Annotated in this window: 116 protein-coding genes and 5 tRNA genes (1 of these 121 cut by a window edge); 45 read left to right on the forward strand and 76 right to left on the reverse strand. The window is 53.5% G+C overall.

Annotated elements, in window-relative coordinates:
* Positions 1-255 precede the first annotated feature (255 nt).
* The 11 genes from flgL to flgB form a co-directional block, all read right to left on the reverse strand.
* The gene (gene flgL, locus ACPUC7_RS15595) at positions 256-1,224 is read right to left on the reverse strand and encodes a flagellar hook-associated protein FlgL (protein WP_494923608.1); all 969 of its coding nucleotides are present in this window, start codon (positions 1,222-1,224) and stop codon (positions 256-258) included.
* An 18-nt stretch (positions 1,225-1,242) separates the two neighbouring features.
* Entirely contained in the window at positions 1,243-2,886 is a 1,644-nt protein-coding gene (gene flgK, locus ACPUC7_RS15600) for a flagellar hook-associated protein FlgK (protein ID WP_494923609.1), read from the reverse strand.
* Positions 2,887-3,001: 115 nt separating this feature from the next.
* A complete protein-coding gene (flgJ, locus tag ACPUC7_RS15605; RefSeq protein ID WP_343551894.1) occupies positions 3,002-3,943 on the reverse strand; it encodes a flagellar assembly peptidoglycan hydrolase FlgJ in 942 nt (313 codons plus the stop codon).
* Entirely contained in the window at positions 3,943-5,049 is a 1,107-nt protein-coding gene (locus ACPUC7_RS15610) for a flagellar basal body P-ring protein FlgI (RefSeq protein WP_494923610.1), read from the reverse strand. The genes flgJ and ACPUC7_RS15610 overlap by 1 nt, the downstream gene beginning before the upstream one ends.
* A 12-nt stretch (positions 5,050-5,061) precedes the next feature.
* On the reverse strand, positions 5,062-5,772 hold the full coding sequence (locus ACPUC7_RS15615) for a flagellar basal body L-ring protein FlgH (protein WP_343551892.1): 711 nt from the start codon (positions 5,770-5,772) through the stop codon (positions 5,062-5,064).
* Positions 5,773-5,838: 66 nt separating this feature from the next.
* Entirely contained in the window at positions 5,839-6,621 is a 783-nt protein-coding gene (flgG, locus tag ACPUC7_RS15620; RefSeq protein ID WP_007885801.1) for a flagellar basal-body rod protein FlgG, read from the reverse strand.
* 17 nt (positions 6,622-6,638) lie between these two features.
* Entirely contained in the window at positions 6,639-7,397 is a 759-nt protein-coding gene (locus tag ACPUC7_RS15625) for a flagellar basal body rod protein FlgF (RefSeq protein WP_343551889.1), read from the reverse strand.
* A gap of 20 nt (positions 7,398-7,417) precedes the next feature.
* A complete protein-coding gene (flgE, locus tag ACPUC7_RS15630; protein WP_494923611.1) occupies positions 7,418-8,707 on the reverse strand; it encodes a flagellar hook protein FlgE in 1,290 nt (429 codons plus the stop codon).
* 25 nt (positions 8,708-8,732) lie between these two features.
* The gene (gene flgD / locus ACPUC7_RS15635) at positions 8,733-9,404 is read right to left on the reverse strand and encodes a flagellar hook assembly protein FlgD (RefSeq protein WP_343551887.1); all 672 of its coding nucleotides are present in this window, start codon (positions 9,402-9,404) and stop codon (positions 8,733-8,735) included.
* 12 nt (positions 9,405-9,416) lie between these two features.
* Entirely contained in the window at positions 9,417-9,821 is a 405-nt protein-coding gene (gene flgC, locus ACPUC7_RS15640) for a flagellar basal body rod protein FlgC (RefSeq protein WP_343551886.1), read from the reverse strand.
* 2 nt (positions 9,822-9,823) lie between these two features.
* A complete protein-coding gene (gene flgB, locus ACPUC7_RS15645; RefSeq protein WP_343551885.1) occupies positions 9,824-10,237 on the reverse strand; it encodes a flagellar basal body rod protein FlgB in 414 nt (137 codons plus the stop codon).
* 153 nt (positions 10,238-10,390) lie between these two features.
* On the opposite strand from flgB, the gene flgA reads away from it, so the two are divergent.
* From flgA to flgN, 3 genes are all read left to right on the forward strand, one after another.
* On the forward strand, positions 10,391-11,050 hold the full coding sequence (gene flgA, locus ACPUC7_RS15650) for a flagellar basal body P-ring formation chaperone FlgA (RefSeq protein WP_494923612.1): 660 nt from the start codon (positions 10,391-10,393) through the stop codon (positions 11,048-11,050).
* Between the two features lie 105 nt (positions 11,051-11,155).
* On the forward strand, positions 11,156-11,461 hold the full coding sequence (gene flgM / locus ACPUC7_RS15655) for a flagellar biosynthesis anti-sigma factor FlgM (RefSeq protein WP_343551883.1): 306 nt from the start codon (positions 11,156-11,158) through the stop codon (positions 11,459-11,461).
* A 5-nt stretch (positions 11,462-11,466) separates the two neighbouring features.
* Positions 11,467-11,898, forward strand: a complete 432-nt coding sequence (gene flgN / locus ACPUC7_RS15660; protein WP_494923613.1) for a flagellar export chaperone FlgN — start codon at positions 11,467-11,469, stop codon at positions 11,896-11,898.
* A gap of 43 nt (positions 11,899-11,941) precedes the next feature.
* Here the strand turns inward: flgN and murJ are convergent, their stop codons facing one another.
* From murJ to rimJ, 4 genes are all read right to left on the reverse strand, one after another.
* Positions 11,942-13,480, reverse strand: coding sequence for a murein biosynthesis integral membrane protein MurJ (gene murJ, locus ACPUC7_RS15665; protein WP_343551881.1), 1,539 nt, complete (start codon positions 13,478-13,480; stop codon positions 11,942-11,944).
* A 121-nt stretch (positions 13,481-13,601) separates the two neighbouring features.
* Positions 13,602-14,522 carry a Gfo/Idh/MocA family protein gene (locus tag ACPUC7_RS15670; protein WP_494923614.1) on the reverse strand — a complete coding sequence of 307 codons (921 nt, stop codon included), beginning with the start codon at positions 14,520-14,522 and terminating at the stop codon, positions 13,602-13,604.
* A 1-nt stretch (position 14,523) separates the two neighbouring features.
* Positions 14,524-15,165, reverse strand: coding sequence for a DUF480 domain-containing protein (locus ACPUC7_RS15675; protein WP_494923615.1), 642 nt, complete (start codon positions 15,163-15,165; stop codon positions 14,524-14,526).
* Between the two features lie 15 nt (positions 15,166-15,180).
* The gene (gene rimJ / locus ACPUC7_RS15680; protein ID WP_343551877.1) at positions 15,181-15,774 is read right to left on the reverse strand and encodes a ribosomal protein S5-alanine N-acetyltransferase; all 594 of its coding nucleotides are present in this window, start codon (positions 15,772-15,774) and stop codon (positions 15,181-15,183) included.
* Between the two features lie 246 nt (positions 15,775-16,020).
* On the opposite strand from rimJ, the gene mdtH reads away from it, so the two are divergent.
* From mdtH to ACPUC7_RS15730, 10 genes are all read left to right on the forward strand, one after another.
* Positions 16,021-17,223, forward strand: coding sequence for a multidrug efflux MFS transporter MdtH (gene mdtH / locus ACPUC7_RS15685; protein ID WP_494923616.1), 1,203 nt, complete (start codon positions 16,021-16,023; stop codon positions 17,221-17,223).
* An 89-nt stretch (positions 17,224-17,312) separates the two neighbouring features.
* Positions 17,313-17,960 (forward strand): glutaredoxin 2, encoded by a 648-nt coding sequence (grxB, locus tag ACPUC7_RS15690; RefSeq protein WP_343551875.1) that lies wholly within the window; start codon positions 17,313-17,315, stop codon positions 17,958-17,960.
* A 112-nt stretch (positions 17,961-18,072) separates the two neighbouring features.
* The gene (locus ACPUC7_RS15695) at positions 18,073-18,636 is read left to right on the forward strand and encodes a lipoprotein (RefSeq protein ID WP_343551874.1); all 564 of its coding nucleotides are present in this window, start codon (positions 18,073-18,075) and stop codon (positions 18,634-18,636) included.
* A 133-nt stretch (positions 18,637-18,769) separates the two neighbouring features.
* Positions 18,770-19,816: a dihydroorotase gene (gene pyrC / locus ACPUC7_RS15700; protein WP_494923617.1), complete on the forward strand. Its 1,047-nt coding sequence runs from the start codon at positions 18,770-18,772 to the stop codon at positions 19,814-19,816.
* Positions 19,817-19,884: 68 nt separating this feature from the next.
* The gene (gene dinI / locus ACPUC7_RS15705) at positions 19,885-20,130 is read left to right on the forward strand and encodes a DNA damage-inducible protein I (protein WP_494923618.1); all 246 of its coding nucleotides are present in this window, start codon (positions 19,885-19,887) and stop codon (positions 20,128-20,130) included.
* Between the two features lie 142 nt (positions 20,131-20,272).
* Entirely contained in the window at positions 20,273-20,542 is a 270-nt protein-coding gene (locus ACPUC7_RS15710; RefSeq protein ID WP_343551871.1) for a hypothetical protein, read from the forward strand.
* Between the two features lie 278 nt (positions 20,543-20,820).
* Positions 20,821-21,075 carry a biofilm formation regulator BssS gene (gene bssS / locus ACPUC7_RS15715; protein WP_097094279.1) on the forward strand — a complete coding sequence of 85 codons (255 nt, stop codon included), beginning with the start codon at positions 20,821-20,823 and terminating at the stop codon, positions 21,073-21,075.
* A 106-nt stretch (positions 21,076-21,181) separates the two neighbouring features.
* Positions 21,182-22,297: an N-methyl-L-tryptophan oxidase gene (gene solA / locus ACPUC7_RS15720; RefSeq protein ID WP_494923619.1), complete on the forward strand. Its 1,116-nt coding sequence runs from the start codon at positions 21,182-21,184 to the stop codon at positions 22,295-22,297.
* A gap of 282 nt (positions 22,298-22,579) precedes the next feature.
* Positions 22,580-23,155, forward strand: a complete 576-nt coding sequence (locus tag ACPUC7_RS15725) for a cytochrome b (RefSeq protein ID WP_494923751.1) — start codon at positions 22,580-22,582, stop codon at positions 23,153-23,155.
* A gap of 1 nt (position 23,156) precedes the next feature.
* Positions 23,157-23,732 (forward strand): YceI family protein, encoded by a 576-nt coding sequence (locus ACPUC7_RS15730; protein ID WP_494923620.1) that lies wholly within the window; start codon positions 23,157-23,159, stop codon positions 23,730-23,732.
* Between the two features lie 31 nt (positions 23,733-23,763).
* Here the strand turns inward: ACPUC7_RS15730 and trhO are convergent, their stop codons facing one another.
* Positions 23,764-24,819 (reverse strand): oxygen-dependent tRNA uridine(34) hydroxylase TrhO, encoded by a 1,056-nt coding sequence (gene trhO, locus ACPUC7_RS15735; protein WP_494923621.1) that lies wholly within the window; start codon positions 24,817-24,819, stop codon positions 23,764-23,766.
* A gap of 269 nt (positions 24,820-25,088) precedes the next feature.
* On the opposite strand from trhO, the gene ACPUC7_RS15740 reads away from it, so the two are divergent.
* From ACPUC7_RS15740 to ACPUC7_RS15750, 3 genes are all read left to right on the forward strand, one after another.
* Entirely contained in the window at positions 25,089-26,012 is a 924-nt protein-coding gene (locus ACPUC7_RS15740; protein ID WP_494923622.1) for a Kdo(2)-lipid IV(A) acyltransferase, read from the forward strand.
* A gap of 558 nt (positions 26,013-26,570) precedes the next feature.
* A complete protein-coding gene (locus ACPUC7_RS15745) occupies positions 26,571-26,837 on the forward strand; it encodes a hypothetical protein (RefSeq protein ID WP_343551866.1) in 267 nt (88 codons plus the stop codon).
* 117 nt (positions 26,838-26,954) lie between these two features.
* Positions 26,955-27,350, forward strand: a complete 396-nt coding sequence (locus ACPUC7_RS15750) for a MysB family protein (protein ID WP_343551865.1) — start codon at positions 26,955-26,957, stop codon at positions 27,348-27,350.
* 2 nt (positions 27,351-27,352) lie between these two features.
* Here the strand turns inward: ACPUC7_RS15750 and ACPUC7_RS15755 are convergent, their stop codons facing one another.
* From ACPUC7_RS15755 to ACPUC7_RS15765, 3 genes are all read right to left on the reverse strand, one after another.
* Positions 27,353-27,592, reverse strand: coding sequence for a YceK/YidQ family lipoprotein (locus ACPUC7_RS15755; RefSeq protein ID WP_494923623.1), 240 nt, complete (start codon positions 27,590-27,592; stop codon positions 27,353-27,355).
* Between the two features lie 134 nt (positions 27,593-27,726).
* The gene (gene mdoH, locus ACPUC7_RS15760) at positions 27,727-30,276 is read right to left on the reverse strand and encodes a glucans biosynthesis glucosyltransferase MdoH (protein ID WP_343551862.1); all 2,550 of its coding nucleotides are present in this window, start codon (positions 30,274-30,276) and stop codon (positions 27,727-27,729) included.
* Complete coding sequence (locus ACPUC7_RS15765) at positions 30,269-31,804, reverse strand: glucan biosynthesis protein G (RefSeq protein ID WP_494923752.1); 1,536 nt, start codon at positions 31,802-31,804, stop codon at positions 30,269-30,271. Before ACPUC7_RS15765 ends, mdoH begins: the two co-directional genes overlap by 8 nt.
* 278 nt (positions 31,805-32,082) lie before the next feature.
* Between ACPUC7_RS15765 and mdoC the strand changes: the two genes are divergently transcribed.
* Positions 32,083-33,207: a glucans biosynthesis protein MdoC gene (gene mdoC / locus ACPUC7_RS15770; protein WP_494923624.1), complete on the forward strand. Its 1,125-nt coding sequence runs from the start codon at positions 32,083-32,085 to the stop codon at positions 33,205-33,207.
* A 29-nt stretch (positions 33,208-33,236) separates the two neighbouring features.
* On the opposite strand, the gene ACPUC7_RS15775 is transcribed toward mdoC, so the two are convergent.
* A complete protein-coding gene (locus tag ACPUC7_RS15775) occupies positions 33,237-34,700 on the reverse strand; it encodes a phospholipase D family protein (RefSeq protein ID WP_494923625.1) in 1,464 nt (487 codons plus the stop codon).
* A 153-nt stretch (positions 34,701-34,853) separates the two neighbouring features.
* Between ACPUC7_RS15775 and ACPUC7_RS15780 the strand changes: the two genes are divergently transcribed.
* The gene (locus ACPUC7_RS15780; protein WP_494923626.1) at positions 34,854-36,002 is read left to right on the forward strand and encodes a beta-glucosidase; all 1,149 of its coding nucleotides are present in this window, start codon (positions 34,854-34,856) and stop codon (positions 36,000-36,002) included.
* On the opposite strand, the gene ACPUC7_RS15785 is transcribed toward ACPUC7_RS15780, so the two are convergent.
* The 24 genes from ACPUC7_RS15785 to ACPUC7_RS15900 all read right to left on the reverse strand — a co-directional run bounded on the left by ACPUC7_RS15785 (position 35,999) and on the right by ACPUC7_RS15900 (position 57,717).
* Positions 35,999-36,172, reverse strand: a complete 174-nt coding sequence (locus ACPUC7_RS15785; protein ID WP_494923627.1) for a hypothetical protein — start codon at positions 36,170-36,172, stop codon at positions 35,999-36,001. The genes ACPUC7_RS15780 and ACPUC7_RS15785 overlap by 4 nt on opposite strands.
* A gap of 39 nt (positions 36,173-36,211) precedes the next feature.
* Positions 36,212-36,355, reverse strand: coding sequence for a hypothetical protein (locus ACPUC7_RS15790; RefSeq protein WP_343551857.1), 144 nt, complete (start codon positions 36,353-36,355; stop codon positions 36,212-36,214).
* A gap of 103 nt (positions 36,356-36,458) precedes the next feature.
* A complete protein-coding gene (locus tag ACPUC7_RS15795; protein ID WP_494923628.1) occupies positions 36,459-38,660 on the reverse strand; it encodes a TonB-dependent receptor in 2,202 nt (733 codons plus the stop codon).
* Between the two features lie 261 nt (positions 38,661-38,921).
* Positions 38,922-40,157, reverse strand: coding sequence for a beta-ketoacyl-ACP synthase (locus ACPUC7_RS15800; protein WP_494923629.1), 1,236 nt, complete (start codon positions 40,155-40,157; stop codon positions 38,922-38,924).
* Positions 40,154-40,885 carry a 3-ketoacyl-ACP reductase FabG2 gene (locus ACPUC7_RS15805; protein WP_494923630.1) on the reverse strand — a complete coding sequence of 244 codons (732 nt, stop codon included), beginning with the start codon at positions 40,883-40,885 and terminating at the stop codon, positions 40,154-40,156. The genes ACPUC7_RS15800 and ACPUC7_RS15805 overlap by 4 nt, the downstream gene beginning before the upstream one ends.
* On the reverse strand, positions 40,882-41,355 hold the full coding sequence (locus ACPUC7_RS15810; protein WP_494923631.1) for a hotdog family protein: 474 nt from the start codon (positions 41,353-41,355) through the stop codon (positions 40,882-40,884). The genes ACPUC7_RS15805 and ACPUC7_RS15810 overlap by 4 nt, the downstream gene beginning before the upstream one ends.
* Positions 41,348-42,505, reverse strand: coding sequence for a beta-ketoacyl-[acyl-carrier-protein] synthase family protein (locus ACPUC7_RS15815; RefSeq protein WP_494923632.1), 1,158 nt, complete (start codon positions 42,503-42,505; stop codon positions 41,348-41,350). The genes ACPUC7_RS15810 and ACPUC7_RS15815 overlap by 8 nt, the downstream gene beginning before the upstream one ends.
* Entirely contained in the window at positions 42,502-43,068 is a 567-nt protein-coding gene (locus ACPUC7_RS15820) for a DUF3261 domain-containing protein (RefSeq protein WP_494923633.1), read from the reverse strand. Before ACPUC7_RS15820 ends, ACPUC7_RS15815 begins: the two co-directional genes overlap by 4 nt.
* Complete coding sequence (locus ACPUC7_RS15825) at positions 43,065-45,386, reverse strand: MMPL family transporter (protein WP_494923634.1); 2,322 nt, start codon at positions 45,384-45,386, stop codon at positions 43,065-43,067. Before ACPUC7_RS15825 ends, ACPUC7_RS15820 begins: the two co-directional genes overlap by 4 nt.
* A complete protein-coding gene (locus tag ACPUC7_RS15830; protein ID WP_494923753.1) occupies positions 45,352-45,945 on the reverse strand; it encodes an outer membrane lipoprotein carrier protein LolA in 594 nt (197 codons plus the stop codon). Before ACPUC7_RS15830 ends, ACPUC7_RS15825 begins: the two co-directional genes overlap by 35 nt.
* A 14-nt stretch (positions 45,946-45,959) precedes the next feature.
* Positions 45,960-46,376 carry an acyl-CoA thioesterase gene (locus ACPUC7_RS15835; protein WP_494923635.1) on the reverse strand — a complete coding sequence of 139 codons (417 nt, stop codon included), beginning with the start codon at positions 46,374-46,376 and terminating at the stop codon, positions 45,960-45,962.
* Positions 46,369-48,063 carry a glycosyltransferase family 2 protein gene (locus tag ACPUC7_RS15840; protein WP_494923636.1) on the reverse strand — a complete coding sequence of 565 codons (1,695 nt, stop codon included), beginning with the start codon at positions 48,061-48,063 and terminating at the stop codon, positions 46,369-46,371. Before ACPUC7_RS15840 ends, ACPUC7_RS15835 begins: the two co-directional genes overlap by 8 nt.
* Positions 48,057-48,404 (reverse strand): ApeI family dehydratase, encoded by a 348-nt coding sequence (locus tag ACPUC7_RS15845; RefSeq protein WP_494923637.1) that lies wholly within the window; start codon positions 48,402-48,404, stop codon positions 48,057-48,059. The genes ACPUC7_RS15840 and ACPUC7_RS15845 overlap by 7 nt, the downstream gene beginning before the upstream one ends.
* The gene (locus tag ACPUC7_RS15850) at positions 48,391-49,719 is read right to left on the reverse strand and encodes an AMP-binding protein (protein ID WP_494923638.1); all 1,329 of its coding nucleotides are present in this window, start codon (positions 49,717-49,719) and stop codon (positions 48,391-48,393) included. The genes ACPUC7_RS15845 and ACPUC7_RS15850 overlap by 14 nt, the downstream gene beginning before the upstream one ends.
* Positions 49,716-50,276 carry a COG4648 family protein gene (locus tag ACPUC7_RS15855; RefSeq protein ID WP_494923639.1) on the reverse strand — a complete coding sequence of 187 codons (561 nt, stop codon included), beginning with the start codon at positions 50,274-50,276 and terminating at the stop codon, positions 49,716-49,718. The genes ACPUC7_RS15850 and ACPUC7_RS15855 overlap by 4 nt, the downstream gene beginning before the upstream one ends.
* Before the next feature lie 8 nt (positions 50,277-50,284).
* Positions 50,285-50,539, reverse strand: a complete 255-nt coding sequence (locus ACPUC7_RS15860; RefSeq protein ID WP_343551841.1) for an acyl carrier protein — start codon at positions 50,537-50,539, stop codon at positions 50,285-50,287.
* A gap of 11 nt (positions 50,540-50,550) precedes the next feature.
* Positions 50,551-50,808: a phosphopantetheine-binding protein gene (locus ACPUC7_RS15865; RefSeq protein ID WP_343551840.1), complete on the reverse strand. Its 258-nt coding sequence runs from the start codon at positions 50,806-50,808 to the stop codon at positions 50,551-50,553.
* A gap of 3 nt (positions 50,809-50,811) precedes the next feature.
* The gene (locus tag ACPUC7_RS15870; RefSeq protein ID WP_494923640.1) at positions 50,812-51,609 is read right to left on the reverse strand and encodes a lysophospholipid acyltransferase family protein; all 798 of its coding nucleotides are present in this window, start codon (positions 51,607-51,609) and stop codon (positions 50,812-50,814) included.
* Positions 51,599-52,327, reverse strand: coding sequence for a beta-ketoacyl synthase chain length factor (locus ACPUC7_RS15875; RefSeq protein ID WP_494923641.1), 729 nt, complete (start codon positions 52,325-52,327; stop codon positions 51,599-51,601). Before ACPUC7_RS15875 ends, ACPUC7_RS15870 begins: the two co-directional genes overlap by 11 nt.
* A 196-nt stretch (positions 52,328-52,523) precedes the next feature.
* Positions 52,524-52,913 carry a hypothetical protein gene (locus tag ACPUC7_RS15880; RefSeq protein ID WP_494923754.1) on the reverse strand — a complete coding sequence of 130 codons (390 nt, stop codon included), beginning with the start codon at positions 52,911-52,913 and terminating at the stop codon, positions 52,524-52,526.
* Between the two features lie 235 nt (positions 52,914-53,148).
* Positions 53,149-54,519 carry an efflux transporter outer membrane subunit gene (locus ACPUC7_RS15885; protein ID WP_494923642.1) on the reverse strand — a complete coding sequence of 457 codons (1,371 nt, stop codon included), beginning with the start codon at positions 54,517-54,519 and terminating at the stop codon, positions 53,149-53,151.
* On the reverse strand, positions 54,516-55,607 hold the full coding sequence (locus tag ACPUC7_RS15890; protein ID WP_494923643.1) for an HlyD family secretion protein: 1,092 nt from the start codon (positions 55,605-55,607) through the stop codon (positions 54,516-54,518). The genes ACPUC7_RS15885 and ACPUC7_RS15890 overlap by 4 nt, the downstream gene beginning before the upstream one ends.
* On the reverse strand, positions 55,604-57,283 hold the full coding sequence (locus ACPUC7_RS15895) for an MFS transporter (protein WP_494923644.1): 1,680 nt from the start codon (positions 57,281-57,283) through the stop codon (positions 55,604-55,606). Before ACPUC7_RS15895 ends, ACPUC7_RS15890 begins: the two co-directional genes overlap by 4 nt.
* A 2-nt stretch (positions 57,284-57,285) precedes the next feature.
* Positions 57,286-57,717, reverse strand: coding sequence for a MarR family winged helix-turn-helix transcriptional regulator (locus ACPUC7_RS15900; protein WP_494923645.1), 432 nt, complete (start codon positions 57,715-57,717; stop codon positions 57,286-57,288).
* 482 nt (positions 57,718-58,199) lie between these two features.
* On the opposite strand from ACPUC7_RS15900, the gene ACPUC7_RS15905 reads away from it, so the two are divergent.
* The 3 genes from ACPUC7_RS15905 (at position 58,200) to ACPUC7_RS15915 (ending at position 60,582) form a co-directional block, all read left to right on the forward strand.
* A complete protein-coding gene (locus ACPUC7_RS15905) occupies positions 58,200-58,457 on the forward strand; it encodes a biofilm/acid-resistance regulator YmgB/AriR (RefSeq protein WP_494923646.1) in 258 nt (85 codons plus the stop codon).
* Between the two features lie 154 nt (positions 58,458-58,611).
* Positions 58,612-60,111, forward strand: a complete 1,500-nt coding sequence (locus tag ACPUC7_RS15910; RefSeq protein WP_494923647.1) for a SulP family inorganic anion transporter — start codon at positions 58,612-58,614, stop codon at positions 60,109-60,111.
* A gap of 270 nt (positions 60,112-60,381) precedes the next feature.
* Positions 60,382-60,582, forward strand: coding sequence for a hypothetical protein (locus ACPUC7_RS15915; protein WP_494923648.1), 201 nt, complete (start codon positions 60,382-60,384; stop codon positions 60,580-60,582).
* A gap of 3 nt (positions 60,583-60,585) precedes the next feature.
* Here the strand turns inward: ACPUC7_RS15915 and ACPUC7_RS15920 are convergent.
* From ACPUC7_RS15920 to uvrY, 6 genes are all read right to left on the reverse strand, one after another.
* A tRNA-Leu gene (locus ACPUC7_RS15920) sits at positions 60,586-60,671 on the reverse strand.
* A gap of 11 nt (positions 60,672-60,682) precedes the next feature.
* Positions 60,683-60,756, reverse strand: a tRNA-Cys gene (locus ACPUC7_RS15925).
* 42 nt (positions 60,757-60,798) lie between these two features.
* Positions 60,799-60,874 (reverse strand) — tRNA-Gly (locus ACPUC7_RS15930).
* A gap of 206 nt (positions 60,875-61,080) precedes the next feature.
* A complete protein-coding gene (gene pgsA, locus ACPUC7_RS15935; protein ID WP_343551828.1) occupies positions 61,081-61,629 on the reverse strand; it encodes a CDP-diacylglycerol--glycerol-3-phosphate 3-phosphatidyltransferase in 549 nt (182 codons plus the stop codon).
* A 68-nt stretch (positions 61,630-61,697) separates the two neighbouring features.
* Complete coding sequence (gene uvrC, locus ACPUC7_RS15940; RefSeq protein ID WP_343551827.1) at positions 61,698-63,530, reverse strand: excinuclease ABC subunit UvrC; 1,833 nt, start codon at positions 63,528-63,530, stop codon at positions 61,698-61,700.
* Positions 63,523-64,182, reverse strand: a complete 660-nt coding sequence (gene uvrY / locus ACPUC7_RS15945; protein ID WP_343551826.1) for a UvrY/SirA/GacA family response regulator transcription factor — start codon at positions 64,180-64,182, stop codon at positions 63,523-63,525. Before uvrY ends, uvrC begins: the two co-directional genes overlap by 8 nt.
* Before the next feature lie 431 nt (positions 64,183-64,613).
* Here uvrY and ACPUC7_RS15950 point away from each other — a divergent pair, with 431 nt between their 5' ends.
* On the forward strand, positions 64,614-64,841 hold the full coding sequence (locus tag ACPUC7_RS15950) for a DUF2594 family protein (protein WP_343551825.1): 228 nt from the start codon (positions 64,614-64,616) through the stop codon (positions 64,839-64,841).
* A gap of 32 nt (positions 64,842-64,873) precedes the next feature.
* Here ACPUC7_RS15950 and ACPUC7_RS15955 read toward each other — a convergent pair whose 3' ends face one another.
* Both ACPUC7_RS15955 and ACPUC7_RS15960 read right to left on the reverse strand, forming a co-directional pair.
* A complete protein-coding gene (locus tag ACPUC7_RS15955; RefSeq protein ID WP_343551824.1) occupies positions 64,874-65,485 on the reverse strand; it encodes an acyl-homoserine-lactone synthase in 612 nt (203 codons plus the stop codon).
* A gap of 120 nt (positions 65,486-65,605) precedes the next feature.
* Complete coding sequence (locus ACPUC7_RS15960) at positions 65,606-66,328, reverse strand: autoinducer binding domain-containing protein (protein ID WP_494923649.1); 723 nt, start codon at positions 66,326-66,328, stop codon at positions 65,606-65,608.
* 423 nt (positions 66,329-66,751) lie between these two features.
* Between ACPUC7_RS15960 and ACPUC7_RS15965 the strand changes: the two genes are divergently transcribed.
* Positions 66,752-67,552: a DUF4396 domain-containing protein gene (locus tag ACPUC7_RS15965; protein WP_494923650.1), complete on the forward strand. Its 801-nt coding sequence runs from the start codon at positions 66,752-66,754 to the stop codon at positions 67,550-67,552.
* Here ACPUC7_RS15965 and ACPUC7_RS15970 read toward each other — a convergent pair whose 3' ends face one another.
* Positions 67,553-68,251, reverse strand: a complete 699-nt coding sequence (locus ACPUC7_RS15970; RefSeq protein WP_494923651.1) for an extensin-like domain-containing protein — start codon at positions 68,249-68,251, stop codon at positions 67,553-67,555.
* A gap of 284 nt (positions 68,252-68,535) precedes the next feature.
* Between ACPUC7_RS15970 and cycA the strand changes: the two genes are divergently transcribed.
* Positions 68,536-69,933, forward strand: coding sequence for a D-serine/D-alanine/glycine transporter (gene cycA / locus ACPUC7_RS15975; protein WP_343551820.1), 1,398 nt, complete (start codon positions 68,536-68,538; stop codon positions 69,931-69,933).
* 30 nt (positions 69,934-69,963) lie between these two features.
* On the opposite strand, the gene ACPUC7_RS15980 is transcribed toward cycA, so the two are convergent.
* Both ACPUC7_RS15980 and rutR read right to left on the reverse strand, forming a co-directional pair.
* Positions 69,964-70,938, reverse strand: coding sequence for a metal-dependent hydrolase (locus ACPUC7_RS15980; RefSeq protein ID WP_494923652.1), 975 nt, complete (start codon positions 70,936-70,938; stop codon positions 69,964-69,966).
* Between the two features lie 23 nt (positions 70,939-70,961).
* Positions 70,962-71,597, reverse strand: a complete 636-nt coding sequence (gene rutR, locus ACPUC7_RS15985) for an HTH-type transcriptional regulator RutR (RefSeq protein WP_494923653.1) — start codon at positions 71,595-71,597, stop codon at positions 70,962-70,964.
* Positions 71,598-71,868: 271 nt separating this feature from the next.
* Between rutR and rutA the strand changes: the two genes are divergently transcribed.
* From rutA to rutG, 5 genes are read left to right on the forward strand one after another with little or no spacing between them, the layout of a single operon-like run.
* Positions 71,869-72,960, forward strand: coding sequence for a pyrimidine utilization protein A (rutA, locus tag ACPUC7_RS15990; RefSeq protein WP_494923654.1), 1,092 nt, complete (start codon positions 71,869-71,871; stop codon positions 72,958-72,960).
* A complete protein-coding gene (gene rutB / locus ACPUC7_RS15995) occupies positions 72,960-73,682 on the forward strand; it encodes a pyrimidine utilization protein B (RefSeq protein ID WP_494923655.1) in 723 nt (240 codons plus the stop codon). The genes rutA and rutB overlap by 1 nt, the downstream gene beginning before the upstream one ends.
* Before the next feature lie 10 nt (positions 73,683-73,692).
* Positions 73,693-74,088, forward strand: coding sequence for a pyrimidine utilization protein C (gene rutC / locus ACPUC7_RS16000; protein ID WP_343551814.1), 396 nt, complete (start codon positions 73,693-73,695; stop codon positions 74,086-74,088).
* Positions 74,088-74,891: a pyrimidine utilization protein D gene (gene rutD, locus ACPUC7_RS16005; RefSeq protein WP_494923656.1), complete on the forward strand. Its 804-nt coding sequence runs from the start codon at positions 74,088-74,090 to the stop codon at positions 74,889-74,891. The genes rutC and rutD overlap by 1 nt, the downstream gene beginning before the upstream one ends.
* A gap of 44 nt (positions 74,892-74,935) precedes the next feature.
* Entirely contained in the window at positions 74,936-76,261 is a 1,326-nt protein-coding gene (gene rutG / locus ACPUC7_RS16010) for a pyrimidine utilization transport protein G (protein ID WP_494923657.1), read from the forward strand.
* Here the strand turns inward: rutG and ACPUC7_RS16015 are convergent.
* Both ACPUC7_RS16015 and ACPUC7_RS16020 read right to left on the reverse strand, forming a co-directional pair.
* The gene (locus ACPUC7_RS16015; RefSeq protein WP_494923658.1) at positions 76,258-77,172 is read right to left on the reverse strand and encodes a DMT family transporter; all 915 of its coding nucleotides are present in this window, start codon (positions 77,170-77,172) and stop codon (positions 76,258-76,260) included. The two genes, rutG and ACPUC7_RS16015, sit on opposite strands and share 4 nt — an antisense overlap.
* A gap of 107 nt (positions 77,173-77,279) precedes the next feature.
* On the reverse strand, positions 77,280-77,444 hold the full coding sequence (locus tag ACPUC7_RS16020; RefSeq protein ID WP_071845623.1) for a con-10 family general stress protein: 165 nt from the start codon (positions 77,442-77,444) through the stop codon (positions 77,280-77,282).
* Between the two features lie 295 nt (positions 77,445-77,739).
* Between ACPUC7_RS16020 and wrbA the strand changes: the two genes are divergently transcribed.
* Genes wrbA through ACPUC7_RS16035 form a run of 3 tightly spaced genes read left to right on the forward strand, consistent with a single transcriptional unit; the run spans position 77,740 to position 80,019 of the window.
* Positions 77,740-78,339 carry an NAD(P)H:quinone oxidoreductase gene (gene wrbA, locus ACPUC7_RS16025; RefSeq protein ID WP_343551810.1) on the forward strand — a complete coding sequence of 200 codons (600 nt, stop codon included), beginning with the start codon at positions 77,740-77,742 and terminating at the stop codon, positions 78,337-78,339.
* A 21-nt stretch (positions 78,340-78,360) separates the two neighbouring features.
* Entirely contained in the window at positions 78,361-78,591 is a 231-nt protein-coding gene (locus ACPUC7_RS16030) for a YccJ family protein (RefSeq protein WP_343551809.1), read from the forward strand.
* A gap of 54 nt (positions 78,592-78,645) precedes the next feature.
* Positions 78,646-80,019, forward strand: coding sequence for an NAD-dependent succinate-semialdehyde dehydrogenase (locus ACPUC7_RS16035; protein ID WP_494923659.1), 1,374 nt, complete (start codon positions 78,646-78,648; stop codon positions 80,017-80,019).
* A gap of 51 nt (positions 80,020-80,070) precedes the next feature.
* On the opposite strand, the gene agp is transcribed toward ACPUC7_RS16035, so the two are convergent.
* The 3 genes from agp to ACPUC7_RS16050 form a co-directional block, all read right to left on the reverse strand.
* Positions 80,071-81,699 carry a bifunctional glucose-1-phosphatase/inositol phosphatase gene (gene agp / locus ACPUC7_RS16040; RefSeq protein WP_494923660.1) on the reverse strand — a complete coding sequence of 543 codons (1,629 nt, stop codon included), beginning with the start codon at positions 81,697-81,699 and terminating at the stop codon, positions 80,071-80,073.
* A gap of 256 nt (positions 81,700-81,955) precedes the next feature.
* Positions 81,956-82,043 (reverse strand) — tRNA-Ser (locus tag ACPUC7_RS16045).
* Positions 82,044-82,078: 35 nt separating this feature from the next.
* A tRNA-Ser gene (locus ACPUC7_RS16050) sits at positions 82,079-82,166 on the reverse strand.
* 222 nt (positions 82,167-82,388) lie between these two features.
* Here ACPUC7_RS16050 and yccA point away from each other — a divergent pair.
* Positions 82,389-83,042, forward strand: a complete 654-nt coding sequence (gene yccA / locus ACPUC7_RS16055) for an FtsH protease modulator YccA (protein WP_494923755.1) — start codon at positions 82,389-82,391, stop codon at positions 83,040-83,042.
* A 94-nt stretch (positions 83,043-83,136) separates the two neighbouring features.
* The gene (tusE, locus tag ACPUC7_RS16060; protein WP_343551805.1) at positions 83,137-83,469 is read left to right on the forward strand and encodes a sulfurtransferase TusE; all 333 of its coding nucleotides are present in this window, start codon (positions 83,137-83,139) and stop codon (positions 83,467-83,469) included.
* Here the strand turns inward: tusE and yccX are convergent, their stop codons facing one another.
* Positions 83,470-83,748, reverse strand: a complete 279-nt coding sequence (gene yccX / locus ACPUC7_RS16065) for an acylphosphatase (protein WP_343551804.1) — start codon at positions 83,746-83,748, stop codon at positions 83,470-83,472.
* 85 nt (positions 83,749-83,833) lie between these two features.
* Here yccX and rlmI point away from each other — a divergent pair, with 85 nt between their 5' ends.
* Positions 83,834-85,024: a 23S rRNA (cytosine(1962)-C(5))-methyltransferase RlmI gene (gene rlmI / locus ACPUC7_RS16070; protein ID WP_494923661.1), complete on the forward strand. Its 1,191-nt coding sequence runs from the start codon at positions 83,834-83,836 to the stop codon at positions 85,022-85,024.
* Between the two features lie 59 nt (positions 85,025-85,083).
* Positions 85,084-85,401 carry a heat shock protein HspQ gene (gene hspQ / locus ACPUC7_RS16075; RefSeq protein WP_343551802.1) on the forward strand — a complete coding sequence of 106 codons (318 nt, stop codon included), beginning with the start codon at positions 85,084-85,086 and terminating at the stop codon, positions 85,399-85,401.
* A 31-nt stretch (positions 85,402-85,432) separates the two neighbouring features.
* On the opposite strand, the gene ACPUC7_RS16080 is transcribed toward hspQ, so the two are convergent.
* Positions 85,433-85,846, reverse strand: a complete 414-nt coding sequence (locus ACPUC7_RS16080) for a CoA-binding protein (RefSeq protein ID WP_494923662.1) — start codon at positions 85,844-85,846, stop codon at positions 85,433-85,435.
* Positions 85,847-86,022: 176 nt separating this feature from the next.
* Between ACPUC7_RS16080 and ACPUC7_RS16085 the strand changes: the two genes are divergently transcribed.
* Together ACPUC7_RS16085 and ACPUC7_RS16090 are read left to right on the forward strand one after the other, a co-directional pair.
* A complete protein-coding gene (locus ACPUC7_RS16085; RefSeq protein ID WP_494923663.1) occupies positions 86,023-86,649 on the forward strand; it encodes a YccT family protein in 627 nt (208 codons plus the stop codon).
* Between the two features lie 68 nt (positions 86,650-86,717).
* Entirely contained in the window at positions 86,718-87,179 is a 462-nt protein-coding gene (locus tag ACPUC7_RS16090; protein ID WP_494923664.1) for a methylglyoxal synthase, read from the forward strand.
* A 3-nt stretch (positions 87,180-87,182) separates the two neighbouring features.
* On the opposite strand, the gene helD is transcribed toward ACPUC7_RS16090, so the two are convergent.
* The gene (gene helD, locus ACPUC7_RS16095; protein WP_494923665.1) at positions 87,183-89,237 is read right to left on the reverse strand and encodes a DNA helicase IV; all 2,055 of its coding nucleotides are present in this window, start codon (positions 89,235-89,237) and stop codon (positions 87,183-87,185) included.
* Between the two features lie 123 nt (positions 89,238-89,360).
* On the opposite strand from helD, the gene ACPUC7_RS16100 reads away from it, so the two are divergent.
* The gene (locus ACPUC7_RS16100; protein ID WP_494923666.1) at positions 89,361-89,804 is read left to right on the forward strand and encodes a YccF domain-containing protein; all 444 of its coding nucleotides are present in this window, start codon (positions 89,361-89,363) and stop codon (positions 89,802-89,804) included.
* A 9-nt stretch (positions 89,805-89,813) separates the two neighbouring features.
* Positions 89,814-91,952: a YccS family putative transporter gene (yccS, locus tag ACPUC7_RS16105; RefSeq protein ID WP_494923667.1), complete on the forward strand. Its 2,139-nt coding sequence runs from the start codon at positions 89,814-89,816 to the stop codon at positions 91,950-91,952.
* Here the strand turns inward: yccS and ACPUC7_RS16110 are convergent.
* A complete protein-coding gene (locus ACPUC7_RS16110; RefSeq protein WP_494923668.1) occupies positions 91,949-92,578 on the reverse strand; it encodes a TfoX/Sxy family DNA transformation protein in 630 nt (209 codons plus the stop codon). The two genes, yccS and ACPUC7_RS16110, sit on opposite strands and share 4 nt — an antisense overlap.
* Positions 92,579-92,800: 222 nt before the next feature.
* Here ACPUC7_RS16110 and sulA point away from each other — a divergent pair, with 222 nt between their 5' ends.
* Both sulA and ompA read left to right on the forward strand, forming a co-directional pair.
* On the forward strand, positions 92,801-93,292 hold the full coding sequence (gene sulA, locus ACPUC7_RS16115) for an SOS-induced cell division inhibitor SulA (RefSeq protein ID WP_494923669.1): 492 nt from the start codon (positions 92,801-92,803) through the stop codon (positions 93,290-93,292).
* 349 nt (positions 93,293-93,641) lie between these two features.
* Positions 93,642-94,712, forward strand: coding sequence for a porin OmpA (ompA, locus tag ACPUC7_RS16120; protein WP_494923670.1), 1,071 nt, complete (start codon positions 93,642-93,644; stop codon positions 94,710-94,712).
* A gap of 70 nt (positions 94,713-94,782) precedes the next feature.
* Here the strand turns inward: ompA and matP are convergent, their stop codons facing one another.
* Complete coding sequence (matP, locus tag ACPUC7_RS16125; protein WP_343551791.1) at positions 94,783-95,250, reverse strand: macrodomain Ter protein MatP; 468 nt, start codon at positions 95,248-95,250, stop codon at positions 94,783-94,785.
* Positions 95,251-95,357: 107 nt separating this feature from the next.
* On the opposite strand from matP, the gene ACPUC7_RS16130 reads away from it, so the two are divergent.
* Positions 95,358-97,166: an AAA family ATPase gene (locus ACPUC7_RS16130; protein ID WP_494923671.1), complete on the forward strand. Its 1,809-nt coding sequence runs from the start codon at positions 95,358-95,360 to the stop codon at positions 97,164-97,166.
* Positions 97,167-97,233: 67 nt separating this feature from the next.
* Positions 97,234-97,752 carry a bifunctional 3-hydroxydecanoyl-ACP dehydratase/trans-2-decenoyl-ACP isomerase gene (gene fabA, locus ACPUC7_RS16135; protein ID WP_007887361.1) on the forward strand — a complete coding sequence of 173 codons (519 nt, stop codon included), beginning with the start codon at positions 97,234-97,236 and terminating at the stop codon, positions 97,750-97,752.
* 67 nt (positions 97,753-97,819) lie between these two features.
* Here fabA and rmf read toward each other — a convergent pair whose 3' ends face one another.
* The 6 genes from rmf to rlmKL form a co-directional block, all read right to left on the reverse strand.
* Entirely contained in the window at positions 97,820-97,987 is a 168-nt protein-coding gene (rmf, locus tag ACPUC7_RS16140; RefSeq protein WP_007887362.1) for a ribosome modulation factor, read from the reverse strand.
* Between the two features lie 269 nt (positions 97,988-98,256).
* On the reverse strand, positions 98,257-98,823 hold the full coding sequence (gene pqiC, locus ACPUC7_RS16145; RefSeq protein ID WP_494923672.1) for a membrane integrity-associated transporter subunit PqiC: 567 nt from the start codon (positions 98,821-98,823) through the stop codon (positions 98,257-98,259).
* Positions 98,820-100,463 (reverse strand): intermembrane transport protein PqiB, encoded by a 1,644-nt coding sequence (gene pqiB / locus ACPUC7_RS16150; protein WP_494923673.1) that lies wholly within the window; start codon positions 100,461-100,463, stop codon positions 98,820-98,822. Before pqiB ends, pqiC begins: the two co-directional genes overlap by 4 nt.
* Positions 100,435-101,718, reverse strand: a complete 1,284-nt coding sequence (gene pqiA / locus ACPUC7_RS16155; protein WP_494923674.1) for a membrane integrity-associated transporter subunit PqiA — start codon at positions 101,716-101,718, stop codon at positions 100,435-100,437. Before pqiA ends, pqiB begins: the two co-directional genes overlap by 29 nt.
* A gap of 15 nt (positions 101,719-101,733) precedes the next feature.
* Positions 101,734-103,644 (reverse strand): ABC transporter ATP-binding protein, encoded by a 1,911-nt coding sequence (locus ACPUC7_RS16160; protein WP_494923675.1) that lies wholly within the window; start codon positions 103,642-103,644, stop codon positions 101,734-101,736.
* A 5-nt stretch (positions 103,645-103,649) separates the two neighbouring features.
* Entirely contained in the window at positions 103,650-105,767 is a 2,118-nt protein-coding gene (gene rlmKL / locus ACPUC7_RS16165) for a bifunctional 23S rRNA (guanine(2069)-N(7))-methyltransferase RlmK/23S rRNA (guanine(2445)-N(2))-methyltransferase RlmL (protein WP_494923676.1), read from the reverse strand.
* A 108-nt stretch (positions 105,768-105,875) separates the two neighbouring features.
* On the opposite strand from rlmKL, the gene ACPUC7_RS16170 reads away from it, so the two are divergent.
* Positions 105,876-106,985 carry a YcbX family protein gene (locus ACPUC7_RS16170; RefSeq protein WP_494923677.1) on the forward strand — a complete coding sequence of 370 codons (1,110 nt, stop codon included), beginning with the start codon at positions 105,876-105,878 and terminating at the stop codon, positions 106,983-106,985.
* 6 nt (positions 106,986-106,991) lie between these two features.
* On the opposite strand, the gene ACPUC7_RS16175 is transcribed toward ACPUC7_RS16170, so the two are convergent.
* The 5 genes from ACPUC7_RS16175 to ACPUC7_RS16195 all read right to left on the reverse strand — a co-directional run.
* The gene (locus ACPUC7_RS16175) at positions 106,992-107,534 is read right to left on the reverse strand and encodes a cell division protein ZapC (RefSeq protein ID WP_494923678.1); all 543 of its coding nucleotides are present in this window, start codon (positions 107,532-107,534) and stop codon (positions 106,992-106,994) included.
* 149 nt (positions 107,535-107,683) lie between these two features.
* Positions 107,684-108,694, reverse strand: a complete 1,011-nt coding sequence (gene pyrD, locus ACPUC7_RS16180; RefSeq protein ID WP_494923679.1) for a quinone-dependent dihydroorotate dehydrogenase — start codon at positions 108,692-108,694, stop codon at positions 107,684-107,686.
* A gap of 119 nt (positions 108,695-108,813) precedes the next feature.
* A complete protein-coding gene (locus ACPUC7_RS16185) occupies positions 108,814-109,815 on the reverse strand; it encodes a glycosyltransferase family 2 protein (protein ID WP_494923680.1) in 1,002 nt (333 codons plus the stop codon).
* A 2-nt stretch (positions 109,816-109,817) separates the two neighbouring features.
* Positions 109,818-111,335, reverse strand: a complete 1,518-nt coding sequence (locus tag ACPUC7_RS16190) for a lipopolysaccharide biosynthesis protein (RefSeq protein ID WP_494923681.1) — start codon at positions 111,333-111,335, stop codon at positions 109,818-109,820.
* Between the two features lie 98 nt (positions 111,336-111,433).
* Positions 111,434-112,246, reverse strand: partial view of a hypothetical protein gene (locus ACPUC7_RS16195; RefSeq protein ID WP_494923682.1) — the 3' portion only. The gene runs 15 nt beyond the window's last position; only the last 813 of its 828 coding nucleotides appear in the window; its start codon lies off the right edge, out of view; its stop codon occupies positions 111,434-111,436.

A 112,246-nucleotide genomic window follows, 5' to 3' on the forward strand; every position in this document is an offset into this window, starting at 1 on the left:
AGGTGGGTGACGGAATCGACGCCATCCTCTTCAACAGGCTGATACTGGCATATTATGACCGGGCAGAAAGACGTATTATCCGAATCGACTGAGCACAAATGTGTCACCTATGTGCCCGGTCGTACCTTTATGGTGACCGAAAGCGCTTAAAAGCCTAACGCTAAAAACCACGAGCAAAAAAAATCCCACAGCCCCGAAAGGCGGTGGGAGAAACTAAGCGCACCCGGTTAAAGTACGCTCAAAGGTTCAGGCTAATTAAGAATTCAGTTGGAACAGCGACATCTTCGACATATCAGTGAAAGTCTTGTACGACGCTTGCAGCGCGGTTTGCTGCATGGTGTAGCTGGAGATCGCTTGGGTGTAATCAACCTGCACCAGATCGGTCATCTGTTGAGACATAATGGTGTCGCGATCATCGCCCTGCGCATCCAGCGTATCCAATTCTGCCAGTTGTGAACCCACCGCCGAACGCACCGCCAACACATTGTTCAATGAGTTGCTCAGGCCACGGTTGGTTTTATCCATCGCGTCCTGGAAGGTTTGCTTAGTCGCATCATCCGCATCGTCCTGCGGCGTCTTCAACGCAGCAATCGCGCTATCGAGCATATTAAACAAGTTTTTTTCGCTCGGGCTGCCGTCTGGTTCAGCCTTGGAGTTGCTGGTGATCGACATAAACACCGATGATCCGGTGCTGCTGACGTCCATAGTGCGGCCATCATCCACTTTCTGGGTGATAGGATCGCTGCCGCCGACATAAGTCACGCCGGTGGGTGCGCCCGCATCGCTGAACGGTGCCACATCAGTTTGGTAGCCCGCGAAGATATAACGTCCGTTGCCGTCGCGGCTGTTCGCCTGATTCAGCAACTGCGAGCGAATACCTTCTAATTTGGTGGCAATCGATGCACGGTCATCATCACTCAAGGTGCCGGTAGAACCATATACGATCATGGTCTGCGCATCCTGAATGCTGCTGGTCACGCTGGAGAGCGCATTTTCCTGCATCGACAAACTTTGATCGGCGAAACTGCGCGCCGTCGCATACTGGCTGCTTTTCGCCTGCGACTGCGAAAGCACCACCGCGCGTGAAGCGGCGATCGGATCATCCGAAGGATTGTTAACGCGCAGGCCGGTTGACAACTGTTGGCCCACTTTTAACCAGGAAGATTGCGAGCCGGTAATGCCGCGCACCTGCTGGTCGAAAATCATGTTGGTACTCAGACGCATGGTTTTTATCCTCTATGCTTAGCCGCGGATGCCCATCAGCGCATTAAAAATGGTACTGGCGGTTTGCAGCACTTGCGCATTCGCCATGTAGAACTGCTGATATTTCGTCAGGTTGGCGTACTCTTCATCGAGGTTAACGCCTGAAACGGATTGCTGACGATCGGTCAACTGCGTCACCACGTTTTGCTGTGTGGTGCTGGCGGTTTCCAGCGTGCTGGTTTTGTTACCGACGGTGCTGACAATACTGGCGTAAGCTTGCGCGATGGTGGCATTGCCATTCACCAGCTTGCTGTCTTGCAGGTCTAACAATTTCTGCGCGTTACGGTTATCACTTTCGCCGCTGGTGGCGCTGGATGCCGCCGCAATCTGCGACTCATCGGTGATCGCCACCGACATGCCGCCAATAACGTTCTGCACCGGCTTAACCAGGAAACTGTCTTTGGCATTTGGCGCTGGCGAGGTACTAACCGTCAGCTTCAGGCCATCAAAATTCAGCGTGCCGTCGGTCGCATCTGGCGTGACATTAAACTTCACGTTGTCTGACATGCGCGTCACTGACCAGTTGCTGCCATCGTAACTCACGGTGTAGTTAGAGGCCTTAATCGCGCTGGTATCGCTCCACGCCGCCGTCACGGTGGCCGCAGAGGTGTTTTTACTGTTGCTCACCACATTCGGTGAACCGATGTTGAAGAAGTTACCGCCAGCATCGCCATTGCTGTCAAAGCCCTGGCTGTGCACGGTATTGAAGCTGGTGGTGAACGCGGCGGCTAACTGGCCGAGCTGGTTCTGCGCGGTGTCCAAATCCTGAGTACGGAACGCCAGCAAGCCGCCGAGTGAACCGGTGGTCAGCGTTTTCTCTGGGATTTCAACGTTACCCGCTTGCTTATCAACATAACCCACAGTGGTACGCGTCGAGTCGCTGCTGGACGGCATCGCGACCAGGCTGGTGGAGTTTTTACCGTTTACCAGCGTCACGCTGCCCATCGTCACGATATAGCTGCCATCCTGCTGCGAAACGTTCACGCCCACGACGTTATTCAGGCTATTAACCAACTGATCGCGCTGATCCAACAGATCGTTTGGTGCTGCGCCGCCACCCGTGGTCAGTTTGGCGATCTGGGTATTTAAATCGGCAATCTGGCCAGTGAAGGTGTTGATCTGATCGACGCTGGAGGCGATGTCAGTATTCACGCTGGTCTGCATATTATTGAGATATTGCGCGGTGGTCTGGAACTGGTTCACCAGCCCTTGCGCATAGCTCAGCATGGATTGACGTGCCGAAGGATCGTTGGCGTTGCTCACTACGTTTTGCACGTTGGTGAAGAAACTCTGGATCGAGGTCGACAAACTGGTGGTTGAGGTCGACAGCAGGTCATCAATGTTAGAAATCTGGTTGTACTGCGTGTTAACCGCGCTGTAATTGGCGCTTGAGCCACGCAGCTGCGCGGTGATGAACTCGTCATACTCACGCTGCACGCCAGAAAGCGTGACACCGTTACCGTAATAGCTGTTGCCCTGCAAGGTGCTGTTCGACTGCGACAAAATCGCCGTCTGACGTGAATAGCCCGCTACGGTGTAATTACTGATGTTGTTACTGGTGGTGCTTAATGCAGCCTGTGCGGCGCTCAGCCCACTCATCGCTGAGTTAATTATGCTGGACATCTCGGTTCCTTAATTTCCCGTTAACCGGGCTGGCAGTCATCAGTGCGATTGCGCGGACGTTCACCGCGGCATGTGATGGTTATCGGCGTGCTTAAGTGAAACTTGAGGCAAAAAATCAGAACAAATCGGTGATATCGTTGCTGTAGGCTTTCATCACTTTTTCGCCCATGTTTTTGAATTGCTGGATCATTCCCACCAGTTTCTGCGCATATTTTGGATCGGTGGCGTAACCGGCTGCTTGCAACTCACGTGCGCCCTGCTCGGCACTTGGCGCATTGGCCACCGCGGCATAACGCGGGTTGCTTGACAGCAGTTTGACGTAGTCGCTGAGCGCTTCCATATAAGAGCCATAGACACGGAAGCTGGCGCGCACTTTCTTCGCTTCACCACCTTCATATTCGGTGGTCATGATATCGGTGGTGGCGCCTTTCCAGTCGCTGCTGGCTTTGATACCAAACACGTTGTAACTCGGCTTGCCATCGCGCGTCAGAATCTGGCGTTGGCCCCAACCGGACTCCAGTGCGGCCTGCGCAAGGATCAGATGATGCGGAATACCACTTTGCTGGCTGGCGACTTTGGCCGGTTGTGACAATTGGGCGATAAATTCGCTGCTGTCGGTTGGCAAGCTGGATGGCGAAACCGGCAGACGTGGCACCGCTTTGCGCACCATCTGTTCCAGTTGCGTGGCGGGCAGGCTGCTATAAATGAAGCTGTTATCCAGCTTCATCGGCACGGTTCCGGCAGTTTCATCCGGCTCTTGCGCAGGCTGCATCTGCTTGACGATCAGATCCGCCATGCCCAAACCACGTTTACCAATCTCCTGAGCAATCTGCTGATCGTACATTGAGGTGAAAAGCCGCGTCTGGTCGTTGCTCAGCATGCCATCCTGCGGCAGCGCAGCGCGCATGCTTTTCATCATCATCTGCACGAACATCCCTTCCACCTGTTTCGCCACTTGCATCGCCTTCCCTTTCGGGTCGGCGCTGGCTTCACGTTTCAGGTCGTTCAGTGAGCGGCTGTCGTAAGCCGCATTCATCAGCGATTGCGTATCAGTCATCAGATAATTTCCAGTTTGGCGCGCAAGCAACCCGCGCTTTCCATCGATTGCAGAATCGACATCAGCTCAATCGGTGAGGCACCCAGCGCATTAAGCGCACGCACCACGTTGTTGAGGTTGGCGCTGGAGTTAACCCGTTGCAGCGCGCCGCCGCTCTGACGCAAATCGATCTGGGTATTGTTGGTTGTCACCGTCTGACCACCAGCAAATGGCGTGTTCGGCTGACTGACGTTCTGCTGCTGACTCACCGTTACTGACAAGTTGCCTTGCGCCACGGCACAGGTATTCAGCGTCACTTCGCGGTTCATCACCACCGAACCGGTACGTGAGTTGATAATCACTTTGGCATCTTCCAGCGGCACAGACACATCCAGATTCTGGATTTCTGCCAGCAAACGCACCTGTGAACTGTTATTCGGCGAGACGCGAATCTGCACGGTGCGGGCATCCAGCGGCTGCGCAGAACCAATGCCACGGCTGTTGATGGTGTCAGCAATGCGCTGTGCCATGGTGAAATCTTCATTATTCAATTGCAGGTTGATGGTGTTCTGGCTGCCAAAGTTACTTTGCAGTTCACGCTCCACCGTGGCGCCGCCGGTAATGCGGCCGCCGTTCAACTGGTTAACCTGCACGCTGCTGCCGCCGGCAGATGCACCGGCACCGCCGACCAAAATGTTACCTTGCGCCAGTGCGTAAACCTGGTTATCAACGCCTTTCATCGGCGTCATCAGCAGCGTACCGCCGCGCAGGCTTTTGGCGTTACCCAGCGAAGAAACCACCACGTCGATGTTTTGTCCCTGGCGGGCGAACGATGGCAATTTGGCGGTAACCATTACCGCCGCCACGTTTTTCAACTGCATATTGGTGCCGGTTGGCACCGTGATGCCGAGCTGCGACAGCATGTTGCTGACGGTTTGCGTGGTAAATGGCGTTTGCGTGGTTTGGTCACCGGTGCCATCAAGGCCAACCACCAAACCGTAACCAATCAGCTGGTTGTCGCGCACGCCCTGCACGGAAGTCAAATCGCGAATGCGGTCAGCATGGGCGATTACGCTAAAGCCGAGCAGCAAGCCCAGGCTCAGGCGAAGCAGAGTCGTCATATTCATTCTCAATACCTCTTACATCGGCGAGACGTTCAGGAAGAAGCGTTGGAACCAGCCCATCGTCTGCGCTTCATTGATATAACCGTTGCCGACGTACTCGATACGAGCATCGGCCACCTGCGTTGACAACACGGCGTTGCTGGCGCTGATGGTGCGCGGGTTAACCACGCCAGAGAAGCGAATGAATTCGGTTCCCTGATTAATTTCGATCTGTTTCTCACCGACGACACGCAGGTTGCCGTTCGACAATACCTGGTTGACGGTGACGGTGATGGTGCCTGTGAAGGTATTATTCGCTGTTGCGCCACCTTTACCGGCGAAGTCATTTTTACCATTGGCATCCAGCGTGGCTTTCTCGCCACCCGCACCGACCAAACCACTCAGGCCGGTTGGTACGCCGGTCACACCAAAGCTGTTGCTGCCATCGCGGCTGGCGTTGGCCGAAGAACTTTTGCTGGCGCTGACGTTTTCCTGCAAGGTGATCGTCAAGGTGTCGCCAATGTTGCGTGGACGGCGATCCTCAAACAGCGGCTGATAGCCGTAGTTCAACGGTGCAACGCCCTGGAAAATGGAACCGTTCACCACCGGCGGCGCGGAAGGCGTCGGCTCTGCCGTCGTCGATCCATTGACCAGTGGCGTGCGCGGTACCAGCGCACAACCGTTTAACGTCAGTAGCAAGGTGGCTACTAACCAATGACCAGGCTTGAGAATCACTTGCTTCGCCACGGAGTTCTAACCTTATGCATGTTTCTTAATCAGGCCAGCGGCTAGGCTGGCCCAACGACACCAGCCTTACAGCTGGGTTAACTTCGCTAACATCTGATCAGAGGTGCTGATCGCTTTACTGTTAATTTCGTACGCGCGCTGTGTCTGGATCATGGTGACCAACTCTTCCGCCACGTTGACGTTTGAGGTTTCGACATAACCTTGATACAGCAAGCCCGCGCCGTTCTGCCCCGGCGTGCTTTGCGTCGCCGCACCGGAAGCCTGGGTTTCCTGATACAGGTTTTCACCCTGGCTGTTCAAACCGGCGTCGTTCATAAAGGTGCTCAGCGTTAACTGACCGACCTGCGCTGGGTTGGTTTGCCCTTGTTGCGTCACGCTCACCACGCCATCACGCGAGATGGTGATGCTGGTAGCGTTAGCGGGAATAGTGATACCTGGCTGTACCGGATAACCGGCGTTGGTCACCAACTGGCCGTTTTGGTCAACCTGGAAAGAACCATCGCGGGTATACGCGGAAGTGCCGTCTGGCATCTGCACTTCAAAATAACCCTGGCCGTTGATTGCCACGTCTTTCGAGTTGCTGGTTTGCGACAGGTTGCCCTGCTGGTGCAAACGTTCGGTGGTCACTGGACGCACACCGGTACCGATTTGCAGGCCTGACGGCAGCGTGGTTTGCTCCGAAGACTGCGTGCCCGGCTGACGCAGGGTTTGGTACATCAAATCTTCAAATACCGCGCGCGAACGTTTAAAGCCGTTGGTGCTCACGTTCGCGAGGTTGTTGGAGATGACGTCCATGTTGGTTTGCTGAGCGTCAAGACCGGTTTTGGCGATCCATAAAGAACGAATCATGATGTTTTCCTTACGCCTTAGCTGCTCATGTTGAGCAGTTGGTTGGCTTTTTGTTCGTTTTCATCAACGTTTGAGATCACTTTCATCTGCATCTCAAAACGTCGGGCGTTGGCGATCATGTCGACCATGGTTTCCACCGGTTTGACGTTACTGCCCTCCAGCACGCCGGGCATCACGGTCATGGTGGCATCGTTCGCCAGCGCAGCACCGCGCGTTGCCTGAGTTTGCTGATTCGGGCGGAACATGCCGTCGTCACCGCGTTGCATCTCTTTACCGGTGGCGCGCACCAGCTTGAGACGACCGATCTGCACCGTGGCGTTTGGCGCATCACCCGCATTACGCGAAGTGATGGTGCCGTCCGCCGCGATAGTCAGCTCCGCACCTTGCGGCACGGCGATCGGACCGCCATCGCCCATCACGGGATTGCCCTGAATGGTCAAAATACCGGTTGGGCCGATCTGCATATTGCCGTTGCGGGTATAGGCTTCGGTGCCGTCAGCGGCACGCACCGCCAACCAGCCATCCTGCGCCACACCCACGTCCAGCGTGCGTCCGGTATTGTCCATCGCGCCCGGCGTCATATCGGCGCCAGGCGTTGAAGCAGCGACCAAAGTACGCGTTGGCAGCGACCAACCGTTGACCGGCACCGCGCGCAACGCGTTGAGCTGAGCACGAAAGCCCGGCGTTGAAGCGTTGGCGAGGTTGCTGGCGGTCACCGATTGCTGTTCCATCGTCTGACTGGCCGCGCCCATCGCGGTATATATTGCGTGATCCATAAAGCAATCCCGTTAGCGAATTAACGTAAGTTAACCAGGGTGTTAAGAATCTGGTCCTGAGTTTTGATGGTCTGGCTGTTGGCCTGATAGTTACGTTGCGCAACGATCATGTTTACCAGCTCTTTACTCATATCCACGTTCGAGGCTTCCAGCGCGCCTGACGTCAGGTTGCCGTAAGTACCGGTGCCTGCCAGGCCAACCGCAGCCTGACCTGATGAACTGGTGGCTGACCAAACGTTATCACCTTCAGACTTCAGACCTTCCGGGTTAGAGAAGCTCGCCAGGATGATCTGCCCCAGTAGCTGAGTTTTCTGGTTAGAGTAAGTGCCGGTGATGGTGCCGTCATCGTTGATGGTGTAGCTGGTCAAATCGCCCGGCTGGTAACCATCTTGCGTTGGGTTACCAAAGGTTGATGCGCCGGTGTTCTGCTGCAAGCTGCCCAGCATGCTCAAGCTGATGTTCATGCCATTCGCGCCGTTGGTCCCGCCAACCACCAAATTGGCCAGCGATGGGCTGGTTGCCGTCGGCGAAGGAATGGTGGTGCCCGGGTTAGCCGGATCATCAATCAGTTTGGTCACGCTGGTTAACGCGCCGCTGGCATTAAATTTCATCTGGAAGCCCAAACCATCGTCAGGATCGGCATTGCCCACTTCCTTGCCGGTGGTGGAGTCCTTGATGTGCACGGTCCAGGTGTTGTCAGCGGTTTTGATGTAGTACATATCCAGCTGGTGGTCGTTACCCTGGGTGTCGTATACCGTCATGGTGGTTTTGGCGTTGTAGCTATCCACATTAGACGCATCAAACGGGGTGACGGTTGGAACGGTGCTGGTGGAGTTAAGGTTGGCAACCTGGGTCGCAGTGGTCGTCGCGCGCGCGCCCATTTGGGTGGTAGGAATGCTCAACGCCACCGGGTTAGCACCGGTCTGAACGGTTGGCGGTGTACCCGCAACCGGATAGCCAGTGACGTTCAAACCTTGGGTATTCACCAGATTACGGTTGGCATCCAGCGTGAACTGGCCGTTGCGTGAGTAGAACACGCCGCCGCTGGCGTCAGTCATACGGAAGAAACCGTTGCCGCTCAGTGCCACATCCAGCCCACGGCTGGTTGAAGTGGTGCTGCCGTCACCAAAGTTCTGGATAACCGCGGCCACTTTGGTACCGAGGCCCACGTTAGAACCGGCGAACATATCGGCAAATGCGATGGTGCTGGATTTGAAACCGGCTGTGGCGGAGTTGGCAATGTTGTTACCAATCACATCCAGGTTGCTGGAAGCAGCATTCAGGCCGCTCACCGCTTGTGAAAAAGACATGTAATCTCTCCTGCTAAAAGGTTAATCAGAGAATCTGACGAATTTCATCGAGGGTCGCGGAGCCCATGGTGCCGAGATCCAGTTTGGTGGTGCCGTCAGTGCTGCTCACGCCATTGACATAGGCATAGTTCAGCGGCTGCGCCACCAGTTGAGTGCTGCCACTGCTGGCGGCGAGTGAAACAGAATATTTGCCATCCGGCGCGGTAGAGCCGTCATCCAGCTTGCCGTCCCACGAGAAGGTGTGAACGCCCGAAGTCAGTTTGCCGAGATCGATAGTGCGCACCGTGGTGCCGTTGCTGTCTTTAATGGTGACGCTGGTGGCGGTGGACGCAGTTGCCAGTTCCACACCGAATGGCGTGGTGGTGCCGCTGCCGACCAATACTTGCGAACCGTTGACCATCACGCCGTGACCAATCAGCGTTGAACTCTGCAACGACTGGCTGGTGGAGATCTGACCGGAGATCGAACCCAGGGTGGTGTTGAGTTTTTCAATGCCGCTCAGAGTGTTGATCTGCGCCAGCTGGGTGGTGAGCTGGCTGTTATCCATTGGATTGGTCGGATCCTGGTTCTTCAGCTGTGCCACTAACATATTCAGGAACTGGTTTTGCAGGTCCGCTGACGAGTTGCCGCTGGTGGCGCTACTGGACGTCAGGACCGTGGGGTCCAGACTGTCTTTAATCCCTACTGCTACGCTCATAGTCGTTCTCCGTTACTGACCCATGGTGAGAGTTTTCATCATCATTGACTTCACCGTGTTCAGTACTTCCACGTTGGCCTGATAGCTGCGTGACGCAGACATGGTGTTGACGGTTTCCGCCACCACATCAACGTTAGGCATCTTGACGTAACCCTTTTGATCCGCCAGTGGATTGCCAGGGTCATACACCAGTTTCGCGGGCGTAGGATCGTCCACCACACCCGCCACTTTCACGCCGCCAGTGGCTGCGCCCTGCGCGGCATCGGTCTGGAAAATCACCTGCTTTGCCACATACGGTTGACCATCGGGGCCGGTGACGCTGTCGGCGTTGGCCAGGTTACTGGCGCTCACGTTGAGACGCTGCGACTGTGCGGTCATCGCCGAACCGGCAATGTTAAAAATATTCAGCAATGCCATGCTTATTGCCCCTGCAGAACGTTCATCATGCCTTTGATCTGGCTACTGATGAGGGTGAGATCGGTTTGGTATTTCAAGCTGTTATCAGCAAACTGCGTACGCTCGCGATCCATATCCACGGTGTTGCCATCCGCGGCGGGTTGATCGGGAATGCGGTACATCAGATCCATTGAGGGTTGAGTATTCACCTGCGCTTCAATGTGGCGTGCTGACGTCACCTTCAGCGTTAAGCTACTGCCTTCGGCACGGCCGTTTTGCATCACCTTGCTCAGTTGGCTGGCAAAGTCGATATCCCGCGCTTGGTAGCCCGGGGTATCGGCGTTGGCAATGTTGGACGACAGGATTTCCTGACGTTGAGCACGCAGGTTTAACGCTTCCGTACCAAATCGCAGTGCGGCATCGAGTTTGTCGAGCATGCTTCCTCCGCGAATGAGAATTTCGAGCTGACAGCTTAAGTGGGCAAATGCAAGGGTGATCGTCTGAATAGCAGCAAAAATAGCGGCTTTTTGTGAGATTGATTTTTTTTGCGCAGGCGTAGACTCACTGCCATCTTCTCGTCAGGAGGCGTTATGCGCAGAGTGTTCACCTTGCTAGCCCCACTTTGGTTAGCGTTGGCGCTGCCCAGCTATGCAGCGGATCTCACCGCTCAGCTAACCCAATTTTTCCAAGCGCGCGATCCGCAGCATGCCGCTGGGATGACAGTGGTAATTCGCACGCCACAGGCGCAATGGCCGACGTGTGACACGCCGGAGTTGCAGTTGCCGGGCAATAGCCGCCAATGGGGCAACATCAGCATCGCGGCGAACTGCGATCAGAATCGACGTTTCCTGCAAGTTCAGGTGCAGGTGACCGGACAATATTTAGTGGCAAGTCGTCAGGTGGCACGCGGCAGCAATCTCAGCGCCGATGATGTGCGTCTGGAAACCGGGCGTCTGGATGAGTTGCCGGCACGTGCCTTGACCGATAACAGTGGCGTGATTGATGCGGTGGCGCTACGCGATATCCCGCCAGGACAAGCAGTCACCGCCACTATGGTGCGTCAACCGTGGCGCGTAAAAGCCGGTCAAAATGTGATGGTAGTCGCGAGTGGAAACGGGTTTAATGCCAGCAGCGAAGGACGTGCTCTGAACAACGCCAGCGCGGCACAAATGGTGCGCGTACGCATGGGAAATGGTCAGGTGGTCAGTGGTCGCGTCGACGCGGATGGGAATATTCTGATATCGCTATAAAGCGTTAAAGAACCCAGTTGTTCTGCCGATAGAGATATCAACAAAGACATTACCCTATGCTGACTCAGTTGGCTGACCCCCAACTGACCTTACAGGAGCCACACCATGAGCATCGACAGAACGCAGCCTTTAATCCCGGTTAGCACTGTACAAACACGCGACACCAACGATAACAGCGGCAAAGTGCGTCAAAGCGCCGCGCCAGCAGCCAGCACCACCAGCGAAAGCGGTGCGGCAGTGAAGTTGAGTGCCGCTCAGGCGCAATTGATGCAGCCTGGCAGCCAGGACATCAACACCGCGCGTGTTGAACAACTGAAAACCGCCATTCGCAATGGCGACTTGAAAATGGATACCGGTAAGATCGCCGACGCGCTGATCGCCGATACCAAGGCGTATTTAGAGGGTAAATAATCCCAATGGACAATCTGCTGACCACCTTAGACAAAATGCAGGACGTGCTGGCTTCTCTTACTGTGGTAATTGATGAAGAACAACAGCAACTTTCTGCCAGCCATGTTAATGGCAACCTGTTACAGCGCATCTCAGAAGATAAAAGCGCGCTGCTGACAACGTTGAATTATCTGGACGAAATGCGCCGCGTCACCGAGAAAACCCTCGGCACGCAGGCGCCTTATGGTGGTCACAGCGATCGAGAAAGCCGCTGGATGCGTATTCAACAGCACACGCGTCGTTTACGCGATGCCAATACGCACAACGGCATTCTGCTGCAACATCAGATTGGCTTCACCAATGAAGCCTTAGCAGTGTTGCGTCCTCATCAAACCCAGGCATTTTACGGCCCGGATGGATTAGGCAAAGGTCAGGCGACATTGAGTCGCAAAGGGTAAGCAATAAATATCCCGCCGAGGCGGGATTTTTTATGTCTGCGTTTTAGGCCATGGTACGTCGGGCAAAGTCGCGCGGACGGAAGCCCATCAAGCCGAGCATTAAGAAGTAAGCACCACCGCCGATGGCGCAAACCGCCGCCAGACGAATCAAGCGCCACCACATTTGCCCCTCTTCCCACGCGGGCATCACCTGCAAAATCCCCAACAGCGCGGCAGCCATCACTACCACGGCAATCAGCAAACGTGTCAGGAAACTGAACCAGCCAGGCTGCGGCTGGAAGATATCCTGTTTGCGCAACTGCCAATACAACAGCGCGGCATTCAAGCAGGCCGCCAGACCAATCGACAGCGACAAACCGGCATGTTTCAGCGGGCCAATAAACGCCAGGTTCATGAGCTGGGTGATGATCAACGTGACGATGGCAATTTTCACCGGCGTTTTGATGTCCTGACGCGAATAGAAGCCCGGCGCCAGAACTTTCACCACAATCAATCCCATCAAACCCACCGAATAGGCGATCAACGCGCGTTGCGTCATCAAGGCATCAAACGCGGTAAATTTACCGTACTGGAACAGCGCAACGGTTAATGGGCCAGACAAAATGCCCAACGCCACCGCGCTTGGCAGTGCCAGCAGGAAACACAAACGTAAACCCCAATCCATCAAGCGTGAGTATTCCGCCTGATTGCCGCTGGCAAAACTCTTCGCCAAAGAAGGTAGCAGAATGGTGCCCAGCGCCACGCCCAACACGCCAGACGGGAATTCCATCAAGCGATCCGCGTAGTACATCCAGGAAACCGAACCGGACACCAGGAATGAAGCAAAAATGGTGTTGATGATCAGGGAGATTTGGCTCACCGACACGCCGAGAATCGCCGGTCCCATTTGACGCATCACACGCCAAACGCCGGCATCACGCAGATTAAGGCGCGGCAGCACCAGCATGCCAATTTTCTTCAGATGCGGCAGCTGATAGAACAGTTGCAGTACGCCACCGACCACCACCGCCCAGGCCAATGCCATCACCGGTGGATTGAAATGTGGCGCGGCAAATACAGCAAAACCAATCATGCTGATATTCAGCAGCGTCGGCGCAAATGCCGGAACGGAAAAGCGGTTCCACGTATTGAGAATCGCCCCCGCCAGCGAGGCCAGCGAAATCAGCAGTATATAAGGAAAGGTGACGCGCAGGAGCGAGCTGGTTAAGGCGAATTTATCCGCGGTATCGGCAAAACCCGGCGCTGTTACCACAATCACCCACGGCGCGGCGATCATCCCCAGCACCGTGACCACCGCCAATACCAGCGTTAATAAGCCGGAGACGTAGGCGACAAACACGCGTGTGGCCTCTTCGCCCTGCTTGCTTTTGTACTCCGCAAGAATTGGCACAAACGCCTGCGAGAATGCGCCTTCGGCAAAAATACGACGCAGCAGATTGGGCAGTTTGAACGCGACGAAGAAGGCGTCGGTCGCCATACCGGCACCGAAAACGCGCGCGACGATGGCATCGCGGGCAAAGCCCAGTACGCGGGAAAACAAGGTCATCGAACTGACCGCAGCCAACGATTTCAACAAATTCATATTAAGTGGCGCATCCAAAAAAAGAGCAGATAAATAGGCGACTTAGCGCGGACATCCCGTGATGTCCGGCGATAGTCTACTGCCACGGCGGGAAATGACCAGCGTTGAGTGTTACAAAGGATTATTCCTGCTCGGTGTCACGCCACAACTTTTCCACCAGACGCTGCGCCGCCAGCGCTTGTTCGCCGCTGGTTTCAGGCATCGTCTGATTTTCTACACACTGAATAAAATGGTGTGCTGCGCCGCTAAAACCGCGCTGTGTGAGATGGCTTTGCCATGCGGGTGGCACATCGCGCACGATGCCGTTGCGGTTCTCTTGCTGCCAATCACGCATTTCGTTGATTTCGATGTAATCACCATCGCAAATTGCGCTCACCACTTCACGTTGCGTACCGGCACGACGATGCATGCTGGTAGTGATTTGCAGCGCGCCAGATGAAAACTGGTGCTCGGCGTACAGCATCGCGCCCTCATCGTTGGTGGTGATATGGCCCAACTCACGCGTTAAGCTGCCGCCCGCCAGCCACAGCGCGGTATCAACCACGTGCAGGTAATCATCTAACAGGGTAAATCGCAGATCGTTCGGACCCACGCTGTCGGCGCGATGCTTCTCAATGCGCAGTGACGCCGCGCGCGGCATCTCATTTTTCAGTTGCTGGTAACGTGGCGCAAAGCGGCGATTAAACGCCACCATCAGCTTACGTTTGTGCTTGTCAGCCAACGCCACCAGCGCTTCGGCCTGTTGCAGCGTTTCGGCTAACGGTTTATCGACGCAGACATCTTTGCCCGCCAATAACAGCGCCTTCACCACTGCGTAATGGCTGGACGTGCTGCTGTGGACGAACACCGCATCGCTGGCCGCCGCCAACGCATCCAGTTGGCTAAACAGTGGCATGCGGTAACTGTCGCAAATCGGCTGCGCTTTGGCTTGATTGGGCGAGAACGCGCCCGCCAGCTGCCAGCTACTGGCCTGCGATAACACCGGCAACCACGCTTTCTGCGCGATACCGCCTAATCCGACAATGCCAATACGCAGCGCCATGTTAATACTCCTTTTGCAGCAGTTGTTGCAACTGAGCTTGCAACTGCGCAACTGTCTCTTCCAGTTGCGCGACGCGCGTCGCTAAATCGCCCTGCTCCGCCGTGATGTCATCGGCGATGCTTGCTTCTGCCACTTCGCCACCAAACAGATGCATATAACGGCTTTCGCGTTTACCCGGTTCACGCGCCAGACGCACCACCATCGGACCATCATCGCGGGTGATTAAACCGTTCAGCGTCTGCTCGACTTCATTCATATCGCTGAATTCATGCAAACGGCCGCTACGCGTGCGCAGTTCGCCCGGCGTTTGTGCACCGCGCAGGAACAGCAGCGTTAATACCGCCACTTCTGCACTGCTCAATTGCAGGTTGCCAAAGGCTGAGTTGCAAAAACGCTGTTCATACTTGCTGACGCGCTGACCAAACCCACTATTCGAGGTGACCAGATGCTTTTTCACCAGTTCATCGAGCTGGGCTTGCACCTCCATTTCACTGAGATTGAGCACCGGTTCGCGGTTGGATTTTTGATTACAGGCGGTGACCACGCCGTTGAGAGAAAGCGGATATTGATCCGGAGTGGTGACCTGCTTTTCCAGCAGACAACCAATCACGCGCAGCGCCTGCGCGGATAAGGCCATTTTCATGCAATTAATCCTTTTTTATTGTCCACGGCGATCCGGGTTCCACTCCCGGTAGGTGAGCGCAGTTAATACGTGATCCTGCCAGCGCCCATCGATCAATAAATAGTCTTTGGCGTAGCCCTCTTTTTCAAAACCGAGGCGCGCCAGTAAATCACCACTGCGCTGATTGTGTGGCATGTAATTAGCCATGATGCGGTGAATGCGCTGCTGGCGTTGCATATAGCGCAGCGTGGTTTGCAGCGCTTCAAACATCAAACCCTGGCCTTGCCATTTCTCGCCCAGCGAATAGCCGAGGTAGCAGGCATGAAACGATCCACGCAGCACATTGCTGTAGTTGGCGACACCGCGTACTTCACTCTCTTCTGGGTCCATCAGCACAAAATAGTAGGCTGAGCCCTGTTTGTGCATATCAGCGATCAATCCCAGACGCGCTTGCCAGCCGGAAGGATAGCAATGGCTTTCGTCGCGCACCGGCTCCCAAGGCTTGAGAAAGGCACGGTTTTCAGCGTAATAGTCCGCCAACCGCCAGGCGTCGCGTTCGTGTACTAAACGAACCACTAAACGATCGGTAGTGAGGCGCACGCGTGGGCCAGCAGAACGATAGCCAAACATCATGACTCCTGAAATCCATAACTTAAGAAAGATGTACGCCAGCGGCGATACTTCTCACTATAACCGCCACCCCGCTTGCGGTAAAACCCCGAAACCGCATCCGCGCGATTGATCCTGATTTAGGATTAATTTTTCTGCAAATTCGATTAAAAAATATCATCCTACGAAAGCTGTTTTTCGTCGCAGCGCAGGCGGAAAATGGACCGATTGGTCTCTTTCACGTCTAGAACTTGCTCAGGAATTAGCATGTCTCGGGTTGCGCGGGCACGACGCCTTGGTAAAACATTTCTCTTAGTGGATAACATGCTGGTGGTGTTGGGATTTTTCGTGGTATTTCCCCTCATCTCCATTCATTTTGTCGAACAGCTGGGTTGGGCCGCGTTAATGGTCGGTATTGCGCTTGGCTTACGTCAATTTATCCAGCAAGGATTGGGGATATTTGGCGGGGCGATCGCCGACCGATTTGGTGCGCGTCCACTGATTGTTACCGGCATGCTGATGCGTGCGGCAGGTTTTGCCTGCATGGCGTTAGCGCATGAACCCTGGGTGCTATGGCTCGCCTGCCTGCTTTCCGGCCTCGGCGGCACGCTGTTTGATCCCCCACGCAGTGCGTTAGTGGTAAAACTGGTGCGGTCGCGCGAGCGTGGACGTTTCTTCTCTTTGCTGATGATGCAGGACAGCGCCGGTGCGGTGCTGGGTGCGCTGATTGGTAGCTGGCTGCTGGCGTGGGATTTCCGCCTGGTGTGCTGGGTGGGCGCGGCGGTGTTTGTCGCAGCAGCGATCTTCAATGCCATTTGGCTACCGGCGTGGCGCATTTCAACTGAACGCATTGCGATGCGCGCGGGCATGCAACGCGTCTGGCAAGACAAGCGTTTTCGCCTGTATGTCCTGACGCTCACCGGTTATTACATCCTTGCCGTGCAGGTAATGTTGATGCTGCCAGTGATGGTCAATCAGGTAGCGGGCGCGCCAGCCGCGGTGAAATGGATGTATGCGATCGAAGCGCTGCTGTCACTGAGCCTGCTTTATCCTATCGCGCGCTGGAGCGAAAAACGTTTCCGTCTGGAAACTCGTTTAATGGCGGGTTTGTTCCTGATGACTTTCAGCCTGTTGCCGGTCGGCATGACCGATTCGCTGCCGTCATTGTTTATGCTGATCGCGATTTTCTATCTCGGCTCGATCATTGCTGAACCGGCGCGTGAAACCTTAAGCGCATCGTTAGCCAGTGCACGCGCACGTGGCAGCTACATGGGCTTTAGTCGCCTCGGTCTGGCAATTGGCGGCTTAATCGGCTATTCCGGCGGTGGCTGGATGTTCGATATGGGCCAGCAATGGGCAGTACCTGAATTGCCATGGATGTTGCTCAGTAGCGTGGGCATGATCACCTTATTAGCGCTGTGGTGGCAGTTCCAACCGCGCGCGGTCACGCCAGCGATTTTCAGCAGCTAGTTTGCCCCACCTGCAGATCTCTTCCATACTTCCCGCACGTCCGAAAAAAGGGTGACCTCCGTTACCCTTAGAACCACAGGAGAAACGGGATGAAACTCTACATCTACGATCACTGCCCTTTCTGCGTCAAAGCACGCATGATTTTCGGCTTAAAAAACCTGCCTCTCGAACTGATCGTTATGTTGAATGACGACGAGCAAACACCAAAAAAACTGATCGGCCAGAAAATGGCACCGATTCTGCAAAAGGCCGATGGCAGCGCGATACCAGAAAGTATGGATATTGTGCGGCTGGTGGATAAATACGATCGCGAACCGCTGCTGAATGGCAAAAGTAATCCCGCCATCAGCGAATGGCTGCGTCGGGTGAATGGCTACATTAATAAGCTGCTGATTCCACGTATCGCTGACGCCTCTTTCGCTGAGTTCGCCACGCCGGAAGCGCGTCACTATTTCAGCGAAAAAAAGCAGGCCAGCATTGGCGACTTCAGTGAACTGCGTAAGCACGCGCCAGGCTTGATTAAGAACATCAGCGATGATTTGCGTCAATTGGATAAACTGATCGTTAAACCTAACGCGGTGAACGGTGAATTGTCGGAAGATGATATTCATCTGTTCCCCTTGCTGCGTTCGCTAACGTTGGTCAGCGGCATTGAATGGCCAAGCCGCGTCGCGGATTATCGCGATAACATGGCGAAGCAAACTCAGGTTAATCTGCTCTCCTCCATCGCCGCATAAACCTTGCATCCAGAGAAGCGTTCCGGCGCTTCTCATCTCTCTCCTGGTGACACAGGCCGCTGAATCAGGCAGGCTATCGCTGTTTTGCCGTATCGATCAGGATGAGGACAATATGAATAAGGCGTTTTATGGGCTGGTTGCCCTGATTTTTGCCGTGCTAGTCAGCGGCTGTAACCAATTGACGCAATACACCATCAGCGAACAAGAAGTGAATCAAGCGCTGCAAAAGCGCAATAATTTTGAGAAAGACATCGGCGTTTCCGGGCTGGTTAATGCGCACATTGTGCTGAGCGATTTGAGCAGCCAGATTGGGCGCGAAGAACCGGGCAAAATTACCCTATCGGGCAAAGCCAATATTAATGTCAGTTCGTTATTTGGCCCGCAGCAGGCCGAGATGCAGCTGAAGATGAAAGCGCAGCCGGTTTACAATGCACAAGAAGGTGCCATTTATCTGCACGACATGGAAATTGTTGATGCGCAGGTGCAGCCAGAGAAAATGGCTTCGATCATGAAAACGCTCACGCCTTACCTCAATGAGTCGCTGAAACGCTACTTCAATGAGAAACCGGCTTACGTGTTAAGCGCCGATCGCAGCAAAGGCGAAGCGATGGCGAAAAAATTAGCCAAAGGCATTGAAGTCAAACCGGGAGAATTAGTGATTCCGTTCACCGATTAATCGACGCAACCGCACCTCAGGGTGCGGTTTTTGTTTGTATCGATAAAATCCGTGCAAACGGTTGCCCACATCCTTATGATTACTCCCCGGCCTAAACGTGCCCCTCGTTTTCTTCTCAGCCGGAGTCTTTTGAATGACAGCCCAACCTCAGCAAATTACCATTCGCCGCCCCGACGACTGGCACATCCATCTGCGCGATGGTGCGATGCTCAACGCGGTTCTGCCTTATACCAGCGCGGTGAATGCGCGTGCGATTGTTATGCCAAATCTGGTGCCACCGGTGATTAGCGTGGCGGCTGCCGTTGCCTATCGCGAGCGCATCATGGCGGCACTCCCTGCTGAGCATGCGTTTACGCCGCTGATGACTTGCTACCTCACGGATTCTCTCGATCCGGATGAGATTGAACGTGGCTTCCGCGACGGCACTTTCACCGCGGCTAAACTCTATCCGGCGCACGCCACCACCAACTCGAGCCACGGCGTGACCAACATCGCCTCGATTGCTAAGGTGCTGGAGCGCATGCAGCAAATCGGTATGCCGATGCTGGTGCACGGCGAAGTTACCGATTCACACATTGATATTTTTGACCGTGAAGCACGTTTCATCGAAACCGTGCTGGAGCCGCTGCGCCAACAGTTCCCAGCCCTGAAAGTGGTGATGGAACACATTACCACCAAAGAAGCGGCAGAATATCTGGCGGCAGGTAACGATCTGCTGGGCGCTACCATCACGCCTCAACATCTGATGTTTAACCGCAACCACATGCTGGTCGGTGGCGTGCGTCCGCATCTGTACTGCTTGCCAATTCTGAAGCGCAACATTCATCAGGAAGCGCTGCGCAAGCTGGTCGCCAGCGGCAATCGCCGTGTGTTCCTCGGCACCGACACCGCGCCACATCTGCGTCACCTGAAAGAAGCCAGCTGCGGTTGCGCCGGTGTGTTCAACGCACCAACCTCGCTGCCTGCTTACGCCACCGTATTTGAAGAGTTGCAGGCGCTGGAGCATTTCGAAGCCTTCTGTTCGGAAAACGGTGCCAACTTCTACGGTTTGCCGCTCAATGAAGGCACGCTGACGCTGGTGCGTGAGTCATGGAAAGTCGAAGAGAGCATTGCGTTAGCCGATGACACGCTGGTGCCGTTCCTTGCTGGCGAAACACTGAACTGGCGTATTAAAGAATAATTCTGCCCTGCTTGCCTTCGGGATAATTATACTGTACAAATGAACAGTATATTATTCCGGAGGCTTCTATGCGTGTTGAAATTACCGTAGCAAAAACTCAGCCCCTTCCTGCGGGCGCATTAGATGCACTAAGCATCGAACTGACGCGTCGTATTTCCAAAGATTTCCCCGATGACGATCACCACGTTAAAGTCCGTTACGCAGGCGGCAATCAGCTGAGCGTATTTGGCGGTGGTAAAGAGGCGCGCGAACGCATCACGGATATTTTACAAGAGACGTGGGAAAGCGCCGACGACTGGTTTAATAACGATTAACTGCCACTGTGCTGTTTTTGCCGGGTGTCGCTATCCGGCTTTTTTGTTTTATTTCGCTCTCGCCAGAAAAACTTCCTGCATCTAGACTGATATTAAACGATCCCCTATTCTTGCCTCGTCATGCTTACAGGAGGTGTTTTACGTGACTACTGAAAAACCAGAAGAGGCGATGACCTTTGGGGAATTGCTGGCATTTATTGCGGAGCAACAGCGCAGATTAACCGTGCTGGAAAATGCCTTTGCCACGCTAACGTTCGGTCTCGACGATCGTACCAATCAGTTACTGGTGCACAACCTGACGCTGGAAGCACAAAACCAGAATCATGACGCACAGTTACAGCAGCATTTTACTCGGCTGGCGGAAGAAATTCAGAAGCGTCATGGCCAGCTGCCGATTGAGTCAGGCGAGTAAGAACAATCCGTTTTTAGTCGTAAAGTTTCCCCGTGTTATCGCCGATAACATTAATGTTGTGACCCGCTATATTCTCAATAAAATGCCCAACGCAGCGGGCATTTTATTATTCTTTAAAACCTGGCTTTTAGAACGGTTTATTTTTGCTCAGTCAAAGATCGTCATACCTTTTAACTATTGTACCCGCTGATTCATGTTATAATTGTTTCGCTAGTGCACGATACAGCCGCATTGAACCTCAAGAAGCACTTCGTTTAACGAGTAATACGGAGGTTATAATGGACAGAAATAAAGACGTCATTCAGACTCATCCGTTGGTAGGATGGGACATCAGCACCGTAGACAGTTATGACGCCATGATGATTCGCCTGCACTCGCTATCATCGCAGGGTCAGAAAGAAGAAGAAGCTGACGTGGGCCCGACTTACTGGCTAACCACCGACGTAGCCAGACAGTTCATCTCCATACTTGAAGCTGGCATTGCAAAAATAGAGTCCACAGAGCAATACCTACGCGACAATCAAAAGCACTAATCTCACCAATCGCGTGAACGGGCACCCTTAAGGGTGCCTTTTTCATGGGCGCAATGTTTTGATATGCTATTGAAAAATTTCGCCGTTTGTCTGGAGTGATGTGGTTATGATTTATGATCTGATTGTGGTGGGAAGTGGTTCGGTGGGCGCTGCCGCCGGGTTTTACGCTACGCAAGCGGGTTTATCTGTCCTGATGATTGATAGTGCGCACCCGCCGCATAACCAGGGAACTCACCACGGCGAAACCCGACTGATCCGTCATGCTTATGGCGAAGGCGAACGTTACGTGCCATTGGTGCTGCGCGCGCAAACCTTGTGGGACGAACTGGAACGTCAAAGCGGCGAACGCATTATGCATCGCAGTGGCATCCTCAATTTAGCCCCGCTCACCTCGACCTTTATTCAAAATGTTATCGACAGCGCCAAAGCCTGGCAGTTGGATGTGAAAATCCTGCAAGCGGATGAAGTCCGTACGCGCTGGCCACAATTTACTGTGCCAGATGGCTATATCGGCGTATTCGAACCCAATTCGGGTTTTCTGAAATGCGAGCAAGCGGTGCGCAGTTGGGTACAGCTGGCGGAACAGGCAGGATGCGCGCAATTGTTTAATTGTCCGGTCACTGAAATTGGCCGCGATGGCGATCTGCAACAGGTCACCACCAGCGATGGCGTGTTCCGAGCGCGCAAACTGCTGGTCAGCGCCGGAACCTGGGTAAGCCAATTGGTCGATGATTTGCCGGTTGCGCCAGTGCGTAAAGTGTTTGCCTGGTATCAGGCCGATGGTCGCTACAGCGAAAACAATAAGTTTCCTGGCTTTACCGTTGAGATGAGCGATGGCAGCCATTTTTACGGCTTCCCGGCGGATAACAATGCACTCAAAGTCGGACGTCACGATGGCGGCCAACTGATGCAAAAACCAGAAGATCGCAAACCGTTCGGCAGCAACGCGCAGGATGGCAGCGAATCCTTTAACTTCCTGCGCAAATTCCTGCCGGGTGTTGGCGTCTGTTTGCACGGTGAAGCTTGCAGCTATGACAACACGCCAGACGAAGATTTCATTATTGATACCCTGCCAGGCGAACCTAATCGACTCATCATTACCGGTTTAAGTGGCCACGGTTTCAAATTTGCTAGCGTGCTCGGCGAACTCGCCAGTGAATTTGCGCAAAATAAACCGTTCTCATTCGACATTAAGCCCTTCTCATTGGCTCGCTTTAATTAATTACCTCGCGCCGACACAGTTATTGCGTCGGCGCTCTTGACGCAAATTGACGATTAATTACTTTATCTGACTTCGAATATCCTGCCTCTGCCGCATTTTGTGTAGTAATCAGCGCTGCAACCCATTTCCACTAAACTCACTTCAATTATTCTGACCAACTTGGCATTAATTAGTCATTCAATCCGAAGGTTATTTTCAACATTATAGAAAAGTAAGGCTGATTGCTTTTTTATTTCAAAATGTAGATGCTCATTGCCACATATTTCATTGGTTTGGATTTTCATTATGTGGCGCAATTCCACACAGCATTTCGGCGTGGTTTCAATCCTATTGCATTGGGTCATGGCGCTGATTATTTACGGCATGTTTGCGCTGGGTTTGTGGATGGTTGGATTGGGTTATTACGACGGTTGGTATCACGATGCGCCGGAAATTCATAAAGGCATTGGCATCCTGCTATTTGCCGCTTTGCTGTTGCGCCTTGGCTGGCGCTTTACTTCACCGCCGCCTAAACCGCTGCACAGCTATTCCCCGCCCGTTCGCTTCGCCGCCAGCGCCGCGCATGGCTTGCTGTATACGTTATTGCTGGTGCTGCTATTGAGTGGCTATTTGATATCCACCGCCGATGGCAAACCGATCTCGGTTTTTGGCTGGTTTGATGTGCCGGCGCTGTTTAGCGGTGCGGCGCAGCAGGCCGACCTGGCGGGCGATATTCATCTTTGGCTGGCATGGAGTTTGGTGTTGCTTTCAGCACTACACGCGCTGGCCGCGCTTAAACATCATTTCATCGATCGTGATGTGACACTGAAAAGGATGTTGGGTTACCGCATCCCGTTAACCTCTGAAAAGGATAAATAATATGCTTAAGAAAACATTATTGGCCGTCGTCGCCGCAGGATTATTTAGCACCAGCCTGACCGCTAGCGCCGCTGATTATAAATTCGATAAAGAAGGACAACACGCCTTTGTACAATTCCGTATTCAGCATCTGGGTTACAGCTGGTTGTACGGCACCTTCAAAGATTTTGACGGCAGTTTCACTTTTGACGAAGCGAATCCCGCAGCTGATAAAGTCAACGTCACCATCAATACCAATAGCCTCGATACCAATCATGCCGAGCGTGATAAACATCTGCGCAGCGCTGATTTCCTTAATACCGGCAAATATCCGCAAGCCACCTTCACTTCAACGGGTGTGACGAAAGAAGGCCAGGATTACAAAATCGACGGTGAGTTAACCCTAAATGGCGTAACCAAACCACTGACATTAGCGGCGAAGTTAATCGGTGAAGGCAAAGATCCGTGGGGCGGCTATCGCGCAGGATTTGAAGCCAGCGGTGAGATCGTGTTGAAAGAGTTTAACATCAACAAAGATCTGGGCCCGGCAGCGCAGAAAGCAGAATTGATTATTTCAGTGGAAGGCGTACGTCAGTAAATAAAACGGCCTGAATATCAGGCCGCTTTTATTATTTTTTATCCGGCGCAGGAATCGCCATGGTCATATTCAGCAAACCGCGTGATTTGTTGAAGACTTTATTGCCATTCTCACGGCCCGCACGGCGTGCGCGCTGCTCTTCTGCTGACAGCAACGATTCTTCCATGCAAATTGGGCTGCAGCAGTTTTTATATTTTTCTGCACAGCTCGGGCACTGAATAAACAGCAAGTGACAACCATCGTTAACGCAGTTGGTATGACTGTCGCAAGGCGCGCCGCACTGGTGGCAACTGGAAAGAATATCGTCAGAAATGCGCTCGCCCATACGCTCATCAAAGACAAAGTTTTTGCCCTTGAAACGCACCGGTAAACCTTGCTCACGCGCACGACGGGTATATTCGATGATGCCGCCTTCAATGTGATACACATCGTTGAAGCCGTTATGCTTCATCCACGCGCTGGCTTTTTCGCAACGAATGCCGCCGGTGCAGTACATGACAATCTTCTTGTCTTTCTGATCCTGCAACATATCCACTGCCATCGGCAGCTGATCGCGGAACGTATCTGCAGGCACTTCCATGGCATTATCGAAGCGTCCGACTTCGTATTCGTAATGGTTACGCATATCAACAAAGACCGCATCCGGATCGTCTAGCATGGCGTTGACGTCGGCGGCTTTCAAATACGCGCCTACATCGCTCGCATCAAAGCTGTTGTCTTCAATGCCGTCCGCCACGATGCGCTCACGTACTTTCAGGCGCAGCACCCAAAACGATTTGCCGTCGTCATCCAGCGCGATATTCATGCGCAGATTGTTTAACGCCGCATCGAAGGCATACAAGGCGGCCTTCATTTGCTCGTAACGGCTGGCAGGCACGCTGATTTGTGCGTTGATCCCTTCATGAGCGACATACACGCGACCAAATACCTTGAGCTTGGTTAACTCAATGTACAGCGCATCGCGGAAAGCTTTCGGGTCGGCAATCTGGAAGTATTTATAAAAAGAGACTGTGGTACGTGGTTCGGTTTCCGCCAACATACGTTCCTTCAGCTCTTTATTGGAAACAAGGTTATGTAACACTGGCATGGTGTTCGATCCTGTTAGCAAATCAGAGAAATTTAGCGCGCATATGATACTCGAATTCTACACAATGCAAAGTCTTTGGTGCGAATCGCCTCATGCCATCGATAACTCACGCATTTCTGCCTCTCAATTGCGTTTTCGTGCGCATACCTGCTGCCAGATAGCCGCGCACCGTCTAAGCTTGATTTCAGCCAGAATGAAAAAATGGCATAATGACAAAAAATTACAGAAACCGGACTCTCTGGCATAAGACGCAGGATACTGACATTTCCATGACTCAACTTCCCCAACTTACCCGTGAACTCTTCGCTCCACGCTATTGGCTGACCTGGATTGGTATTGGTTTTCTTTATCTGCTGGTGCTGCTGCCTTACCCCGTTCTGCACGCGATTGGCTGCGGGTTGGGCCGCATTGCGATGCGCTTTATGAAACGTCGTGTTGAAGTGGCGCAGCGTAATTTGGAAGTGTGCTTTCCAACGATGCCAACCAACGAACGTGAAGCGATGGTGAAGCACAACTTTGAATCCGTCGGTATGGGGCTGATTGAAACCGGCATGGCGTGGTTCTGGCCTGATTGGCGTATTCGTAAATGGGTCGCCACCAGCGGTTTAGAGCATGTCACCAACGCGCTGGCGGAAAAGCGCGGTATTTTGCTGATTGGTATGCATTTCCTGACATTGGAATTGGGCGCACGCGTATTTGGTATGCACAATCCCGGCATTGGTGTGTATCGTCCCAACGACAACAAACTGCTCGACTGGCTGCAAACCTGGGGACGCATGCGTTCCAATAAAAGCATGTTGGACCGCAAGGATTTAAAAGGCATGATCCGCGCCATGAAGAACAACGACATCATCTGGTACGCGCCGGATCATGATTATGGCCCGCGCAGCAGCGTGTTCGCCCCGTTCTTCGCCGTTCCCGATGCCGCGACCACCAGCGGTACGCATATGCTGATTCGTTTAGCCAATCCCAGCGTGGTTCCTTTCCTCGCGCGTCGTTTACCCAACGGCCGTGGCTACGAACTTAAAATGATGCCGGACATTCGCGACAAGTTCTCTCTGGAGAGTGAATTGGATACCGCGACGGTGATGAATAAAGTGGTGGAAGAAACCGTTCTGCTGGCGCCTGAACAATATATGTGGCTGCATCGCCGCTTTAAAACCCGCCCAGAAGGCCAACCTTCGGTTTATTAACTAGATTGAGGCGCGTTAGGCGCCTCTTCTATTTTCGCAATTACTAATCTTATTATGCGAAGAGATCCGCGCAATTTGAGTTAAAAAACGGACCAGCTAAAATTTGGCTTGTTTATATTGTTCGAGCCAGCTTTAGATCAGAAAAATCCATCCGAAACGATACGGACTTACGCTTCTTTACCCTTTGTTAACGATATGTAAACGGAAAATCAGGACTTCCCGTGCATTTCAGTCTAGTGACTTCATTCATTTTTGCTAACCAAATTAGTCGTATCCGGCCCTGATTAGCACCAATTCCAGGGCAATTCCTATTTAATATTGTTAAACCCTTCGGGTTCGCTTATCAATCCAGTAAAATTAACTTAGTAAACAAGGCATTGTCCGAATAAAAATCGCTATATACCTTTTCTTCAAAATAAAACACCCCTTTATATCATTATGGAATTGGTTCGCGAAATCGATTCCAGGTAATTTCGACTGTGACAGTTTCAGCAATAAGTTCACTTTTAAAAAAATAATAAGATTACACACAGCAAATATATCTCAGGAATAAATAACATGAATAAAGGCATCTATTATTACGTGACAATCAGCACCGATCAGGAAGGTTATCACTTACTGCATCGAAAAGAGTGTAAACGTCTACCTGTAAAGGAGGATATGGTTTTCATCGGTACCCTTTATAATTTAAACCAGGCATTATCAACCGCGCGTATTAATTTTAAAAAGGTTAAACCCTGTATTAAATGCTGTATTCGTTACTCGGCTCCACTTATTCATGAATCTGTCCGTCCGGTACACCATTTCCCGCAGAAAATAGCCTGACCGGTTGGGCGGTTGATTGTTAGTCAACCGCCCAACCGATATTGCCGCCTGCCCTTCACTTACTCATTTTTCGTCTATCCTTCTGAGAAATCCCTTTCAATAGACATGGAGTGAATAATGAGCCTGTTTAGCACCTTAGAAGAAGCTATCGACGCCGCGCGTGAGGAATTCCTCGCTAATCAGCCTGATTTAGCCGAAGAAGACGCCAACGTCAGCCAGTTCGCGCTACAAAAGTATGTGATGCAGGATGGCGATATTATGTGGCAGGCCGAGTTTTTTGCCGATGAAGATGAACAAGGTGAATGCTTGCCCATCTCCAGCGGTGAAGCCGCGCAGGCGGTGTTTGACGGCGATTATGACGAAGTGGAGCTGCGTCAGGAATGGCAAGCCGAAAATACGCTGCACGAATGGGATGAAGGTGAATTTCAGCTGGAGCCGCCACGTGATTTAGAAGAAGGCGAAGCGGCGGCGCAAGAGTGGGAAGATGACAACAGCCCGTCAGATAATTTGTAACCTTACTCGTACGGACCGTGATTGGCATCGACCGGCAATAATAGTGTGTCCATCACCAAAGATAGCGGCAGATCGAGTATGGTCAGCACCCGCCACGGTCCATCACGGACATCCCACTGCACGCCGGGATAATATTGATTGCCGTGCCCCTGGCCAGGGAAGGTGCGGCTGATGATACTGCCGCAGCCGGTTAATAACAGAATGGCGGCGCTAAGCGCGGTGACTTTTAAGAAAGCATTCACAACATTTACTCACAATGAACTGGCGTCATTTTAACCGCACGCGTATATGAATAACCACTGCTTAACGCGTAAAGATTTAGTCAGATTCTGGGCATAAAAAAAGCGGCATCTCTGCCGCTTTTTAATTTTCCTGCTTAACGCTGAGGCAGCGCTTCTGGATTGAGCTTCAGCTTCTGATAGCTTTCCACCCACTGATGATATTTATCCGCACTCTCCCACAAACGTGAATGCACACGAGCCAGCACCACCGGATCGCTGATCAGCTGCAAACGCTGCTCGCGATTCAGTTTTTCCGGCGCATCGCTCAATGCCTGATCAACGCGGCGATCGCGCGCATGATCGAGCAAGGTGCTTTGCTTGTGACGTGAAGTGGCCATTGCGGTCGCCAGTGCGTTAAACGCTGGGTTAAACAGCGCATGCATAAAGCCATTTTTCAGCGCACGTTGACGGTTGATTTGCAGATAGTGATCGGTATCGACCAGTTCTTTCGGCGGCTCGTACTCTTCCGGGATCAGGAACAGTTTGGCATTCTTACTCTTCTGGCCTACCGTTGCGCGGCTCGACATCACCGAAACAAATGGCGACAGAATCAGCGAGAAGACGATCGGTGACAGCCACCACAGGAAGTTCAGGTCGAGGAAGCCCATGCCGCCAGCCCACACCAGACCTAACAGCATCTGCGAACCATGACGACGGAAGGCTTCGCCCCACGGCGTCGCATCATCGTCACGCTGCGGTGAATTCCATACCACTTCCCAGCCGAGGAACGCGCTGACCACAAACACCGTATGGAACAGCATACGCACTGGCGCCAACAGCACCGAGAACAGCATTTCCAGAATCAGTGAGCAGAACAAACGAATCGCACCACCGTACGGTTTCGCCCCCTTGAACCAGATCAACACCACGCTCAACAACTTCGGCAGGAACAGCAACACCAGAGTGGTTGAGAATAGCGCAATCGCCAGATCAGGACGCCACTGCGGCCACACCGGGAACAGCTGGCGAGGTTGCAGGAAGTAGGTCGGTTCCATCAACGTATGTACCACCTGCAAGGCGGTAGACAACGCAAGGAACATGAACCACAACGGCGCAGAGAGATAAGACATCACACCGGTCAGGAACACCGCGCGGTGTACTGGGTGCATGCCTTTCACCAGGAACAGGCGGAAGTTCATCAGGTTACCGTGGCACCAGCGACGGTCACGCTTCAGTTCATCCAGCAAGTTCGGTGGCAGCTCTTCATAAGAACCCGGTAGATCGTAAGCGATCCACACGCCCCAACCGGCACGACGCATCAGCGCAGCTTCCACGAAGTCATGCGACAGAATCGAACCCGCGAAGGAACCTTCACCCGGCAACGGCGCTAGCGCACAGTGCTCAATGAACGGCTGCACACGAATGATGGCGTTATGGCCCCAATAGTGTGATTCACCCAACTGCCAGAAGTGCAGACCCGCGGTGAACAGCGGACCGTAAACGCGAGTAGCGAATTGCTGACAACGCGCATACAGCGTATCCATACCCGACGCTTTTGGCGAAGACTGGATAATACCGGCGTTCGGGTTGGCTTCCATCATGCGCACCAAGCCGGTGAGGCAATCACCGCTCATTACGCTGTCGGCATCCAGCACTACCATGTAGCTGTAGTTGCTGCCCCAACGACGGCAGAAGTCATCGATGTTGCCGCTTTTACGCTTCACACGACGACGACGACGGCGATAGAAGATCTTGCCCGCTCCGCCAACATCCCGCACCAGCTCCATCCAGGCTTTCTGCTCGGCAATCGCGATGTCGGCATCGTAGCTGTCGCTCAGAATGTAGACGTCGAAATGCTCGGCATTACCGGTACGTTGCACCGATTCCCAGGTAGCACGCAGGCCAGCGAACACACGCTCAACGTCTTCATTACAGATTGGCATGATCAGCGCGGTACGGTGTTCCGGATTCAACGGCTCGTCGCCGGTGGTTGAATACGAAATACTGTATTTATCGCGGCCAATCAGCAATTGCAGGAAGCCCATCAACGCGGTCCAGAAACCGGCTGAAACCCAGCAGAACAGAATGGCAAACAGGAACAGAATTCCGGTCTGCAAAATGTAAGGCAGGATCAGCTCGACCGACTGCAACCAGTTCTGGTTGAACATCTCGATCGGATCGATCAGCGTCCAGCCCTGATACGGCAGAATGGTTTTCATGTACCAGGTGGCGACCACGGTCTGCAAGATGGTCAGAATCAGCAGCACGTAACGACGCATGGAGCCAACGTGGCGCCATTTATCTTCGGTTTTCTGCTCTTCTGCCGAGGCATAACGTGGCGTGGATTTCTGCCCACGCAAAGAGTCCCAGGCGCGCGCAATCGGGTTGGTGCGCCAGATTTCCGGGAACATCAACGAACGCTTCACCTGTGGCATCGCCTTCAGCGTGGTGCGATCGAGATAATCCTTGCTGAGCTGTTGCCCATCCGCCAGTGAATCTGGCCAGGCCATTTGCACGCGGGATGACACCGATTTCAGCGGCGCATCGTCCGGGCGCTCGCTGGCGGCGATATCTTGCCCCAGCGACGTATGAATAGCGTGGAACGCCTGCGCATTCTGCAACGAATCGCTCAGACGCGCGCGTGCTGCCGCATCAAGCGGCAGCGCCTCCACGTAAGATTGAGGTAAATAAGTCGATTTATTCATTGGCAGGTAGCTGATAGCTCCAGGTTTCCGTCAATGTCTTGTCGCCGCTTACCAGCGCCGCACGCATCTCGGTCGGCTGCTTGTTATCTTTCACACGCAGACGCAACACCAGACGCCAGCCTTTAGTCACCGGGTTGTAGCGAACACTTTGTTCCACCACATCCGCGTTATTGCCCACGCTTACCTGCGGTGCAACTTGCGTATTTTCCGGCAGCTTGCTCATCGCTTTACCCACAAAATCAATGGTAAAGGCGGTTGAGCCATCTGGCTGACGCACCAGATTTGACTGTTTCACATCACCCGCTGAACGCAGCGTGTCTTTCACCCAAGCGGTATCGTCGGAGTGCAGCTGGTTCTCATCGCGCGTGAAGTGCAGACGATATTGGAAGTTCATCTCTTTGCCCGGCTCTGGCAGTTTTTCCGGCGTCCAGAACGCAACGATGTTGTCGTTGGTTTCGTCAGCGGTTGGAATCTCTACCAGTTCCACGCGGCCTTTGCCCCAATCACCTTGCGGCTCAACCCAGCCACTTGGACGCAGATCGTAACGATCGTCGAGGTCCTGATAACGGCTGAAATCACGCGTACGTTGCAGCAAACCGAAGCCTTTCGGGTTCTCAACGGTAAAGGTGCTCACCGCCAGATGTTTCGGATTGTTCAGCGGACGCCAAATCCACTCACCGTTACCGGCATGGATAGAAAGACCGTTGGAATCGTGCAGCTCTGAACGGAAGTTGGTCACCGGCGAAGGCTGGTTAGCACCGAACAGGAACATGCTGGTCAATGGCGCAATGCCCAGTTTGCCGACGTTATCACGCAGGTAAACCTTGGATTGTACATCCACGGTGGACTCTTTGCCTGGTTTGATGACAAAACGATAGGCACCGGACGCGCGTGGCGAATCCAGCAGCGCGTAAATCACCAGCTGTTTGTCCTGCGGTTTTGGACGTTCAATCCAGAACTCTTTGAAGCGCGGGAACTCTTCGCCCGACGGCAAGGCGGTATCAATCGCCAATCCGCGCGCCGACAATCCGTAAACCTGGCCTTCGCCAATCACACGGAAATAGCTGGCGCCGAGGAAGCTGGAAATCTCGTCGTCTTTGCCTTTTTTGTTGAGTGGATACAACACCTTAAACCCAGCAAAGCCAAGGTTTTTGACTGAATCAGCATCGTGTTTCACGTTGCCGAAATTGAAATAGTCAGGGTTATATTTGATCTCACGTACTGACGATGCGGTGACTTCGTTAATTTTCACCGGCGTATCGAAATACATGCCCTGATGATAGAACTCAAGCTTAAATGGTGTGCGCAGTTTGCCCCAATAAGCTTTGTCGTGGTTAAACTGGATCTGCTGATAGTCAGCAAACTTCATTTCACGAAACTGAGAGGGTAAATTGCTCTTTGGCGCTTCGAAACTTTTCCCTGCCAACGCCTTGGCTTGTTTTGCTACATCATCGATGTTAAACGCCCAACTATTGTTGGCATACATAGCCAGCAGAACTGCCGCGCCTACCCAGCGCATCTTTACCAGTCCTACTTTATTATTCACATTATTCAGCACATCCCCCCCTTTCGTGTGCTTAGATCAAACCCGCTTATCTTAAAGGATTATTCGGTTTTCCGACAGCGTATGTAAAAGATTGTTCCGCTGATTTGTAAGCTGAAAGTGTGCTTTTAGGATAATTAAACCCCGCAAAATCACATACAGATTGAACTGATAGTATACCCTGTTTACAGCCGGTAGAATTTTCATTCGGCATAATCCGGTTTCAGGGTGAAACCGGCAAGTAAACTGACTATTGGAAGATTATGAGTTCAGCCAAACCCCAACGTGAATATTTCCTCGATTCGATCCGAGCGTATTTAATGTTATTAGGCGTGCCTTTTCACGTCTCCTTGATCTACTCCACTCAAAAATGGGCGGTAAACAGTTTCGACGCCTCAATCTGGTTAACGGTGTTGAATGACTTTATTCACGCCTTCCGCATGCAGGTGTTCTTTGTTATTTCGGGCTATTTTTCCTACATGCTCTATTTACGCTATCAGCCGCAGCGCTGGTTAAAAGTGCGTCTGGAGCGCGTCGGCATCCCAATGTTAACTGCGGTTCCCTTAATCACGCTGCCACAGTTTTTCATCACCAAAAATCTCACTGATAAAATTGGCGACTGGAACAACTTCTCGCTGTACGACAAGTACAACACGCTGATGTGGGAGCTGATTTCGCATCTGTGGTTTTTATTGGTGCTGGTGATCCTCACCACGTTGGGCATGTTGACCTTCAAATGGCTTAGCCAGCAAAAGCGCAGCATTGATTATCAGCAAATCGGCTGGGGTAAATTGACGCTGGCATTTATGGCCTATGCGCTGGTTTGGTGTCTGTTCCGCCGTGTGCTGTTCAACTTTGTGCCGGCGGTATTTGGTGATGGCTTGTTCAGCATCGCGGTGATGCAAACGCTGATGTTCCTGCCGTTCTTTATGTTGGGCGCATTGAGTTGGAAGCATCAGGCGTTGAAAGCGCTGTTTGTGCGCTTTAACCCGGTGATGTGTTACGGCGCGATTGTGGTGTTCATCGCTTACTGCCTGAATTTGCGTTTTAGCAGCGGCGACGGTTGGATGTATGAGCTTGATATGATCATCTCAACCTTGATGGGACTGTGCATGCTGAACGTCTGCTTCAGCTTCGGTCACAAACTGCTGAACAGCCATTCACCACGCATCATGTATCTGGTGAACGCTTCGCTGTTTATCTATCTGGTGCACCATCCGCTGACCATTTTGTACGGCATTTACGTTACGCCACATATCCACAGCGATACGCTGGGCTTTTTCCTCGGCTTGCTGATGGTGTTTAGTATCGCCTTCACGCTGTACGAAATTCATTTGCGTATTCCGCTCCTGCGTTTCCTGTTCTCCGGTAAACCGCAAAACAAATAAGCGTGTGCGGGCGCACAGCGTTGCGCCCGTTACAGCAGCCACTCTATTGGTAGACGCCAGACCGATCGCACCAGCAACCGCTGCATCAGCGAGCACTGCGGTTCGTGTTTATGCACCACCTCGCCCTGCTCTCCAGCAAACTCCAGCCAATTAACGCGTCCCCATTTATCGAGGCGCAACGTCCAAGCCCGATCGCGCATACCGGCAATAAAGCGTTGATGTGTTTGCTGCGCCAGCGTTTCGCTCTCAATCACCAAGCCCATTTCGGTATTCAGCGTGGCGGAACGCGGATCGAAATTAAACGAGCCGATAAACACCTTACGGTTATCAACTGTGAAAGTTTTAGCATGCAAACTGGAGCCGGAATTACCGGTCAAACCGCGGTCGTGCGGCGCATTTTGCGGATTATCTTGCGGTTTCAATTCATACAGCGCGATGCCATGGCGCAGCAACTTCTTACGCCAACGCGCATAACCGGCGTGCACCACCGTGACATCATTGGCCGCCAGCGAATTGGTCAAGATGGCGATCTTCACTCCGCGCCGTTTCAACGCCAGTAATTGCGCCACGCCGGATCGGGTCGGGACAAAGTAGGCTGAAATTATATCGAATTGCTGCTGAGGCGTGCCGATCACTTCCAGCATACGTTGTGGCAACAAATTGCGGCGGCGCGCTTTGCCCAATCCTTTGCGCGGATCGTCACTCAACAAGCGTGACTCTGCCCACGTCATCGCTAATTCGCCCTGCTCCATCTGGCTGATAAACGAGGAATGTTCCAGCCGCGCCAGATAACGTTCCACCGCTTCACTTTGTTGCCACTCGGCGGGCAAACGCACCGCCTGATGCACATCGCCACTAACATCCACTACTTTGCGCAGCGGCGACACCGCTTTGCTGTGCCAATAGCGCTCAAAGTCTTCCGCCACTTCGTCCACCACCGGGCCAATCGCCAGCACGTCGAGATCGGTAAACAGCGGTTCATCGCCAGTGCCAAAATATTCGTCGCCGATGTTGCGCCCCCCCACCAGCGTGGCAGCGTTATCCACCGTCAAACTTTTGTTGTGCATGCGGCGATTGAGGCGGGAAAAATCGGTGAGATACCCCAGCGCGCGCAAGGTGCGGAACGAGAAAGGATTAAACAAGCGCACCGCAATATTTGGATGGCGATCGAGTTCCGCCAGCGTTTCATCAAGGCCCGGCGTGTTGTTGTCATCCAGCAGCAAACGCACCTTTACACCGCGCTCAGCCGCATCCAGCAACGCGCTGAACAGCAAGCGTCCGGACATGTCGTTGTGCCAAATGTAGTACTGCACATCGATGCTGTGCTGCGCCATTTCCATCAGCAAATAGCGCGCGGCAAAAGCGTCTAACCCATCATTAAGCGGATGAATGCCGCTCATACCCGGATGCTGCGCGCATCGCGCTTCAACGCTCTGCTTTAGCCCTTTTCCCGCTGGCTGCTCGGGAGGCAAGGAGGTTGCTGCTTCACTCATAGGGAATCCCTGAAATCGCTGGATCTATTATTGTTGGTATCAATGCGCAAAGAAGCAATCGGAGCCTTCCCCTTCTGCAAAATGGCGCATCGTCAATTTAGTCTAGACTTAGCCAAGCGTTCTGCATCCGGCGTTCACCGTGAGGAGAGGATTATGACTCAGCCATCCCTGCGCCATCACCCTCAGTTGTTCCGCAGCTTCTTTCAAGGCAGTTTTCCCTGTTCCACCGGTCGCCGCGCGGGCGGGCGTCGTTTAGATATGGTGATCAGCAGCGGCCACGACATGTTGCTGGAAAAAGATTACGCCTCACTGGCACAGGAAGGATTGCACACTGCGCGCGACGGTGCGCGTTGGCACCTGATAGAAGCCACGCCGCATGAGTATGACTGGCACAGCTTTCTGCCGATGGTGCATGCCGCCGCGCGCCACGACATGCAGATTATTTGGGAGCTGGCGCACTTCGGCTATCCCGACCATCTGGATATCTGGAAAGCGGAATTTGTCGATCACTTTGAACGCTTCGCCCGCGCCATGGCGCAGTTAATGCGCGGTGAAGGGATTACCCAGCCGTTTTTCACGCCGATTAACCAAATCTCATTCTGGTCTTGGGCCGGAGCCGATGTGTCATGGCTCGATCCTTATGCCAGTGAACGCGGACGTGAATTAAAGCGCCAGTTGGTGCGTGCTTCATTGGCGGCGATGCATGCGATCCGCGAAATCTATCCCGACGCGCGCTTTGTGTTAACCGATCCGCTGGTGCAAGTGGCTACCGATCCCGACAATCCCGACAGCAAACCTTACGCCGACGCGCAACATCAGGCGCAATTCGAAGCCTGGGATTGGCTGGCGGGACGCGATGCGCCAGAACTCGGCGGACGCGAAGATTTTCTCGATATCCTCGGCCTGAATTACTATCCCGACAATCATTGGTTTTTCTCTGGCGAAACCATCCCGCTGGATCACCCAACGCGCCAGCCGTTACACCGTTTACTGCTGCAATGTTGGCAGCGTTATCAACGCCCAATGTTGCTGGCGGAAACCGGCGCAGAAGGCGATGCACGCGCGCCGTGGCTGCGTCAGGTGAGCGAAGAAGCGCGCTTGGCATTAGCGCAAGGCGTGGCGCTGGAAGGGATTTCAATCTATCCGGTGGTGGAGTATCCGGCGTGGGCCGACGATCGTCGTTCGCCCGGCGCGCTGTTTGGCCTTGGCGATCCCAATGGCAATCGCACCTTGCATGAAGCGCTGGCGCTGGAGTTACGTAGTCAACAGATTAAGTGGCAGAACTGGGAGAAAAGCGATTAAGACTGCTGTGTGGTCGCGGTTTTTTGCGGACAGGTTTGCACATCGAGTGAAGGATCGGTCGGGTGACGCACATCGGTCAGCCATGTCATGGTGAAGAGAAAAACCACGCCGATTAAACAGGCGGATAACAGGCCAATTATGGCGATCAGTTTGTCATCTCTGGCTTCCATCAACATCTCCTTGCAGGCTTCCTTTTCCCGTTGCTGACCTTAATTCATCCACAGGGTAATCATCAGGACGAAGATTATAAGCGTAACCGACGTCACTGCAAGCACCACAATGGCGAAGAGAGCGTCGTCCAGCGGTTGGCGATAAGGTTCGTCATGATCGTCGTGCGGTGCGGGTGAACTCATAATGACTCAAGCATTAGGACACGTTTCGAGCAGCAGAGTTTAAAGCAATACAGGGAAGGATAAAGCATTTAATTATAAGGGCGGCCATTTGGCCGCCCGCTGATTAGAAATCGTAAGTCAGAGACACTTTCACGGTACGCGGTTCGCCCTGCGACAAGTAGGTGCCGCTGTCGTCAACGTTGGCCCAATACTTCTCATTGGTAACGTTATCCACGCCGACGCGCCACACCATATCGTTCTGGTTAACCTTCATGCGGTAACGCAGACCTAAATCCAGCGTGGTGTAGTCATCCAGCTTCATGTTGTTGGCCAGATCGGCGTACTGCGAACCGGTGTAGTTCAGCAACGCAGTCGCCGTCAAACCATCAACAGGCTTGATGTCATATTCCGCACCCAGCGCAGCGGTAAAGCGCGGCACGCCAATGGCATTTTTGCCATCCTCGTTGCTGTCACCGGTTTTGGTCATATCCGGGTCGATCCAGGTCGCGCTGCTGTTGAGACGCAGACCCAGCACCGGCTCACCAAACACGTTCAGCTCGACGCCACGGTTACGCTGTTCGCCGTTAAGCTGGTAAACATCGTTGTTTTTGATCCCCACCGGCTGCTTGATTTCAAACAGCGCCAGCGATCCACCAATGCGACCGTAATCGGCTTTGACACCCACTTCGTTCTGCTTGGCATGCACAATGCCGGTGACGCTGCCGTAATTGAGCGTTCCAAACGGTGCCGCGGTGCCTGGCGTTAACGATTCGGTGTGGTTGGCATACAGCGAGATGTTTTGCGTGGCTTTATACAACAAACCGTAAGCAGGCAACCAGCGACTGCTGTCAAAGCGCGTGCCGGTATCTTCTGCGCCATCATAACCGTAGTTACGCACCACCACTTTCTGATGACGCGCGCCCAAAGTTGCCAGCAATGTGTCATCAAAGAAGCCCAGCGTATCGCTCAGCAGATAACCTTGCGAACGTGAACGGTAAGTGGTGAGCGGATCGCTGAACTTGCTGCCGCCGGAGTAAACGTTGTTCGGCTCAGTAACATCCTGCGGGTTATAGATGTTGACGTTGGCATCGTTGCCAGACGACATGCGATAGCTGTTTTTCGCGTTCGCGGTCATCGCGGAATAACCGAAGTTAACTTTATGCGTCACCGGACCGGTGGTGAAATCACCACGCAGGCCAACCATGCCGCTCATGTTGTCCTGAATGCGATTGGTGCGGAAACGGCCAATGGTGGCGTTGCCGGCGCTATCCAACACTTTTGGAATGCCGTAGTTGCCGACTTCATGGGTATGTTGCGCGCCCAATCCGGCGTAGGCAGTCCACTGATCGCTAAGATCGTATTCCGCTTTTGCCAAACCGAATTCCGACTGGATATCGCTGAATACCCAATTCTGGCTGTAGTTTTTCGAATTCGACGGCACATCAGGAATGAAGTCGATGCCGCTGATATTGATGCTGTTGCGCGCATCGTGGAAAGTTTTCTTTTGATAGCCGACATCCAGCGAGGTACGCAGACGATCGCCACGATAATCCAGGCCGAGTGATGCAGCGGTGGTGCGTTTCTTCTCACCATCAATCTCGGTGCCGCCTTCGCGGTTTACCGCGTTCAGACGCACGCCAAACTGGTTGTTATCGCCAAAGCGACGTCCGATATCTGCCGTGCCGCCAACTTGCGAACCGGAGGTGTAATCAACACCAATACGCGTCAGCGGCGTATCATCGGCGTGTTTTGGTTCGAGGTTAATCATGCCGCCAACGCCGCTTTCGGCCGAACCGTTCAGCAAGGCGTTGGCCCCTTTGAAGATCTCAACACGATCAATCAGCGAGGCATCCATCACCTGACGTGGCACAATCCCGGCCAGGCCGCCGTAAGTCATGGCATCGCCATCCAGCTTGAAGCCACGAATGCGGTAGCTTTCAGCAAAGTTGCCATAGCCTTTCAGATTCTGTACGCCAGCATCGTTACGCACCACATCACCGATGGTTTGCGCTTGCTGGTCTTGAATCATTTTCGAGGTGAAACCGATGACGTTAAACGGCACGTCCATCGCTTTCTGCTCCCCCAGCATGCCCATGCGGCCGCCGTGCGCCACCTGACCATCGAGGTAAGCCGGCACCAGATCGTCGCCGCCGGGTTTGAAATCGCTTTGCGGTGTTGCGGTCACGGTCAGCGTTTGCTGTTCGTTTTTCGCGTCAGTTTGGGTTGTGGTGTTGGTAGTAGCAGCCATCACTGGCAAACAACCGGCGCTGACCATTACGGCCAACAGCGTCGGTTTCAGTCCGGGATTGAAAGGCATAGTGCGCATGAAGATCCCCTAATGCAAACGAATTGATAATCATTATTATTGCGGTTTGCGATTATGCGCAGCTGTACGCCGAAAGCAAGAAAAATCCGAGTTTTGCCAGTGGGATTATTTAGCGTGGGTTTGCGGAGGTCACCATAAATGGCGACCTTACGGGGTAAGTGCGAGGTTTTGTCGGGTCACCATAAATGGCGACCCTACGGGTGAAGTGCGAGGTTTTGTAGGGTCGCCATTTATGGTGACCTGGTTTTAGATAGGGCAGAATTACGCTTCGCGCCAGCGCTTAAACACCAACGACGTATTAATCCCGCCAAAGGCGAAATTATTGGATTGGATATAATCCGTCTCCAGATGACGCGCTTCACCGATGATGTAATCCAGCTCGCCGCACTCCGCCGCCGGTTGCGACAGATTCAGCGTTGGCGCAAACCAGCCTTCACGCATCATCTCAATACTCATCCACGCTTCCAGCGCACCACAAGCACCCAACGTGTGACCGAAGTAGCTTTTCAGTGAAGAAATTGGCGTGCTGTTACCAAAAATCGCCGCGGTGGCCTGGCTTTCTGCAATATCCCCGCGATCGGTGGCGGTGCCGTGCGCATTGATGTAACCAATTTGCTCGGGCGTCACACCGGCGGTTTTCAGCGCACGCTCTATACAAATTTGCATGGTTTCACGCTGCGGCTGAGTGATATGCGCGGCGTCGCAGTTGGTGTGGAAACCCACCAGCTCGGCATAAATGGTGGCACCGCGCGCCTGCGCATGCTCCAGCGATTCGAGAATCAAGGTGCCCGCGCCTTCGCCAATCACCAATCCATCGCGCTGCTGATCAAACGGCGCTGGCGAAGTATGCGGCGCATCATTGCGCTGGCTGGTGGCGAACAGCGTATCAAACACCGCGGCCTCTGATGGACACAACTCTTCCGCGCCGCCAGCGACCATCACGGTTTGATAGCCGTGGCGAATCGCTTCCCACGCATAACCAATCGCCTGGCTGCCAGAGGTACAGGCGCTGGAAGTTGGGATCACCCGGCCACGCAGACCAAAGAACAAACCGGCATTTACCGCCGTGGTGTGCGGCATCATCTGCACATAAGTAGTGCCGGTAATATTGTTGGTGTGCTTTTCGGTCAGCATGGTAGCAAATTCGCTCACCGGGCCGGTGCTGCCGGTGGAAGAACCGTAAGCAATGCCGGTTTCACCGCTGGTCAGCACCGGATGATCGATCAATCCCGCCTGCTCCAGTGCCAATTCGGTGGCGCGCGTCGCCATCAACGAAACGCGGCCCATTGAACGAATGCGTTTGCGTGTGTAATGCGCAGGCGGCGCGAAATCATCAACCGGCGCGCCCAGCAGCGTATGCAAGCCATCGTACACCTGCCATTCCGGCATGTGGCGCACCGCATTTTTGCCCTGTTTGATGCGATCGGCGACCGCGCTCCAGCTTTCGCCAAACGCCGTCACGCCGCCCATGCCGGTTACCACTACACGCTGAATCACAGCATACCTCCATTGATTGAAATCACCTGACGCGTGACGTAGCCCGCGATATCGGACATCAAGTAGCTGGCCAGCCCGGCCACTTCATCTGCCGCGCCCATGCGCTTCATCGGGATGATTTTCAGCGCTTCATCGATCACCATTGGCTCAAGATCGGTCATGCCGGTATCAATCAAACCTGGCGCAATGCAGTTGACGGTGATTTTGCGTTTCGCCAATTCAATCGCCAGCGCTTTGGTGGCACCAATAATGCCCGCTTTCGCCGCGCTGTAGTTGACCTGGCCGCGATTGCCCATGATGCCGGAAACCGATGACAAGGTAATGATGCGCCCGCCTTTGCGCAGGCCGATCATCGGCATCACGCAGGGTTGAATCACGTTGTAGAAACTGTCGAGATTGGTGTGGATCACGCTGTCCCACTCGTCCTCGGTCAGCGCCGGGAACGCCGCGTCGCGCGTGATGCCGGCATTGCTGATCACGCCGTAATACGCGCCGTGTGCCGCGATATCCTGTTCCAACGCGGCGCGTGTGGCATCGCGCTGTGCCACATCAAACTGCAAACTGCGACCACGGCCGCCCGCGGCGATGATATCGGCAAGCGTGTGTTCCGCGCCTGCGCTATCGCGGTGATAATGCACCACGATGTCAAAACCGTCCTGCGCCAGGCGCAACGCGATGGCGCGGCCAATCCCTTTACTTGCGCCGGTCACTAATACGCTGCGTGTCATGGCTGAAGTCCTTGTTGCAATTGATGTAATTCTTGTTCATCGGGCTGATAAGTATTTAACCGGCCGCTGGCGATCACCGCATCGTTACAGCGAATTTCACCTTCAAAGCTGCCCAATTTGTCGTCGCGCATCAGCAGCCGCATTTCGATATGCAGCGTGCTGTTGGCAGCGAAAGTGGGATGATTGGCGCGATAACCGCGTCCGCCAAGTAACATTCCGGGACGAATATCACTGTCGCCGCGCTGGCGGGCGTGATAACCCGACCACACGCCGACGGTTTGCGCCATGATCTCCACACCAAACCATGCTGGCAGCTCGCCTTGTGGCGTGAGAAATGGCGCTAACACACCGCTGGCGTTGATGCTGACGGCACAGATCACGCTGTCATCCACTACCTGAATAACTCGATCCAGCAGCAACATCGGCGCGCGGTGCGGCAAATAATCGCCAACCGGTAAAAAATCACTCATGCGTCTTTCCTACAATCAGGCAGGTATTGTTCCCGCCAAAAGCAAACGAATTTGAAGCAATCACCGGCCGCGCCAAGGGTTGCGCACGGGTGAGTAAACCGCACTCTGGCAGCGACGTATCGTGGCTCGCAGCGGAGAAATCCTGCGGCGGCAACGGCAGATTATGTTGCAGAATCAAGGCCGCCAGCGCCGCTTCAGTCGCGCCTGCTGCGCCTAAGGTGTGACCGGTGAGATGTTTGGTTGAGCTGCACGGCACGCGATCGCCAAACAGACGATGCACCACCGCCGATTCCACCTGATCGTTAAGCGGCGTCGCAGTGCCGTGCAGGTTAATGTAGCCGACATCCTGCGGCGCTAAACCGGCCTGCTGCAACGCCATCAACATGGCGCGCTCCGCGCCGACGCCTTCAGGATGCGGCGCTGACATGTGCCATGCATCCGAAGATTCGCCGCAACCGAGCAACGCCAGTGGCTGCTTTTCGCGCGTTAGCAACAACAGCGCGCCCGCTTCGCCAATCGAAATGCCGTCGCGGTCGGCACTAAATGGCGCGCAATGCCGTTCTGATAGCGACTCAAGGCTGGCAAAGCCGTTGATCGGCATGCGGCTCAATGAATCCGCGCCGCCCACCAGCGCCACATCAACGATTCCCGCCTCAATCAGCCGTTGCCCACTGATAATCGCGCGCGCGCTGGAGGAACAAGCCGTAGAAATGGTATACGCCGGACCATCCAGTTGCAGATAGTGCGCCAGAAAACGCGACGGATCGCCGAGTTCCTGCATGCGGTAATCGTAGCCTGGCAAACCGCCATCCACTTGACGATCGCCTTCATCCACACCTGAGGTGCTGGTGCCCAGCACAATTGCCACGCGGTCACGGCCATATTGTGCAATCGCCGCATCCAGCGCCGGGCGCAATTGCACCAGCGCCGCCAACAACAGCTGATTATTACGCGTGTTATGCGCCGCCAGGTTCTCAGGAATCGATGGCAATTCACCCTGCACTTCGCCCAGCCAGCAACGCTTACCGGCTTGCAGCCAGCCATCACGCGGCTGCATGCCCGGCGCGCTACCCGCTTGCAACTGCGTAGCAATCTGCGCGAGGTCGTTGCCCAATGCGTTAACCATGCCGAAGGCAGAGATGTAAATCATGATGACGCGTCCAGATGTTGGATTTGAATCTGATAGCCAAAGGCACGTTGATCGATGCTGATCGGCTCGCGTACTGCGCCACGTTGCAGATAACGAATCAGCGTCACCACTTCACCCGAAGGATCGCGCAGCTCGCGGCGATCATCGATATCGGTTAACGTCCAACCGCGCGGTAATTGCGGCTGCCAGGCGCTGATCGGCCAGTGGCTGAGCATCACATCCGCCAACACCTGACTGGCGGGCGGCATTTCCGGTAACGCCATCATCTGTTGCGTGTGAATACCGTTTTTGTCGTAGGTCACGCGGAACAGGCGAATGCCAAGCGAGGACAAACCCGCCAGGCTCAACTGCTGTGAATCAGCGCTGAGCAGCACCAACAGCGATTGGGTTTTGCCTTTGGCGTGACCAGTCAACAGTTGCTGCTGCTGGAAAGCCGGTGAAATGCCCGGTGCCGGCAGCGTGACGCGCACGCCCGGTTTCAACCACGCGCTTGGGCGATGGTCATTATGCGCCGCACACCCGCCCAGCAGCAGGCTCAACAGCAGCAAAAATCCTGGTCTCATCGTTGCTTCCTTTTCCCCGCTGCCAGCGCCAATGGCGCCAGCAAGAATGCACAAAAAATCCCGCTACACAGCACGGTGCCAAAACCACTGATCGCCGCCGTGCTACTGAACACCAGCATGCCGAGCGTCAGCAACGTGGTGATCATCGCCAGCGTCACCGCCAGCATTGACGTTAACGGCGTACCGCGCGGATTGCTGAAGAACAGCGTGTAATTGATGCCGATGCCAAGCACTAGAATCAGCGCCAGCAAGGCAAACAGGTTCAGGCTGGCTCCGATCCAGCCGAGCGTTGCCAGCGCCGCCGCCAGCGATAACCACGACGGCAAGGCGCTGCGCATCCCGGCTTTGATGCCGAGCCGCAGCATGTAGCTGGCGGTGATCAATAACAACGCCAGCGCCAGCAATCCGCTTAACAACGTGCGCCAGAAGCGGAACAACTCATCGTAACTGGCTTTGCGATCAACCCAGTTAACGCCCGCTTGCTGCTGCGCCAGCTGTTGCAGCGCCGCGCTGTTTTTCACGCCATTGATTGGCACCAGCACGCTGCTGCGTCCATCCGGCAACGACAACCACAACAGTCGCCAGCCTTCGCTCAGCGGACTTGCCAGCCAATCGGCGGCGGAAACCGGCATCGCCTTCAGATCGGCATTGGCAACGGTGATACCGGCTTGCTTCAGATGCTCAAGCACGGTTGGCGCAGCTTGCTGCAATAGCGCGACATCCTGCTGCTGCTGCGCCAGTGAATTCAGCGGCAGCACGCGATAACCGGCGAACCAGCCTTGCTGTTGCGCCTGTTGCAACTTCGGCGTTAAAGCACTGAGACGTTTCAGCGCCTGCTGTTCATCATCGCCCCACACCACAAACCAGGTTTGATCGGCTTGCTGCCCGGTGAGTTGCGCCAGTTGGCGATCCTGCGCCAGCAACTGCGCCGGGGCGCTTTGCAGATGGGCGATATCGTCATCGATCCGCAGTTGCACAATACCGCTGATGGCGTAAATCGCCATCAATGCCGGTAATCCCCATTTTAGCGGGCGATTGCGACGCCAGGCGGCCAGCCAGCGCGCCAGCCACACCATTGCGGGAATCGGCCGCACCGGCAAACCGCGCACCAGCCACGGATAAAAGCAGATTACCGTTAGGCATGAAGCACTCAATCCGCTGGCGGCGAAGACCGCCAATTGGCGCAAGCCGGGGAACGGTGCCAGCAGCATCAGCAGCCAGGCAATCGCCGTGGTGCCCAGCGCCAGCAGCAAAGTGCCGCGCACTTTGTGCAGACTTTGCCACGGCGTGGTGTTTTCGCCATGCACCATGCGTTCGGTCAGATAGTAGAGCGTATAATCGGCCGAGATGCCGACAATGCTGAGGCTCATGACTAACGTTGTGAGATGCAGCTCACCAAAAAACAGTAAGGTGAAGACGGTTCCCGCCATCGCGCCAATCGCCACCGACAGCGCGCACAGCGCCAGCGGCCGCAACGAACGAAATACCAGCCACACCAGCAGCAGCAATCCTGCCAGCGTTGCGCTACCCAAGGTTTCCACATCATGTTGTGCGCGCTGACTGGCATCGTCGCTAAACAGCACCGTGCCGCGCGTCAACAGCTGCGCATCCGGCCAGCGCGTTTTTAACTGTTGCTCAAGCTGATTTAGCGCCACCACCAATTGATGACTCTCTTTGATGCTGAACGCATTGCTCGCCAGCTCGCCGTGCAGAAAATACCAGCGGCGCTGTTGCGCATCGTTAACCGTCAACCAACCGTTGTGCAGCACCATTTTGTTGGCGCTTTGCTGCAACGCTAATTGCGCACCGCGTACCAGCAACAGCGGATCGTTATTGATTTCCTTGCTGCCGACACCGGCAAAAGCCGAGAATAATTGCGCCAGAATCCAGTCGGCCTGCGCGTTGCCGCCGTTTTGTAAGCGCGCTCGCGTGGCGGGATCGATTAATCCGTTACGATGCTGAAAGGCATAAGCGCCCCAACGCTGCATCTGATTATCATCCAGCTCGCCGCTCACCTGTTTTAGCATCGGCAAGGCACGCAGTTGCTGTTGCCACCATGCGGCAGCGGCATCACCATCCTGGTTATTGGCGCTCACCAGCCACACCAATTGGCGATCGAGACGCTGCATAAATCCTTGCTGAATTTCCGCCGGTGCCTGGCCGAGATTCTGCTGCGGCAACAGCGCTAGCACGCTGCTGTTAAGCTGGCTGCGCGGCAACAATAGCGCCAACGCCACTGCCAGCGTCAGACACACCGCCAGCCACAGCAGCGCGAGTTTTTTCTCACTGCGCTGGGGCAAAACGCGCTCGCTCTTCATCGGTCAAGGTGGACGGTTCGGTACGGGTGTTGCTTAAGGTGATTTCGGTTTTATCGCCCTGTTTATCATCCAGCGTGATGCGATTGAGGAATTGCTCACCTTGCAGATCGATGCGGTTAAAGATTTTGTTCAGCGGCGCGGCTTTCGGCGTCAGACCCAACTGCCAGCTGTTGTTGCCGCGATCGTGAAAATCGAGATCAAAATTCTCGCGCAGTACCTTTTCATCGGCCTGGAACAGCGCGCGCAGCAGATGGTTGAACTGAAACATTTGCGGATTACTGTCGGCGGTGATCACCTGCGGCGGCTGGCCGCTCATGCTCTGCACCATACGTTTATCGTCGAGGATCAGCGTCAGCGGAAACGGCGTGGCTTGCTGCCACCACAAGCCTTGCTGCTGAGCGATCAATAACTGGCCGCGCGAGACCAGCGGCTGCGACATGCCAGCGATGGTGCGCACCTGAACAAAGTTGGCGCGAATCACCGGCTGGCTGGCGAAACGCTGTTGCAATTGTTCCAGCGTTACCGCGCTGGCGCTGCTGCATACCAACAGCAGCAGCATCGATAAAATTCGGGTCACGGCTTCACTCCCAGGCGTTCAAACAGAATGTCAGGCGAGACAAAACACATCTCCTGCGTGGTGGCATTGACCGCCACCTGAATGGTGTGGGCTTTGGTGGTCACCTGCCCCGCCGCGTTGAGAATCACGTAATCAATACGCAGACGATTTTCATACTCGCTAATGCTGGCGGCGACGCGCACCGTCTCTTCGTAGCGCAACGGCTGGCGATATTTGACGTGGGTATCGACCACTGGCCAGACGTAGCCGCTGGCGGACATTTCCCCGTAGCTGTAATTAACGCTGCGCAACAAGGCTTCACGTGCTCGTTCAAAAAAGCGGAAATAGTTGCCGTGCCACACCACGCCCATCGGATCGCAGTCGTGAAACGACACGGTGATTTCCACTTCAGCGCGGTAGTTCGCTTCACTCATCGCGGCTTTTCTCCTCTGGTAATGACCAGAAATCGTAAAAATTAAACCAATCCAGCGGCGCCATTAGCGCGTGTTGTTGCAGGCGTTCGGCGTAGCGATCAACGGTGTCTTGTAACGCTTGTTGACGTTGTGCACGCGGCAGCAACAGTGGATCGGCAAAGGCTTCGCAGTGCACACGCAGTCGGCCCTGTTCACGTAGGGCAAACATCAGCAATACCGGACAACGCAGCGCCGCCGCCAGTACAAATGGCCCTTGCGGAAACGGCGCGGGACGGCCCATAAATTGGCTCCACACCACGCGACGCTCGCCGCCGCGCTGGCGATGAACCGCAGTGCGATCGCCAACAATCGCCACCCATTCACCGGCATCGAGTTTTTGTTGCAGCAGAATAGCGGTGTCCGGGCCGATATCGGTGACCGGCATCAGATTGACGCCGGCCTGCGGCGCGATGCTTTCCAGCACATCGCGGAAGCGTTGTGCGTTCTCGGTGAACACCAACGCGTTAATCACCAACCCGCTGACCTGCTTCGCCATCGCACGGCAAGCTTCGATATCGCCCAGATGCGAGGCCAGAATCAAGTGTCCTTTGCCTTCGGCAGCGCGAATGGTGGCTTCGGCCCCCGGCGCAAAATCGATGTCGCGTCCCCATTGCAGATCGCCGCGCCAGCTGGCAACTTTATCCAGCATGCTGTAGCCAAAGCGCAGGAAATGGCGATAACTGTTAATCGGTGCAGGCAGCGCGATGTTCTGCTGCTGCGCCACCGCTTGCACGCGGGTTAACCACTGTTGCGAGGCGGCGCGCGCGGCGCGTCCCGTCAGCCAATACACCGCCACCACCGGCCACAACAGCAGCACAAACGGTAAACGCCCAGCGCGACGATAGAGCCACAGCATAAAGCGCAAACCGCTTTGACCGCGACGTTCCGGCGTGGCCGACCAATGTTGCGCATCGCCACGCTGGCGCAGCAGTTGCGGAATGCGTGGCAACATGCCGAAGAATAGACGTGTGTGCATCCACGAAATGCGCAGATTGTCGTGTAAAGCATCAAAGTGCGACAAACCGGTGGCGGGATAGGTCACGCGTGTGGCGATGAAGCGACTCGGCGTGCCTTGCCAGTGCAGGCGCACCATGATTTCCGTATCGAAATCCATACGTTGACCAATCGGGCGCCGATCGCAGAGTTTCAGCGCAGCCGCCAACGGATAAACGCGAAAACCGCACATGCTGTCTTTGATGGAAAACGACAATGTTTCCACCCACACCCAGAAGTGCGTGATGTAGCGGCCGTACAAACGTGATTTGGGGATCGAATCATCGTAAATCGGCTGACCAGAGATCAAACTGTGCGGATAGCGTTGCGCTTCGGTCAACATGCGCGGCGTGTCTTCCACCTGATGTTGCCCGTCGGCATCCAATTGCACTGCGTGGCTGTAACCGGCGGCCGCAGCGGCGCGCATGCCGGCGATCACCGCCGCACCTTTGCCTTGATTATGCGGCAGCGTCAGTACCTGTAATTTTGGTGCACGAAGCGCGGCAATCTGCTGTTTAGTGGCGGCATCGCTGCCGTCATCCACCAGAATAATAGGTAGATTAAACGGTTCCAGCCGCGTCAGCACCGATGCCAGCATGGCGCCGTGGTTGTAGCAGGGAATCAGCACGCACGGCTTAAATTCAGCGTTTAACACAGGCGAATTTTCCCGCTGCTGGCAACCGTGCTGCTGTCGCCATTGATCAGGCTGTAACTGAAATTGAGCAGCGATTTTTCAGCCTGCCAGTGCAGGTGCAATTCCAGTTCGGCATCCGGCGGCACCGGCTGTTGAAACTTGATGTTATCAATGGAAGCAAAGGCTTTACCGGGTGCAAGACGTTCAAGGCCGTAATGCAGCGCCCAATCCAACTGCGCCACGCCGGGCAGAATCGCCAAGGTGGGGAAATGACCGCGGAACCAAAACAGATCGGCAGCAGCATGCAGACGTAACGTCAACACATCGCCCTGCTGCTGGGCATGCAATTCAACCGGCAACATCAAACAACTCCTCAATTTGCGGCCAGGCGCGCTTACTTTGTGCGGTGACCGGAATGGTGGTCACCACGCGCCAATAGCGTGGCATGGCAACCGGCTCCAGCCAGGGTTGCAATGCCTGCTTCCATTCTCGTTTGCGCTGATGCAGCGTGGCGGCATCAGGCGTATCCGGCAACGCCAGCACCACGCCAATCGCATGGCGGCCGTGACGATGCAGCGCCAACGCGGCGGCGTCGGTTACGCCCGGCAACGACAGCAAGCGGCGCTCGATTTCACTCAGCGACACGCGTTTGTCTTCAATCTTCACCACGCGATCCTGGCGACCGGCTAATTCAAATTCCCCGCCAGGCTGCTGCACAAGGCGATCATCCAACGCACAACCCTCCGCGCTCTCCAGCAAGGCTGAAAATACGCGCCAGCGCCCGGCTTCCGTCTCGCGCAGCGTCACCTGCGGGAAACAGTGCCAGCGCGCGTTTTCATGCTGCGCGCTGCGCCAGCCAATTACGCCGGTTTCGGTGCTGCCATAAATTTCATCGACTGTGCAACTCGACGCCTGCTGCGCCTGTTGTGCAGCTTCCCACGGCAAGGCGCCACCAGCAGAAACAATCAATTCACAGCGCGGTGCGGCGAGTGAGCGATCAAGACGACGCAAAAACGCCGGACTGCTGATAAAGGCATAACGACGATGGGCGGATTGATCGGCCAGTTGTTCACTGTAGAAGATTTGCTGCGCGGCGAACGGTAAACCCAGCGCCATTGGCAAAACGATGCGGAAACTCAATCCATACAGATGTTGATGGCTGACAGAAGCAATCACATGGCAATCGCGGAGTCGTTGGCCCCACAAGTTGTGCAGCCAATCGGCTTCTACATCTAACGCGCGCAGTGATTTCACCACGCGGCGCGGCGTGCCAGTGGAACCGGATGTGAATAGCACCAGATGGGCATCTTCTGCGATAGGCGGCAATTCACCCTCGGCTAGCGCGCCGTCCCAGCGCAGTTGCGCCAGCGAGACGTCCAGCGGCATATCGCTGAGTACACCATCAAGTTGATCGGCCATCTCTTCTAACTGTGCGGCGCGGCAATGACCGGGAATCACCGGTGTTTTGCCGGCATGCCACAGCGCTAATAGCGCGGCGGTAAAAGCGTAGCTGTTATCGAAGCACAGCGCCCAATGCTGGCCCGCTTGCTGTTGCAGTCGCTGCGATAACGCCTGCACCTGTTGGCGCAGCAGCGACAGAGTGAACTGTTGTTGGCCTTGCCAGGCAACGAGGCGATCCGGCACATTCAGCCAGTCGCGGATACTGCAAACCTTCATGCCTGTTTCCTTATACGCTGACGCAGCAGCCATTCGCCGCCCATCAACGCGCCCATCAGAATATAGCTGATGCCGCCATTCCACAGCGTCCAGAGTTGGAGATTGTTGAGCAGGCAGGTCGCCAGCGCTACGCTGCCATTAAAGATGAAAAAGCCGCACCACACTTGCGTCACGCGCCGGGTGTAGCGCACTGCGCGCGGCGGCAATTCCGGCTCGCGCAACCGCGCCAGTCGTTCCACCAGCGGCATTGGGCTCCACAACGAACTGCCAAACAGCAGCAGCATCAGCACGTTGACCACCAGGGGATACCACAAAAGCAGATGTTGCGATCGCAGCAGCAAGCTGGCAAGGCACAACAGCGTGCCGACCAGCGCCAGCAGCAGCATCACGCGCCCCATTGCCCCGGTTGCGCGCCGCAAACTCCAGATGCGCAGCACAAATAGCAGCGCCAACAGGCCCAACATGCCGCGCCATTGTGGCTGCGTGATGGTGAGCCACACTAAAAATGGCCAGGCGAGCAACGTCAGCGCATTGAGCAGCCGCAGAAGCGTGCGCATGCCAATAATCAGGCTTCGTCGCGCATCAGTTGGTCGACGGCGTCAACCACATCCTGCACGGTACGTACGGCGCGGAAGGTTTCCGGTTTGATTTTGCGGCCAGTGCGTTTTTGCAGATGCACCACCATATCGACCGCATCAATGCTATCCAGCTCGAGGTCTTCATACAGACGCGCCTCAGGGCGGATATCATCCGGCTCAATTTCAAACAGCGAGGTAAGAAGCGAGGCGACTTCCTGGTAAATTTCGTTTTTGTTCATCATGTTGGCTGCTCTCAGGCTTGCTGTTGTTCAACAAACGCGGCCAGGGTAGCCACGGAAAAAAAGTGCGCACGCAGCGTTTCGCTCTCGGCGGAAAGCTGTACGCCAAAGCGATTTTTCACCGCCAGTCCCAGCTCCAGCGCATCGATAGAATCGAGACCCAGCCCGTCGCCAAACAGCGGCGCGTCGGTTTCAATATCATCCGGGGTAATGTCTTCCAGATTCAGCGTATCGATAATCATCTGTTTGATGTCGTTGATCAGTACTTGCATAACTTAGTTGGTCTCTTGAGGCACCAGCGCCTGTTGCAGGTGACGCGTCAAACGGCGCGCGGCCAGCGGCTGCGCATCCTCTTCGTCTTCACTAAAGGCCTGGCTAGCAATACGCGATTGTACGCGTACAGTAAAAAGCGGTTTAACCAGCGGAATCTGATACCAGCGGCTTTGTTTATCGAGCATACGCTGGGTGCAGGTAATGTGAACCACGCGTAGCTCGCATCCGGCGCGCACCGCGATATTGGCGGCACCGCGTTGTAGCTTCAGCGGCTCGCCGTAGCGCGTACGCGTCCCTTCCGGGAAAATCAAAATGGTATCGCCACGCGCCAGTCGTTGTTGGCTATCGGGCAGCAGCGTATCAGCTTCGCTATTAATCAGGTAATCCGCGGCGCGAATCACGCCACGAAAGAAAATATTGTGGCGCAGATCGGCTTTGACCAGGCAATCCATTTCCGGCAGCACCGATGCAATCATCACGTAATCGATTAACGAAGGATGATTGGCGACAATCAGGCAGCCACGATCCTGGCGCAACAGCTCAGCACCGATAATCTGGTAATCATAAACACCGACCAGGCGGCAAAAACGCAGGAAGCAGCGGAAACTCCACGCAATACTGCTGCGGGCAATTTGACGACGGCGCAGGCCATCGCGCTGTAGCAGTAACAGCAAATTGAACCCGATCAGCGAGAGTAATAAGCCGCCAACGCTGAACAGCGTAAAACTGACGGCAGTCATCACCAGCCGCCAGTAATAGTTGAAACCGGGCCGCGTGCGAGCCAACGAATTATCCGCCATGCTGCTCCCAGTGCCATTGATGGCGCTCACCGGCAATCATGAAACGTGGCGTGTTACGCAACAATGCCGCCAGCATTTGCACGCTTTGCGGCAGCGCTTCAGCAAACGCTTCGCCAGGCTTTGCTGCGCATCGCAGTTGGTCACCGGCCCGCAGCAGCAGCGCGACGGCATAAGGCGCATTGAACAACTCGGTTTCCGGCAGCCACGGATGATAGTAATCCGGCACGCTACCATCGAAATCCACCAGCAAAACCTGCTGGTAACCGGCTTGATGTAACGACGCGACTTCAATCAGCCCTTGCTGAAAACTGTCGATACCGGCGGAGATCGAGGAGGAAACCAGCGGCTGGCGCGCGGCGATAGTCAGGCTTCCCACCGCAGAGTTGTGCACTGACATGGCGAAATCGGTAGGCGAAAGCGGTTGTTGATCGGCTAAGGCCGTGAGAATACGCAGATTCCGTTCCAGCTCACCGTGGCGACTGGTAAAAACCACCGCATCCACCGTTTGCCGCGCCAGCAATGCCAATCCGCACTCCACTGCCGCACGGCTGCCCGCGCTGAGACGACGCGCGGTCATCATCGGCAAAAATTGCGGTTTAGCGATCGGTTGCGTGGCATCAAAGGCTGACGCGTGTTGCGCCCAGCTTTGCCATTGTTCTGCGGTGTTGTAGCCCGGCGCGATGGCGTGCCAGTCAACAAGGGAGTAAGCGAGTTTCATACCTGTATTCTTTTTTCAGCCTCAGGAATGGTCAGATTTTCACTGCGCGGCATCCCTTCCTTGCTTGCTATCTATTCCCGTCATCCACCGAAATGGATGTCGCCGATTAACAAGGCGGGCACATGGCCCGCCTGTTTCTATTTCGGCAGCGTGGCAACTAACTTTACACAATTATGTCAGCTATCCCGCTTCGCGCTTATTTCGCGGATTCAACCGCCAAACGCGTTTGAATACCCTGATTCAGGTTTTCAATCCAACGATTATAGTTGCGGTGAATCTGGCCGCTACCAGCGCGCAGATTCTGGCTGCTAACGTATTGGATTTGATAGCTATTAGCGGTGTAGTTAATGCGAATATCCGCCGTATGACCGCGCTCAGCCAGGTGACCATTCATGGTGCCTGGACCGGCAGTCGACATCACCCATTTGTTGGCGGCACCCGCTTGAATAATCGCCTGCTTCATCTGCGCGTCAGAATAGTTCTGACCCACAGTCTGACTAACATTTTGGATCGGTGCCGTGCGCGGTGCACAGCCCGTCAACAATGCGGCGCTCACGAATAAAGCCAGGCCGACATTTTTATTCATCATGTTATTTTCCTTTCCTTGTCATGGCAGGTCGCCAAGTGTGCGACCTTGCAAGTAAACCAACCTGCAATAATCCGTCTGGATTGAGCAAAACGTGCGAGATAATAACATTATTTGTAAAGACAAGTAAAAATAAGCATGAATAACTTAATATTAGACTAGCGTCGAATTAAATTCCGAACCAATCCCATTCCTCTTATAATTCCTACCAAAAAATGGCCTTCTGACATGATGATTAACCCTGCCAACCGCCACCTAAAGAGCGATAAAGATCAATTTGTGCCAGCAGCAGCGTATTTTTCACTGAGACGATATTCAGTTGCGTACTGAACAAGGTACGTTGCGCATCCAATTCATCGAGATAAGAAGCGTAACCATTTTGATAGCGGTTATGCGCAATACGATAGGCTTCCGCAACGTACTTCTCTTGCTTCTGCAACTCGGTCAGCTGCTCCTGACTGCGGCGAATCGCATCCAGTGCGTTATCGACATCAGCAAAGGCACTGCGTACCACTTTTTCATAGCCGTAAAGCGCCTGGTTGCGCGTCGCCATCGCCACGTCAACCTGCGCCGTTAAGGCTTCGCGATTAAGTATCGGTGCCAGAATGCTGCCACCGATGCTCCACAGTTCGAAAGGCGTATCCAGTAGATTGTGCAGCGTGAAACTTTGATAAGTGCCGCTGGCGGTGAGATTGAGTGACGGCAGCAGATTGGCCTGCGCGGAAGCCAGCGAGGCATCGGCGGCGATTAACTGACGCTGCGCCTGCACGATATCCGGACGACGATTAAGCAATTGCGATGGCAGCAGCGATGGCAGCGTTTGTGGTTTGATGTGATCGAACTGGCTGTTGCGCGCAATTTCGCGCGGATTCATGCCAACCAACACGCTCAGCGCATTCTCTTGCTGCTCGATTTGGTGTTGCAGTTGCGGGATTTGCGCCTTGGCGGTTTGGTATTCCGATGCCGCCTGCATCCATTCCAATCGCGAGGTGTAGCCCGTCTCAAACTGGCGCTGCGCTAAATTCAGCGAGTTTTCTCGCGTGGCGAGCGTGGCTTCGGTCACGCGCAGTTGTTCATCCAGCGCACACAAGCTGAGATAGCCGGACGCCACCGAACTGGCAACGGTTAGCTCGGCGGCAGAAGCCGCGGCGCGTTGCGCATCCAGCGAAGCTTCGGCGGCACGAATGCTGTTGCTGCGGCTGCCCCACAAATCCACTTCATAGTTGGCCTGCAACAATCCCTGAAATACCGCGTTCTCATACGGCTGTCCGGTCGCCGCCGACAACGCACGTTGATGGGTAGCCGCTACGCCCGCCGACAACGTGGGAAAATTGTCACCCTGCGCGGCTCGCAATTGCGCACGATATTGATCCACCCGCGAGCGTGCGCTGAGGATATCGCTGTTGTGCTGCAAGGCTTGCGAGACCAGGCGATTGAGATTGTCATCGCCAAAGTTCTGCCACCAGCGCGCTTCCGGTGCGGCCTGCGGCCCCACCTGCTGACGCCAGCTATCCGGGATTGGCAGCGAGGACGGCGCTTTCTCAACGTTGGTACCACAACCGCCGATCATTAAGGCCACCAGTGTGGCTAACAGCGCGCGTTTCATGGCGCATCCTTGTGTGGCTCGGCGGCAGTATCAATGTCCACTTCCACCGACATGCCCGGACGCAGCGCACGCAGATCGTCATTGAGGATTTTGATGCGCACCGGAATACGCTGCGCAATCTTCACAAAGTTACCGGTGGCGTTATCCGGCGAAATGGCGCTGAACTCTGATCCCGCAGCAGGCGAGATGAACTCAACGAGGCCATTGTAATGGCGTCCATCAAGCGCATCGACGCGAATACTGACTGGCAATCCGGGACGCACGCGCGCCAGTTGCGTCTCTTTCAGGTTGGCGATAATCCATTTATTCTCGGGTACCACTGACGTTAAGCGCGTGCCGGCGGTGACGTAAGTGCCTTTACGCACCGACAATTGCCCCAACTGACCGCTATCCGGCGCGATGATGCGCGTGTTGGCCAAATCGATATTCGCCAGTTCCAGCGCCGCTTGCGCGCTGGCCACATCACCCTGCAATGACGCACGATTGACGATCACCGTTTGCAGATTTTGCTGTGAAACCGCCACTTGCGCATCGGCCTGACGTAATTGCGCCTGCGCTTGCGCATTGGCGGCGCGCGCAGCATCGCGTTCACGCACTGAAAGTGAACCATCAGCCGCCAGATTCTCCACGCGTTTCAGGTCGAGACTGCTTTTCAGCGCCTGGGCTTTGGCGTTTTCCAGCGCGGCTTTGTTGCTGAGAATGTTGGCCTCGGCGCTTTTACGCTGCTGTTGGTTATTGTTCTGCGCGGCAATTTTCATATCCAGCTGCGCCTGCGCCTGATGCACGCGCTGACGATAAATGCGGTCGTCGATGGTCATCAGCAATTGGCCTTTGGTCACCGGCTGCAAATCCACCACCTCAACATCAGTGAGATAACCACTCACCTGTGGGCTGATAAAGGTGACTTGTCCGCGCACATAGGCGTTTTCCGTCGATTGGATGGTGCTGGTGAACGGCCAAAGTTGCCAGGCATACAGAATGACCAGCACGCCGACGATAACAATGCCGCTACCAGCAGCAATGGAAAGAATGCGGCGGCGGTTGCTGCGCTCACGCTCAGCGGCCTGAATGTCGTCCTGTTGGCTCATGGATTCTCCGTTGAATTAACTGGTAGTGCTTGCTGACGTGCGGCCTCAATTTTAGCCTGACGCCAGTTGATAATGCGTAAGCGCGTGAGGCGATATAGCACCCAAATCAAGGTGATAAAAGCCAGCGCGGCGGTGAGTAAATAGGTGTCGTTGTAGGCCAGCACGTTGGCTTGCAGCGTCGCCACCGTTTGCAACTGGCTGCTGCTTTGCGCGCTGAGCAGCACGTTATCGGGCAACTGGCTGTTGAATAACGCACTGTATTGGCTGAGACGTTCGGTGACGTTGGGATCGAGTAACGAAAACTGATCGCCGAGCAAGCTGGAGTGATATTTCTCGCGCCACGTCTGGAACGTGCCAAGAATCGCAGCGCCAATCAAGCCGCCGAGGTTTTGGCTCATGCCAAACAACACCACAAAACTCACCAGATTTTTCGGCTGCGTCACCACGCCGCCAATGCCTAACAACATGGCGGGAGCGAGGAAGAAAGCGCTGCCGAAGCCCAGCAAGAACTGGCTGACATAGAGATTGTTGCCGCGCGTTAACGGGCTGGATTGTGCATCCATCAGCGAAGCGATGATCATCACCACCAACGAAGCGACTATCGGCCAGCTCAGATGCGTTGGCCGGATGGTTAACGCACTGGCCACCATGCCACAAATCACCCCGCCGATAATGGCAAACGCCAGACCGCGCATCTGATCGTTGAGCAAACCGAGCTGCTGTAAGAATCCGACGGCGCCAGTGTTCTGTTCCGCCAACAGAATGCGCATCATGATCATCACAATACCCAGCCGAACAATCATGCCGTTGCTGAGCCAGCGTGTGTTGATCAACGGATTAGCACGGTTGTGCTCAACCACAATCGCCGCCACGATCAGCACCAACGCCAGCGCTAATGCAATACCCAGCCACGGCGTGGTGAACCACCATTCGATGCGTCCCAGCGACAGCACGCCACACAGCAGCGCCATGCCAGGTGCCAGCAGAATAAAGGTGACAAAATCCATCTTTTCGAACGCCTTGATGCGGTCGCCGGGCGGTAACTTCACCACCAGCACGCAACCCAACGCGATCAACGCTAATCCCAGTTCAAACAGGTACAGCCCGCGCCACTCTTCCAATTGCAGCAATTCGGTGGAGAACAAACGCGCCAGCGGAATCGCCAGCTGCGAGGCAGTGATGCCAATTACCAGCGCTTTCAAGCGGTGTTTCGCCGGCCACGCCTGAATCTGGTAGTAAATGCCCAGCGAACTCAGCGCCGCGCCCACCATGCCGTGTGCGGTACGCACTATGATTGCCGAGCTGAGATCGTTGGCAAGAATGTGGAAAAACGCCACGATGACGTACAGCACCAGAAACGCTTCGGTAAATAGCCGCAGGCCAAACTGCTGGCGAAACTTCACCAGCAGCAAGTTGATCGAGATATTGCCCATCACATACACGGCGGGCAGCCAGGCAATTTCATTGCTGTAAGCGCCGAAAGTGCCTTGCAGATTGGTAAGATTGGCAGAAACCAGCGCATTACTCAGCGCGCCGGTAATAGAAATCAGCAGGCCGATAATGCCGAAGGCGATGCGCTTCGACGGCGAATGCAGCGGCGTGGAGGGCGAACCCGGCAGCATCGGCTTTTCATGCGGCAGCCATTCACGTTGAGCATAAGGGTTGCGCTTCGCCACGATTAAATGCTTCCCAGACGTGCGAGCAGCTGTTGCAGCACCGCTTCCGTGGTGGCTAAGGCGGCGGGATCGATATCGGCTAACAGTTGGGCGCGCAGCGTATCGGCCTGCGTTTTCACCTCGTCAAACGCCACGCTGCCCTGTTCAGTTAAGATCAACAAACGTTTGCGGCGATCTTCTGGCGGCTGCACGCGTGCCAGCAGTTGTTGTTTAACTAAGCGATCCACCAACGGCACCACACTGGCTTCTTCTAAACCCAATAACTGCGCCAGAGCTTTTTGCGTTGGCGGTTCCGCAGCAGTGGCTACGCTGGCAATCGCCATCCAACTGCTCATGCTTAGCCCGCTCTCTTTTAAACGGCGATCAACGGCCAGCCGCCACGCATGGGCAGTGAGATGCAATAAACGCGAGAAAGGTTGTGGATAGTCGCTCAAAACGTAGTGGCCTAATGGTTAGGTATCTAACTAAACGGGTGCGTTATTATATGCGAAGCTGCATCACATTGAAAAGTTAGCATTCATAGCGTGTTGCGGAAATGTCGAAACAGGATTAATTGCGGTCTGTGTTGTACAAGTGAAGCGGTAAGATGGGCAAAAATGAATATCTTGTATAGATTTGATTTAAATACTTACTATTTATGTCATTGATTAATAACTGTTAGCACAAATAGCTTAAGCATCCACTTGTACAACTTACCCAAGATTGTATAAGTTTACAACCCGTGAGCCGGTGAATGGCTCCGTAACGAATGATGCACTTTGCGTCGCCTCTGAAGGTGTTGTGGATTTCCACCTTCAGAGGTGTCTTTTTTGCGTTGGTTGATGAGTTGGGTATCGCGTGCCTGTCCGCGCGCGATTTTTTTCATCATGGCACTGAGGGCGATCGCGCCGTCAGGTCAATTTAAAGGGTTTTACCTATGCAAAACGCCGCAACCAGTAGCGCCGCCATCGCTGATTATTTCAAGCTGGCGGGTAATAGCGATAGCAATGAGATGGAAGTTTTCGGGCAGATTATCGCCGAAATCCTGCAAGCCGGTATGCCGGTTTCCAACAAAGCGATTATTTCATCTCTGATCGGCCGTCTTGAAATGGAAAGCGATGTGGTTCAGCTGGATATCTACCGCCACCTGTTGGAATTGGTAGTGAATAAAACACCTGACGATCTCGCGGTATAACACCGGATTCCAGGGACGGAATCATCCCCTTACCTGCCCCTTCGCGCTAGCGCGCAACGCTTTAGCCCGGTAACATCCTTTCTCCGCATATTCAAACTGGTTACTGCCGTACCGTGACGGTGCGAGCACAATAATAAAAGAGCCTGCAAATTCTATGAGCCAATCAACTGATCGCGCCACGATGGTGGACGGCGATATCACGGTGGCGCGCGTGTTGCGTTCGCCTGCGTTACTCACCCGCGAGTGTCTGGCGGGCATCATTACGGCGCTGGCACTGATTCCTGAAGTGATCTCCTTCTCGGTGATCGCCGGTGTCGATCCTAAAGTCAGCCTGGTTGCTTCGGTGGTGCTGTGTCTGACATTGTCCATTCTCGGCGGACGTCCGGCGATGGTGACCGCCGCTGCCGGTTCCGTTGCGCTAGTGATCGGCCCGATGGTACATGCGCACGGCGTCGAATACATTCTGCCCGCAGTGATCGTGGGCGGTGTTATCCAGATCATCTTTGGCCTTGCCGGTTTATCGCGCATGATGCGCTACATTCCGCGCTCGGTGATGATTGGCTTCGTCAATGCGCTGGGCATTCTGATTTTCTTTGCGCAAGTCCCGCACGTGTGGGGGCAATCTGGTCTGGTATGGGCACTGTTTGCCGTCACGCTGGCGATTGTGTTGCTGCTGCCGAAAGTGCTGAAAAGCGTGCCTTCTCCTTTAGTGGCGATTGTGGTGGTCACGGCAGTGGCATTGTTGCTCGGTTATCGCGTACCCAACGTGGGAGACGAAGGCGCGATGACCGCCGGTTTGCCGGGCTTCACCACGCTGTTAGTGCCGATGAATCTGCAAACACTGCAAATCATCTGGCCGACAGCGTTAAGTATTGCGTTTGTCGGCCTGATGGAGTCGTTACTGACCGCCAAACTGGTGGATGACATCACCGATACGCCTTCTGGTAAACGCCGCGAGTCCTGGGCGTTGGGCGTCGGCAATATTCTGGCGGGCTTTTATGGCGGTATCGCCGGATGCGCGATGATCGGTCAAACCATCGTCAACGTTGAATTAGGCAAAGCACGCACCCGCGTTTCAACCGTGGCGGCAGCTGTGGTGTTGCTGCTTTTGGTCACCGGGCTTAGCCAGGTGATGGCACAGATCCCCATGGTGGTGCTGGCGGGCATTATGATGGTAGTGGCGGTGAAAACCGTTAACTGGCACAGCCTGCAACCAGCAACGCTAAAACGTATGCCGTGGTCAGAAACTTTGGTAATGGTGCTGACTGTTGCCGTCACCGTGTGGACCGGCAACCTGGCAATTGGTGTGTTGATTGGCGTGATTCTGGCGATGATGCTGTTTGCTCGCCGCATTGCCCACGTGATTCACGCCGAACGTCAGTTAAGCGAAGATGGCGAACAGGTTAGCTATACCGTTCGCGGCCCGCTGTTCTTTGGCAGCAGCAATGATTTGTTTGAGCACTTCGATTATGGCCACGATCCGAAAATCGTCACCATCGATCTGACCCACGCACAGATTTGGGATGCATCAAGCGTGGCGGCACTGGATGCCATTGAATACCGCTATCAGCGCCATGGCGCGACGGTCACTGTTATCGGCCTGGATAATCGCAGCAGTGATTTCCGCGATCGATTAAGTGGCAATTTGGGATAGACCATTTTTATTAGGATTGAGACGAAAAACGCCGAATTATCGGCGTTTTTTATGATTAATGCTGCGTTTCGCTTGCGTAAATATCACCTGACGACTTTGCTTAGGCAGAGGCTAATCTTTTGAATCGTCGAGGGTTAGGATTGAAAGTGCATATTTAGTGGGAGAATCTCATGCAGACATTAACCAAAGTATTATTCGTTACACTAACCTTAGTATCGCTTTCGGGCTGTATGCATCATAGCGATGCTGTGGGCGGTGATGGGCGTCCACATGCGCCAAGTAATCAGCCGGTGCCAGGCGCAAGCGAAGGTGCAGGACCAGTCGGACAACCGCAATCGTAATATATCACCCGGTTTTGCCGGGTTTTTTATGATTAGCGGCAGTAAATCGCAGGCACAAAAAAACCGCCCTTGGGCGGTTACGACATTACTGCATATTGCTTTGATTTTATTTGGTTTTTCACAGCTTTGAATATGGTGCCCGGGGCGGGACTTGAACCCGCACAGCCATAAGCCGAGGGATTTTAAATCCCTTGTGTCTACCGATTTCACCACCCGGGCAGGGTATAAATTGGAGGCGCGTCCCGGAGTCGAACCGAGGTAGACGGATTTGCAATCCGTTGCATGGCCACTCTGCCAACGCGCCTTAAATCTGATGTGTAATCCGTTGATAACGCATTACTAAATTTGGAGCGGGAAACGAGACTCGAACTCGCGACCCCGACCTTGGCAAGGTCGTGCTCTACCAACTGAGCTATTCCCGCATAATTTTCGTCTGTCCATTTGCTGCCGTGTTACTTGCAAACTTATAACGAGATTTTATAGTTCAACTTCATCGAACTTGCTGATTTCATTCAGCTTCTTGCAGACTCGCTGCTGTTCGATGCGATGCATTCTACTTATCTGACGCAGTGAGTCAATAGAATTATCCACACACTGCGTCCGTTTGCTGCTTTTTAAATCGCATCGATCAGCTATCGAGCAAATCGCCGCGCGCCGCGCTCAAATATTGGAACATCGACCAGAAAGTCAGCACGGCGGCAATGTACAGCGCAATCACCCCAATCCCCACCACAGTGGCTTCAGGGCGCCACAGCAAGGCAAATAACGAGAACATCTGCGCGGTGGTTTTCACCTTGCCGATCCACGACACCGCCACGCTGCTGCGCTTACCAATTTCCGCCATCCACTCACGTAATGCCGAAATGATAATTTCACGCGCGATCATCGTCGCGGCAGGCAAGGTAATCCACCATGCGTGGAAGTGTTCCGCCACTAAGACCAGCGCAATCGCGACCATCACTTTATCCGCCACTGGATCGAGGAACGCGCCAAAACGCGTTGTCTGTTTCCAACGGCGTGCTAAAAATCCATCAAACCAGTCAGTTATCGCAGCAATCACAAAGATCAGTGCAGTGGCAAACGGAGCCCATTGAAATGGCAAATAAAACGCCAGCACAAAGAAGGGAATGAGTACGACTCGAAACAGGGTAAGACACGTCGGAATGTTAAATTGCATATGCCAGTAACTGTCTGGTGTGAGTAGGGTTTCACGTATGTTCCTACATTGCCCACCCTGTTTCAATGTTAGTGTTTCAGTGAGTAGTAGATTTTTTCCGCCAAAGCCATCGAGATACCTGGCACTTTAGCAATCTCATCCACGCTGGCGTTCATCAACGGTTGCAGGCCGCCCATGTACTTGAGCAACTGTTGGCGGCGTTTTGGACCCACCCCTTCGATACTTTCCAGCGCGCTGGTGTTCTTCACTTTGGCGCGTTTTTTCCGGTGACCTGAAATCGCATGATTGTGAGAGTCATCACGAATATGCTGGATCACATGCAGGGCTGGCGAGTCCGGCGGCAAGGAAATGCCCTCGCCTTCCGCTTCAAAGAACAGCGTTTCCAATCCGGCTTTACGATCGCTGCCTTTGGCGACGCCTAATAAAATCGGGCGATCTTTATCCCACGGCACGTTTAGCTCGGCAAACACTTGCTTCGCTTGCGCCAGCTGGCCTTTACCGCCATCAATGACGATCACGTCAGGGATCTTGTCCTCTTCCAGCGCTTTGCCGTAGCGACGGCGCAGCACCTGATTCATCGCCGCATAATCATCGCCCGGCGTGATGCCTTCGATATTGTAGCGACGGTAATCCGAACGCAGCGGACCATCTTTGTTGAACACCACGCACGAGGCGATGGTTTGCTCGCCCATGGTGTGGCTGATATCGAAACACTCCATGCGCTCGATTTTATCCAGCTCGAGAAACGTGGCTAACGCCGCTAAACGCTGCTGAATCGTCGAGTGTTGCGAAAGCTTGGTGGTCAGTGCGGTTGCCGCATTGGTGCGCGCCAACTTGAGATAACGTGCGCGATCGCCACGCGGCTTACTTTGAATATTCACCTTACGGCCCGCTAAAACGCTGAGCGATTCTGCCAGCAGTTCGCGTTCAGGCAGCGTGAAGTCCAGCAGGATATCTCCCGGCAACGTACGTGCTTCACTGCCTTGCAGATAGAATTGGCCGACAAAGGTTTGCACCACTTCAGTCAGTTCAGTATCAGCGGGAACCTTCGGGAAATAGCTGCGGCTGCCAAGCACTTTACCCTGACGAATAAACAGCACGTGCAAACAGGCCATACCGGCTTCAAACGCCACGCCCATCACGTCGAGATCATCGCCCTGATTCGAGACAAACTGGCGTTCTGTAACACGGCGTACCGCCAGAATCTGATCGCGTAAGCGTCCAGCGTCCTCAAAGCGCAATTCCTGGCTGGCGGTTTCCATGCGTTTGACCAGTTGATTGATCACCTGGTCATCTTTACCGGCCAGAAACAGCCGCACGTAATCGGTTTGCTGCGCGTACTCTTCTTCGCTCACTAAGCCACTGACGCACGGCCCAAGGCAGCGCCCAATCTGATATTGCAAACACGGGCGTGAGCGGTTGCGATACACGCTGTTTTCGCATTGACGAATCGGAAACACTTTTTGCAGCAACGCCAACGTTTCGCGTACCGCGTAACCGTTAGGAAACGGGCCGAAATATTCGCCTTTGGCATGCTTCGCACCACGATGCATCGCCAGGCGTGGATGGCTGTCGCCGCTGAGGAAAATATAGGGATAGGATTTGTCATCACGCAGCAGCACGTTATAGCGCGGCTGATAAAGCTTGATGTAGTTGTGCTCCAGCAACAGCGCTTCCGTTTCGGTGTGCGTCACGGTGACGTCGATGTTCTGGATATTGCTGACCAGCACTTCGGTTTTGCGACTGCCTACCTGAGTTCGAAAGTAGCTGCTAAGTCGCTTTTTAAGGTCTTTGGCTTTACCAACATAGATCACCGTCCCCGTCGCATCATACATGCGGTAGACGCCAGGTTGACTGGTTACGGTGCTGAGGAAGACTTTGGAATTGAAAACGTCACTCACTACTGATTAACGGCTCCGCATTGAACAGGCCATGTCGAATGGCCAAATGCGTTAACTCTACGTCGCCACTGATGTTGAGCTTGCTGAACATACGATAGCGGTAGCTGTTAACGGTTTTCGGGCTGAGATTAAGCTGCTCGGAAATTTCCGTCACTTTCTGCCCGCGGGTGATCATCAGCATAATCTGCAATTCCCTTTCCGACAAACAGCTAAACGGTGATTCGGCTTTTTGCGGTTCGATTTGGCTTAGCGCCATCTGCTGGGCGATATCTGAAGCGATGTAACGCTGTCCCGCATGCACGGCGCGAATTGCGCTGACCACTTCATGTGGCGCGGCGCCTTTACTCAGATAACCCGCGGCGCCCGCCTGCATCACTTTGGCTGGCAACGGATTTTCCGTATGAATGGTTAGCATGATGATGCGGATATCAGGATTGAAACGCACAATTTTGCGCGTGGCTTCCAAACCGCCGATGCCAGGCATATTCATGTCCATCAGCACCACGTCCACCGGATTGCTGCGACACCATTTTACCGCGTCTTCACCGCATGCCACTTCGCCGGCAATAACCAGTCCCTTCATATCTTCCAGTATGCGGCGAATACCGGCGCGAACCAGTTCATGGTCATCAACAAGAAGCAGGCTGATCAACGGGACGTACTCCGCAGGTTAGATAAGGGAAATATATTACAGAGCGGTCATCTTACCGGTTTTCAGCTGGAAAAAACATCTGTTACAACAGATAAATCCCAAATGAAATGATGCATATCAATTACATTCTTTGCAGCCTAATCTTTTCAATGGCAGCTATTAGCATGTCAATATGGATAAGTAAAATTGTGACTAATATCATTATGTTATAATTTATCGCCTGATTTTCTTATTGTGCTATGAACGCCCAATAAATAACAACTCAACGACGATTTCGATTGCGGATAAATACAGCAAAGTGCAATTAAATGCGCTGGCGAGTTTCACCGCTTCGCCTGCATTAAATTGCCCGGCCAAGCCTATGATATACTCTCTTTTTCGCGCACAGGAAGAATGTGTCAACATTGAGTAACACCACCAAGGAGTCAAATATGAGTGATGAAGACTTTGCAACTTCACGTGACACGCAGGCACTGGCAGATGAAGTGGCCTGTTTGAAAATGATGGTGACGCTGATTCTGAAAGGAATGGGCCAGGCCGATGCCGGTAAGGTGATCATCAACATGGAGCGTTATGTGCAGGCTTCGCTGGTTGATAAGCCGCAGGCAGAAGTGTTTAACAATACTATTCGCCAGATTAAAACCGCTTACCGTCAGTAAGCGATGTGCCCCGCGCACGTTGCGCGGGGTGCTTAGCTATGTGATTGCCAGTTGACCGAAACACCTAGCGACGGCAGCACTTCTTCCGGACTAAAGCGCCGCGTACCCCGATATTTCTCCGCCAGTGCCGGTTGCTCAACCGGAATGCGAATCGCAAACAGATTATCTTCTGATTGAATCAGTCCCGGCGAAAGCGGTTCATACACCACTTGATGATGCTCGAACATTTTCTCCAGCATCGGCGTGGCCGAACTGATCAAATATTCGATGCCGCTCAGCTCCGCTAACTGCACCGAGTGCCATAAAATACTCAACGGCAATTCGGCGTCCACTTCCAGACGCGCAGAAAAGCGCGACATTTCCCACACTTTTTCCTGATCGAACGGCAGAACAAAGCCTTCCGGCACTTCAGGTTCGTGCCACGGTAAGAGGCGTGCACAGCCACAAATGCCCTGACGCGCATTCCAGGCAATTAACCAGGTGACATCGGAACGATCGTAACGATCGTATTCCTGGCCCGGCGTACTGAGTCGCGGCGGAATTGACCATCCTTCGCCGCGCGCAAATACGCTATAGCGATAGGTTCCCAATTCAGCCAACAGTGAGGACGGCATATCCTTAAGCTGTGTTTGAATTACTTTCATCATGCGCCCCTGACATCCCCATGTTTGCATTGTTTTCTTAGAGCCAGCCTGGCAAGTTCCGCGCAGGGTAGACAACTGACTCTGAAGTGGGAACTACTAAAATTAGTAGTTGCCTTTTCGCTATATCAGGCCAATAGCGGCGGCATAACAGGCAATCTGCGTTTTATTGGAAACATTAAAACGCTTTTGCATATTCTTTTGGTGAAAATTCACCGTGTGTTCAGAGATGGCTAAAATAAGTGAAATTTCCGCAGAAGTTTTTCCTTCTGCCGTCCATTTCAAAATTTCCAATTCACGCTGACTAAAATCATTGGCTAAAACTACCATAGAATCGTCATTCAGACGCGCTAACACGCGCAAACTCAGTTCCGCCAGAAGATGAAGTTTCACCTCCAGCTCTACGCGTAAGTGTTGGGTCTTACTGTTATGCTGCGATGCAATAGATAATATACCAATGGTACGATTGGGTGCCATTGCCGAGCAGGAAAAGCCGCTCATTAATCCTGCAGCATTGGCTTCTGCCCATAAATTACCTGAACCGGTAAATAAATCGCGCGTCCACTCCACGCCCCGGCCCGGTCGCTGGCACAGTAATAGCACCGGATCCACCACATAATAGTTCTGGCTTTCGTAGCGCTTTACCCAACTTAGTGGATAAGTACTAAACAAAAAGACGCGCGGCCGGGTGAAAGGTACTGGATGCTGAACCAAAAAAGCGAAGTAATCAAAACCCAACGTTTCAATCTGTGTTTGCAAAAGTGATTTCAATTGCATCACTTCGCTCAGCGCCTCAAATTCATTTTCCATTTCGCCTCGCCAGGCGAAATAATTATCGGTCGTCATTATTGCCTTAGCGCTGTTTCACGCTTTTTCACTTTAAAATTCGTCTGAGTTAACGCAAAAAATAAATTAACTAGAGAAAAAATATTGATTGAAAAGAGAACAAATTCGCTCGCAACAAGCATAACCCCACGGTTGTCAATAGCTTAAGCTAATACGAGTGAGAGTGTTCACGCTAATTGCCAACAGGTTCACAGCTTTAATTCCTTCGCAGATTAGAATAGGATTTTTCTGAAGTAGTTTCAATCACCCTATTCATTGAAAATGATCATTAGATTGATAAATTTTTAGCATCGTCATTAACTAAAATTATCCAGTCGTGAAGCAGAATGTTTTGCTAACAACGGATTTTCAGCACTGAATTAGTTTCGACTTAATCTTAATCCCAATTATTTCTGCGGTTAAGAAAAGACAACGCATCGCCGTGTGATTTCCCTCACTCTCTATAGCGGCTACGCTTACAGTTTGAAGGCAAAACGTTGGCAAGGGGAGACAGTGCTGCTGCGTGGCTCGGGCGCATTGTCGTATGAAGGCGGATACGCAGGAATTCCTATGTTGAACCAGTTTGCACTACCGTTCCTTGTTTTGGGTGGCTGCACTGCCCTGATGATTTTGAAAGATCTTTTTCGCCATCCGCACCCCATCGCGGTGATGAATATCATTTGGCCGTTAACCGGCTTGTATATGCCGTTTATTGGTTGGCTTGCGTGGTGGTATCTGGGACGGAAACCTTCACGTCAACACAAAATTGCGCTGCTGATTCATGATAAACGTGGCCAGAATGCTAACTGGCAAACCATATTTATTTCCACTTCTTTATCCGCTGCCGCCTGTATATTCGGCGACATAATGACAATCCCGATAGTCACGCTGCTAAAACAATTTGCTATTATCCCGGCCCTTTGGCTTCAGGCAATTATTTGCGTGATGATTTCACTGATTATCGGATTACTTTTTCAATTTCTGGCCATTCGTCAACGTGAAAAACATTCATTTGGCCGAGCGTTATTATTAGCGTTGAAAACTGAAATCTTTCCACTGCTGATTTATCAGTTAGGTATTTTTATCTTTATGGCGCTGGCCCTAAAATTCGTGCTCAATCAGCAAATCAACCCATTGCTAGTGGCGTTCTGGTTTATGCTGCAATTAGCGATAATGATTGGTTTTCTTTTCTCCTGGCCAGCTAATCATTTCCTGATTAAACGTGGGCTTAATCCTGCCGTGTAGTTAGCGGCAGTAACCTGAACCGCGCATGCCAAGATGAAAATGACCGGCATGCGCGGCGTTATAATCGGGTCCCAACGCATTGCCAAAGGTGGCACAACCGTTGCGCCACAACGCATGCAATCCCGCCGCCGCCTCAACCGGCTGCTGCCAGTTCTTTCCTACCAGCAACCAACGTCCGTTTGCCAACTGAAAACCGGTGATATCCCAGGCATCAGCAGTGGCATGCTCACTCAACCGCCCGCTCTCACGATGATAAATATTGCGGCAGGCATAGCTGCCGACATGGGAAATCCGTTTCAGCGCACTCTCAATCCCCGCCTGGCGCAGCGCGTTATCGCTATTGACCACAAACATCGTGCTGGTCACCGCCATCGGACAACTGGCGAGAAAGCTGCTGCTAAGCGACACATCGCCGAAGCCACTGATGCGCAATGGCTGTTCGATCGGGCAATCACCTTGCATCGGTGGCAAGGGGCGGAATTGCACTAACCGCTGATCCGCCGCCTGTTGCAGCACCGCCATGCAGGCTTGGGGATCGCTACTCAAACGCTTAAGTTTGTAACGCGTCATCCAGCCAGGCGGATCGGTGATTGCCAGCGGCGTAAACGGATTCCACTGCGGCGGCAAATGGGTTTTCAACCACGGCAAGCTCAGCCAGCCGCATAGCGCCAGCACCACAATGGCTATCAAAGCGCGCACAATGCCTCACTTTTTCTAATCGGATGAACCGGTAAGTGTAGAAGTCGCGCAGTAGTAAAGCGCTGCAAATGGCTTATTTGCTGGAGATTTACGCAAAATGACCGCGCTTTATACTCTGTAAATATTTACTGACAGAGCAAAGCACGCTAAAGCGCACAGTTGTTAAAAAAGCATTACCGAGAGTTGCAGCCTTTCCACTATCTTATGCCACTTGCCGTATAAAAAGGCACATACCTCATCAGCCAGTAGAGCTGACACAACATCAAGACAGGAAAGAATAATTTATGGTTGATCAATCTAAAGAGGCGCTTCTGGCCGCCGAACAGCCGGATAAACTCCAGCGCAACTTGCATAACCGCCATATTCAGCTGATTGCCATTGGTGGCGCCATCGGTACCGGGCTGTTTATGGGCTCAGGCAAAACCATCAGTTTGGCCGGTCCGTCGATCATCTTCGTGTATATGATCATCGGCTTCATGCTGTTCTTCGTCATGCGCGCGATGGGCGAATTGCTGCTTTCGAACCTCGAATACAAATCGTTTAGTGATTTCGCCGCCGATCTGCTAGGCCCGTGGGCGGGATACTTTACCGGCTGGACATATTGGTTTTGTTGGGTGGTCACCGGCATTGCCGATGTGGTGGCAATCAGCGCCTATTTCCAGCTGTGGTTCCCGGATTTCTCAATTTGGATGAGCGCCCTGCTGTGCATCTTCGTGTTCCTGGCGCTGAATATTGCCACGGTGAAGTTGTTTGGCGAGATGGAGTTCTGGTTCGCGATTATTAAAATCGTCGCCATTGTGGCGCTGATCATCACCGGCATCGTGCTGGTCAGCATGCATTACCCTTCGCCGAATGGCGGCACTGCATCCTTGAGCAATATCTGGGATCACGGCGGCATGTTCCCGAAAGGCTTGAGCGGCTTCTTTGCCGGTTTCCAGATTGCGGTCTTCGCATTTGTCGGCATTGAATTAGTCGGCACCGCGGCGGCGGAAACTAAAGACCCGCACAAAGTATTGCCGCGCGCGATTAACGCCATTCCGCTGCGCATCATTATGTTTTACGTGCTGGCGCTGATGGTGATCATGGCAGTAACGCCGTGGAATCAGGTGTTGCCGAATCGCAGTCCGTTCGTTGAGATGTTTGTGCTGATTGGTTTGCCTGCCGCAGCCAGCATCGTAAACTTTGTGGTGCTGACCTCAGCGGCGTCTTCTGCCAACAGCGGCATTTTCTCCACCAGCCGCATGCTGTTTGGCCTGGCGGAACAAGGCGTGGCGCATAAAGCCTTTGGCCGTCTCTCTGCGCGCGCGGTGCCGACCACCGGCTTGTTCTTCTCTTGCCTGTGCTTGCTGGCGGGTGTGGCGCTGATTTACCTGATCCCCGATGTGATGACCGTATTCACCATGGTAACCACCGTGTCGGCGATTCTGTTTATGTTCGTCTGGACCATCATTCTGTGCAGCTATCTGGCCTACCGGAAGCAGCATCCTCAGCGTCACGCTGAATCGAAGTTCAAAATGCCACTCGGTAAGTTTATGTGCTGGGTCTGCATGGCGTTCTTCGCCTTTGTGCTGGTGCTGCTGACGTTGCAGGAAGATACGCGCCAGGCGTTGATGGTGACGCCGCTGTGGTTTGTGATTCTGACCATGGGATGGTTATTACGTCGACGTAAAACCACCGTATAAACTGAAAAGCCCGGACATTCCGGGCTTTTTTTATAACCGTTCAGTCAGTTTATGCCATGCCTGCGCCAGCGAAGGCCGCAGTGAGGGTTCGCGTTGTGGCGCGCTATTGGGCGCTTGCGGCGCACCTAAATCAAAGGTGAAGGTGTAATTCGGTTCTTCACCCATGCGCAAATCCACAATCAAGGTACGATCATCTTGCTGACGCATGGCATAAAAGCCATGACTGAACCACGCCACGCGTTCGGCGTGCCATTGGCCTTTAAACGGCGTAAATAATTCGGCGTGGCGATCGTGCCACGTAATTTCCAGCGGTCGATTCGGTGACAGCAACGACCAATACGCTTCGCCGTAACGATCCGGCGTCATGATCAGCGTGCGCCAGACCAACGTATTAAACGCCGTCGGCGTGACCAGTACCTGCTCAGGCGTAACCGCGTACTGGGTTAAATCTTTCTCAATGTGCTGAGTCGCAACACTTTGCACCAGCATGCTCCAGCCAAGGTACAACGTACTCAACAATAATCCCGCCTGATTCCAGCGCAAACCGGCTCCATCACGCCGCCACAACGCCACGCCTAAAACAATCAACAGCGGCAAGGTATACAGCGGATCGACGATATACATGCTGCCAATCGCGAACGGGAAATCGGTGAATGGCAAGCCGAGTTGCGTGCCGTAAACGGTGGTGAGATCCAGCAACGGATGCGTCACTAATGCCAACCAGATTGCCAGCGTCCAGCCACGCCATTGCACGCGACTGCGCATCACGCCCGCCACCAGCCAACCGAGTATCGGCGCGATTAAGCTGAGAAACAGTAAGGCATGACTTTCGGTGCGATGCAGCGTCATATTGCGGATAGCATCGCCGTGATCGATAAACACATCAAGATCCGGCAAGGTTCCGGCCACCGCTCCGACTAGCGCCGCTTGCCACACCGGCGCGCGTTTGCCCATCACCGCCACGGCTACTGACGCGCCTAACGCCAGCTGTGATAATGAATCCATGCCCTCTCCTTGAAAAAGCGCGATCAGCGCACGCGGATCCCTTCAATAATCATGCGCTGCACGTTTTCCAGCGTCTGTTCAAAGAATTCCGGATCGCTTAACGTCTGGCCGGTAATCGCTTCAACCTGCGAAGCGAAATCCGCATAGTGTTGCGTGGTGGCCCACAGCAGGAAAAACAGGTGCTGCGGCTGCACGCCAGCTAATCGTCCTTCGGCAATCCACTGTTCGATAATTGCCGCTTTATCATCCACCAACGCTTTGAGATCACCCGCCAGTTCGCCTTTTAACAACGGCGCGCCCTGCAACATCTCCAGGCAGAATAAACGCGATGCTTGCGGATGGTCGCGTGAGACTTCCAGTTTAAGGCGGATGTATTTGCGAATCGCCGTCAGCGGATCGTGATCGTGTTGCAGCGCACGCAGCGGTGCCAGCCACACATCAAGAATCTCTTTTAAAACCGCCACATACAACACTTCTTTCGACGGATAGTAATACAGCAGATTGGTTTTTGAGACGTCGGCACGCTCCGCCACTTTATCCAGGCTGGTGCCATGAATGCCGTATTGCGAGAAGAACGCTAATGCGGCTTCGAGAATGGCGGCTCGCTTTGCAGCGACCGCGCGCGAACGGCGTCCCGGTTTTTTTTCATCGCTTTTCACACTGTTACCTCATCCGTCCTGCGTGCACGCATCATAACAAAGGCCGGTATTCATGCCTAATCGGTCAACTGCACCTTTTTTGACCATTCGCGCATGAAAAACGTGCAGATTGTTTTGACCAAACAGTCTGAAATGGACCAATCACTCCAGTTTTAACATGCGCGTATTTTTAACACATTGTTATCTAAGACCTTTAAAAAGGTGGCACAGGCTTTGCAATTTTGTGACTGAACACATCATGCATTCCCCGTCGCATCCAGAGAGGTTTCCCATGAAAATTGGCGTCTTTATCCCGATCGGTAACAACGGCTGGCTGATTTCAACCCATGCTCCGCAATACAAACCGACGTTTGAACTGAATAAAGAAATCGTATTGAAGGCCGAGCATTATCATTTCGACTTCGCGCTTTCGATGATCAAACTGCGCGGCTTCGGCGGTAAAACCGAGTTTTGGGACCATAACCTCGAATCCTTCACGCTGATGGCCGGACTTGCTGCCGTGACCTCGCGCATTGAAATCTATGCCACTGCCGCGACATTGACCTTGCCGCCTGCGATTGTGGCGCGCATGGCGTCAACCATCGATTCCATCTCCAATGGTCGCTTTGGCGTTAACCTGGTGACCGGCTGGCAAAAACCAGAGTACGAGCAAATGGGCTTGTGGCCGGGCGATGCTTACTTCTCCAGCCGTTATCAATATTTGACCGAATACGTCACCGTGCTGCGCGATTTGTGGGGCACCGGCCAGAGCGATTTCAAAGGCGAATTCTTCACCATGAACGATTGCCGCGTCAGTCCACAGCCGCAGAGACCAATGAAAGTGATCTGCGCCGGACAAAGCGACGCCGGCATGGCTTTCTCCGCTGAACATGCCGACTACAACTTCTGCTTTGGCAAAGGCGTCAATACGCCCACAGCATTTGCTCCGACCGCTGCGCGCATGAAACAAGCCGCTGATAAAGCCGGTCGTGATGTCGGTTCCTATGTGCTTTTCATGATTATCGCCGCCGAAAATGATGAAGCAGCGCGCGCCAAATGGGAGCACTACAAAGCCGGAGCCGATGAAGAAGCGCTGGCGTGGCTGACCACGCAAAGCCAGCAAGATACCAAGTCAGGCAGCGACACCAACGTGCGCCAAATGGCCGATCCGACTTCTGCCGTCAACATCAATATGGGCACGCTGCTCGGTTCGTACGCCAATGTGGCACGAATGTTGGATGAAGTTGCTTTAGTCGATGGTACGCAAGGCGTGTTGTTGACCTTCGATGACTTCCTGCAAGGCATCGAAGATTTCGGCGAACGTATTCAACCCTTAATGCAATGCCGCATTGATTTACTCGCTTCACAACAGGAGGTGGCCTGATGAGTACCGTTGTTTGCGCCCATAGCAGCAGTTTACCCAACATCACGTTACCGGCGCGTCCGGAAGCTATCGCGCTACCGCCGACGCAAAGCGCCTTGATCGTAGTGGATATGCAGAACGCCTACGCCACTGAAGGTGGCTATCTCGATCTGGCAGGCTTTGATGTTTCCGCCACCAAACCGGTGATCGCCAAAATCCATCAGGCGGTGACGGCCGCGCGCGCGGCTGGCGTGCAGATCATCTGGTTCCAAAATGGCTGGGACGATCAATATGTCGAAGCCGGAGATGCCGGTTCACCTAATTTCCATAAATCCAACGCGTTGAAAACCATGCGCAAACGCCCGGAGCTACAAGGCACGCTGCTCTCTAAAGGCGGCTGGGATTATGCGTTAGTTGACGAGCTGGTGCCGCAGGAAGGCGACATTGTGCTGCCGAAACCGCGCTACAGCGGCTTCTTCAACACCCCGCTCGACAGCATGTTGCGCAGCCGCGGTATTCGTCATCTGGTGTTCACCGGCATCGCCACCAATGTGTGTGTGGAATCAACGCTGCGCGATGGCTTCTTCCTCGAATATTTCGGCGTGGTACTGGAAGACGCCACCTATCAAGCGGGTCCGCCGTTTGCGCAGCAAGCCGCGATTTTCAATATCGAAACTTTCTTTGGCTGGGTCAGCGATACCGACACTTTCTGTGAAGCGCTGAAAACTAACGCAACGTTATAAGGATTTCGCCATGCCTAAAAGTGTGATTATTCCGCCTGGCAGCAGCACGCCTATCGCCCCGTTTGTGCCGGGAACGCTGGCCGACGGCGTGGTTTACGTCTCTGGCACCTTGCCGTTTGATGCCAATAACGATGTGGTGCACGTCGGCGATGCCGCAGCACAAACGCGCCACGTTTTGGAAACCATCAAAAAGGTGATTGAAACCGCCGGCGGCAGCATGGACGACGTGACCTTCAATTCGATCTTCCTCACCGACTGGAGCAACTACGCGGCAATTAATCAGATTTACGCCGAGTATTTTCCCGGCGATAAACCGGCGCGCTTCTGTATTCAGTGCGGGCTGGTGAAGCCGGATGCGCTGATCGAAATTGCCAGCGTGGCGCATATCGGTAAACAGGAGGCGTAATGCATCTGGAGATTCAGGGATTAACGGCGAAAGACGCACCCACGCTGGTGCTCTCCTCCGGTTTGGGCGGCGTTGCCGGTTTTTGGCAGCCGCAACTCGCCGCGTTAACGCCGCATTATCGCGTGGTGACTTACGACCAGCGCGGTACCGGCCGCAGTGCGGATGCGCTGCCGGAAGGTTACAGCATGGCGATGATGGCCGCCGAACTGGCCGAGGCGCTGGCACAACATGACATCCAGCATTACGACCTGATTGGGCACGCGCTGGGTGGATTGATTGGTTTGCAGCTGGCGCTGGATTTTCCTCAACAGGTCAATCGCGTGGTGGTGATTAACGGTTGGCTGTCGCTGGATGCGCACACGCAGCGCTGTTTCCAGGTACGTCAGGATCTGCTGATGAATGTCGGTGTTGAAGCTTTTGTCCGCGCGCAGCCGCTGTTTCTCTATCCCGCCGAATGGCTGGCGCGCAATCAGGAACGTATCAGCGCTGAAGATGCTCATCATGTGGCGCATTTTCAGGGCATGGAAAATTTGCTGCGCCGCTTGCATGCACTGAAAAGCGCGGATTTCCGTCCGTATGTGGCGCGTATTACTCAGCCGGTGTTAGCGATTTGCAGCCAGGACGATCTGTTAGTGCCGTGGAGTTGTTCGCCACAACTGGCGCAGGCGTTACCGAATGGCAGTTTGATTGAAATGGCTTGGGGCGGTCACGCGATGAGTGTCACCGATGCCGACAACTTTAATACCTTGCTGCTGCGCTGGCTGGCCGATACGGCTGCACCAGTTCAGCGTGTTGCCAGCTAACGCCGCCTCATGCGGCATGCTTTACTGACACTCTGGAGATGACGATGGCGAGTTCCTGGTTCCCCCGCTGGCAGAAAAAGTCAGCCATGACTGAAAACGGGCTGATTGCGCCGGATGAAACGCTGCCGTTGGCGCAGACGGTCGTCCTCGGCTTACAGCATGCTGTGGCAATGTTTGGCGCAACGGTGCTGATGCCGTTGCTGATGGGGCTCGATCCCAACCTGGCGATTTTAGTCTCGGGGATTGGCACGCTGCTGTTTTTCGTCATTACCGGCGGGCGCGTGCCAAGTTATCTCGGTTCCAGTGCGGCCTTTGTTGGGGTAATTATTGCGATCACCGGCTTTAACGGCCAAGGACTCAACCCGAATCTGGCGCTGGCGTTAGGGGGTGTGATCGCCTGCGGCGCGCTTTACACGCTGATTGGCCTGGTGGTGATGAAAGTCGGTACCGGCTGGATTGAACGGTTAATGCCGCCGGTGGTTACTGGCGCAGTGGTAATGGCGATTGGCCTCAACCTCGCACCGATTGCGGTACACAGCGTGTCGAGTTCCATGTTCGATAGCTGGATGGCGGTGATGACAGTGCTGTGTATTGGGTTGGTGGCGGTTTTCACGCGCGGCATGGTGCAGCGTTTGTTGATTCTGGTCGGACTGATTGTGGCGTGGGCGCTGTATGCGCTAATGACCAACGTGCTGGGCTTTGGCAAACCGGTGGATTTCAGCGGATTAGCCAACGCGCCGTGGTTTGGTCTGCCACACACCACCACACCTATTTTTGATATGCAGGCGATAGTCATGATCGCGCCAGTGGCGATCATTTTGGTGGCGGAAAATCTCGGACACATTAAAGCGGTGGCGGGCATGACCGGCCGCAATCTTGATCCGTATATGGGCCGCGCGTTTGTTGGCGATGGCCTGGCTACCATGCTTTCCGGTTCGGTGGGCGGCAGCGGCGTAACCACCTATGCAGAAAACATTGGCGTGATGGCGGTGACCAAAGTCTATTCCACGCTGGCGTTCGTCGCCGCAGCGGTGATTGCGCTGGTACTGGGTTTCTCACCGAAATTTGGCGCGCTAATTCACACCATTCCCGGCCCAGTGATTGGTGGCGCGTCAATTGTGGTGTTCGGCTTGATTGCTGTGGCGGGCGCACGTATTTGGGTGCAAAACCATGTTGATTTTAATCAGAACGGCAACCTGATCATGGTTGCCACTACATTGGTGTTAGGTGCGGGGGATTTTGCCCTGAAGATTGGCAGCTTCACCATCGGCGGCATCGGTACTGCCACCTTTGGCGCCATTATCCTCAATGCGATTCTGCGGCGTCGCGGTGCCGCACTGGCAAACCAGGCGGCACGCCAACATCCTTAAGGCTCGAGCGGTGCCTGATCGGGCACCGCTTTCTTACGGCGAATACGCAGTTCACTGACGATCACACCACAGACAATCAATGCCGCGCCGAGCAGTGCGGCTGCCGGTAAACGCTCACCTGCGATGCGACCGACCACACCCGCCCACACCGGCTCACCGGCGTAAATCACCGTCGCGCGCGTTGGCGAAACGCTGCGCTGCGCCCAGTTCATGGTGACCTGAATTAAGGCGCTGGCGGCGCCCAAACCTAACGCACTGAGCAATAATGGCGTTGACAACGTGGGTATCGATTCGCCGTTGGGGATCATAAAGACAAAGGCGCAAGCAGATGCCACCATCAGCTGAATCAACGTTACGCGGCGTACATCAACCTGTCCGGCATAACGGCTGATCAAGATGATCTCGGCGGCAATCGCCAACGTGCTGAGCAAAGTGGCGATTTCACCGGCATTGAGCGTCAGGCTGCCATCCTGCGGACCCGCCACCAGCACCAATCCGCTAAACGCCAGCAAGATGCCAAGCCACGCCATCAAGCCTGGCGGGCGACGCAGAAACAGCCATTGCAGCAGTGGCACCACCGGCACATACAGCGCGGTGATAAATGCCGATTGACTGCTGGAAATGGTTTGCATCCCCCAGGTTTGCAGGCCGTAGCCGCCGGCAATCGATATGCCGATTAGCGCACCCGCTTTGATTTCCAGCCAGGTGACTTGCTTGAGGTAGCGGCGGAAGAAGAAGGCCAGCAGCAAAGACGCGGTGGCAAAACGTAAGCCGACGAAAAAGAATGGCCCCGAATGCGCCATCGCCCGATGGACCACCAAAAAGGTGCCACCCCAAACCATGGTAATGAAGATGAGAACCAGTTCCTGGCGCGAAATACGCAGGCTGAAACGAGAGGATGAAACGGACATAACGCACCAGAATAATCAATTGGCGCTCAGTGTGCTTAGGGAAGAGGGAAATTGCAATCGCCGTGACCGCCGGGCGCACCCGGCGGTTGGGGATAAATCAGCAGTCGCTATTTTTTACTGCGGCTGCGTCCCCCTTTTTCACCGGCTTCTGAAGCACGCTGTGGGTCGTTTCTGAAATTACCTCCACTGTTTTTACCGCCTTTGCGGCCAGCTTCCGCGGCTCTTTCACGGTCCTCTGCGAAATTGCCTGATCCTCCACGATGTTGTGCCATCATTTCCTCCAGGATTGAGCATCTTAGGTAAGACTTTTCGGCATAAATACAGTGAAAAGTCCGGTGACGGATGCCCCGTTCACCTGATGAAAGAATAGCCAAATTCAGCTTAAAACTGGTCAGTATTCATACTTTGAAACACATAATTCACTAACTTATCCCCTAATAACCAAATTTAGCGCCACACAACAAGCAGTTAACCGCGCGTTGTTGGTGTCTGCTCAACCTGTGTGCAGCAGCTTACGCAGGCTCTTCTATACTTCTGAGTACTCGTCACCTCAGTAGGATGAAAACAATGGCAAAAGTTTTAGTGCTCTACTATTCGATGTATGGACATATTGAAACCATGGCGCAAGCTGTGGCGGAAGGGGCAAAGAGCGTAAGTGGTGCAGAGGTGACCATTCTGCGCGTACCTGAAAGCATGGATGCCGAACGATTTGCCCAAGTCGGTGGTAAGGTGAACCAAGCGGCAGCTGAAGCCAAACCCGAAGATTTAACGCAATACGATGCCATTATCGTCGGTACACCAACCCGCTTCGGCAACATGGCCGGGCAGATGCGTAATTTTTGGGATCGCACCGGCGGACTTTGGGCTTCTGGCGCGTTGTACGGCAAAATCGCCAGTGTGTTTGCCTCCACTGGCACCGGCGGCGGCCAGGAACAAACCATCACATCAGTCTGGACCACCCTCGCCCATCACGGCATGGTGATCGTCCCCATTGGTTACGGCACCAAAGAACTCTTCGATATCTCCCACGTGCGCGGCGGTACACCGTATGGCGCCACTACGCTGGCGGGCGGTGATGGATCGCGTCAACCGTCAGCGGAAGAACTGGATATAGCCCGTTATCAGGGCCAACACGTCGCCGGACTGGCGGTAAAACTCAAAGGATAAAATCCACAACAGGAGACTTACATGGCAACAGAACAGTCAAAAGCTCACCATGTGGGCGAATGGGCCTCATTGCGCCATACCTCAAATGAAATTGCAGAAGCCATTTTTGAGGTAGCCAATTATGACGAACGTTTGGCAGAACAAATCTGGGAACAACAAGGTAGTGATGATGTGTTGATTCGCGCCTTCAAGAAAACCGACCAGGATGTACTGACCTGGGATGATAAAACAGTCGAACGCAAAAACGTGTGAATGGCAGGCGGGCAAAGTCCCGCCTTTGTTCTCTTTACTGCCAAGGAAACTTTTATGTCAGCCTATCAAAGTATCAATCCAGCCAATAACCAACTCATCAAAGCCTGGCCCGAGCACGATGATGCCTATGCGCAACAGGCGCTGAAAACGGCAGATGCGCTGTTTCATTCATCCTGGAGCAAAGGCGACATTCAACCCCGTTTGCAGGTGCTGCATCGCCTGGCCGATTTGATTGATCAACGCGTGGAAGAACTCGCCACCATCGCCAGCAAAGAGATGGGGAAACTGATTGGGCAAAGCCGCGGCGAAGTGAAAATTTGTGCGCAAATCGCCCGCTATTATGCCGAACATGCGGCGACATTTTTAGAAGCCGAACAATATCCCAGCGACATCGGCGATGCGTGGCTGGAGTATCACCCAATTGGCGTGATTGTGGCGGTGGAACCGTGGAACTTCCCGTACTACCAACTGATGCGTGTACTGGCACCGAATCTGGCCTTGGGCAATCCGGTGCTGGCGAAGCACGCCAACATCGTTCCTCATTGCGCCGATGTGTTTGAAAAACTGGTGGAGGAAGCTGGGGCACCAAAAGGTGCATGGACCAACTTATTTATCTCCACCGATCAGGTTGCCGATTTGATTGCCGACTCGCGCGTGCAAGGTGTGGCGCTGACTGGTTCTGAACGTGCCGGCAGCGCGGTAGCGGAACAAGCCGGTAAACATCTGAAGAAATCAACGCTGGAACTGGGCGGCAATGATGTGTTTGTGGTGCTGGATGATGCCAATATCGATGAAGCAGTACGCCAGGGCGCGCAAGCGCGTCTGAGCAATTGCGGCCAGGTATGTACCGCCGCCAAACGCTTTATTCTGCATGAAAAAATCGCCGACCAGTTTATGGCGAAATTTAGCGCGGCATTACAATCGGCAACGCCGGGCGATCCGTTGGATGAAAAAACCACGCTCGGCCCGCTTTCATCGAAAGATGCCCGCGATCGCTTAGTGAAGCAGGTGGATGAAGCTATTCAGCATGGCGCACGCCTTGAGTTTGGCGGACACGCCATTGACGGCGTTGGCTGCTATTTCCAGCCGACCATTCTTACTGGCTTAACGCCAGATAATCCTGCCTATTATCAGGAATTTTTTGGTCCGGTGGCGCAAGTGTATGTGGTGGCCGACGATCGCGCCGCCGTGGCGCTGGCCAACGATTCACACTACGGTTTAGGCGGTTCGGTGTGGACCAAAGATATTGTACGCGGCCGCAAAATGGCTTCGCAGATTGAAACCGGCATGGTGTTCATTAATTCGCAGAGTGATACCTCGGCAGAACTGCCGTTTGGTGGCGTTAAGCGTTCAGGTTACGGACGAGAACTGTCAGATCTGGGGATCAAAGAGTTTGCCAACCAAAAACTGGTGGTGGTCGCCGGTTAAGCAGCATAAAAAACCCCGCTTGTGCGGGGTTTCTTTTTAAACTCAACAACCTTAGTTACTGGCTGCCGGTTGTTTGGCAGGTTCTTGCGGTTTAGCTGGAGTGGCATCGGCTTGCGCTTTCTGCGCAACCGCTGCATCAGCCTTGGCTTTGTCGTCCGCTGCTTTCTGTGCAGTGGCTTTCTCCGCTTTCGCCTTCTCCTCTGCGGCTTTCTGCGCCGCCGCTTTATCCGCTTTCACTTTATCTTCTGCCGCTTTAGCTTCCGCCGCTTTCTGTGCAGCAGCTTTATCCGCTTCCGCTTTATCAGCAGCGGCTTTATCTGCTACCGCCTGATCGGCTTTCTGCTTAGCGTCGTCCGCTGCAGGTGCAGCAGCCGCTGACGCTGGCTGTTCTGCGGCTGGCGCAGGTGCTGGCGCGGCGGCCGGTTGCAGTGGCGTGCCTTGCAATGCGCCATTCAACGCACCGGTGAATTGATCCCAGCTGCAATAGCCGTTGGCATCCGCTTCACAACCTGTCAGTTGCAGGGTGACGCGCTTCGGTGGGTTCTTTAGGCTCAAAACATCGGCATTGCGCAGTTGATCGGCTGTCTGATAGACGTATTCCACTTTCAGCAGATCTTTGTTGTTTTTCACATCGTGCCAGCGTTCAAACACCACTTGTCCACCAATTGGCGTTTTCTCATCATTGCCCGGCAGTTCGTAAGGTTTGACCTGCAACGCGCTCAGTAATGAAGCGATGTTGGAATCGTGTCCGACCATCACCGTGACTTTCGGCGCATTGGCTTTGTCTTGATCGACTAACTGGCTACGGATGTAATCCACCAGCGGTGCAGCGACTTCGCGCGCCACTTCAGGCGAGGCAAATAACGCATCCTGGTAACCATTTTTGATCGATGCCAGCTCTTTCCACTGCTCAGGCGTTTTGATCTGGCCCCACGCCACTTGATCAGCCGGGAAGCCTTCGTAGTATTGCAGCGTGAAAGCATCCACCAAGGAGTTGCCGACTTTCAGCGGCCCGTTGACGTTAGGTTCTTTGCCGTTTTCAGCCGTGAAGGTGTTATCGCCGCTGCTGAGATCACACTGCTTTTTGCCGTTACAGGCCGGTGCAGATTTGTAATCGACGATTTTTTCCAGCTGCTGGAACGCAGGCTTCAGGGCCAATTTTTCATTGGCTGCGGTCATCGCCGCCAGCGCTTTCTTGTTGAAGTCGTCGCTGCCGTCAGTGATCACCGGATTGAAGATAGGGTCCATGGTGCCCATCGCATCCTGATGGGTTACCGCGACATCACAGCCTGGGAATGCACCAGTGATGAAGTACTGCGCAGTGGCAACGGTGCGCTGCAAGCTGTTAGCGTAAACAAAGATGTTGCTGCTGTCTGGGCAAGTGCCGTTCTGGACCAAGCCCTGCTGTGCCAGCCACTGACGGGTGTAATTACCCATGTAGACTTCCAGCACACCACCTTTAGTGGTGAGCTCACCGCCCGCAACATCCCATTGTGGCCAGCTTTTTTTCGTGGATTGTTCCAGCACGCTGCCGTTATTGGCCAGCGGCGCACGCAAGTTGTGACGACTTAACATCAATACTTGCTGCAGTTGCATATCTCCATCCGCAGCATAGGCGGACATGCCCATCGGGAGCGCAGCGATGACTGACAACGCGCAAAGACTCAGTTTCTTGATCATTGTGCCTATTCCATAATTCATCAGTGAAACACTCTGGCTTTCAAACGATTAGCACGCCAAAGAGCGAATTACCGCACAGTGTAACTCAGCTTGCATCGGAAAATCGCCAGATGTTTGCAAAAACAATGCATCGAATATAGCAGTAAACGCGCGTGACGTCGGGTAACGGCAGCAGATTGAAAAGCAACAGGATGTTTTTCGGAATCTCGGAAAGCAGAAAAGCAAAAAGCCCGCATTGCTGCGGGCTTCTTTAATATGGCGGAGGAACAGAGATTCGAACTCTGGGATGGTTTCCCATCGACGGTTTTCAAGACCGTTGCCTTAAGCCACTCGGCCATCCCTCCGGAAATCTTTTTGTAACTTCACTCTGCAAGAGTAATGGCGGAGGAGGAGAGATTCGAACTCTCGGATGGTTTCCCATCGACGGTTTTCAAGACCGTTGCCTTAAGCCACTCGGCCACCCCTCCGCAATGAGGCGCACTATAAACATCCCCCCGAACGATGTAAAGCCTGCATTGAATCGTTCGGCTGAAAAACAGCCAAATTCTATTTTTTCGGCGTCATTTTCGCCAATCTGCTCAGTGAAACAGCAATTTATCGCGTAAAGAAGGGTAAAACGCCTTTTCTGTCTTTATAGCGCTGCGTATCCTCTTGCCATATTTGATATTTCTCTCCTGAAGGAGCGCATGATGGAAAGAGTTTTTAGCTCGTCACAGCAATCGTTAGTCAGCACCCACAAAGTGCTGCGCAATACTTACCTCCTGCTTGGCTTTACCCTGGCCTTCTCGGCAGTAACCGCAACGTTGAGCACCGTATTTGCCTTGCCTTCACCAGGATTGATTCTGATGCTGGTTGGCTTTTATGGCTTGATGTTCCTGACACATAAACTGGCTAACAGCCCAGCCGGTATTCTGGCGGCATTCGCCTTCACCGGTTTCCTTGGTTATTGCCTCGGCCCGATTCTGAGTTCATTCCTGAGCGCGGGTATGGGTGATGTGATTGCCATGGCGCTGGGCGGTACAGCATTGGTGTTCTTCGGTTGTTCCGCATACGTGCTGACCACACGCCGCGATATGTCATTCCTGAGCGGCATGATGATGGCAGGCTTCGTGGTGCTGCTGGTGGCAGTTGTCGCTAACATCTTCCTGCAATTGCCTGCGCTGCATCTGGCGATTAGCGCCCTGTTCATTCTGTTCTCGGCTGGCGCTATTTTGTGGGAAACCAGCAACATCATTCATGGCGGTGAAACCAACTACATCCGCGCCACCGTGAGTCTGTATGTTTCGCTGTACAACATCTTCGTTAGCCTGTTGAGCCTGTTAGGCTTCGCTAACAAAGATTAAGTTGCCTCAGAAGATATTCAAAACCCCGCTTCGGCGGGGTTTTTGCTTTTTAATGCATGACGAATTTACAATGTGCAGATTAATGTTGTGAGGAATGATCGTGATTTTTGCCGGTAAAGAGATTGCCACCGATGCGGAAGGCTATTTAAAAAACAGCGCGGACTGGAGCGAGCCGTTGGCCGCCGCCATCGCAGAGAAAGAACAGATCGTGATGAGCGAAGCGCATTGGGAAGTGGTGCATTTCGTGCGTGCTTTTTATCAGGAATTCAATACTTCACCGGCGGTGCGCATGTTAGTGAAAGCCATGGCGCAAAAATACGGTGAGGAGAAAGGTAACAGCCGCTATCTGTTCCGCTTGTTCCCGGAAGGCCCCGCTAAGCAAGCCACCAAAATTGCCGGTTTGCCAAAACCGGCGAAATGCCTGTAATCAGCCAGTGGTAAATCGGGTGGGGATTTCCGCAGGTTGATGCGGCTCCACCAGGACTTTATCCACGCGTGCACTTCGCGGTCCGCCCGCTTTTAGCCAACTGATTAATTCATCGACCTTTTGCGCATCGCCAGATGCCAACACTTCCACGCTGCCATCCGCCAGATTATGGGCATATCCCGTAAGGTTTAACTCTCGCGCCTGCGTTTGTGTGTGATAGCGAAATCCTACGCCCTGTACGATGCCATGCACCCAAATTTTATAGCAAGAAGTTGTCATTTCGTTCTCCCGTCAGCTTGCGTTGCTTTTTGCCGCCATCCGCCGGAAAATGGCGCCTCATTTTTTCAGGTAAGCATAGCAAACTATGACCGTTCGATTGATTCTCGCTAAGGGACGTGAAAAATCCCTGCTCCGCCGCCATCCGTGGGTGTTCTCTGGTGCCGTTGCCCGTATGGAAGGTAAAGCCCAGTCAGGTGAAACCATTGATGTCTGCGACAGCAATGGCAAATGGCTGGCCCGCGTCGCGTATTCGCCACAATCACAAATTCGCGCACGCGTGTGGAGCTGGCAGCAGGATGAGTCAATCGACATCACCTTCTTCGTGCGCCGCTTTGAGCAAGCGCAGGTGTGGCGTGATTGGCTGGCAAAACGTGATGGTCTGGATAGCTATCGCCTGATTGCCGGTGAATCAGATGGCATGCCTGGCGTCACGATTGACCGTTTCGGCAACTTCCTGGTGCTGCAACTGCTGTCGGCGGGCGCGGAATATCAACGTCCGGCTATCGTTTCGGCGTTGCAGCAATGTTTCCCTGATTGCGCGATTTACGATCGTTCAGACGTCGCGGTGCGTAAGAAGGAAGGCCTGGAATTAGCCCAAGGCCCGGTGTTAGGTGAATTGCCGCCGCCGCTGCTACCGATTACCGAACACGGCATGAAACTGTTGGTGGATATTCAGGGCGGCCATAAAACGGGCTACTACCTCGATCAGCGTGATAGCCGCTTCGCCACGCGCGGATACTCAGACAATGCGCGGGTATTGAACTGCTTCTCTTATACTGGTGGCTTTGCAGTTTCCGCTTTGATGGGCGGTTGTCGCGAGGTCATCAGCGTTGATACTTCGCAAGATGCGCTCGATGTGGCGAAACAGAACGTTGAGCTAAATGGCTTAGACGTGTCGAAAGCGCAGTTCGTACGCGATGATGTGTTCAAGCTATTGCGCCGTTATCGTGATAGCGGTGAGAAGTTCGACGTGATCATCATGGATCCGCCGAAATTTGTTGAGAACAAGAACCAGCTGATGGGAGCTTGTCGCGGTTATAAAGATATCAATATGCTGGCGATTCAGTTGTTGAATCCCGGCGGCGTGCTGCTGACCTTCTCCTGCTCAGGCCTGATGCCCACCGATCTGTTCCAGAAACTTATCGCCGATGCCGCCGTAGATGCCGGTCGTGATGTACAATTTATAGAGCAGTTCCGTCAGGCAGCCGACCATCCAGTGATCGCCAGCTATCCTGAAGGGCTTTATCTGAAAGGTTTTGCCTGCCGCGTGCTGTGACTTGAAAACGCTGTCCCTGCCTCCATATTGGTAGCAGGGCAGTCTTTTGGGAGGTCACAATGATTACCACTAAATTTGGAATTGGACAGCAAGTTCGGCACCGTCTCTCCGGGGTGCTCGGCGTAATTGTGGATGTCGATCCGGAGTTTTCGCTTGATGAGCCAGAATTAGATGATGTCGCCGCCAGCGAGGCATTGCGCGCCGCGCCGTGGTATCACGTGGTGATGGAAGATGAAGAAGGCGATCAAGTGCATACCTACGTCGCTGAAGTGCAGTTAGCTGGGGAAACCTCGTTCGAACATCCCGAACAGCCTTCAATGGATGAACTTGCTGCGTCAATTCGACAGCAGTTGCAGGCACCGAGCTTGCGCCATTAATGACAACGGCGACTGAGGTCGCCGCTTTTATTTAATGCTGAATGCCCAAGCGTGGAATTTCAATCTTCGGGCAACGATCCATCACCACCGTCATCCCCGCATCTTGCGCTAACACCGCGGCTTGCTCGTTGATAACGCCGAGTTGTAACCACAACGTCTTCGCACCAATGGCAATCGCTTCCTGCGCGACACCCCACGCCGCTTCCGCATTACGAAACACATCCACCATATCCACTTTCCCCGGCACATCCGCCAGCGTGGCATAGGCGGTTTGTCCCAATAGCTGTTGTCCAGCCAGTTTTGGGCTAACCGGAATCACTTCATAGCCTTGATTAAGCAGATATTTCATCACGCCATAACTCGGACGGTCGGGCCGATCGCTGGCGCCAACCAAGGCGATGCGTTTGGTGTGAGTCAGGACATCGCGAATTGTTTGATCATTCATTTTTCTCTCCTTGTTCATTCGCTTAAGTGTAGAAGCTATTGCGCTTTAGCATGCAATAGCCCAACGCGAGAACTTTGCGCGGCAGCACGAATAAATATGTTAAAATGTAAATTAACTGCCATAATGTAATAATTTGCTACACATAATCGATTTATCCCCTTTCCCTGGGAGTTGAAATGAAGCTGTCGTTGACTGTTACGAGTTTACTCGTGTTGCTCGTATCGGCGTCTTGCCATGCCATCACCTTGAAGCTCGATCCCGATATCGATCTGTTGGTGCTGGATGGACGCAAAATATCCGGCTCGATTTTGAAGGGCGCTGGCAGCCTTGAGCTGGAACGTGGACAGCACCAGTTTCTGTTTCGTGTGGAAAAATCCGGCGCTGATGCCACGCATTTCCAGTCTGTGCCGATGATTGTCACTTTCAACGCCAGCGCCCAATCCGTTGCGATTCGTTTGCCCGCCCTCACCAATCGCCGTGAACGCAGTGCCTTTGACAGAACGCTGAATTTTCAACTGATTGATGAAAACGGCAATGAAATTGTCAGCGTGCGCGATCATCTTCCGCGCGCCGCGGATAACAATTTTGAACAGGCAATGGTTATCTACAATCGCGATGCGCATGCGGCTTCAGTGCCACGCTTTGCGCTCCATGCATTAAGCGCCAATGAAGCGCAATTGAATGTGGATTTTGCCTGGCAAGACGCCGGCGATCTGCCTTCACTGCAACGTTGGTTCCAGCGTTTTGATGCCGCCACCCGCCTACGTTTTATCAGTTGGATGAAAACCTTACGCACAAGTTGATAGTAGTGAAACGCCAGGGGTAAACTCCTGCATTAACAAATAATGCATGAGAAGAAACAGGAAGCCCTATGGAGCAGACCGTTCGTACCCTAAAAGTCCAAAAGCATATTGCCCTCGTTGCACACGACCATTGCAAAGCCTCGCTGCTGGAATGGGTCAAAACCAATCAAAGCGCCCTGCAATCCCACGTGCTCTACGCGACCGGCACCACGGGAAATCTGATTAATCGTCATACGGGTTTAGATGTCAACGCCATGCTGAGCGGCCCAATGGGCGGCGATCAGCAAGTCGGCGCGTTAATTTCGGAAGGGAAAATTGATGTACTGATTTTCTTCTGGGATCCACTGAATGCCGTACCGCACGATCCTGACGTAAAAGCGTTACTGCGTTTGGCGACGGTGTGGAACATTCCGGTAGCCACTAATCGCGCCACCGCTGATTTTATTATTCAGTCGCCAATGTTTGCACAGCAAATTGAGATCCAGATTCCAGACTATCAGCGTTATCTCGCTGATCGCCTGAAATCATAATCCTCAGGCCTTGCGGCTTTGCGGCACACCCAATTCGCGGAAGTGTTCGACAAACACCGATGGCCGATCTTTGTCGAACATCAGCCACACTTGTTGCTTCGCGCGAGTGATCGCCACGTAGGCCAAACGCCGCTCCTCCGCATCCGGGAAATCTTCCGGCTGCGGTAACAACCCCTCTTCCATAATTGATTCGCGCGCTTCCGCCGGGAATCCATCACGTCCATGATGCAAACCCAACACAATGACAAAATCGGCCTGTTGTCCTTTGCTGGCATGAATGGTCATAAAATCGAGCTTGAGTTTAGGCCAGCGCGTTTTGGCTTTATCGAGAATGGCCGGGCGCAAATGATGATAGCGCGCCAACAGCAGCACGCGTTCCTCAGGCTTAGCGTAACCACTTAACTTGTCGAAAAGCGGCTCGAGCTGTTCCTGTGGCAGCAGCGTCACCGATTTTTTATTGCCCTTGCTCAAACTGTTTAGCGGCTTGCGCAGCTGATGCGGATTTTGCTGCACAAAGCGATTGGCGATTTCACCAATGCGATCGTTGAAACGATAAGTGGTATCCAGCACGCAACGATCGCCTTCGCCAAAGAAGTGATGGAACGCGGTAGTCAGGCTCATCTCGGCGCCGCTAAAGCGGTAAATCGCTTGCCAGTCATCGCCCACGGCAAACAGGCTGGTGCGTTTGTTTTGCTGGCGCAGCGCGGTCAGCAGCGCTGCACGCTGTGGCGAGATGTCCTGAAACTCATCAACCAGAATGTGCTTCCACGGACTAATAAAACGTCCCTTTTCCAGAATAGCGATCGCCTGATGAATTAATCCGGAGAAATCGACTGCGCCCTCCTCTTTCAAGGCGGTTTTCCACGCCTTCAGTAACGGCGCCATCAATTTCACGCGCTTACTGAAATTGTCGCGTTGTTCTTCGGCAACATCGGCGATCATTGCCGCCTGCGCGCCGCCATGCATACGCATCAATCCGAGCCAGCGCTCCATGCGTGTTGCCAGGCGCTGTGCCAGTTTGTCATCCTGCCAGAACGGCCCTTCCGGGACATCCCAATCCAACTCGTCCTGCAACCATTGTCGCCAGCCGCTGGCCTGCGCTTTCTTGCTGTCACACTGCTCGCGCCAGGTTTCAATCAATAACTGGCGCCGTGCCTTGCTGTCGCTTTCCAGCTTGCTGATCACCGGCTGTTTGTTGCTGCCTTCGCGAATAATGTGCAGCGCCAACGCATGGAAGGTGCGCGCCTGAATGGCACTTTCGCCAAGCCGCGTCTGGATGCGCTCGTTCATCTCTTCTGCCGCCTGACGTCCAAATGCTAGCAGCAGAATTTGCTCTGGCTGCGCCAACTTGCGTTTCAATAGCCAACCCGCACGCGCCACCAGCACCGAGGTTTTACCGCTGCCTGCACCGGCTAACACCAGCAGCGCAGCTTCGCCATTCACCACCGCTTCGCACTGCGATGAATTAAGCGGCGTGGTTTCCACGGTGGAGAAGAAATCGTGATAATCCTTGAGGATCTTGCTAGTCCATTCGCGATTGCGTTGGCGGATCGCCGCTTCGCCCTGCTCCAGCCATTGCTGGCAGAATTGCCAGTGCGCTCGGCAATTGTCGAACTCTTCAATGCGCGCCAGTGGCAAAGGCAAAGCGGCAAACTGGCGTTTGATGTTCTCTTTCACCGCGCTGAGTTCGCTGCGTTTTAACCAGCGGTCCTGATGGGTAAAATCCAGAATTTCCTGTTCCAGTTCTGCCAGCACCTCGGCGCTGACTTCACTCATTTCCTGGCTCCACTGCTGCCAGGCATGCTGTAAATAGTGGTAAAAGCGCTGTGTTTCCTGCCATTCGGTGCCGTGTAAGCGCACTACCTTCTCATCCGGCAATAAAAATTCCAGCTCGCCCCACACCATGCCGCGCTTGCAAACAATGCTAATTAACTGGTTAAACGGGATTAAATATTCATGGCGGTCACCACTGACTTCCACGCCAGCAGCCAACAGACGCACGCGGTTGTAAGGGTGTTGTGCCAGACGCTTGCCCATTGATGTTGCTTTCAGTTCCATGTCCGCACTCTGATGTGGAATTCGAATATCGCGCAGTTTACCTGTCAGACTCTTGGCGCTCCAGCCTTAAAAAAGGCTAAACTGAGCACCACATATTGCGGATTGCAAAAGGAAAATCGGGTTATGCGTACCGTACTCAATATTCTTAATTTCGTGCTCGGTGGTTTTTTCACCACCCTGAGCTGGCTGTTTGCCACGTTGGTGAGCATCGTGCTGATTTTTACGCTGCCGTTAACCCGCTCATGCTGGGAGATCACCAAGCTGTCGTTTTTGCCGTTTGGTAACGAAGCGGTACATGTTGATGTACTTCGTCCGGAGAGTAAAAGCCACGTGATGAATACTGGCGGCACTTTCCTCAACATCTTTTGGTTAGTTCTGTTTGGTTGGTGGCTGTGCTTAGCGCACATTTCTGCTGGCATCGTGCAGTGCCTAACCATCATTGGTATTCCTGTCGGTATCGCTAACTTCAAAATCGCCGCGATTGCGTTGTGGCCGGTGGGACGCCGCGTGGTATCCGTTGAAGAAGCTCAAGCCGCGCGTGAAGCCAATGCGCGTCGCCGCTTTTAAGGCTGCGCAATGATTCACAACGCTTTGCCAGGCTGGAGACGTTATCTTTTCAACAGCAGCCTGCGCTATCTGTTGCGCATCTTTTTTGCGCTGGCAGGATGCGCCGCAGTGCCGTGGTGGCTGCATCAAATTGAGTGGACCATTCCGCTGACGCTCGGCGTAGTTGCTGCTGCGCTGGCCGATCTTGACGACCGCTGGATCGGACGTGTACGCAATCTGCTCATTACCTTGGTCTGTTTCTGTATCGCCTCTGTCTCCGTTGAATTGCTGTTTCCGCATCCATGGGCGTTCGGGCTGGGATTAGCGCTTTCAAGTTGGGGCTTTATTTTGCTCGGCGCGCTGGGGCAGCGTTATGCCACCATCGCGTTTGGCGCGCTGTTAATCGCGGTGTACACCATGCTGGGAATTGGTCTTTTCCCCCAATGGTGGATGCAGCCGTCGCTGCTGCTGATTGGTGCACTTTGGTATAACTTGCTGACTTTTATCGGTCATTTGATGTTCCCGGTGCGCCCGGTGCAAGAGCAATTGGCCGGCAGTTTCTCGCAATTGGCGCGTTATCTGGAGGCCAAAGCGAACCTGTTTGATCCCGACGGCGGAGAACAAGATGATGCCAATCTTGTTGCCACAGCAATGGTCAACAGTCAATTAGTGGCGCAGTTGAATCTCACTAAAAGCACTATTCAGAGCCGCTTGCGTGGCGACCGCGGTTCCCGCAGCACACGTCGCAGTCTGCATTACTACTTTGTGGCGCAGGATATCCATGAGCGCGCCAGTTCTTCGCATCTGCAATACCACCTGCTGCGTGATGACTGGCGCTACAACGAAGTGTTATTCCGTTTTCAGCGCTTGATGAATATGCAAGCTCAGGCGTGCCGGCAATTGGCAGAAACCATTCTGCTACGGCAACCCTGGCATCACGATAGCCACTTTGAACGCACCTTTAATCGTCTGGAAACTGCTTTACAGCGCCTGGAACAAAACGAGCCGCAGGATCCCCATATCCGCGCGCTGTTCTGGCTGCTGCGTAATTTGCGCGCTATCGATGCTCAATTGGCGTCGATTGAATCCGAACAGATGCTGGCCGAACCGGCGGCTCAGAGCGATAACCATCTTTCACGCGAAGGCCTGAGCGGCTGGGCCGATATTCGTCTGCGCTTAAGTCGTCATCTAAGTCCGAGTTCCGCACTGTTTCGCCATGCGGTGCGCATGTCATTGGTATTGTGCGTTGGCTATGCCTTTATCCAAATTACCGGCGTTGATCGCGGTTACTGGATACTGCTCACCAGCTTGTTTGTCTGCCAACCCAATTACAACGCCACACGACGACGTTTGGCATTACGCATCGGCGGCACGCTTGCCGGTATCGCCATTGGCCTTCCGGTGTTGTGGCTGGTGCCTTCAATTGAAGGCCAACTGGTGCTGATTGTGTTAAGCGGCGTACTGTTTTTCGCTTTCCGTCAGGTTCAATACGCACAGGCAACCTTATTCATCACGTTGCTGGTATTACTCTGTTTCAACCTGCTAGGCGAAGGATTTGAAGTGGCACTGCCACGCGTAGTGGATACCCTGCTAGGCTGCGGTTTAGCGTGGCTGGCAGTGGCCTTTGTCTGGCCGGATTGGCAGTTTCGCAAAATTACTGCGGTTGCTGATCGCACCCTTGATGCAAACTGTCGTTACCTGGATGCGATTATGCAGCAATATCATCAAGGTAAAGACAACCGGTTGGATTACCGCATTGCGCGCCGTGATGCCCATAATGCCGATGCCGAACTTGCCTCGGTGGTGTCAAACATCAGCAGCGAAATTAAGCAACAACAACCGCTGCGTGAAAACGCATTTCGACTGCTGTGTTTGAACCACTCCTTCCTTAGCTATATTTCTGCGCTTGGAGCACATCGCGATCGGTTGGCCGATAACACATTGCTAACGTTGCTGGACGACGCCGTTTGCTTTATCGAAGACGTGCTACAAATTGAAAGCGTTAGCGAGACTCAGGCTGCCAGCATGCAACAAGCATTGATACAGCGTCTGGCGGCAATGAAAACCAGCCCAGATGCGCGTGCACCGCTGGTGATTCAGCAATTGGGATTACTGGTCGCGTTACTCCCCGAAATTGCCCGTCTTCGCAGAACACTGGTTAATCATTAAGGCTGAACTTGCTCCGCTGATGCATGTTGGCGGAGCGTTTGCAGATACCAGGCGTACAGCTCCTCCCTGATTGCGTTAGGCAGTGCTGCTTCATGATGCCCGGAAATCGCCCCTTCCAACGCCAGCAAGGTTTTCAAGCCAATATGCTTATTTACCGCGCGCAACTTTAACCAACATCGCCGCGACCCGGTTTCGCATAACATACGCACCGAGTTGATTCCCACTTTGTGCAGCATCAACTCCAGACTCAGACTGAGATTAGGCAGATCTTTCAGGCGCAGCGAGACATGTCTGGTCGCCATTTCATCTTGAGCTGCACGCAGCGAGCTCGCGGAAAGTCGCAGTAATTGCTCAGAGTCCTGCCATAATTGACTATCCACTTTGAAATAACTCAAGGTGACCGGAACTCCACGTTTGCGGTAAACCAGCGGTTCCAAAGATCGATGGGTGTTGTAGACGTGGAGCGCCTCACAAGCGCGCAAGTAGAGCGCATCCTCATTAATGTAGGCAAAAATCACCTTCTCAACCGTTAGGGCATAACCGCCAAATTGGGTCCGAGACTCAATCTTTCCTAATGGTGCCAATTGCGCTTTTGATTGCTCAACTACTGGGTTGTTTCTTTTCATATTGCCCCCTCAATTTCATTCCATGCACGGGAAATTTCCTATAAAAGCGCGTTGATTCATCAATTTAGAAGATAAAAAAAACGATTTAGCTGTTCAATGAATAAAAGCAGGAGAGCGGGATCTTGTGTAGAAATTGCGAGGCATTTTCAGAAATTGAGGTTGATCTTTATCCAGGAAGCTATTACTGTACATCCATACAGTTCATTACTGAGTGATTAAATTATGCGTACTCAATTCTCTGGCCTTGCTGATCGTTCACCACGTTTTGCTTCATCAAGCTTAGCGCAACCTTCTTTAGGTGGAATCACTGAACTGCGCTCCAGCGAACAACCTGGCATGATGCAATTAATGCTGTTGCCGGTGTTGAAACAGCTGAGCGAGCAATCACGCTGGCAGCTTTGGTTAACGCCGGCACAAAAGCTGAACCGCAGTTGGATGCAGCAGTCAGGATTGCCATTAGACAAGAGTATGCATATTACTGAATCAGAGCGTTTTAATACGGTGGAAAGTATGGTTAAAGCGTTGCGTACTGGAAACTATAGTGTGGTAGTGGCCTGGATTCCGTACGAATTGAACGACGAAGAACGTTTTGAATTGGAGCAAGCAGCAGCAGAAGGTGAAGCACTTGGACTGATTTTACGTCCGCAGGGACATGGATATGCCCATTCCAGACAATCAAAATCAGCAAAAATTCCGTCTGATTTGTTTCATTAAGTAAATCCAGGAATTTTCTCACCATTTTTTTTGCAGAAGTTATCGCTAAGCCACTGATTCTTTTCCCGCCAGCTATGACAATGGCTTAGCCGCTTTTTTGTTTTCTCTTACCGAAGATTTTGCCACGTGATTTGTTAAAATGTGTGTATAAATCGCTGTTTTTTTACTGCTCGACCTCACATCATACTTGTAACTTTCCAATCTCGTTGTAGACTTTAGCTCGCCAGGGTGCTCAATAACCTCCGTTTTTTCGGTAGAGTCAAAAGCGAGCGTTTAGACCCGGCGAAGGATTAACACAAAGAGCAACCTTTTTGCTCATTGCCTATTTGGATGATAACGAGGCGCAAAAATGAAAAAGACAGCTATCGCAATTGCAGTGGCACTGGCTGGCTTCGCTACCGTAGCGCAGGCCGCACCTAAAGATAACACCTGGTACACCGGTGCTAAACTGGGCTGGTCTCAGTATCACGATACTGGTTACTACGGTAACGGTTACGAGAACAACAACGGTCCAACTCACGAATCTCAGCTGGGTGCTGGTGCTTTCATGGGTTACCAAGCTAACCCGTACCTGGGCTTCGAGCTGGGTTACGACTGGTTGGGCCGTATGCCTAACAAAGGCAGCGTGACTAATGGCGCGTTCAAAGCACAAGGCGTTCAGCTGGCTGCTAAATTGAGCTACCCAATCACCGAAGATTTCGACGTCTACACCCGTCTGGGTGGTATGGTATGGCGTGCTGACTCTACTCAGACCAACCCAACCACTGGCCGCATCAGCGACCACGACACCGGCGTTTCTCCGCTGGCTGCTGTTGGTGTTGAATACGCACTGACCAAAAACTGGGCAACTCGTCTGGACTATCAGTGGGTTAACAACATCGGTGACGCAGGTACCGTTGGTGCGCGTCCTGACAACAGCATGCTGAGCGTCGGCGTTTCTTACCGTTTCGGTCAGGATGAAGCAGCAGCTCCAGTTGTAGCTCCAGCTCCAGCTCCAGCGCCAGTTGTTGAAACCAAGCGTTTCACTCTGAAGTCTGACGTGCTGTTCAACTTCAACAAAGCGACCCTGAAGCCAGAAGGTCAGCAGGCTCTGGATCAGCTGTACAGCCAGCTGAGCTCAATGGATCCGAAAGATGGTTCTGTTGTCGTACTGGGCTTCACCGATCGCATCGGTTCAGAGCAGTACAACCAGAAACTGTCTGAGAAACGTGCTCAGTCTGTAGTTGATTACCTGGTATCTAAAGGTATCCCTTCTAACAAGATCTCTGCACGCGGTATGGGTAAATCTAACCCAGTTACTGGCAACACCTGTGACAGCGTGAAAGGCCGCAATGCCCTGATCGACTGCCTGGCGCCAGACCGTCGCGTTGAAATCGACGTGAAAGGTATCAAAGACGTTGTAACTCAGCCACAGGCTTAAGTTATCGCGCAATAAAAAACCCCGCTTCGGCGGGGTTTTTTTATGGCTGAACTTTTAAACAAACAAACCATTACTCGTTTTCCGAACCGCCTTTGCCAAGAATGGCCTGCAAATCCTGCTTCAGCGTAGACATCTGATTCGCATACTTCTCTTTACGTTCAGCATCCTCGATCAGCTGAACGATTGTTTCTGACAGCGTATTGCTGCGACGCTGCGCCAGCCCCGCCAAACGCTGCCACACCAGATATTCCAGATCGATCGATTTCTTACGCGTATGCTGATGCTCAGCATTGAAGTGACGTTTACGCCGTGCGCGAATCGTTTGCTTAAGACGATTATCCAAATCCGGATGAATGTGCTGAGCGATCCACTCATTCACCTCAACCGGGCTGTTCTCCATCGACAACAGCAAATCTACCGCAGCTTGTGCGGCACTTAGCTCAAGATGACGGGTGATCAGTTCACCCTCCCGATGCTTCTTCACCAGGTATTTCCACTTCCATCCACTTTCAAGATTTTCGAGTTGCTGGTATTTCATCGGAATCTCATCGTGATCACGTAACAAACTAAGAATAACAGCTTTTTTCTCTGATGTAGCAAGGAAAAACATGTTGTAGTCGTCACAATTAGGGCCGGAACTCCGCCGTGATAAACCGGGTTGATTCCTGTATAATCGCGCTTTTCCTAAATCAGACTAATGCGAATATTTTGACCAGCACTCAAATTACGTGGCAAGCCCTGCAGCCGGATAGCGACCGCTACCAATCCATTTTCTCAAACGTCTCACTGGAAGATTGCGATAGTCTTGCCGCGGTTCAGCCGCGTCTGCTGAATGCGCTGGCGCATTTGCATCATCAAACCCAAGGTTTCCCGCTGCTGTTGCTGCGCAGCCAGGAAAACAGCGATTACCTTGCTTGCATCGCCGATGCGGCGCAACGTTTCCAACCGGAAGATGTAACGCTGTACGGCGGCGATTATCATGTGATGGGCGACAATGTTAGCCTGTTGCCGCCTGCCGATAGCAATCGCCCGTTCACCAGTCAGGGCGGTGTACATTTCGCCGACTGGATCGAAACGGAGCAGCTGTTCGGTTGTGTGCGCCAGTTCAAAGATCGCGTGCAACTGGAACCGGGTTTATTACATCGCGCCAATGGCGGCACCTTAATCCTTGCAGTAAATACCTTACTGGCGCAGCCCTTGCTGTGGCTGCGCCTGCGCAAATGCATTGAGCAAGGCCGCTTTGATTGGTATTCACAAGATGAACGCCAGCCGCTGCCGGTAACCATCCCACCGTTGCCATTGGAGTTGCGCCTGATATTGTGTGGCGATCGTGATGCACTGGCCGCTTTCCAGGAAATGGATGTCGAAATCCATGAGATGGCACTGTATAGCGAGTTTGAAGAAAGCTTGCAGGTGCAGGACGAAGATGACATGACATCCTGGTGCCAATGGACGCTGACCCAAGCCGAAGAAGCAGGATTAAGTGCGCCAGAAGCCGATTTCTGGCCGGTACTTATCACTGAAGCCGCGCGTATGACCGGCGATCAAGACACCTTGCCGTTGTGCCCACGTTGGTTGCGTCGCCAGTTGCAGGAAGCCGCGTTGCACGGCGAAACTCTGAACGGTGAAGCGCTGAAAGATGCGCTGGAAGCCCGGCAGTGGCGTGAAAGCTTCCTCGCCGATCGCATGCGCGATGAGATCTTGCTCAATCAGATCATGATTGAAACCGAAGGCGAAGTAGTTGGTCAAATCAATGGCCTTTCCGTGGTTGAGTTCCCTGGCCATCCGCGTCCGTGGGGCGAGCCTTCACGCATTACCTGTGTGGTGCATCCGGGTGATGGTGAGTTTACGGATGTCGAACGCAAAGCCGAGTTAGGTGGCAACATCCATGCCAAAGGCATGATGATTATGCAGGCCTACCTGATTGGCGAGTTGGAACTGGAACAACAACTGCCCTTCTCTGCCTCGCTGGTGTTTGAGCAATCCTATTCTGAAGTGGATGGCGATAGCGCATCGCTTGCCGAGCTGTGTGCCTTAATCAGCGCTTTGGCCAATCAACCGCTTAACCAACAAATTGCAGTAACCGGTTCAGTCGATCAGTTTGGCAACGTTCAGCCCGTTGGCGGCTTAAATGAGAAGATTGAAGGCTTCTTCCACGTTTGTAACTCACGTGAATTGACCGGCAAGCAAGGGGTGGTTTTCCCCGCCAGCAACGCACGGCATCTGAGTTTAAGTCAGGATGTGGTTGAAGCGGTAAAACAAGGGCAATTCCATCTTTGGGCGATTGAAAGTGTTGATGAAGCGCTGCCGCTATTAACCGGCATTGCCTGGCAGAGTGAAAGCGGCGAATCGCTGCTGAACACCATTCAGGAGCGTATTACTCAGCTGAATCAGCAGGAAGCACGCCTGCGTCCGTGGCCGCTCCGTTGGCTCAACTGGTTTAACCACAGCTGATTACATTGCTCGGCGTACAACTGTTCGCTAATATTCGGGCTTCACTAAAAGAAGGCATATTAAAAACATGGTAGATAAACGCGAATCCTATAGCAAAGAAGACCTGGTTGCCTCAGGTCGCGGCGAACTGTTTGGCGAAAATGGACCGCCGCTTCCATCGAACAACATGTTGATGATGGACCGCGTAGTCAAAATGACTGAGGACGGCGGTAAATTCGATAAAGGTTTTGTTGAAGCCGAACTGGATATCCGTCCTGACCTGTGGTTCTTTGACTGCCACTTTATTGGCGATCCGGTGATGCCGGGATGCCTTGGCCTTGATGCCATGTGGCAATTAGTCGGTTTCTACCTCGGCTGGTTGGGCGCAGAAGGCAAAGGCCGTGCATTGGGCGTGGGTGAAGTGAAATTCACCGGTCAAGTGTTGCCAACTGCCAAGAAAGTGACTTACAAGATTCACTTCAAGCGTGTCATCAACCGTAAACTGGTGATGGGCGTGGCTGATGGTGAAGTGTTCGTTGACGGCAACCTGATTTACTCGGCGACCGATTTGAAAGTGGGTCTGTTTAAAGATACTTCCGCTTTCTAATCCGCTAAAACGAAAACCTCCGCACGCAGCGGAGGTTTCTTCCTTATCGATTTGACATCCAGCAGTGCTAGGCCACCGCTGACCTGTCCTCCATGGCTTGACGCCAACCTCCCAACCAGTAAGACCGCGCATCGATCATTTGATAAGGGCATATCTCTTTTGAGCGCCCCGTAATACCGGCTTGATAGCCTCGTGAATGTGCACGTTCCAGGCGGTCTCTTTTCTGTCTCTTCATGCCTCATTTCCCTCATTTCAGGTCTGGTGGAATCTGGGTGGAAAGAAAGAGTGGCGATATAATGTTCAACCACAGTAATGTTCTAACCCTCCTCGGCATAAAGGTCAATGCGCAAATTTCACGCCAATGTCATGTTTCTGACGTCAAAATGACATTTAAAATTGTCAATTAACTGTATATCTGGCTGATTCGCCAATAAAAAAAGCCCCTGATTTGACTGCGATCACACTACAGCAAATCAAGGACTTATCATAAGCATCGAACAATTCTTAATTTAGCGAAACCACACTATTTGCGATTTGTTGCGCCGTTTGCTGCCAACCTAAAGCCAGAGTCCGCACCAACGCATCGTAGCCATCTTCAGTTTGCGGCAGCGTCAGATTAAAGCCATGTTTGATTAGGCGGCCTTGATGCTGTAACAGCCATTCACCGCTCACCACCACTTGACCATCGTAACGCCCCTGGAAACCCGTCACGTTCACTGACAGCGTATCGTGCGTTTCACCCAATGGGGAACCCGCCACCAACCGACCCGGCAATGCTTTGCTGAGATTAGTGATCAGCGTTTGCTGTAACTGCTGATCCAACGGGCTGGCCCACAGATTATTCGCCGCAATCACATACTTCACATCGCTGGTTTGATAAACCAAACCATTGCCTGCCATGTAATCCGGCACCGTAACCTGCTCAACCCAGATCATCGGTTGATTACCGCTGGCGGCGCTATCAACGCGCGCCACATTGCTGCCCGCAGGCAGCTGGTAATAGGTGTTTTCAATGGTGCTGCTGCAACCTGCCAGCAGCAGCAACGCTCCCATCATCAGCCCTTTTTTCACTGTTTCGCCCTCTTTGGCTGTGGATCCTGGCCCGGTTTGGCTTCAAATACTAACGCATTACTTTTGGTGTTCAGCGTTTTCAACACCGGCTGCAATTCACGCAGTACCTGATCAAGCCGCTGCATATCCCCCACCAGCTTGCTGTAGGCCGGTGATCCTGGCTGCAATCCTTTCATGCTGCGATTGAGTTCGCGCAAGGTTTGCTGCATATCTTCCGGCAGCGTTTTCATCGCTGGATTAGCAGTAATGTGATTGAGATTATCCAACGTCTTCTGCAACTGTTGCAGCGTACGCTGGCTCTCTTTCAAGGTACCTGTCGCTTCGTTCAATACCGGATTGAGTGGCAAGCCGTTGATCTTATCCAGCGCTGCCATTAGCTTCTGCTGAATCTGCGCCAGTCCACCGCTGACGGTTGGGATCACTTCCAAACCAGCGACTTCATTCGGGCCTTTATAAGCGGCAGCGTTGTCATAGAAATCAAGGTCGATAAACAGCGCACCGGACAGCAAGTTGCCGGTTTTGAGCGTCGCGCGCAGACCGCGTTTCTTGCCTTCCTGCAGATGCTGCTCAAGATTGAAATCACCGCCCAAACGATTCACAAAGCGATCAGGTTCGATGCGGATCAGTACCGGCACGCGATAATCGTTATTCAGGGCTTGGTTTACGCCCGGAATCATATACGGCACTTGCGATACCGTACCCAAGCGAATACCACGGAACTCAACGGGCGCACCCACCTGCAAACCACGAATCGAATCAGTGAAGAACAGCAGGAAATCGGTGTGATTGGTATACAACGAATCCTGAATGCTGCGCTGATCGTCAAACAGATGGTATTCAGCTTTGTTCTCTGCAACCTGGCCCAGTTCGGCGCCGTCTGGCACATCAAAACTTACGCCACCGCTAAACAGCGTGGTGAGCGATCCCATCTCCACGCGCATGCCCGATGCCGACATATCCACCGCAATGCCGCTGTCCTTCCAGAAGCGCACGTTGGTGGTGATTAAGCGATCGTAGGGCGCGGAGATAAACAGTTGATACGCCATCATGCGTTTATCGGTATCAAAAGTGCTGGTTTCCACTGAGCCAACGCGATAGCCACGGAACAGCACCGGATCGCCCGGATTAAGCTGACCGGCCTTTTTACTGTCGAGGACGATGCGAATCCCTTTGGCATCAGGTGGCGCCAGCGGCGGCGCATCAAGCAGCTGATAATGCTCTGGCATGTCACCTTTGCTGCCCGGCTGCAACTCAATGTAGGCACCGGAAAGCAGCGTTCCTAAACCCGATACGCCTTCACGGCCAATCTGTGGTTTCACCACCCAGAATGCGCTATCGCCTTGCAGCAGCTTTTCCATGCCGGAGTTGAGGCGCGCTTTAATCTCGACATGATGCAGATCGTCAGTCAGCACCGCGCTTTCCACCACGCCGACGTTAACGCTACGACTTTTAATGGTGGTTTTACCGGCTTCGATACCTTCCGCGTTTTCGGTAATCAGCGTCACTTCCGGCCCTTGATGGCTGAAGTGATAAAAAAGAATCCATCCGCCGATTAACAGCGTGACGATAGGTACAATCCACACCGGCGACCAGCGTTTAATCTGGTCGACCTTAGCAGTCTCGTGATGGTTGTCCGTCAAGACGTGACTCCTTACGTTCAGTTTTCCGTTGTCTATCCCACAGCAGGCGCGGATCAAAGGTCATTGCTGCAAACATCGTCAGAATCACGACCATGGCAAACAGCAGCGCGCCCGGCGCAGGATAAACACTCATCAGCCTTCCCATGCGCACCAGCGCAGAGAGGACGGCGATTACAAACACATCAATCATTGACCAGCGGCCAACGAATTCAACCACCTCATACACCAGGTGCATTTTCTCATCATCACGCCGCCCGCGCCCGCTGCCGTGCCAGCACAGCCAGGCAATCGCCAGCATTTTCAACGAAGGCACCATAATGCTGGCGATGAAAATCACCAACGCCACCGGCCATGAACCGTCACTCCACAGCAAAATCACCCCCGCCATGATGTTGGACGGATATTGCGATCCCAAGGTTTCGGTGATCATGATCGGCATGATATTGGAGGGAATGTAGAGCATCACCGAAGTGACCAACAGCGCCAGCGTCCATTGCAAACTCTGCTTACGGCGAGGAAGTGCCTTCACACCACAACGTGGGCAAGCAGGCTGGTCGGCAGGCAAAATTGCGGTACAGCAAGGGCAGCTGCGCAATCCTTGCTTTAATCCGCTAACGCCAGCCAACGGCACCTTCGGCAGCGGCGGCGCAGGATCGATGCGTTGCCACACCCAGCGACGATCGACACATTGAAACGCACGCAGATGCAGCACGCAGAACAAACACCACGGCCAGAAACTGCTGCCGAGGCCTATCTCGCCATACGCCATTAACTTCACGAAGCTGACCAGCACGCCGGCCATAAAGATTTCGGCCATGCCCCAGCTACGTAACTGGAAAAGAATGCGCGCCAACCCCAACCGCAAGCGGTGTGGCATGCGCACATTATTGACCAACAAGATAATGGTGATCATGCAGAAGGCCGGAATGCCCTGCACAAACAGCAGGAACAACGTCGCCAGGCTGCGATAATCTTCGCGATCCATCACCTGCGGGATTTCAAGCAGCGATATCTGGCTGCTCAAACCCGCGACGTGCATATTGATGAAAGGAAACAGATTGGCCAGCACCAGCATAAACAGCGCCGAAATGGCGTAGCCGGTCGGACGACGACGCGGCTCCTGCCAATTAGCCAACAACGTGGTGTGGCAACGCGGGCAACGCGCGCGGCTGCCGACCGGTACAGCGGGCAGCTTTACTGTTAAATCACACTGTGGACAGAGACTCCACTGGTGCGCCTGATCCGCTGCACACATTTTTACTCCTTGCGCTTACGCGCCATTTTTTAGCGCTTCCAGCTCTTCCCAGCGTTCAAAGGCCACTTCCAGCTCCTGTTCGGTCTGCGCTAACGCATCCAGTACCGGCTGGGTTTTATCGTGCGGCTGGCTGAAGAAATCCGGATGGCTCATTTGCGCCTGCAACTCACCGATACGCGTTTCCAACTGTTCCAGCTTTTGCGGCAGCTGCTCCAGTTCACGTGCCAGGTTATAGCTTAGCTTGTTGGCTGGACGTTTGGCGGTTTCAGTTTTGTCGGCAGCTTTTACCGGTGCAGCGGCTTTCGTCTGCGAGGATTTCACCAGCTTATATGCCGCGCGCTGCTGCTGTGCATCGTGATAGCCACCGACAAAGGTGCCGATCTCGCCATTGCCTTCGAAGATCCAGCATTCGGTGACGGTATTGTCGACGAATTGACGATCGTGGCTCACCAACATCACGGTGCCTTGATAACCGTCCACCAGCTCTTCCAGCAGCTCTAATGTTTCCACATCGAGGTCGTTGGTCGGTTCATCGAGAATCAACAGGTTGCTTGGCTTAAGGAACAGACGCGCCAGCAGCAGGCGGTTACGCTCACCACCAGACAACGCACGTACCGGCGTCATGGCGCGCTTTGGATGGAATAGGAAGTCTTGCAGGTAACCCAACACATGGCGCGGTTTACCGTTAACCATCACTTCCTGTTTACCTTCGGCGAGGTTATCCATCACGGTACGATCCGGATCCAATTCGGCGCGATGCTGATCAAAGTAAGCGATTTCCAGCTTGGTGCCGCAATGCACGCGACCGCTGTCAGCTTTCAATTGATCGAGCATCAAGCGCAGCAAGGTGGTTTTACCACAGCCGTTCGGGCCGATCAGGGCGATTTTGTCGCCGCGTTGCACTTGAGTGGAGAAGTCTTTTACCAGGGTTTTGCCGCCCACGCTGTAGTTAACATCTTCCATTTCAAATACGATTTTACCGGAACGTGCCGCTTCGCCGACCTGCATGTTGGCTTTACCCATCACTTCACGGCGTGCAGAACGCTCGTTACGCAACGCTTTCAACGCGCGTACGCGACCTTCGTTACGGGTACGACGCGCTTTGATGCCCTGGCGGATCCACACTTCTTCCTGCGCCAGCTTGCGGTCAAACTCCGCGTTTTGCATCTCTTCGACACGCAGCGCTTCTTCTTTGCCGGTCAGGAATAGATCGTAATTGCCCGGCCAGGAAACCAGCTTGCCGCGATCGAGGTCGACAATACGCGTCGCCATGTTACGGATGAAGGAACGGTCATGCGAGATGAAGACAATGCTGCCGGTAAAGGTTTTGAGGAACGTTTCCAGCCAGTCGATAGTTTCGATATCGAGGTGGTTAGTCGGTTCGTCCAGCATCAACACGCGCGGATTGCTCACCAGCGCGCGGCCTAATGCCGCTTTACGCAGCCAGCCGCCGGAAAGTGATGACAACTCGGTGTCCGCTTCCAGACCGATCTGCTGCAACACGTCATTGATGCGGCTATCCAGCTGCCACAAATTCTGGTGATCGAGAATGGTTTGCAGACGGCCCATCTCATTGAGGTTTTTCTCGCTCGGATCTTCCATCACCAAATGCGAGATGGCGTGATACGCCTTGAGATGCTCGGCTTGTTCCGCCACGCCTTCGGCGACGAAGTCGTAAACGGAGCCAGTGATGTTACGCGGCGGGTCCTGTTGCAGACGCGCCACCACCAAATCCTGCTCATAAATAATGCGGCCATCGTCCAGCGGTTGCTCGCCGTTAATGATTTTCATCAGCGTCGATTTACCGGCGCCGTTACGGCCTACCAGACAAACGCGCTCGCCTTCTTCGATATGCAGTTCGGTGTTATCCAACAGCGGCGCATCGCTGAATGAGAGGTAAGCGCCATGGATACTGATCAGTGACATAAAACTTATTCCTTACCGGCGTGGCTAACCAGCCAGCAGTTGTGAATTTGACGGTTGCGCGCGAAATCCTGCGACAGGGTTTTTTGCGTAATTTCTTGCGCTTGCAGACCCAGACGTTCTAAACCGTCGAGATCCATTTTGAAGCCGCGCTTGTTGTTGGAGAACATAATGGTGCCACCGCGACGCAGCAGACGTTTCAGATTCTGCATCAGCATCATGTGGTCGCGCTGCACGTCGAAATCGTCTTCCATGCGCTTGGAGTTGGAGAACGTCGGCGGATCGATAAAGATCAAATCGAACTGCTCGTCGCTCTCACGTAACCAGCTCAGGCAATCGGCGTGCATCAGGCGATGATTACGACCGGTTAAGCCATTCAGGCGCAGGTTACGCTCGGCCCACTCCAGATAGGTGCGCGACATATCCACGGTAGTGGTGGTTTTTGCGCCACCCAAACCGGCGTGCACGCTGGCAGTACCGGTATAGGCAAATAAATTCAGGAAGTCTTTGCCAGCGCTCATTTTACCGAGCATCTGACGCGCGATACGGTGATCGAGGAACAGGCCAGTATCCAGATAATCGGTGAGGTTCACCAGCAGTCTTGCATCAAACTCCTGCACTTCGAAGAAATCACCCTTCTCGCCCAGCTTTTGATACTGACTTTTGCCTTTCTGACGTTCACGGGTTTTCATCACCAAACGATTCGCAGGAATCTCTAATACGCTCAGCGTCGCGCTGATCACATCAAACAGACGTTGACGCGCTTTATTCGCATCGACGGTTTTTGGCGGCGCATATTCCTGAATTACCACCCAATCACCGTAGCGATCGACCGCCACGTTGTATTCCGGCAGATCGGCATCATACAGGCGATAACATTCGATGTTTGACTGACGCGCCCATTTATCCAGCTTCTTCAGGTTCTTGCGCAGACGGTTAGCAAAATCTTCGGCGATTTGTGCACCGCCTTCACCGCTGGTCGCCGCCAGCTGGTAGTTCTTCTGTACGCACTCCAGCGGACCGTTTTTGGCTTTGAACTGGCGATCGGCACGCAGTTGCAGGCAGCTCAACAATTCTGGTGAGGCGCTAAACAGCGACAGATTCCAGCCGCCAAAATTCTGCTTCATGATACGGCCAAGCTGGCTGTGCAGCGCGATTAACGCCGGTTCGCTTTCCAGACGCTCACCATACGGCGGGTTGCTCAGCACCGTACCGGTCACGTCCTGACCTGCCAGCGGATTCTTCAGCTTAATCACATCCTGCTGATGGAAGCTGAACAGCTCAAACACGCCGGCGCGACGCGCATTGCCTCGCGCCGATTCCAACACACGGCTGTCATTATCATAGCCGTAGAAACGTGCAGTCGCAGCAGCCGTGCCGACGCGCGCGCGCTCTTTCGCTTCGCCATGCACCTCTTGCCACACCGCCTGATTGTGTTTTTTCCAGCGATTGAAGCCCCAATGGGTGCGCAATAAGCCAGGCGCACGATCGCACGCGATCAACGCCGCTTCCAGCAGCAGCGTACCGGAACCACACATCGGATCGACCAGCGGCGTGCTGCTCTGCCAGCCAGAACGCATCACAATCGCCGCCGCCAGGGTTTCTTTTAGCGGCGCGGCACCGGTTTGCTGGCGGTAACCACGCTGATGCAGCGAATCACCGCTAAGGTCCAGCGCGATGCTAACGCGATCTTTATTCAGCCATGCGTTGATACGAATGCCCGGCTGCTCGCGATCGACACTTGGACGCTCGAGATTCTGGCGCGTGAAGCTATCGACGATGGCGTCTTTAATACGCAGCGCACCGAACTGACTATTACGGATCACTTCATTAGTGCCGCTGAAATGGATGGCAAAACTGGTATTGCTGTCGAACATCTCGGTCCACGGAATACTTTGCGCACCCACGTAGAGATCGAGATCGCTCCAGACGCCAAATTCTCCCAGCGGCAGCAAAATGCGCGAAGCCAAACGGCTCCACAGCAGGCTTTGGTACATGACACGGTCGTCGGCCTTGAAGTGGACGCCGCCCTGCACCACCTGCAAATCCTGCGCACCCAGCGCGTCTAGCTCACTTTTCAACAGCTCTTCGAGCCCACGCGCCGTACTGGCAAACAGAGAATTCATATCGTCACTTTTAACTCTTGCTTAAATTGCTGCGCATTATAGCGAATCAGCGACCTATGTCATAAAGTTAGCTTCTTTTAAACTAATGACCTTAATTCCGGAGTGGTGATGATTACGCTATCTCGCCTTTATATTCATCCCGTCAAATCCATGCGCGGCTTACAGCTTTCCCATGCGCAGGTGCTGGAGAGCGGTTTAGGCTTTGACCGCATCTTTATGGTCACCGAACCTGACGGTACTTTTATTACCGCCCGGCAATATCCGGAAATGGTGCGTTTCACCCCGGCGCTGCTGCCGGATGGTCTGTTTTTACAAGCGCCGGATGGCTCACAGGCCTTGATCCGCTTTGCGGATTTCACCGCGGAACAGGCGCCAACGGTAGTGTGGGGCAACCATTTCACTGCGCGCATCGCGCCGGAAGAGATCAACAGCTGGCTAAGCGGATTCTTCCCGCGCCCGGTGCAATTGCGCTGGACCGGCGTGGAGCCCACGCGCCGCGTGAAGCGTTTTGAACATGTGCCACTCAGCTTCGCCGATGGTTTCCCTTATCTGCTAGTCAACATGGCGTCGTTGCAGGATTTGCAACAGCGCTGCCCAGCCAGTGTGCGCGTTGAACAATTCCGTCCCAACTTAGTGGTGAGCGGCGCGGCCCCGTGGGAAGAAGACAGCTGGAAAAAGCTGCAAATTGGCGAGATCGTTTTTGAGATGCCAAAACCGTGTAGCCGCTGTGTGTTCACCACCGTTGGCACCGAAAGCGGTCGCAAACATCCAGAGGGCGAACCGCTGGCGACCTTACAAGGTTTTCGCAGCGCGCAGGATGGCAGCGGCGATATCGATTTCGGCCTGAATTTAATTGCGCTGAACAGCGGCATTATTCGCGTTGGCGATGCGGTGAAGATTTTAGAAAAGCAAACACCACGTGTTTATGGCGCAGGCGAAGTGGTCGAAACTTTAGCCCCTGCCGCCAGCAGTCACAGCGAAGTTAAGATTGAATATCAGGGAAGCGCGTTTACCGGCGACAATCAGCAAGTGTTATTAGAGCAACTAGAGATGCAGGGATTCCGCATTCCTTATTCTTGTCGCGCAGGGCTTTGTGGCAGTTGCAAAGTAAAACTGGTTGCGGGTGAAGTAAAAGCGTTGAAGCAAAGCGCAGTACGCGCCGATGGCACGATTTTGAGTTGCAGCTGTATTCCGGCTGGCGATATCGAACTGGCGTAAACCGCTTTATACCGCTCGCGCGAAGTGAGCGGTATTTTCTTGCGGCTGTGGACGCAGACGATCATTCATGATCTTAATCGCATCACCCAACTGCATGCCTTTTCCGGCGACGGTTAATGCGTTTTGCGCTAATAAACACAGCGCCGCATTTTCACCGCTTTCCACCACCAATAACTGCGCTTGTTCGCCATTATCCGCCAGCGTCACGGCCACCATATCGCCCGCAGCGGGTTGCCAACTGTGATCATGATTGGTGAAATGCCAGCTTTTAGGCATTAACGGTTTAAGGAAACGGCTGGCGACTAACGCATTTAAAACTAATTCGGCACGCTGATCGCCTTTTAATCCACTCTGGCGGCAACGTTCTTCAAAGGTAAAATAAAGCGCCGCGTCATCAACGCAAAAACCGCTGACATTAAATGCATCGGGCGTAAGCATTTTGCGCGAGAAGCGCGAGCGAAATAACATGCCGTCGGCTAAATCCAGCATCATGCGGTCATGCTCTGCGTCGAAATACCAACGCCAATTGTCATCAGGTTTGATTGTCATGATCTGCCCTGTGGTTTATCGCTGCGCTAAATGGCGCTTAATTTAAAATACTAAATCTGAGAAAAAGCTGAAAAATACACCAGCAGGACAAAATATAAACGAGCCGAAGGGATAAATAAACCCCTCGGCGCAGTAAAGTGAGAAATGTCTTAGAGGTGAGTCACGATATCTTTAATTAAACCCGGACCTTTATAAATAAATCCGGAGTATATCTGCACTAATGTTGCACCGGCGGCGATTTTTTCCCGTGCTGCGACTAATGAATCAATACCGCCGACACCAATAACCGGCACGCGGCCCTGCAGCTCTTGCGCCAGACGGCGAATCACTTCGGTACTGCGTGATTGCACTGGGCGGCCACTTAATCCGCCGGTTTCTTCGGCATATTTCAGCCCGCTGACCAGCGAACGATCGAGCGTGGTATTGGTGGCGATCACACCATCAATATTATGACGGATCAAACTGTCGGCTACCTGAATCAATTCTTCTTCAGAAAGATCCGGCGCGATCTTCACTGCCACTGGCACATATTTAAGGTGCCGTTCTTGCAGCTCTTTTTGTTTTAATTTGATCGCGGAAAGAAGATCGTCGAGCGCTTCACCGTATTGCAAGGTGCGTAATCCAGGCGTGTTTGGCGAGGAAATATTGATGGCGATATAACCGGCGTGGGCATACACCTTTTCCATGCAGATCAGATAATCGTCTTTACCTTTCTCCACCGGCGTATCTTTATTTTTACCAATATTGATGCCGAGGATGCCTTTAAAGCGCGACTTTTTGACGTTCTCAATCAAATGATCGACGCCGTGATTATTAAAGCCCATGCGGTTAATAATCCCTTCGGCGGGAATCAGACGGAACATGCGCGGCTTATCATTACCCGGCTGCGCCAGCGGCGTTACGGTGCCGACTTCGACAAAACCAAAGCCCATCGCGCCAAAGGCATCAATGCATTCTGCATTCTTATCGAGACCGGCAGCGAGGCCGAGTGCGTTCGGGAAGGTTAATCCCATGCAGGTAACCGGACGGGATGGCAGTGACTGGCGAATCAGCCCTTCTAACGGCGTGCCGCTGATAAAACGCAGTTGTTGAAAGGTGAGTTCGTGCGCACGCTCAGGATCAAGCTTAAACAGCGCCGGCCGGACGATAGGATATAACATGCACTCTCCTCAAAGACGAAAACCAGGGAAGTCGGGGTGCACGGGAATTTGTGCGCCAGAATGGTAAGGCGCTCTGGCGCAAAAGTAAATTGTTCTACTGCATGACAATTTGATCGGTATCAGCGTCGAGCGGAATAGCGCCCCAGCTGTTCGCGGCAGGCTTGCAGCCCCATATAGATAGAGGGGCAATACCACATCAGTTTCATGCGCGCGCTGTGCTGCAACGAATTGCGTACCAGTTGATTGACCTGCGGCTGCCACTCCGCCGGGATCACCATGTGATGTTTGCGGATTTGCGACAAGCAGCTGTGCATCACTGTTTGGTAATAGCTGTCCAGCAGCGCCTCATCCAACGGCAATTGATGATCACGCAGGAACTGTTCGCTGCTAGCGCGCGCGATAAAGTAGTTCTTCACATAGGAAAAATCGCGCGTGCTCTGTGATAGCGAAGTCAGCATAAAGCGTTTGTAATAATAGCTTTGACTGGTGCAGTAAATGTTCCGCGCCTGCAAATAGAGCGCGAACATATACGGCGCGTCTTCATGGTTTTGAATCGGCAGGAATTGCAGCGCCAGTTGTTCGATCAAACGCCGCGAAATAATGCTGCTCCACACCACGCGGTGCGCCGATTGCTGCTGCATCAAGGTGCGCAAACTGGTGCTGCCGCCAGGCAGTAATCCGCTGACATGACGTTGATGAATGGTTTGATAATGGCGCTGCGCGGCAGGCAGATCGAAAAACATCTTGGCGCCAAAGCAGAACAAATCGATGTCTTCATGGCGCGCCTGCACGCGGCGGAAATCGGCGAACAACTCAGTTGAGACGAAATCGTCGGCATCCATAAAGTAGACGAAATCGCCAGTTGCCACTGACAATCCTTTCATGCGTGCAGCACTTACGCCGCCACGTTCGCCGCTTAGCAAAATGACCTGCGGATGTTTTGCGGCAAATTCCGTCAGCCACGCCACGCTGTTATCACTGGAGCCATCGTCGATAACAATGATCTGTTCCGGCGGCGATGACTGGCGCAGCAATGAACCCATCGCTTCTGCCAGCCACGGCGCGCAGTTCCAGTTCGGCACAATCACCGAAACCGAAGGGATACGGTGAGTCGTAGTCATGCTCATCCTCTTTCCTCAACGTTGAATAACGGAATTCTCAGACGCTTCAACACCACGCTGTGCAACAGGCAGCACACGCCAAGGTTGAACGCACCGATCAAGCCCAACCACAGCAAGTTGATCCAGCGGTTTTGATTCCACTCGATCGGTAACAAGGTGCTCAGCCAGGCCACCGCCGCCGATACCGCCCAAATCAGCATCACGTCGCGGGTTAACCAAGTGAAATGGATGCCCGGCGCAAAGCGGCGGTGCACCAGCCACGCCCAGCCCACCAGATAGAAGATATTTTGTCCCAGCCACAGCCAGCCGGTACCCAATGCGCCGTAATGAATCGCGCACCAGATATTCAGCGGCACCAGCAGCACCGCAAAGCAGGTGAAGCCTTTCATGTGCAGCTTGAGGTTGCCGTTGATGTATTGCAGGTGATACAGCAAGCCACAAATGGCCTGAATGCCGCTACCCAGCGCATACAGGCTGAGGACAAACGACATCTCATCAACAATCTGCGTCTTCTGCGTCCACGCCCACAGCAACGGACCGGCATAGCAAGCGATGGTGATGCTGAGCGGTGCCATAAAAATCGCCACCGCTTGCGTGGTGTAGCGATAGAGTTTCAGCGATTCGGCATCGCCCTCTTTGCGGGTTTTCATGCCGGTCATGCGTGGCACAATCGCCTGCATAATCGGACTGCTGAGCAGCAAAATGCCGGTCGCCGCGGTAGCGACCACGGTAAAGGAACCGTATTCACTCAGCGGCAAGGTTTTTGACAGCACCAGGCGGTCTATTTGTGAAATAAAGGTCCATACCGCACTGGAGAAAGCCGCGCTCAGAGCAAAACGAATAAAGGGTTTCAGCACTTCCTTTAAATCGCTGCGCTTCTCTTTACGCGCCGCTTTGGGGATCAGTTGACAGGATTTGTAGATGCAACAGGCCGCTTCGGCAATCGACACCAACAGTTGCCAAATAAAGAATGCCAGCACCGGATTGGAGAAGAATTGAATCACCAATACCGCGCCAAAGGTACGCAAGGTGGTGATCACCAGGTTAACGCCATTTAACCAAACCTGATGTTCGAAACCGACAATGACGCTGCGGTACGGGCTGGTGCGCCAGCGAATCGCCGCCGTAATCACCATAATCGCCACGGCAATCACTACATCGCCCGCAGGAAGATGGCGCGCATCCAGCCAATGGGTCGCAATCCACGGCGTCGCCAGCCAGCCCAATACCACCAGCACAATCGTGGAGAACAGGAAGAATTTGGTCAGCGTGGCAAACAGCGCCGGGAACCAGACAAATTCCGCCTGGTTAGCGCGATAACGCGCCGCTTCGCGCATTAAGGTGGTGGAAACGCCGGCATCAAGTAATTGCAGCCAGGTTAATAAGATCGAAAAGAAGCCCACTAAACCGTAGGCTTCCATACCTAAGTGTTGAATATAAAGTGGTACAACCAAAATACCTGACAGCGTCAGATAGATCTGGCCAACGTAGTTGGCAATCGCGTTACGTTTTATAGACATAGGTGTTTTGGGATCTGGGTATTTATCTCAGTGGCCATAAGCGTGACATAAAAGCCTGCACCCGCACACCGGAGTTATTCTTAAAATTAAGTTTGGTGCTAAGCGCTGCGTTTTTTTCTCATTTTCATAATGGCGAAATAGATGTCAGGCTGTTTCAACATAAGTTTTTCCATTACACCTTGCGCCGCGAAGTTTTCTGCAAAGTAAGTTAATGCATGCCGGACATTATCTGAGAATTTGGCAGAACTCTTCAGCTCCTGCTGGACTAATTGCAATAAACCGCTGCGCAAATAACTTTCACGATAACGATTTCTTTCGGGAATAAAGTGTGACAAGCGTGTGAGTTTTTCATAATCAGTAATAAATTGCTGGTATGAGAATGGCTGAACGCCATGCGCGTTTACTGATAACGACGATTCACTGGCGTAATCCAATACCCAAGAAGTTTGCGTGTGCAGTAATCCCGTCAGCATCACATCCTGAATTTTAGTCAGCGGCGCGCCCATTCTGGCCAAGCTCGCGCGTAAAATTACCGCAAAGGCACCCTGCTGCCACCAACGGCGCTCATGCAGTTGCTGGAACAGTTGCGTTGAGGAGTGTAACCCGTTAACCAGTTCACGTTTGGTCAGCGAAATAATGAAGCAATTCAGCTCCGGGCGCTGATCGCTGAGCTTGGCTACATCCTGTAGCAAGCTGGCTGACAGTGCGCCGCGCTCGGCGCTAAACAACAGGAAATCATCTTCGGATGGCGTGCTGTGCGGAAAAGTGGGCAATAATGAAGCCGTGAATTGGCTACCCGCCGCATCGGTTTGCAGCCAGTAACACACCAATTCTTCATCCACGTTACTGGACGCATTAACCCGGTTAAGCGTGGCAGGCGCCGCCTGCTGCGGCGTTAAATTGTGCGCGTA

Source organism: Pantoea sp. CFCC18179 (genome assembly GCF_059412405.1).

Excerpts from the sequence above, each read along its gene's own strand:
- flgL (WP_494923608.1), bottom strand. The coding sequence starts at position 1,224 with ATGCGTCTGAGTACCAACATGATTTTCGACCAGCAGGTGCGCGGCATT.
- flgK (WP_494923609.1), bottom strand. The coding sequence starts at position 2,886 with ATGTCCAGCATAATTAACTCAGCGATGAGTGGGCTGAGCGCCGCACAG.
- flgJ (WP_343551894.1), bottom strand. The coding sequence starts at position 3,943 with ATGACTGATACGCAATCGCTGATGAATGCGGCTTACGACAGCCGCTCA.
- ACPUC7_RS15610 (WP_494923610.1), bottom strand. The coding sequence starts at position 5,049 with ATGAATATGACGACTCTGCTTCGCCTGAGCCTGGGCTTGCTGCTCGGC.
- flgG (WP_007885801.1), bottom strand. The coding sequence starts at position 6,621 with ATGATTCGTTCTTTATGGATCGCCAAAACCGGTCTTGACGCTCAGCAA.
- ACPUC7_RS15625 (WP_343551889.1), bottom strand. The coding sequence starts at position 7,397 with ATGGATCACGCAATATATACCGCGATGGGCGCGGCCAGTCAGACGATG.
- flgE (WP_494923611.1), bottom strand. The coding sequence starts at position 8,707 with ATGTCTTTTTCACAAGCGGTGAGCGGCCTGAATGCTGCTTCCAGCAAC.
- flgD (WP_343551887.1), bottom strand. The coding sequence starts at position 9,404 with ATGAGCGTAGCAGTAGGGATTAAAGACAGTCTGGACCCCACGGTCCTG.
- flgC (WP_343551886.1), bottom strand. The coding sequence starts at position 9,821 with ATGGCATTGCTGAATATTTTTAACATTGCCGGTTCGGCGATGACCGCA.
- flgB (WP_343551885.1), bottom strand. The coding sequence starts at position 10,237 with ATGCTCGACAAACTCGATGCCGCACTGCGATTTGGTACGGAAGCGTTA.
- flgA (WP_494923612.1), top strand. The coding sequence starts at position 10,391 with ATGCGCAGAGTGTTCACCTTGCTAGCCCCACTTTGGTTAGCGTTGGCG.
- flgM (WP_343551883.1), top strand. The coding sequence starts at position 11,156 with ATGAGCATCGACAGAACGCAGCCTTTAATCCCGGTTAGCACTGTACAA.
- flgN (WP_494923613.1), top strand. The coding sequence starts at position 11,467 with ATGGACAATCTGCTGACCACCTTAGACAAAATGCAGGACGTGCTGGCT.
- murJ (WP_343551881.1), bottom strand. The coding sequence starts at position 13,480 with ATGAATTTGTTGAAATCGTTGGCTGCGGTCAGTTCGATGACCTTGTTT.
- ACPUC7_RS15670 (WP_494923614.1), bottom strand. The coding sequence starts at position 14,522 with ATGGCGCTGCGTATTGGCATTGTCGGATTAGGCGGTATCGCGCAGAAA.
- ACPUC7_RS15675 (WP_494923615.1), bottom strand. The coding sequence starts at position 15,165 with ATGAAAATGGCCTTATCCGCGCAGGCGCTGCGCGTGATTGGTTGTCTG.
- rimJ (WP_343551877.1), bottom strand. The coding sequence starts at position 15,774 with ATGTTTGGCTATCGTTCTGCTGGCCCACGCGTGCGCCTCACTACCGAT.
- mdtH (WP_494923616.1), top strand. The coding sequence starts at position 16,021 with ATGTCTCGGGTTGCGCGGGCACGACGCCTTGGTAAAACATTTCTCTTA.
- grxB (WP_343551875.1), top strand. The coding sequence starts at position 17,313 with ATGAAACTCTACATCTACGATCACTGCCCTTTCTGCGTCAAAGCACGC.
- ACPUC7_RS15695 (WP_343551874.1), top strand. The coding sequence starts at position 18,073 with ATGAATAAGGCGTTTTATGGGCTGGTTGCCCTGATTTTTGCCGTGCTA.
- pyrC (WP_494923617.1), top strand. The coding sequence starts at position 18,770 with ATGACAGCCCAACCTCAGCAAATTACCATTCGCCGCCCCGACGACTGG.
- dinI (WP_494923618.1), top strand. The coding sequence starts at position 19,885 with ATGCGTGTTGAAATTACCGTAGCAAAAACTCAGCCCCTTCCTGCGGGC.
- bssS (WP_097094279.1), top strand. The coding sequence starts at position 20,821 with ATGGACAGAAATAAAGACGTCATTCAGACTCATCCGTTGGTAGGATGG.
- solA (WP_494923619.1), top strand. The coding sequence starts at position 21,182 with ATGATTTATGATCTGATTGTGGTGGGAAGTGGTTCGGTGGGCGCTGCC.
- ACPUC7_RS15730 (WP_494923620.1), top strand. The coding sequence starts at position 23,157 with ATGCTTAAGAAAACATTATTGGCCGTCGTCGCCGCAGGATTATTTAGC.
- trhO (WP_494923621.1), bottom strand. The coding sequence starts at position 24,819 with ATGCCAGTGTTACATAACCTTGTTTCCAATAAAGAGCTGAAGGAACGT.
- ACPUC7_RS15740 (WP_494923622.1), top strand. The coding sequence starts at position 25,089 with ATGACTCAACTTCCCCAACTTACCCGTGAACTCTTCGCTCCACGCTAT.
- ACPUC7_RS15745 (WP_343551866.1), top strand. The coding sequence starts at position 26,571 with ATGAATAAAGGCATCTATTATTACGTGACAATCAGCACCGATCAGGAA.
- ACPUC7_RS15750 (WP_343551865.1), top strand. The coding sequence starts at position 26,955 with ATGAGCCTGTTTAGCACCTTAGAAGAAGCTATCGACGCCGCGCGTGAG.
- mdoH (WP_343551862.1), bottom strand. The coding sequence starts at position 30,276 with ATGAATAAATCGACTTATTTACCTCAATCTTACGTGGAGGCGCTGCCG.
- mdoC (WP_494923624.1), top strand. The coding sequence starts at position 32,083 with ATGAGTTCAGCCAAACCCCAACGTGAATATTTCCTCGATTCGATCCGA.
- ACPUC7_RS15775 (WP_494923625.1), bottom strand. The coding sequence starts at position 34,700 with ATGAGTGAAGCAGCAACCTCCTTGCCTCCCGAGCAGCCAGCGGGAAAA.
- ACPUC7_RS15780 (WP_494923626.1), top strand. The coding sequence starts at position 34,854 with ATGACTCAGCCATCCCTGCGCCATCACCCTCAGTTGTTCCGCAGCTTC.
- ACPUC7_RS15785 (WP_494923627.1), bottom strand. The coding sequence starts at position 36,172 with ATGGAAGCCAGAGATGACAAACTGATCGCCATAATTGGCCTGTTATCC.
- ACPUC7_RS15790 (WP_343551857.1), bottom strand. The coding sequence starts at position 36,355 with ATGAGTTCACCCGCACCGCACGACGATCATGACGAACCTTATCGCCAA.
- ACPUC7_RS15795 (WP_494923628.1), bottom strand. The coding sequence starts at position 38,660 with ATGCGCACTATGCCTTTCAATCCCGGACTGAAACCGACGCTGTTGGCC.
- ACPUC7_RS15805 (WP_494923630.1), bottom strand. The coding sequence starts at position 40,885 with ATGACACGCAGCGTATTAGTGACCGGCGCAAGTAAAGGGATTGGCCGC.
- ACPUC7_RS15810 (WP_494923631.1), bottom strand. The coding sequence starts at position 41,355 with ATGAGTGATTTTTTACCGGTTGGCGATTATTTGCCGCACCGCGCGCCG.
- ACPUC7_RS15815 (WP_494923632.1), bottom strand. The coding sequence starts at position 42,505 with ATGATTTACATCTCTGCCTTCGGCATGGTTAACGCATTGGGCAACGAC.
- ACPUC7_RS15820 (WP_494923633.1), bottom strand. The coding sequence starts at position 43,068 with ATGAGACCAGGATTTTTGCTGCTGTTGAGCCTGCTGCTGGGCGGGTGT.
- ACPUC7_RS15825 (WP_494923634.1), bottom strand. The coding sequence starts at position 45,386 with ATGAAGAGCGAGCGCGTTTTGCCCCAGCGCAGTGAGAAAAAACTCGCG.
- ACPUC7_RS15830 (WP_494923753.1), bottom strand. The coding sequence starts at position 45,945 with ATGCTGCTGCTGTTGGTATGCAGCAGCGCCAGCGCGGTAACGCTGGAA.
- ACPUC7_RS15835 (WP_494923635.1), bottom strand. The coding sequence starts at position 46,376 with ATGAGTGAAGCGAACTACCGCGCTGAAGTGGAAATCACCGTGTCGTTT.
- ACPUC7_RS15845 (WP_494923637.1), bottom strand. The coding sequence starts at position 48,404 with ATGTTGCCGGTTGAATTGCATGCCCAGCAGCAGGGCGATGTGTTGACG.
- ACPUC7_RS15850 (WP_494923638.1), bottom strand. The coding sequence starts at position 49,719 with ATGAAGGTTTGCAGTATCCGCGACTGGCTGAATGTGCCGGATCGCCTC.
- ACPUC7_RS15855 (WP_494923639.1), bottom strand. The coding sequence starts at position 50,276 with ATGCGCACGCTTCTGCGGCTGCTCAATGCGCTGACGTTGCTCGCCTGG.
- ACPUC7_RS15860 (WP_343551841.1), bottom strand. The coding sequence starts at position 50,539 with ATGATGAACAAAAACGAAATTTACCAGGAAGTCGCCTCGCTTCTTACC.
- ACPUC7_RS15865 (WP_343551840.1), bottom strand. The coding sequence starts at position 50,808 with ATGCAAGTACTGATCAACGACATCAAACAGATGATTATCGATACGCTG.
- ACPUC7_RS15870 (WP_494923640.1), bottom strand. The coding sequence starts at position 51,609 with ATGGCGGATAATTCGTTGGCTCGCACGCGGCCCGGTTTCAACTATTAC.
- ACPUC7_RS15875 (WP_494923641.1), bottom strand. The coding sequence starts at position 52,327 with ATGAAACTCGCTTACTCCCTTGTTGACTGGCACGCCATCGCGCCGGGC.
- ACPUC7_RS15880 (WP_494923754.1), bottom strand. The coding sequence starts at position 52,913 with ATGAATAAAAATGTCGGCCTGGCTTTATTCGTGAGCGCCGCATTGTTG.
- ACPUC7_RS15885 (WP_494923642.1), bottom strand. The coding sequence starts at position 54,519 with ATGAAACGCGCGCTGTTAGCCACACTGGTGGCCTTAATGATCGGCGGT.
- ACPUC7_RS15890 (WP_494923643.1), bottom strand. The coding sequence starts at position 55,607 with ATGAGCCAACAGGACGACATTCAGGCCGCTGAGCGTGAGCGCAGCAAC.
- ACPUC7_RS15905 (WP_494923646.1), top strand. The coding sequence starts at position 58,200 with ATGCAAAACGCCGCAACCAGTAGCGCCGCCATCGCTGATTATTTCAAG.
- ACPUC7_RS15910 (WP_494923647.1), top strand. The coding sequence starts at position 58,612 with ATGAGCCAATCAACTGATCGCGCCACGATGGTGGACGGCGATATCACG.
- ACPUC7_RS15915 (WP_494923648.1), top strand. The coding sequence starts at position 60,382 with ATGCGCCAAGTAATCAGCCGGTGCCAGGCGCAAGCGAAGGTGCAGGAC.
- pgsA (WP_343551828.1), bottom strand. The coding sequence starts at position 61,629 with ATGCAATTTAACATTCCGACGTGTCTTACCCTGTTTCGAGTCGTACTC.
- ACPUC7_RS15950 (WP_343551825.1), top strand. The coding sequence starts at position 64,614 with ATGAGTGATGAAGACTTTGCAACTTCACGTGACACGCAGGCACTGGCA.
- ACPUC7_RS15955 (WP_343551824.1), bottom strand. The coding sequence starts at position 65,485 with ATGAAAGTAATTCAAACACAGCTTAAGGATATGCCGTCCTCACTGTTG.
- ACPUC7_RS15960 (WP_494923649.1), bottom strand. The coding sequence starts at position 66,328 with ATGACGACCGATAATTATTTCGCCTGGCGAGGCGAAATGGAAAATGAA.
- cycA (WP_343551820.1), top strand. The coding sequence starts at position 68,536 with ATGGTTGATCAATCTAAAGAGGCGCTTCTGGCCGCCGAACAGCCGGAT.
- ACPUC7_RS15980 (WP_494923652.1), bottom strand. The coding sequence starts at position 70,938 with ATGGATTCATTATCACAGCTGGCGTTAGGCGCGTCAGTAGCCGTGGCG.
- rutA (WP_494923654.1), top strand. The coding sequence starts at position 71,869 with ATGAAAATTGGCGTCTTTATCCCGATCGGTAACAACGGCTGGCTGATT.
- rutB (WP_494923655.1), top strand. The coding sequence starts at position 72,960 with ATGAGTACCGTTGTTTGCGCCCATAGCAGCAGTTTACCCAACATCACG.
- rutC (WP_343551814.1), top strand. The coding sequence starts at position 73,693 with ATGCCTAAAAGTGTGATTATTCCGCCTGGCAGCAGCACGCCTATCGCC.
- rutD (WP_494923656.1), top strand. The coding sequence starts at position 74,088 with ATGCATCTGGAGATTCAGGGATTAACGGCGAAAGACGCACCCACGCTG.
- rutG (WP_494923657.1), top strand. The coding sequence starts at position 74,936 with ATGGCGAGTTCCTGGTTCCCCCGCTGGCAGAAAAAGTCAGCCATGACT.
- ACPUC7_RS16015 (WP_494923658.1), bottom strand. The coding sequence starts at position 77,172 with ATGTCCGTTTCATCCTCTCGTTTCAGCCTGCGTATTTCGCGCCAGGAA.
- ACPUC7_RS16020 (WP_071845623.1), bottom strand. The coding sequence starts at position 77,444 with ATGGCACAACATCGTGGAGGATCAGGCAATTTCGCAGAGGACCGTGAA.
- wrbA (WP_343551810.1), top strand. The coding sequence starts at position 77,740 with ATGGCAAAAGTTTTAGTGCTCTACTATTCGATGTATGGACATATTGAA.
- ACPUC7_RS16030 (WP_343551809.1), top strand. The coding sequence starts at position 78,361 with ATGGCAACAGAACAGTCAAAAGCTCACCATGTGGGCGAATGGGCCTCA.
- ACPUC7_RS16035 (WP_494923659.1), top strand. The coding sequence starts at position 78,646 with ATGTCAGCCTATCAAAGTATCAATCCAGCCAATAACCAACTCATCAAA.
- agp (WP_494923660.1), bottom strand. The coding sequence starts at position 81,699 with ATGATCAAGAAACTGAGTCTTTGCGCGTTGTCAGTCATCGCTGCGCTC.
- yccA (WP_494923755.1), top strand. The coding sequence starts at position 82,389 with ATGGAAAGAGTTTTTAGCTCGTCACAGCAATCGTTAGTCAGCACCCAC.
- tusE (WP_343551805.1), top strand. The coding sequence starts at position 83,137 with ATGATCGTGATTTTTGCCGGTAAAGAGATTGCCACCGATGCGGAAGGC.
- yccX (WP_343551804.1), bottom strand. The coding sequence starts at position 83,748 with ATGACAACTTCTTGCTATAAAATTTGGGTGCATGGCATCGTACAGGGC.
- rlmI (WP_494923661.1), top strand. The coding sequence starts at position 83,834 with ATGACCGTTCGATTGATTCTCGCTAAGGGACGTGAAAAATCCCTGCTC.
- hspQ (WP_343551802.1), top strand. The coding sequence starts at position 85,084 with ATGATTACCACTAAATTTGGAATTGGACAGCAAGTTCGGCACCGTCTC.
- ACPUC7_RS16080 (WP_494923662.1), bottom strand. The coding sequence starts at position 85,846 with ATGAATGATCAAACAATTCGCGATGTCCTGACTCACACCAAACGCATC.
- ACPUC7_RS16085 (WP_494923663.1), top strand. The coding sequence starts at position 86,023 with ATGAAGCTGTCGTTGACTGTTACGAGTTTACTCGTGTTGCTCGTATCG.
- ACPUC7_RS16090 (WP_494923664.1), top strand. The coding sequence starts at position 86,718 with ATGGAGCAGACCGTTCGTACCCTAAAAGTCCAAAAGCATATTGCCCTC.
- helD (WP_494923665.1), bottom strand. The coding sequence starts at position 89,237 with ATGGAACTGAAAGCAACATCAATGGGCAAGCGTCTGGCACAACACCCT.
- ACPUC7_RS16100 (WP_494923666.1), top strand. The coding sequence starts at position 89,361 with ATGCGTACCGTACTCAATATTCTTAATTTCGTGCTCGGTGGTTTTTTC.
- yccS (WP_494923667.1), top strand. The coding sequence starts at position 89,814 with ATGATTCACAACGCTTTGCCAGGCTGGAGACGTTATCTTTTCAACAGC.
- ACPUC7_RS16110 (WP_494923668.1), bottom strand. The coding sequence starts at position 92,578 with ATGAAAAGAAACAACCCAGTAGTTGAGCAATCAAAAGCGCAATTGGCA.
- sulA (WP_494923669.1), top strand. The coding sequence starts at position 92,801 with ATGCGTACTCAATTCTCTGGCCTTGCTGATCGTTCACCACGTTTTGCT.
- ompA (WP_494923670.1), top strand. The coding sequence starts at position 93,642 with ATGAAAAAGACAGCTATCGCAATTGCAGTGGCACTGGCTGGCTTCGCT.
- matP (WP_343551791.1), bottom strand. The coding sequence starts at position 95,250 with ATGAAATACCAGCAACTCGAAAATCTTGAAAGTGGATGGAAGTGGAAA.
- fabA (WP_007887361.1), top strand. The coding sequence starts at position 97,234 with ATGGTAGATAAACGCGAATCCTATAGCAAAGAAGACCTGGTTGCCTCA.
- rmf (WP_007887362.1), bottom strand. The coding sequence starts at position 97,987 with ATGAAGAGACAGAAAAGAGACCGCCTGGAACGTGCACATTCACGAGGC.
- pqiA (WP_494923674.1), bottom strand. The coding sequence starts at position 101,718 with ATGTGTGCAGCGGATCAGGCGCACCAGTGGAGTCTCTGTCCACAGTGT.
- ACPUC7_RS16160 (WP_494923675.1), bottom strand. The coding sequence starts at position 103,644 with ATGTCACTGATCAGTATCCATGGCGCTTACCTCTCATTCAGCGATGCG.
- rlmKL (WP_494923676.1), bottom strand. The coding sequence starts at position 105,767 with ATGAATTCTCTGTTTGCCAGTACGGCGCGTGGGCTCGAAGAGCTGTTG.
- ACPUC7_RS16170 (WP_494923677.1), top strand. The coding sequence starts at position 105,876 with ATGATTACGCTATCTCGCCTTTATATTCATCCCGTCAAATCCATGCGC.
- ACPUC7_RS16175 (WP_494923678.1), bottom strand. The coding sequence starts at position 107,534 with ATGACAATCAAACCTGATGACAATTGGCGTTGGTATTTCGACGCAGAG.
- pyrD (WP_494923679.1), bottom strand. The coding sequence starts at position 108,694 with ATGTTATATCCTATCGTCCGGCCGGCGCTGTTTAAGCTTGATCCTGAG.
- ACPUC7_RS16185 (WP_494923680.1), bottom strand. The coding sequence starts at position 109,815 with ATGACTACGACTCACCGTATCCCTTCGGTTTCGGTGATTGTGCCGAAC.
- ACPUC7_RS16190 (WP_494923681.1), bottom strand. The coding sequence starts at position 111,335 with ATGTCTATAAAACGTAACGCGATTGCCAACTACGTTGGCCAGATCTAT.